Source organism: Pseudomonas fluorescens group sp. PF-69, assembly GCF_054481235.1.
The window spans coordinates 3,337,495-3,451,053 of sequence record NZ_JBTMNC010000001.1 but is presented as its reverse complement, the minus strand read 5'-3'; the positions used below and the strand labels follow the sequence as shown (position 1 = coordinate 3,451,053).

Genomic DNA, 113,559 nt, shown 5'->3' with positions numbered 1-113,559 from the left:
CGGCACCCGCCCCTGGGCGCTGACCATCGCGTGAAAGTGACTGCGCTGCATCAGGTTGTAGGCCAGGCGCGGCGGCGAGACGAACCAGCCCCGTCGCTCTTCGCGGTAAATCTGCCCTTGGGCTTCCAGTTGCAACAAGGCCTCACGCACGGTGATCCGCGTGGTGCCAAACAACTCACTGAGTTTTCGCTCGGCCGGCAATTTGCTGCCTGGAGCCAATAGACCGTGGTCGAGCTGCTCCTGAAGCACCTGGCCAATGGCTGTCACCGCTTTTGTAGCCTCATCGCGCATCAATGTTACCTATCTGGACTAGACCAGCACTGTTTCGGGGCGGAACCGCACGACAAATCGGCTCGATCAACGCCCTGCAAGCGTAGGCAGTGCAGATGACTGAGAGATGACAACCTACCGAACGGTCATCCCAAACGCTATTCAACTATCGATTGAAAACCTGCAATTCACCGGCCAAGTCCCTTGTCTAGCGGGCCTTTGCCCATGGTCTACGCTTACCGGGCACCCTCCAATACCGTGCGAATAAAAGTCTTGCAGGGCGACGAACGACATCAAAGTGTCATCGAGCCCGCTTAAATTGGCTCAGGTATTGCTGACCTAGACCAAAACAATCGCAATCGCAGCGTTGAAAACGCCCATAGGAGCTTCGGAATGAAACAGCTTTTCCTGGCATCACTGTTAGGCTCGACCATTGCCATGTGCACCGCCGCCATGGCGGCTGATGATTTGAAAACCCTTGAAGCCGCTGCGAAAGCGGAAGGCGCAGTGAATAGCGTCGGCATGCCCGATGACTGGGCCAACTGGAAAGGCACCTGGGACGACCTGGCCAAGACTTATGGCCTCAAACACATCGACACCGACATGAGCTCGGCACAGGAAATCGCCAAGTTCGCCGCTGAAAAAGACAACGCCAGCGCCGACATCGGCGACGTCGGTGCTGCCTTCGGCCCGATCGCGGTCAAGCAAGGCGTCGTCCAGCCTTACAAACCGACGACCTGGGACCAGGTTCCGGCCTGGGCCAAGGACAAGGACGGCAACTGGGCACTGGCCTACACCGGCACCATCGCCTTTATCGTCAACAAGAAGCTGCTGCACGGTTCCGATGTACCGACCAAGTGGTCTGACCTCAAGTCCGGCAAATACAAGGTTTCCATCGGTGACGTGAGCACCGCCGCCCAGGCCGCCAACGGCGTTCTGGCCGCCGCACTGGCCAATGGTGGTGACGAGAAAAACCTGCAACCTGCCCTGCTGATGTTTGCCGATATTGCCAAACAGGGTCGCCTGTCGATGGCTAACCCGACCATCGCGACCATGGAAAAAGGCGAAATCGAAGTCGGCGTGGTCTGGGACTTCAACGGCCTGAGCTACAAAGCGAAGATGGCCAATCCGGATGACTACGTGGTGCTGATCCCGTCCGATGGCTCGGTGATTTCCGGCTACACCACCATCATCAACAAATACGCCAAGAACCCGAACGCCGCCAAGCTGACCCGCGAATACATCTTCAGCGATGCCGGCCAAACCAATCTGGCGCGCGGCAACGCCCGTCCGATCCGTGCCGAACACGTGAAACTGCCGGAAGACGTGAAGGCCAAGCTGCTGCCTAACGAGCAGTACAAAAACGTCACGCCGATCAAGGACGCGGATGCGTGGGAGAAGACTTCCAAGGCACTGCCGCAGAAGTGGAACGAAGAAGTCATTGTCGAAATGAAGTGATGCTGTAGCCCGCCAACTGACGGGCCAATGGAAATCCCTGTGGGAGCGAGCCCGCTCCCACAGTGGACCGAGTGAGTTCCGATATCCCGTTTCACGGAGTCATCGCCCCTATGAAGCACAACGTCATCCTTGTCGTGCTCGACGGCCTGAGCTACGAGGTTGCCCGGCATGCCATGGGGCACCTGCAGGCCTATGTCGGCGCAGGACGCGCAGCGCTCTACAAGCTGGAGTGCGAGCTGCCGGCGCTGTCCCGTCCGCTTTACGAATGCATCCTGACCGGCGTCACGCCGATCGACAGCGGCATCGTTCACAACAACGTCTCGCGCCTGTCCAACCAGCGCAGCATCTACCACTACGCCAGAGAGGCCGGCCTGAAAACCGCTGCGGCGGCCTATCACTGGGTCAGCGAACTGTATAACCGTTCACCGTTCGTACCTGCCCGCGATCGGCATACCGACGATCCGGACCTGCCGATCCAGCACGGCCACTTCTACTGGAACGATCACTACCCCGACTCGCACCTGTTCGCCGACGCGGAAAACCTGCGCCTGCGCCACGCACCGGATTTTCTGTTGATCCACCCCATGAACATCGACGATGCCGGGCACAAGCACGGTCTCGACACCCCGCAATACCGCAATAGCGCCCGTTCGGCCGACATCATCCTCGCCGACTACCTGCAAGGCTGGCTCGACGCCGGATATCAGGTGCTGGTGACGGCGGACCACGGCATGAACAACGACCGTTCCCATAACGGCCTGTTGCCAGAAGAACGCGAAGTGCCGCTGTTCGTGCTTGGCGATGCCTTCAGCTTCAATGCCGACGCGGCGCCGAAACAGACGGACATTTGCGGCACGGTCTGCGAGCTGCTGGGCGTGCCCCATGACAAACCTGTGTGCCGGGAGTTGCTCAAGTGAACGCCATGACTCGCGGCAAATGGCTGGCAGCCTTGTGCCTGGTGCCCTTCGCACTGTTCTTTATCGTGTTCGAAATCGCCCCGCTGGCCTGGGTGATGATCAACAGCCTGGAATCGGAAGAGTTCGGCTGGGGCCTGGCCAACTTCACCAAAATCTTCAACTCGAAGTTCTACCTGCAGGCGATCCAGTACAGCCTCGAGATCAGTTTCTGGTCCAGCGTATTCGGCATCATCATCGCCGTGCTCGGCGCCTATTCGCTGCGCCGGGTCGACTCGAAACTGCGCAACTTCGTCAATGCTTTCGCCAACATGACCAGCAACTTCGCCGGCGTGCCATTGGCTTTCGCGTTCATCATCCTGCTGGGCTTCAACGGCAGCTTCACCATCATGCTCAAGCAGGCGGGGATCATTCAGGATTTCAACCTGTATTCGAAAACCGGGCTGATCATCCTCTACACCTACTTCCAGATTCCCCTTGGCGTGCTGCTGCTCTACCCCGCCTTCGATGCCCTGCGCGAAGACTGGCGTGAGTCCGCAGAGCTGCTCGGGGCGAACGGCTGGCAGTTCTGGCGCCACATCGGCTTGCCAGTGCTGACCCCGGCACTGCTCGGCACCTTCGTCATCCTGCTGGCCAACGCCCTCGGCGCCTATGCCACGGTGTACGCCCTGACCACCGGCAACTTCAACGTGCTGCCGATCCGTATCGCGGCGATGGTCTCGGGGGACATTTCCCTCGATCCGAACCTGGCCAGTGCCCTGGCCGTGGTGCTGGTGGCCTTGATGACCCTGGTGACCATCGTGCATCAGCTGCTGTTGAAGAGGAGCTACCATGTCTCGCGCTGAATTGGGGCCCGTTGGCATTTACCATCGGGTGGTGGTTTACCTGCTGTTTGCCATCCTGCTGCTGCCGCTGCTCGGCACGCTTGTCTATTCGATAGCCAGCAGTTGGTCGGCCACCATCTTGCCCAGCGGTTTCACCCTTAAATGGTATGTGCAGTTGTGGAGCGATCCGCGTTTCCTGCATGCCTTCGGTCAGTCGCTGCTGGTCTGCATCGGCGCACTGATCCTGTCGGTGGTGCTGATTCTGCCGCTGCTGTTCGTGGTGCATTACCACTTCCCGAAGCTCGACGCGCTGATGAACATCCTGATCCTGCTGCCCTTCGCGGTGCCGCCGGTGGTGTCATCGGTCGGACTGCTGCAGCTCTATGGGTCCGGGCCGTTTGCGATGGTCGGCACGCCCTGGATTCTGATCGGTTGCTACTTCACCGTGGCGTTGCCGTTCATGTACCGGGCGATTACCAACAACCTGCAAGCGATCAACCTGCGCGACCTGATGGACGCCGCCCAACTGCTCGGCGCCAGCACCTTTCAAGCAGCGTTCCTGGTGGTGCTGCCGAACCTGCGCAAGGGCTTGATGGTGGCGTTGCTGCTGTCGTTCTCGTTCCTGTTCGGTGAGTTCGTGTTCGCCAACATCCTCGTCGGTACCCGCTACGAAACCCTGCAGGTGTACCTCAACAACATGCGTAACAGCAGCGGCCACTTCACCAGTGCGCTGGTGATCTCCTACTTCTTCTTCGTACTGGTTCTGACCTGGGTGGCCAATATCTTGAACAAGGACAAAAGCGAATGAGCTATGTCAGCGTCCAACACCTTCAGAAAAACTACGCGGGCACCACGGTGTTCAGCGACATCAACTGCGAAATCCAGAAGGGCGAGTTCGTCACCCTGCTCGGCCCCTCCGGTTGCGGCAAGTCGACGCTGTTGCGCTGCATCGCCGGCCTGACGTCGGTAGATGGTGGCAAGATCCTGCTCGATGGTGTCGATATCGTGCCATTGAGCCCGCAAAAGCGTGGAATCGGCATGGTGTTCCAAAGCTACGCCCTGTTCCCCAACATGACCGTCGAGCAGAACGTTGCCTTCGGTCTGCGCATGCAAAGGGTCAACGCCGACGATAGCCAGAAACGCGTCGCCGAAGTGCTGAAACTGGTCGAGCTGAACGACTTTGCCTCGCGCTATCCGCATCAACTGTCGGGTGGCCAATGCCAGCGCGTGGCCCTCGCCCGCTCGCTGGTCACGCGACCACGCCTGTTGCTGCTGGATGAACCGCTGTCGGCCCTCGATGCGCGAATTCGCAAGCACTTGCGCGAACAGATCCGTCAGATCCAGCGTGAATTGGGCCTGACCACGATCTTCGTCACACACGATCAGGAAGAAGCCCTGACCATGTCCGACCGGATTTTCCTGATGAATCAGGGAAAAATCGTACAGAGTGGCGACGCCGAAACCCTGTACACCGCACCGGTGGATGTATTCGCGGCCGGGTTCATCGGCAACTACAACCTGCTGGACGCCGATGCGGCCTCGAAGCTGCTGCAGCGGCCAATCAGCCATCGCATCGCCATTCGCCCGGAAGCCATCGAGCTGAGTCTCAATGGCGAGCTGGACGCACAGGTACGCAGCCATAGCCTGCTGGGCAACGTGATCCGCTACAGGATCGAAGCCCGGGGTGTGGAGTTGGTGGTGGATGTGCTCAACCGGTCGGCGTCCGATTTGCATCCCGATGGTCAGCGCCTGGCGCTTTCCATCGATCCGACGGCGCTGTGTGAGGTAGCCTGATGCCCTTGTTGACGTTGAAGAGAGAACTGCACTGATGGCCCTGGCAATTTTTGATCTGGACGAAACCCTGATCCACGGCGACTGCGCCTCGCTGTGGAGTGAACAAATGGTCCGCCTCGGCTGGGTCGACGGTGAATCCTTCCTGCGTCGAGACAAGGAATTGATGGACGCCTACGGCCGCGGCCACCTGGCGATGGAAGACTACATGGCCTTCAGCCTGGAGCCGTTGATCGGCCGCACGCCGGAGGAGATCGACCACCTGGTCGGTCCATGGGTCGAAGACGTCATCGAACCGATCATCTTCAGCGGCGCCACCCGGGCCATCGCCGAGCACCGCAAGCTCGGCGATCGCATTCTGGTGATTTCCGCCTCGGGCACCCACCTGGTGCGACCGATCGCCGAACGCCTGGGCATCGACGAAATACTCGGCATCGAACTGGATGTGGCGCACGGGGTTTACTCCGGCAAAACCGTGGGCACCCTGACCTACCGCGAAGGCAAGATCACCCGACTGCTGGAATGGCTGGATGCTGAAGAGGAAAACCTCGAAGGCGCGAGTTTCTATTCCGACTCACGCAACGATTTGCCGTTGCTGTTGAAGGTGGATTTCCCGCATGCGGTCAATCCGGATCCGGTGCTCCTCGAGCACGCAAAGAAAGCGGGCTGGCCGATCCATCTCTGGAAATGACAACGACTCCCCTATGGGAGCGTGGCTTGCCCGGGACTCAGGCGACGCGGTGTATCGGTCAAACCGCGTCATCGTTCATCGCGGGCAAGCCACGCCCCACAGGAATCAGCTCAAGCTTTCGTCAATCACCAACACCACCTTCCCTTCCACCTTGTTGCTCGCCAGTTCCGCGAACGCCGCTTCAGCGTCCTTGATCGCAAAAGTCCTGGCCAACTGCGGACTTAAGCGTCCTTCAGCAAACAGCGGCCACACATGCTGGCTCAGGTCGCTGAACAGATCGGCCTTGAACTGATCGTCGCGACTGCGCAGGGTCGATCCCAGCAACTGCACGCGCTTGGACAGTACCTGAGCCAGATCCAGTTTCGCCTCGCGACCGCCCATCAGGCCAATCAGCACCCAGCGCCCATCCTGCGCCAACAGTTTGAGGTTCAACGCCGAATAGTTGCCGCCCACCGGGTCGAGGATGACATCGAACGGCCCCAGGTCGCGCAAGCTCTCCAGGTCGGTGTTGCGCACCACGCCACCCTGGGCACCGAGCGCTTCGCAATAGGCCAGGCGCTCGGCGGAGCCCACGCTGACCCAGCACGGGTTACCAAAGGCTTTGCACAGCTGAATGGCAGCTGAACCAATTCCACTTGCTCCGGCGTGCAGCAGCACTTTTTCACCCGGCTTGAGCCCGGCGAGTTGAAACAGGTTCAACCAAACGGTCGCATACACTTCCGGCAACGCAGCTGCTTCAGCCAACGACATTCCGTCGGGAACCGGCAACACATGCCGTCCGTCGACAACCACCTCTTCGGCCATGCCGCCCCCGGCCAGCAAGGCGCAGACCCTGTCCCCCAGTTGCCAGGACGAACCCGGCCCGACCTCGCTGATCACCCCCGAACACTCTAGACCGAGCACCTGACTGGCCCCCGGCGGCGGCGGATACAAGCCCGCTTTCTGCAACAAATCGGCGCGATTGAGACCTGCCGCAGCGACTCGAATGCGAACTTGTCCCACATCACAGGCCGGACTCGGCTCTTCTACCCACTCCACTTGACCTTCAACGCCTTGCAATGCTTTCACAGTGCCTCCATAGTGAGTCTGGACTGAGCCCGTAGCTGTAGCACCGGGCTTTTTGCATTATGCGACCGGCCCTTGTGGAACCGGCGACTTCAAAGACGGCCTAATATGCGTTATCAATTGTCCCCGCGTCGAATCAACATGAAGCGTTTGTTCCCCAGCACCGCCCTCGCCCTATTCATCGGTATCGGCCTGTTGCCGATGTCGAGCAGTTCTTTCGCAGCCAACAGCTGGGACAAGCTTCAACCTGATCGTGACGAAGTCATCGCCAGTCTGAACGTCGTGGAGTTGCTCAAGCGTCACCACTACAGCAAACCGCCGCTCGATGACGCGCGCTCGGCGATCATCTACGACAGCTACCTCAAACTGCTGGATCCGTCGCGCAGCTACTTCATGGCCAGCGACATCGCCGAATTCGACAAGTGGAAGAACCAGTTCGACGACTTCCTCAAAATCGGCGACCTCAACGCCGGGTTCACCATCTACAAGCGTTATCTGGACCGCGTCAAATCGCGTCTGGATTTTGCCCTGGCAGAGCTGGACAAGGGCGTCGACAAGATCGACTTCACCACCAAGGAAACCTTGCTGATCGATCGCAAGGACGCCCCTTGGCTCAAATCCACCGCAGAGCTCGACGACCTGTGGCGCAAGCGCGTCAAGGACGAAGTGCTGCGGCAGAAGATCGCCGGCAAGGATCCCAAACAGATCCAGGAAACCCTGACCAAGCGCTACAAGAACCAATTGGCGCGTCTGGACCAGACCCGTGCGGAAGATATCTTCCAGGCGTACATCAACACCTTTGCCATGTCCTACGACCCGCACACCAACTACCTGTCGCCGGATAACGCGGAAAACTTCGACATCAACATGAGCCTGTCCCTGGAGGGCATCGGCGCCGTGCTGCAGAGCGATAACGATCAAGTGAAGATCGTGCGCCTGGTGCCGGCGGGGCCGGCGGACAAGACCAAACAGGTTGCACCGGCAGACAAGATCATCGGCGTTGCACAGGGCAACAAAGAGATGGTCGACGTGGTCGGCTGGCGCCTGGACGAAGTGGTCAAGCTGATCCGCGGCCCGAAAGGCACCGTGGTGCGTCTGGAAGTGATTCCGGCCAACAATGCGCCGAACGACCAGACCAGCAAGATCGTGCCAATCACTCGCGAAGCGGTGAAGCTGGAAGATCAGGCGGTGAAAAAATCGGTCCTCAACCTGAAACAGGATGGCAAGGACTACAAGCTCGGCGTTATCGAGATCCCGGCGTTCTACCTGGACTTCAAGGCATTCCGCGCCGGTGATCCGGATTACAAGAGCACCACCCGGGACGTCAAGAAACTGCTGACCGAGTTGCAGAAAGACAAGGTCGACGGTGTGGTCATCGACCTGCGCAACAACGGCGGCGGCTCCCTGCAGGAAGCCACCGAACTGACCAGCCTGTTCATCGACAAAGGTCCGACCGTGCTGGTGCGCAACGCCGATGGCCGCGTCGACGTCCTGGAAGATGAAAACCCGGGTGCGTTCTACAAAGGCCCGATGGCGTTGCTGGTCAACCGTCTGTCCGCTTCGGCCTCGGAGATTTTCGCCGGAGCCATGCAGGACTACCACCGCGCCCTGATCATCGGCGGCCAGACCTTCGGCAAAGGCACCGTACAGACCATCCAGCCGCTGAACCATGGCGAACTGAAGCTGACCCTGGCCAAGTTCTACCGGGTTTCCGGCCAGAGCACCCAGCATCAGGGTGTACTGCCGGACATCGATTACCCGTCGATCATCGACACCAAGGAAATCGGCGAGAGCGCCCTGCCGGAAGCCATGCCGTGGGACACCATCAAAGCGGCGATCAGGCCTGCGGTCGACCCGTTCAAACCGTATATCAGCCAGCTCAAATCCGAGCATGACGTGCGCACGACCAAGGACGCGGAGTTCGTGTTCATTCGCGACAAGCTGGCCCTGGCGCAGAAACTGATGGCAGAAAAAACCGTCAGCCTCAATGAAGCCGACCGTCGTGCCCAGCACACCGATATCGAAGCCAAGCAACTGGCCATGGAGAATATCCGTCGCAAGGCCAAGGGCGAAGAGCCGCTCAAAGAGCTGAAGAAAGAAGACGAAGACGCCATCGCGGCCGAGCCGGACAAGACCAAGCCGGAAGACGACGCCTACCTGAGCGAAACCGGGCGCATTCTGCTGGACTACCTCAAGCTCAACACCGCGGTAGCCAAGCACTAAGATGATGGCGATTTAATGCTGACGCTCTGCGGAGCGTCATCAAACAGTCATCATTCTGTCGTGAAATAGAGGACTGGGCGTGCTCTCTTACCAAGAGCCCGCCCGGTCCTTTTTTTATCGCCAGAGATCGCCATGACCACAACAGAACAGCTGAGTGCGTTGAGTTCAATCCTGACTCAAAGCGGTTTGCACAGTCTGTTCCAGCCGATCATTTGCCTTTCTGAACGACGGATTCTGGGTTACGAAGCCCTCAGTCGGGGGCCCTCCAACAGCCCGCTGCACTCCCCTATTGCATTGTTTGCCGTCGCCCGCCAGGCCGGACGCTTGAGCGAACTGGAAATCGCCTGCCGTGAAAGCGCCTGTCGACGCTTCAATGAACAGCAACTGCCCGGCAAGCTGTTCCTCAACGTGTCCCCGGAATCCCTGCTCGAAGCCGCGCACCAACCCGGCCGCACCCTGCAACTGCTGGACGATTTCGGCATCCCGCCGAGCCAGGTGGTGATCGAACTCACCGAACAGACTCCCACCGACGATTTCGAGTTGCTGCAAACCGCCCTGCATCACTATCGGGCGATGGGTTTTTCCATTGCCCTGGATGACTTGGGTGCCGGCTATTCGAGTTTGCGCCTGTGGTCCGAGCTACGGCCGGACTATGTGAAGATCGACCGGCACTTCATCGATGGCATACACCAGGATGCCCTCAAGCGCGAATTCGTCGGCTCGATCCTGCAAATCGCCAAGGCCTCACGCGCACAGGTGATCGCCGAAGGCATCGAGTTGCCGGAAGAGCTCGCGGTACTGACGGAAATGGGGGTCGACCTGGTCCAGGGCTATTTGCTCTGTCGACCGCAAGAGCATCCGCCCCGGGATGCCCGCCCCATGATGCCGCGGCAGGACAACACCGCCGTGGTGTTGAGCGACGACGGCAGCGACCTCAGCGCCCTGCTCAACGACCAACCGGCGGTGACGCGCGACACGCCGACGGCCACGGTACTGGAAGCCTTCCGCCGCCAGGCCAATCTGAATTCGCTGGCGGTACTGGATGAGCACGGCCAACCGTGTGGCATCGTCCACCGCCATTCACTCTCCGACGCCCTGCTCAAGCCGTTTGCCACCGATCTGTTCGCCCGCAAACCCATCAGCCGCCTGATGAACGATGACTTCCTCGCCGTCGAGGTGAGCCAGTCACTGCAACAGGTCAGCCGCCTGATCACCAGCCGCGCCCGCCAACGCATCGAAGAAGATTTCATCATCACCCTCAACGGCGGCTACCTGGGCCTGGGCCGGGTGATCGACGTGCTAAAACTGATTACCGAACTGAAAATCCAGCAAGCGCGCTACGCCAATCCCCTGACCCTGCTGCCAGGCAATGTGCCAATCCAGCAATGCCTGACGCGGCTGCTGCAACAGCAACGGGAATCGGTGATCTGCTACGTCGACATCGACAGCTTCAAGCCCTTCAACGATATCTATGGTTACGGCCGTGGTGATGAAGTCCTGTTATGCCTGGCGCAATGCCTGAACGACCGCGTCGATCCGTCCCGCGACTTCGTTGGCCATATCGGCGGCGACGACTTCCTGCTGGTGCTCGGCCCGGAAGACTGGCGCAAGCGTTTGAACCAGTTACTGGAGGACTTCCAGGGCCAGTGCCGACGCTTCTATCGCAGCGAACACCTGGAAGCCGGATGCTTTATCGCGCCCAATCGCCAAGGCCTGCGCCAGGAGTTCCCCTTGCTGTCCCTGTCCATCGGCGTGGTGCATTTGCATCCACAGGCCTGCGATCAACTCGATGCCAGCCAATTGGCCGAGATGGCGTCACAGGCCAAACACCACGCGAAGAATGTGCAGGGATACAGCGTGCATGTGATCGATAGCCTGGCGGCGCCGGAGAAAGAGGATGTGCTGCTTGCCGGGCATCGATGAAGGGCCTGACGCCATCGCGAGCAGGCTCGCTCCCACATGAAAGGCGGGCCCTCAACAGATCCACTGCGGGACCGAGCTTGCTCGCGATGCCGCCCGCCGGAACAACACAATTCTGGGCTATAGCCCGTCACCTCGAGCCGCCAGCTCTTTGAGCTTGAGTTCGGCCAACGGATGCCCGGCCTTCGCTGCAATGCTCCAGAAACGCGCCGCCTCGGTCGGGTCCGGCGCCTTGCTCGGCGTTCCGGCGAGGCTGATCACCCCGACCTGATACGCCGCTTTGCCATCGCCAGCCAACGCCGCCAGGCGCAGCAAGCGAAGGCCCTCCTCGCGAGCGCCCAGACCGACGCCGCGAAAGGTCAGGATGTGGCCATAGAAGCTCTGAGCATCGACATCACCCAGGTTAGCCATACGGGCGAACTGGCCTTCCAGCCAGCTCCAGCCACGCGGCCGTCGCACGAACCATTGCCAGTGAAAAAGCCGGCGTGCCAGCCAGTAACTGACCTGCGCCTTGAGTCGGAAAAGCACTCAGGCCTCCGCCGACTCGGGGTACTCGTACTCAAACACGCGCACCACTTCCGAGGCATGCCAGGACGCTGCCGCGACGCCATCGGACGGCCCGGAAAATCGCCCGAGGCGCTCGACGCATTCAAAGAAACCGGTACGTGGCAGGCGGCTGGCGCCCTGGCTGATCACCAGCGAACTGCGCAGCGGTTGTTCGGCTTTGGCATCCAGTGCCGCCAGATGCTCGAGCGCGGCAGTCAGGGTTTGCATGGCAGGCGTTGGAAGCTGCAAACGCTCCAGCAATGCCCGATAGGTCAATAGATGACGCTGACGGCGCGCCTGATCCAGCTCGCCCAGCAATCCGTCCCAGTGTTGACGACTGATGCGTACGCTCACGATTCATCCCTCCACCCTGGCACCGTCAGTTCCCAGGCCAGGCTTCGGCGGATGGCCGCGTCGGGCAGACGCTCGCCACTTTCGATCATGGCCAGATAAGACGGGCTGATGCCTACCGTGCGGGCCAGCGCCTCGATGGCGATGCCCTTCCCTTCGCGCAAACTGCGTAGTTGATCAAGACCTGGAAGAATCGGGTCCTGGGTTGTCGCAAGCGGCGCTGCGGCCGGACGCGACGGTGCTTCGTTGATGCCTGCTGCTTTCAGTAGAGCCTGATACTGAGCCCATGGCAGAACCGCATATTCGGGCTCGCCTTCGCGTGTAATTATCTGAATATCCATGACTACCCCGTAGGACAACAACACTTAGCGAGTCGGCACTTTTCCCTAGAAGTGTAATCCTAACAGCGGCCAAGGTCGCGGGGGGTATCTATCTGTGGATGAGATTGAATCAGTTCAGTTCTTTTTCGGCCCCTGAAGCTGAAGTTGTTCAGGGGTATCGGGCAGGCGTTCGACCACGGCGAGCTTCTCTGGCATTTGACGTTTACGCCATTCGCGGAAAGCATTGAGTTCATCATCGAGGACTTTCATCAACCAGGCCAGTACAGCGATGTCATCCAGCATGCCGAATACCGGAATGAAATCCGGAATCGCGTCCACCGGGCTGAGAAAATACATCAGGCCCGCCACGACCGACACCAGCGCTTTGGGGCTGATGGCCCGATATTCACCGCGCCAATAAGCCAGGCAGAGTGCCTGCAACAGGCGCAGATCATCCTTGAGTTTGCCCAGCCGATTGCCTTGACTGGCACCTTTGCTGGCCACCGCGAACAGCAAGGTCGGCAAGCGTCCACGAGCAAGCAGTCGTCCGGCCAATGGCAGGAAACGAGCAAAATTCCAGGGTGCTTTCATCACGCCTCCCATGTAAATGTTATCCACACAAATTGTGGATAACCTTGTGAACAGAGCAGCTTTTCGCGGCTGAAAGCCCCGTTGCATAAGGGCCGAACTCAGATCGGGCGTTTTTTACCCATCTAAAAAAACCCAAGATTTCATTGACTTGGCGATCTGACGAGGTTAACGCCGCTCCGACAATGTCTATGACTCCAGCCTGCTGCATCTGTTCGCTTTGTTTACCCGCGCCACACACCAGATGCAACAACGCCCCGCATTAGCGAGGCGTTGTTTTTAGAGCGGACGCTGATTACTTGGCAGCGTCTTCTTTTGCTGGATCCTTGATCCCCAGCAGTTCCAGGTCGAACACCAGCACCGAGTTGGCTGGAATCGCCGGGCTTGGGCTTTGCGCGCCGTAAGCCAGTTCGCTAGGAATGTACAGCTTGTACTTCTCGCCGACGTGCATCAGTTGCAGGCCTTCAACCCAACCCGGAATCACGCCGCTAACCGGCAGATCGATCGGGCTGCCGCGCTCGACGGAGCTGTCGAAAACGGTGCCGTTGGTCAGCTTGCCGGTGTAGTGGACAGTCACTACATCAGTCGGCTTGGGCTGAGCGCCATCGGCTTTCTTGACCACTTCGTACTGCAAGCCCGAAGCGGTGGTGACGACGCCGGCTTTCTTGGCGTTTTCTTCGAGGAATTTCTTGCCGGCGGCTGCCGACTCTTCGCTCATCTTGGCCATACGCTCTTCGGCACGCTTTTGCAGCGCAGCGAAGGCTTCAACCAGCTCTTCATCTTTCAGTTTCTGTTCTTTTTTGCCAACGGCATCTTCGATGCCCTGGGCTACGGCCTTGGAGTCCAGGTCATCCATGCCTTCCTGAGCCAGGCTTTTGCCCATGTTCAGGCCAATGCCGTAGGAAGCCTTTTGCGCCGGGGTTTTCAGCTCTACGCTGGTCTGCGAGTCGCAACCCGCAAGTACCAGGCTAACCAGGGCCACCGCCGCCGCCAACCGATGCTGTTTCATGCTATTTCCTTGTTCATGCGCCTAAAGGGCAATCGAGTAAAGCCGCGAGCTTATCAGGCGGCCACGACCAATGGCTACCGGCATGAGAGCCGGAAATTTCGGATAAGTTCAGGTGTTTAAACGCTTTTCGGAGTGTAGATGATGAAACTTCCGTCATCAGACTCTCATAGACGTCGTTCTGGTACCCCACAATGTCTGGCGTAATGGCCACTTGCCGTTGATCTGGCACTGAGGCATAAAAGAAAAATAATCTACAAGGATGTTCATCTTGCGCCTCTTCTTCCGTTTGCTGATGCTGATCGTAATCCTGGTCGGGCTGTGTCTGGCCGTGGTCCTGTACTACGTCGCCAACCCGAAACTGCCGGCCTGGTCACCTGCGCAACAGGTGCATTATCTCGACCAATGGAGCGATACCGACCGTCAGACCTACTACTTCACACCTCAGGGCACGCAGGTCAAAGGCCTGCACTACGATTGGTTCACGGCGCTTGAGCTGCCTTTCTCGCAACAACGATTCGCCTCTCCTGAATACCTCGCACGCTTCGGCTTTTTAATCGATCCCAATCAGAAACCCACGCCGAACAACCCCGGAAATCTTCCGGTGGGCTTTGCCCGGCACCAAAATCCCGGGAGCGCAGATACGTTTCTGGATATTACCTGTGCCGCCTGCCATACCGGGGAACTGCGTTTCAAAGGCCAAGCCGTGCGCATCGATGGCGGTTCGGCGCAGCATGTCCTGCCCTCCAGCGTGCCTACGCTACGAGGCGGCAGTTTCGGACAAGCCTTGGTGGCGAGCCTGGCAGCGACTTACTACAACCCCTGGAAATTCGAACGTTTCGCACGTCAGGTGCTGGGGCAGGATTACGACGCCCGGCGCCAGCAACTGCGCAACGAATTCAAGGGTTCGCTCGATACTTTCCTGAAAGTGGCCTGGAACGACACCCATCGCGGGCTCTACCCGACTGAAGAAGGGCCGGGGCGTACGGATGCTTTCGGGCGCATCGCCAATGCCAGTTTCGGCGATGCCATTACCCCTGAAAATTACCGCGTAGCCGACGCCCCGGTGGACTATCCACAGCTATGGGATATGTGGACATTCGACTGGGTGCAATGGAACGGCTCGGCGCAGCAGCCCATGGCTCGCAACATCGGCGAAGCCTTGGGTGTAGGCGCCACGCTGAATTTCTTTGACCGTAATCGGCAACCGCTCAAGGGCGATGATCGTTACCCTTCCAGCGTCCGGGTGCGTGATTTGCATTTGATCGAAGAAACCCTGCAACGGCTCGCACCGCCCGCCTGGCCCGAAGAACTGTTGGGGCCCATCGACAAACCCTTGGCCGCAAAAGGTCGCGCACTGTTCAGCGAAAACTGCGCCGGCTGCCACGTACCGCGGGTGACTCAAGGCCAAGGGCGATACGTGCAACACTTGAAAATGCTCCCGGTGGAATACATCGGCACCGACCCTGGCGCCGCCAACAACATTGCCAATCATCGCTTCGACCTGACGGCGCTGCAGTGGAGTCAAACCGAGCTTGATCAACTGGATGTCGAACCCAAACCCGAAGCCCCCCTTGATCTGAGCCAGATGTCGGTGGCCAAAGGGCTGGCCTATGTCACAGCGTTTGTGGAAAACCGGGCCTATCGCGAGGCCGGCATCACACCCGCCGAGCGACCTGAAATGGATGGATTCGGCTTGCCGATCGGTGTTCGTGAGTTACGCGCCTACAAGGCCCGGCCATTGGCGGGCGTATGGGCGACAGCGCCGTTCCTGCACAACGGGTCGGTGCCAAGCCTTTATCAATTGCTCTCGCCTCAGGATGAACGCTCAACCACCTTTTACAAAGGCACGTTCGAGTACGACCCGAAGCACCTGGGCTATCGCACCGAAGCCTTTACCAATGGCTTTGTGTTCGACACGCGCATCACCGGCAACCACAACAGCGGTCACGAGTTCCGCGCCGGCAAGCCTGGCAATGGCGTGATCGGTCGTCTGTTGCAACCACAGGAGCGCTGGGCGCTGCTGGAGTATCTGAAGGTGCTGGGCGGCCCTCTTGAGTCGCAATTGCCATGACCCTCGCCCTTTGCAAAAGGATTTCTGCATGCTCATGACCCTCTGGCTGCGCCTGGGCGCATTTCTCGGCAAGACGCTGCTCTGGCTGCTGGGTCTTGGGCTGCTTGGCTGGGCGCTGCTCACCGCGTGGTTTGCCTGGCAACACCGCGGCCCCGTATCGGCGCAAGAGCTGATTCCGGACGGTGAAGCGGCAATGACTCAGGACATCATCCAGACCGCCGTGCGCATCGTCGACCAGCACCGCGATAACACCCGCTATCTGCGTGACGCTCATGCCAAGGCCCACGGCTGCGTGCAAGCCGAAGTGCAGGTTCTGCCGGACCTGCCGAACGATTTACGTCAGGGTGTGTTCAGCGAACCGGGCAAAACCTGGCAAGCGACGATGCGCCTGTCCAACGGCAATGCCTATCCGCAGTTCGACAGCATCCGCGATGCGCAGGGCATGGCGATCAAGCTGCTCGATGTGCCAGGCAAACAACTGCTGAGCGATCAAACACATCGAAGCGAACAGGACTTCGTGATGTTCAACCACCCGAACTTTTTCGTCAGCGATGTCGCCGAGTATCGTCAGAACGTCGCCGCTCAGGCAGACGGCAAAAAAGTCATGGCCTTTTTTCCGGGTTGGGACCCGCGCACCTGGCAGGTCCGTCACCTGTTCATTGCGCTGAAGACCCTGTCACCCGCGCCGCCGAGCCCGACCCAGGCCACCTACTTTTCAGTTTCGCCCTACAAATTCGGTGAAGCCAACGCCAAGTTTCGTGTAATGCCCGACCCGCAAAGCTGCCCGCCCTATAGCTTGCCTGCGCAAAACCAGAAATTGCCGAACTTCCTGCGCAATGCGCTGAACCAACAGCTGTCGACAGATCGGGTACCTGCGTGCTTTGTCTTGCAGATCCAGCGCCAGGACGCAAACAAGTACATGCCGATCGAAGACACCAGCATTGAGTGGAGCGAGAACGATGCGCCCTTCCAGACCGTGGCACGAATCAACGTGCCTGCACAGGACTTCGACACGCCTGCGCTGAACCTGCAATGCGATAACCAGTCGTTCAACCCATGGTTTGGGCTCGAGGCTCATCGCCCTATCGGCGGCATCAATCGGTTGCGCAAAGCCGTTTACGAAGCCGTCAGCGATTACCGACACGCCCGCAACGCCGAACAGTAGGAGCGAGCCTGCTCGCGAGAAACCTGAGAACACAACGGGGCGGCAGATTCTCAGCGCTATCGTTGTCGACCATCGCCACAATGCCATCTGGAGCAAGCTCGCCCCCCACAATGGGAGAGGCGACTCTGCAGGAAAAGCCAAATTCCAGACAGCAAAAAGCCCGCATTGAGCGGGCTTTCTGTGGTGACCTGGCGTTCAGTGTTCCAGGTTACCGAATATGGCGCAGCGGACGGGACTCGAACCCGCGACCCCCGGCGTGACAGGCCGGTATTCTAACCGACTGAACTACCGCTGCGCGTAGCGTTGAAAGTGGTGGGTGATGACGGGATCGAACCGCCGACATTCTGCTTGTAAGGCAGACGCTCTCCCAGCTGAGCTAATCACCCTTTACCTTCGTTGCGGGACACATTATGCCACAGGTTTTTATAAAGTGTTGATTTAATTGATGTTTTTTCAAAAAAATCTAAAAACCGGTGAAACGATGCAACCCACAGGAACAACATACAAACTTGGAGCAGAAAAAAGCCCGCATCAGCGGGCTTTTCCGTGGTGACCTGGCGTTCAGTGTTCCAGGTTACCGAATATGGCGCAGCGGACGGGACTCGAACCCGCGACCCCCGGCGTGACAGGCCGGTATTCTAACCGACTGAACTACCGCTGCGCGTAACACTGAATGCGAATGGTGGGTGATGACGGGATCGAACCGCCGACATTCTGCTTGTAAGGCAGACGCTCTCCCAGCTGAGCTAATCACCCTTCACGTTCGGTGTGGCGCGCATTCTACGGAGCGACCCCACCTCTGGCAAGCACTTTTTTAATTAATTTTTTCATGCCTTCCAAAGGCTTAGAGAAGGGTTGGCCTATGGCACCGCGAGGACAATAATGCCTCCCTTTGTATAAAGGAGAGACTCACCCCATGTGGTTCAAGAACCTGCTTATCTATCGCCTGACCCAAGATCTGCCTGTTGATGCCGAGGCGTTGGAAACTGCACTGGCCACCAAACTGGCGCGTCCATGTGCAAGCCAGGAGTTGACCACCTACGGTTTCGTCGCGCCGTTCGGCAAGGGCGAAGATGCACCGCTGGTGCACGTCAGTGGCGACTTCCTGCTGATCAGCGCCCGCAAGGAAGAACGTATTCTGCCAGGCAGCGTCGTGCGTGACGCGGTCAAGGAAAAGGTCGAAGAGATCGAAGCCGAGCAAATGCGCAAGGTCTATAAAAAGGAACGCGACCAGATCAAGGATGAAATCATCCAGGCGTTCCTGCCGCGTGCCTTTATCCGTCGCTCCTCGACCTTCGCCGCCATCGCGCCGAAACAGGGCCTGATCCTGGTGAACTCGGCCAGCCCGAAACGCGCCGAAGACCTGCTGTCCACCCTGCGTGAAGTGATCGGTACCCTGCCGGTGCGCCCGCTGACGGTAAAAATGTCTCCGACCGCGACCATGACCGAGTGGGTCACCACCCAGAAAGCCGCGGACGATTTCTTTGTGCTGGACGAGTGCGAACTGCGCGACACCCACGAAGACGGCGGTATCGTGCGTTGCAAGCGCCAGGACCTGACCAGCGAAGAAATCCAGCTGCACTTGAGCACCGGCAAGGTGGTCACGCAGTTGTCGCTGGCCTGGCAGGACAAACTGTCCTTCGTCCTCGACGACAAGATGGTGGTCAAGCGCCTGAAGTTCGAAGACCTGCTGCAAGACCAGGCGGAACAGGACGGTGGCGACGAAGCCCTGGGCCAACTGGATGCCAGCTTCACCCTGATGATGCTCACCTTCGGCGACTTCCTGCCGGCGCTGGTTGAGGCATTGGGCGGGGAAGAGACTCCCCAGGGAATCTGAAGCCTTGTGATCTCTAATGCAGGAGCGAGCTTGCTCGCGATGGAGTGTCAGCCCCCCCTTTTTGTCTGACACACCATCGCGAGCAGGCTCGCTCCTGCAGGGGTCTTGTGCTGCTACTTAATAAAAAGGATCAGGCCATGCGCGCACTGGCTGCATTGAGTCGTTTTGTCGGCAACACCTTCGCTTACTGGGTACTGATTTTCGCCGTGGTGGCGTTTCTGCAACCGGCATGGTTCATCGGCCTCAAGGGCGCCATCGTGCCGCTGCTGGGGCTGGTGATGTTCGGCATGGGCCTGACCCTCAAGCTCGAAGACTTCGCCGAAGTCGCTCGCCATCCATGGCGCGTGGCCCTGGGCGTGGTCGCACATTTCGTGATCATGCCCGGCGTGGCGTGGTTGCTGTGCCAGGCATTCCATCTGCCGCCTGAAATCGCCGTCGGCGTGATCCTGGTCGGCTGTTGCCCAAGCGGCACCTCGTCGAACGTGATGACCTGGCTGGCACGCGGCGATCTGGCCCTGTCGGTGGCCATCGCCGCCGTCACCACCCTCCTCGCCCCACTGCTGACGCCGGCATTGATCTGGCTGCTGGCCTCGGCCTGGTTGCCGGTGTCGTTCATGGAGCTGTTCTGGTCGATCCTGCAAGTGGTGCTGCTGCCGATCGTGCTCGGCGTCGTTGCCCAGCGCCTGCTCGGTGATCGGGTTCGCCACGCGGTGGACGTGTTGCCGCTGGTGTCGGTGGTCAGCATCGTGATCATCGTCACGGCCGTGGTTGCCGCCAGCCAGGCCAAGATTGCCGAGTCCGGCTTGCTGATCATGGCGGTGGTCATGTTGCACAACAGCTTCGGCTATCTGCTGGGCTACTTCACCGGGCGCCTGTTCAAGTTGCCATTGGCTCAGCGCAAGTCACTGGCGCTGGAAGTCGGCATGCAGAACTCAGGTTTGGGGGCCGCCCTGGCCAGTGCGCACTTCTCGCCACTGGCGGCGGTGCCGAGTGCATTGTTCAGCGTGTGGCACAACATTTCCGGAGCGTTGCTCTCGACGTATTTCCGTCGCATGAGCGAGAAAGAAGACCGGAAAATCGCTGCTCAACAGGCCATCGACTGATGCCTGAACTTGATCACCCGGTTAATGCTGGGCACTATATTGCGCAACGCGAGGACGACCTCGCGGCTCAAACGAGTCATTAATCTGGGGACGACCCCGTCAATCGATGGAGGTCTTTGATGTCCTGGATCATTCTGTTTTTCGCCGGCCTGTTCGAAGTCGGCTGGGCAGTCGGCCTGAAATACACCGACGGTTTCAGCCGCCCTCTCCCCACCGCACTGACCGTTGCAGCCATGGGCGTCAGCCTTGGCTTGTTGGGCCTTGCCATGAAGGAACTGCCGCTGGGCACGGCCTATGCGATCTGGACCGGTGTGGGTGCCGTCGGCACGGTGATCGCCGGGATCATTCTGTTTGGCGAGTCCATGGCGCTGGTGAGGCTGGCGAGTGTGGCGCTGATCATTACCGGGCTGGCTGGGCTCAAGGTCAGCGCCTAGACCGCTACCCCTATCGCGAGCAGGCTCGCTCACACATGTGATCGCATTCCAATGTGGGAGCGAGCCTGCTCGCGATGAGGCCAGCAACCAACGACTACCTGACGGCCCCGCGCAACTCCCCCACCAACTGCTGCAATCTGGCCGGTTCAGCCACCTCAACCGCCACCGCCGGCCCCGCCACCAACGTCACCCGCGACCACAATCGGCGAAACAATCCTTTCTTCGGATCGCGACTGAAGAAACTTCCCCACAACCCCTGCAAGGCCAACGGAATCACCGGCACCGGTGTCTCTTCGAGTATCCGCTTCAATCCGCCCTTGAACTCGTTGATCTCGCCATCGGCGGTCAGCTTGCCCTCGGGGAAGATGCACACCAGTTCGCCGTCCTTCAGATACTGCGCAATGCGCGTGAAGGCCTTTTCATAGATCTGGATGTCTTCCTGGCGCCCCGCTATCGGAATTGTCCCGGCCGTGCGAAAGATAAAATTCAACACCGGCAGGTTGTAGATTTTGTAATACATCACGAAGCGAATCGGTCGACGCACCGCCCCACCAATCAGCAAGGCATCGACGAAGGACACGTGGTTGCACACCAGCAGTGCCGCGCCTTCATCGGGAATCAGATCCAGGTTGCGATGCTCCACGCGGTACATGGAATGGCTGAGCAGCCAGATCATGAAGCGCATGGTGAATTCGGGGACGATTTTGAAAATGTACGCATTGACGCCGATGTTCAGCAGCGACACCACCAGGAACAGCTGCGGAATCGACAACTTGACCAGGCTCAACAAGACGATCGAGACAATCGCCGACACCACCATGAACAGCGCATTGAGAATGTTGTTGGCGGCAATGACCCGCGCCCGCTCGTTCTCGGGGGTGCGCGACTGAATCAGCGCGTACAGCGGCACGATGTAGAAACCGCCAAAAACCCCCAGGCCGAGGATGTCGATCAATACCAGCCAGGTGTGCCCAAAGCCGAGAATCTCGACCCAGCCATGGCCCTCGACACTGTCTGGAATCCCGCCGGAATGCCACCACAGCAACAAGCCGAATACGGTCAACCCGAAAGAACCGAATGGCACCAGGCCAATTTCGACTTTGCGCCCGGACAATTTCTCACACAGCATCGAGCCCAGTGCGATACCCACCGAGAACACCGTCAGAATCAACGTCACGACAGTCTCGTCGCCGTGCATCCACTCCTTGGCATAGGCGGGGATTTGCGTCAGATAGATCGCCCCGACAAACCAGAACCATGAATTGCCGACAATCGAGCGCGACACCGCCGGGGTCTGCCCCAGGCCCAGCTTCAAGGTGGCCCAGGACTGGCTGAAAATGTTCCAGTTCAGGCGCATCTGCGGCGACGTCGCGGCAGCCCGTGGAATGCCGCGGCTGGCCAGGTAACCCAGGACGGCAATGCCGACGATGGCCATCGAAACGATGGGCGCATAGTGACTGGACGACATCATGATCCCGGCGCCGATGGTCCCGGCCAGGATCGCCAGGAAGGTGCCCATTTCCACCAGACCGTTGCCACCCACCAGCTCTTCTTCGCGCAAGGCCTGGGGCAGGATCGAGTATTTCACCGGCCCGAACAGCGCCGAATGCGTGCCCATGGCGAACAGCGCTACCAGCATCAGCGACAAATGATCGAACAGGAAACCCACCGCGCCGACCGCCATGATGACGATTTCGCCGAGCTTGATCAGGCGGATGAGCGCATCCTTGGCGAACTTCTCGCCGAACTGCCCGGCCAGTGCCGAAAACAGAAAGAACGGCAGAATGAACAGCAGCGCACACAAATTGACCCAGATCGAACGATCACCGTCGATGGTCAACTTGTACAGGATGGCGAGGATCAGTGACTGCTTGAAGATGTTGTCGTTGAACGCCCCGAGGGACTGTGTCACGAAAAAAGGCAGGAAACGCCGGGTGCGCAGCAAGGTGAACTGTGAGGGATGACTCATCTTCCGTGTCCCTGATTCAGGTGTGAGTGGCGTGGATACATTTATTGGAATGTCGCACGTCGATCCAGGCCACACATTACCTAATCTTTGCCGGTTATTTCTTCAATCCTGCAATGCATGGCGAGACAAACAGTTCACCGCGCCAGGCACCCTGCACGGTGCGCTTGGCGACGATCAGCCACATCACGGCCAGCAAACTCACCAGCACACAACCGAAGACACTGAAAAACGTCAGGTGCAAGGTACTGGCCAGTTTCAGCGTTGCCAGGGAATAGACGCCCAACGGAAAGGTGAACCCCCACCAGCCGAGGTTGAAAGGGATGCCTCCGCGCAGATAGCGCAGAGTGATCAGCACCGCCATCAGCATCCACCACAGGCCAAAGCCCCACAGTGTGATCCCGGCGACCAGCCCCAGCCCGGCAGCGATCTCACCGATGCCCGGCAAACCGTTGGCGGCAAAAATGCCCGGTGCATCGGCGCCCAACAGCAACATGCCCAGCGCCCCCGTGCCAATCGGCCCGAGTGCCAGCCAGCTCGAAGCGGCCATGTTTTCGTGAGGCAGTTTATGCAGCGCCATGCGCAGCAACAGAATCGTCAGAATGCTGAACGCCACGGGCAGGGAAAATGCCCAGAGCACGTAGCTGGTCACCAGCACCACCAGTTGCGAGTGGGCATCGACCAGGTGCGGCGCCAGCAGGCCACCACTGGCGGCCGCCACTTCCGCCGCCACCACCGGCAACAGCCAAACGGCAGTCATTTGGTCGATGCTGTGCTCCTGGCGGGTGAACATCATGTAGGGAATCAATACGCCGCACGCTAAAGACATCGCCACATCAAGCCACCACAACACTTCGGCCACCTGGATCACGCCTTCGCCAAAACGCGGCAGGCCAAATACCAGAAACCCGTTGATGATGGTCGCCAGGCCCATGGGAATCGTGCCGAAAAACATCGAAACCGTGGAGTGGCCAAAAATCCGCCGGGCCTCATTGAAAAACAGCACCCAGCGCGCCGCGTACAAGGCTGTGAACAAGGCGAACAGAAAGATGTTGAACAGCCAGAGCGCTTCGGCGAGAGCACGCAAACCGGGATTGGCGACGGGCAATTGTGCCAGCGCCAACGCCAGCACTCCGGTGCCCATGGTGGCGGCGAACCAGTTCGGGGTGAACTGGCGAATGACTTCGCGCGGGTGCTGCAGGTGGCTGAACGGCTTGATACCGGGCTTGATGGTGTTGGGGCATGTCATGGTGAACTCCTGTCCTCGGGCGAGGTGGAACTCATCATAGATCCAGATCGAATATCGATATAACGGGTAATTTCTCTATGAGTTATCTATTTCACAGATAATCCGTCAGACACTACCTTCTGTTTCTATCACCAGAATTCGCGCCGGCCCCACGGGATGAGCCACGTGTTCAGTGCCCACCGAGGCATAAAAAATGTCTCCGACCTCCAGCAGTGCCTCGCGCTCGATCCCCTCTTCGCGGTAACGCATCTGCACTTGCCCATCGAGCACCACAAACACTTCCTGACCGTCGTTGATGTGCCATTTATAGGGCTGATCGGTCCAGTGCAGGCGCGTGGTAATGCCGTTCATGTTGGCAATGTCCAGCGCGGCCCAGGCACGCTCGCCGGTAAACGACTTGCTGCGGATGATCTTCATGGTCGGATCCTTCGAATGAATGGGCAGCATTAAATGCCGTTTTCCTATGGCTGGCCAGCAGCGCTGCAAACGCTGGAAGAGCGCCGAAGCCGGTGCGCCAGCCATGCACCCAAGGCCAGGAGGATCAGCACGACCCCATAACCCTCGGTGGTCGCCACCAGGCCAAAGGTGCGCGCCAGGTTACCGGCCAGCAATGACGGCAGGCAGAAGGCCAGGTAACTGAGCACGTAGTACGCCGACATCAGACCGGCGCGCTCATGGGGCAAGGCCAACGGCACGACGCTACGCAAAGCCCCCAGGAAACCGGCTCCAAAACCACAACCGGCGACCAGCGTGCCAAGGAAGAACAGCGGCAGACTGGCACCGTGCGCCCCCAGGAGAATCAGGACAACCCCCGTCGCCAACGAACCGGCCCCCAACTGCAGCGCCCTGCCGGCAGGCCAATTGCGCAGGATGAAAATCATCGAAGCACCGGTCAACGTCAGTACGGCAACGGTCGCGCCGCCAATCAGGTTCGAAGTCGAGCCCGTGGCGGTGCGCACCAACGAAGGCGCCAGGGAGGCGTAAAAACCTCCGAGCGCCCAGGTTGCGGTATTGAGCGGCAGCACCCGCCACAAGGTCGAGCGCGCCTGAACCGGCACATGCAGGGTGGGCCGCAATGACGCCCATGCCCCAGGCTGACGCGAGACAGTTTCCGGCAAACGCCAGACATACAACGCCTGCATCACAAACAACACGAGCAGCAGCCAATACGTCAGGTGTAACGGAGCCGGGGCAAATTCGGCCAGCAAACCGCAACCCAAGCCACCCAGCGCCATGCCGATCAAGGGTGCCACGCTGTTGATCAGCGACCCCTGCTGGCGATCAGTGTCCAGCAGCGTGGCGCTCAACACGGCCGTCGCCATCCCGGTGGCGAAGCCCTGCAGGACACGTGCACTGATCAGCCAACCGACGCTGTCGGCCTGGATAAACAGCAGCATCGCGACAATGTTCAGCAGTACCGCAGTGAAAATGACCGGTTTGCGTCCAAGGTGGTCCGACAGCGACCCTACCGTCAGCAACGCGACCAGCAGACTGAGGGCGTATACCGCAAAAACAAGCGTCAGGATGGCGGCCGAAAACTGCAGTTGCTCCTGGTACAGGTGGTACAACGGCGTGGGTGCCGTGGAGGCAGCGAGAAAACTGAGCAAAGTGACTGCCAGGAACCACAGGCTTGCACGGTTTGAATGAGAACTGGGCATGGGCACACTCCGCAAAAGCTAATTTTTTGCTTTTGCGGAGTGTGCTACCGCCTGGCTCTTAAAGCAAATTCTTTGTGTTAAGGTCCGAAACAGATTTTTCAGGATCGAGGCGACTGCGGGTTGGCAGGCTTCGACGCGAGACAGGAAAAAGGTGATGACAGCTCCGACTTTACGTCCCGGCGGCCGTAGCGCCCGGGTGCAGGAATCCATTCACAAGGCCGTGCGCGAACTGCTCGAAGAACAGGATCGGGCCAGCGTGACCGTGCCGCAGATCGCCGCGCGCGCAGGCGTTACACCCTCGACCATTTATCGGCGTTGGGGAGATCTGTCGGCGCTGCTGGCGGACGTCGCCCTCGCCCGCCTGCAACCGGAAACCGAGTCGGCCAATACCGGCAGCTTGCCCGGCGATGTGCGTGCCTGGGCAGAACAGTACCTGGACGAGATGAGCTCCGCCCCCGGCCGCAACATGCTGCGCGACGTGCAATCAAGCCTCAAGCCGAGCTATTGCGCGACGATCATTGGCGGGCAGCTGCAGACAGTTCTGGATCGCTACCCGGATCAGCCCCGCCCCAGCGTCGACCGGCTGATCAACATGGTGGCTGCGCCCATCGTGTTTCGCATTCTGTTTTCCGAGGCACCGCTGCAGGTCGAGGAATTGCATCAACTGATCGAAATTGCGTTGAGCCAGTAAGGCCGCCATCGCGAGCAAGCTCGTTGCTACCGTTGATCGCAATCCTCCGTGGCAGCGAGCTTGCTCGCGATGGGGCCGGCACGCACCACAAAAAACTGGCTGCCCCCTCACCCTGCGGCACCCCGCCGCGCCACGACCTTGGTCGACACTGACTAACCCAGGCCATCGTGCGAGACTGTCTGTCCGGGCGGGACGGCCCGGGTGTCTTTGGTTGTCGGGAGTTCCCATGTCGTTGTCCAGCGGGCTGATTGCCGCCGTCGCCCTGGCCTATATGGCCATCATGTTCGCCATCGCCTTTTACGGTGACCGTCGCAGCGCGCCGCTGCCGCCGCGCGTGCGTGCCTGGGTGTACAGCCTGTCGCTCGCTGTCTATTGCTCCAGCTGGACCTTTTTTGGCGCGGTGGGCCAGGCCGCGGAACAGCTTTGGTCATTCCTGCCGATCTACCTCGGGCCGATCCTGCTGCTGGTCGGCGCACCGTGGGTACTGCAAAAAATGGTGATGATCAGCAAGCAGGAGAACATCACTTCGATTGCCGACTTTATCGCCGCCCGCTATGGCAAATCCCAATCGCTGGCGGTGGTGGTGGCGTTGATCTGCATGGTCGGCGTGTTGCCCTACATCGCCCTGCAACTCAAGGGCATCGTGCTCGGGGTGAACCTGCTGATCGGTGCCGGTGCCGATGCCATGGGCGTTCGAGCACAGGACACCGCGTTGATCGTGTCGCTGGTGCTGGCCCTGTTCACCATCGTCTTCGGTACTCGCAACCTGGATGCCACGGAACACCATCGCGGCATGGTGCTGGCCATCGCATTCGAATCGCTGGTGAAGCTGTTCGCTTTTCTGGCGGTCGGCGCGTATGTCACCTACGGCCTGTATGACGGTTTCGATGACCTGTTCGACCAGGCCATGCTCGCCCCGCGCCTCGAGGAGTACTGGAAGGAAACCGTCAACTGGCCATCCATGGTGGTCCAGACTGGCGTGGCGATGATGGCGATTATCTGCCTGCCACGGCAGTTCCATGTGACCGTCGTGGAAAACATCGACCCTCAGGACTTGCGCCTGGCCAAATGGGTATTCCCGGCCTACCTGGCATTGGCGGCGCTGTTCGTCGTGCCCATTGCGCTGGCGGGCCAGATGCTGTTGCCGAGCTCGGTACTGCCGGACTCCTTCGTCATCAGCCTGCCACTGGCCCAGGCGCATCCCGCCTTGGCCCTGCTGGCGTTTATCGGGGGGGCATCGGCGGCGACCGGCATGGTGATCGTGGCCAGCGTGGCGCTGTCGACCATGGTCTCCAACGACATGCTGTTGCCGTGGCTGCTACGCCGCAACAACGCCGAGCGTCCGTTCGAAGTGTTCCGCCAGTGGATGCTCTCGGTACGCCGGGTGAGCATCGTGGCCATTTTGCTGCTGGCGTACGTCAGCTATCGCTTGCTCGGCTCGACCGCGAGCCTGGCGACCATCGGCCAGATCGCGTTCGCCGCAGTGACCCAACTGGCTCCGGCCATGCTGGGCGCGTTGTACTGGAAACAGGCCAACCGCCGCGGCGTGTTCGCCGGCCTCGCTGCCGGGACCTTCCTGTGGTTTTACACCCTGATCCTGCCGATTGCCGCCCTTAGCCTGGGCTGGTCGCTGAACAGTTTTCCGGGGCTGGCGTGGTTGCACAGCAACCCGCTGCACTTGCCTATCACGCCACTGACCCAGGGTGTGGTGCTGTCCCTTGCCGGTAATTTCACCCTGTTCGCCTGGGTCTCGGTGCTGTCACGCACACGGGTCTCGGAACACTGGCAGGCCGGTCGCTTCATTGGCCAGGAAATCAGCGCCCGCCCCAGTGGGCGCTCGATGCTGGCCGTGCAGATCGACGATTTGCTACAACTGGCGGCACGTTTCGTCGGCGAAGAACGCGCCCGTCAGAGCTTCATCCGGTTTGCCTACCGCCAGGGCAAAGGCTTCAACCCGAACCAGAACGCCGACAGTGAATGGATCGCCCACACTGAACGCTTGCTGGCGGGCGTGCTGGGAACCTCGTCGACGCGCGCCGTGGTAAAAGCCGCCATCGAAGGTCGGGAAATGCAACTCGAAGACGTCGTACGCATCGCCGATGAAGCCTCCGAGGTGCTGCAGTTCAATCGCGCGCTGCTGCAAGGGGCGATCGAAAACATCACCCAGGGCATCAGTGTGGTCGACCAGTCACTGAAACTGGTGGCCTGGAACCGGCGCTACCTCGAGTTGTTCAACTACCCGGATGGCCTGATCAGCGTCGGCCGACCGATTGCCGACATCATTCGCTACAACGCCGAGCGCGGCCTGTGCGGCCCCGGCGAAGCTGAAGTGCACGTCGCCCGCCGCCTGCACTGGATGCGCCAGGGCCGCGCGCACACGTCCGAGCGATTGTTTCCCAATGGCCGGGTGATCGAGCTGATCGGCAACCCGATGCCTGGCGGTGGTTTCGTCATGAGTTTCACCGACATCACCGCGTTCCGCGAAGCCGAACAGGCGCTGACCGAAGCCAACGAAGGTCTGGAGCGGCGGGTCACCGAACGCACCCACGAACTGTCGCAGCTCAACGTGGCCCTGACCGAAGCCAAGGGCAACGCCGAGGCGGCCAACCAGTCGAAAACCCGTTTCCTGGCTGCGGTCAGCCATGACTTGATGCAACCGTTGAACGCGGCGCGACTGTTCTCCGCCGCCCTGTCCCATCAGGAAGACGGTTTGTCCGACGAGGCGCAGAAACTGGTCCAGCACCTCGATAGCTCACTGCGTTCGGCCGAAGAGCTGATCAGCGATTTGCTGGATATTTCCCGCCTCGAAAACGGCAAGATCAATCCAAACCCCAAGCCGTTCGCGCTCAACGAGTTGTTTGACACGCTCGGCGCCGAATTCAAGGCGCTGGCGCGGGAACAAGGGCTCGAGTTTCGCGTCCGGAGCAGCAAACTGCGCATCGACAGCGATATCAAACTGTTGCGCCGAATCCTGCAGAACTTCCTGACCAACGCTTTCCGCTACGCCAAGGGCCCGGTGCTCCTGGGGGTTCGCCGGCGCAAGGGTGAATTGTGTCTGGAGGTGTGGGACCGTGGGCCCGGCATTCCTGAAGATAAACAGCAGGTGATTTTCGAGGAGTTCAAACGCCTCGACAGTCATCAAACCAGCGCCGAGAAAGGCCTGGGGCTAGGCCTCGCCATTGCCGACGGCTTGTGCCGCGTACTAGGACACACCCTGCGCGTTCGCTCCTGGCCGGGGCACGGCAGCGTTTTCAGCGTCAGCGTCCCGCTGGCCAGGGCGCAAACCGCGCAGCCGGCCAAGGCTGTGGAACTCAACGGCAAATTACTCAGTGGTGCGCAGGTGCTGTGCATCGATAACGAGGACAGCATCCTGATCGGCATGAACAGCCTGCTGACCCGCTGGGGTTGTCAGGTCTGGACTGCACGCAATCGCGATGAGTGCGTGGCATTGCTCGATGAAGGGGTACGTCCGCAACTGGCGTTGGTGGACTACCACCTCGACCACGGCGAAACCGGCACGGAGTTGATGGCCTGGCTGCGCACCCGATTGGGCGAGCCTGTGCCGGGCGTGGTGATCAGTGCCGATGGGCGACAGGAAACGATGGCCCAGGTGCATGCGGCGGGACTGGATTACCTGGCCAAACCGGTGAAGCCGGCGGCATTGCGAGCGTTGTTGAGCCGGTATTTGCCGTTGTAGTGCTTGGCGGGCGCGATGGTCCGCGCCCATCGCTATCGCGAGCAGGCTCGCTCCCCCATTCGAACGCATTCCCCTGCTCGCGATGTTGTTTTACTACTCCGGCAATTCGACCAACCCGTCCACATCGGTCATCGCCCGCTCGAGCAAATCGGCTGGCAGGCTTTTGCTCGCCCTCGCCCCCAGCAACTTCAGTTGTTCACTGCGGCTGACCAGATTGCCGCGACCCTCTGTCAGCTTGTTGCGCGCCGAGCTGTAAGCCTTGTCCAGTTGCTGCAGGCGATTGCCGACCTCATCCAGATCCTGGATAAACAACACGAACTTGTCGTACAGCCACCCGGCCCGCTCGGCGATTTCCCGCGCATTCTGGCTCTGACGCTCCTGTTTCCACAGGCTGTCGATGACGCGCAGCGTCGCCAGCAAGGTGGTCGGGCTGACGATCACGATACTGCGGTCGAACGCCTCCTGAAACAGCGTCGGCTCAGCCTGCAGCGCCGCGGAAAAGGCCGCTTCGATCGGCACGAACAACAAGACAAAATCCAGGCTGTGCAGGCCGTCGAGGCGTTTGTAGTCCTTCCCGGCCAAACCTTTAACGTGATTGCGCAGGGACAGGACGTGTTGCTTGATGGCGATCTGGCCGATGGCCTCGTCTTCTGCGGCAACGTACTGCTGATACGCCGTGAGGCTGACCTTGGAGTCGACCACCACCTGCTTGTCGCCCGGCAGGTAAATGATGACGTCCGGCTGGAAGCGCTCGCCGTCCGGGCCCTTGAGATTGACCTGGGTCTGATACTCGCGCCCTTTTTCCAGCCCGGCATGTTCGAGCACTCGCTCGAGGATCAGTTCGCCCCAATTACCCTGGGTTTTCTGCCCTTTCAATGCGCGGGTCAGGTTGGTGGCTTCGTCACTCAGTCGCAGATTGAGTTGTTGCAGACGCTCCAGCTCCTTGGCCAGCGAGAAGCGCTCCCGGGCTTCCGCCTGGTAGCTCTCTTCGACGCGTTTTTCAAAGGACTGGATGCGCTCCTTCAGTGGGTCGAGCAATTGCCCCAGGCGCTGTTGACTGGTTTCGGCAAAACGCTGTTCACGCTCATCGAAGATTTTCCCCGCCAACTCGGCGAACTGCGCCCGAAGCTCGTCGCGCGAGCCTTGCAAGTCATTGAGGCGCTGCTGATGGCTTTCCTGCTGTTCGCGCAGCTCTGCGTTGAGCGAGGCGGCCAAGGCATCCAGACGACGCAGTTCGGCGTCCTTTCCGGCGCGTTCGATATTCCAGGCGTGAGCGGCATCGCGGGCATCGTCACGTTCGATCTGCAACAATTCGACTTCACGGCGCACGGCGGCAAGGTCGGCCTGCTTGGCGGAGTTGGCCTGGCCAAGATCCGCGATTTCATCGCGACAGGCTTCAAGTTGGGCGTTCAAGCCATCCTGAGCCAGATTTGCCGTGGACAGGCGCTCTTCCAGGAGCGCCACTTCTGCCTGTGCGGTGCCCGCTCGACGTTGCAGTTGCCAGGCCAACACCAGCAGCGGCAGTGCAGCGCCCGCCAGACCGAGCAATGCGCTGGTCAAGTCCATAGCCATAGCCATTCCTGCCATTGAAATAAAGCTTGAAGGTTAACCAAGGCGTCAGGTCTTGGACAGCTCAGTCTTCAATCAGCCCCAGTTCCTTTTGCGCGCGCAAATCCCCTGCACGCGCGGCTTGGCGCAACAGGTCCTGGCCAATCCGTCGATCCCGGGTATTACCACATTCCCGACACATCAGTTGACCGAGGCGGCTTTGCGCGGCCACGACGCCCTCACGCGCCGGTTGCTTGAGCAAACGCCCGGCAATGTGTTTGACGCTGGGGTTTTCGCCCAGGCGTGGGCTATCCAATAACCACTCGGCCACGCGCATCGAAAAGCGCTTGGGCGGGACAACAATGGAAGGTTTGGCGGGAGAGGAAATGGAATGTGAACGAAACTTCATAAAGCACTGTGGGGCAGATCGGAAGGCGCGCCACTCTACTCTTTTTTTCTTACAGGTAAAGTCGAAAAAATGCGGCACGCCCGTCCTAGAGCAAGCGCTGGGGACAATCCACAGAAGCTGTGGATAACTCAGTGGACAACCGCCCCTGAACTCTCGCAAAGCCCTATGGAATGGGGCTCGCAGTCAAACTGACGATTTTTTCACCAGTAAAAAAAAGCGATGTTTTTCATTGACTTAAATTTTGGTTACAGGCACCCACTGCGATTGAAGGCTGGATGACAGTGGAGTGACAGACTGCGCAACTTATGTGCACAAGTACCTTATTGACGGTTATATCAGTGCGCTCTTTCGGTACGTTTTGTCAGCGAAGTTGGGGATAAACTGTGACAACTCCATGACCAGGGCGGGTTCTGACTGGTTGGATTTCCACCGCCGCCGGTCGGATTGCGGGCTGTTTCAGCGCGTACCTGGGGGGTTATCAGCCCCGATCCAACGTCCTCCGGGAACGGGATTGAACGTCGCCCTCAATCTTTTTTGCCATCACACTTCCCTTCGCCCATTCAATCAGTTAGTATCCGCGGCGTTAGTACCAAGCTGAAAGTCAATTCTGGTCGAACAAATCCCCCGGACAGCCTTCTCAAACGAAGCCTCCACCGAACAAGCGGGATCGACCACCTCGATGGTTTCCAGGTAACTCTTGCGCCAACACAGCCTTTGAATCGTAAGCAAAGGGTGTTGCCAGGCTCATTTACTCTGACCGAACCAACCTGCAAATTGATCAGGATCTTCACCCCGGGCCCAGAACCTTTGCCCTTGATGTGTTGCCTGCCCTCCTAAGTACCTACCTGCCAGCCCAAGCGCGCCAATTTATCAGCGCTTCAAACTGGCTGCTTTGTTCCAGTCGGGTTCTTCGTTCGACCAATGGTGGTTGTCGTCACTGGAACGTTTTAATTTTGCACGGTTCTTATCCGTGTCGCTTGTAGGAACACCAATGACTATGTCTACTCAAATCCATACTCAGGATGCCATTCGCACCCTAACCAACGCTTTTGCACCAATGAACTGCCTGATCATGGCCGCTCGCAAAGGCTGCTTCAGCTTCACGCTGGTCAACGAACACGGCATCGCCCGTCATAGCGAACGCCTGTATCCGGATCAGTACTCCAGCGCCGAACCGCTGCAGGCTGTGATCGATCGTACCCGTCAGGCACTGGTTGCCTGAGGCGCCAGCAAGGCTGAAACACCAAAAGCCCCGCGCTCAAAACGCGGGGCTTTTTGTTGCTCGACATTTCACCTGGGGTGGATACCGGTTAAGCACTAACCGATATAACGGTTATAACTGGCAGCCGTAAATATTTTAAAAACAGGCCTTTACGTCGCGAATATGACACTACACTTCAACTCAAGCGGCTTGTTCCGCTTCCGGCGAGCCTGAGTCGATCCACCGCTGCCAAAGCCTTTCAGGTATCGCCGCCCATTTCGAGTTTCGAGGGTTTTATGGGTATCGCTGCCAGCGAACTGTGCCGCTATGTGATCCGCCCGACATTGATCTATCTTGGACGCCATAGCGCAATTGCCGAATCCCTGTTGGTGGGCATTGCCGCCAGCCAGTCAGCCCTTGGTTCCGCCCTGCACGACCGCCGTGGACACGGCCTCTACCGAATCGCCGAACCCCGCCATCAGGCACTCTGGGACCACTATCTGGCACTCGATCCCGAACGCGCCAGCCTGGTCCGGGGCCTGGCCAGCCAACATGCTTTTCTCAGCGGCCCGCACCTCGAATTGACCGTCAACTTGCGTTACGCCACAGCCATCGCCTGGCTGCTGGTCGAAGAACAGAACACTCCCCTCCCTGAAGCCGACGACCTCCTGGGAATGGCGCGAATCTGGCGCCAGACTTTCCAGCCCCAAGGACGCCTGAGAGACTTCACCTACGCCTGGCACACCTGTGTTTCACCGCTGAATCAGGTCGCCTGCTGATTTCCTGGATTCAAACATCGCACAACTGGTCGCGAATTTGGTCGGATTGTCCTACAAAACCGCTCTAAATCAAGCGATACAGCCTATGGCGCCCGGACGAAAATGTTGGTAATTTCCGCCCCGGTGATCTCCAGGAGTTCTAATAATGAAAAAAGTAATGCTCAAAACCACCATTAGCCTCGCCGTTGCCTTGGCATCCACCCAAATCTTCGCAAGCGGCTTTGCCCTCAACGAACAAAGCATCAGCGGAATGGGGACTGGTTTTGCCGGGCGCTCTTCTTCTGCCGAAGATGCAAGTACAGTTTTTGGCAACCCTGCCGGTATGGCCCGCCTCAAAGGCCAGCAAATCACCGGCGGTATCGCAGCGATCGACGCCTCGACCGATATCAGCGATACCAGTGGCCGTTCAAGCGGAACCAACAAAGGCGATATGGTTCCGTTCACTTCAGTACCGATGGGTTTCTATACAAATAAACTCAACGATGAATGGGCTGTCGGTTTTGGTGTCTACGCTCCGTTCGGGCTGATCACCAACTACGAAAACGGCTTTCAGGGCCGCGCTTTCGGCAGCAAGAGCGAAGTCAAAGTCGTCACTCTGCAACCAACCGTCAGTTACGCGTTCAACGACAAGGTCTCGATCGGTTTTGGTCCTACCATCAACCGGATTACCGGCACCCTGGAATCGGACATTGCGCTCCCAGTCCCACGGACTGGCGACAACAATGTGGAGATCAAGGGCGACGATACAGCCTTGGGCTGGAACGCCGGTATCCTGGTGCAAGCCACCGACACCACTCGCGTGGGCCTGACCTACCACTCGAAAGTGAACTACAAGCTCGACGGCCACACCGATGTGACTGCTGGCGCTGGCGTGCCACCTCAGCTGCTCAAATCCAACCGTTACGACGCCTCGCTGAAGCTCGAAACACCTGAGTCCTATGACCTTTCCGTGACTCAAGATTTGAACGATGCCTGGAAGCTCTATGCCGGTGCGACCTGGACCCGCTGGAGCCGCCTGAAAGACATCACGGTCAACAACGACGGCGTAACCGCACAAAGCGGCGGTGCCCTCGCCCCACAAATCGTTGGCACCATCAAGGAAGACCAGAACTGGCATGACACCTGGGCCTACGCCCTGGGTACTTCCTATCAGTTGAACAAGCAGTGGGTATTGCGTACCGGTCTCTCCTTTGACCAGTCGCCCACCAACAACACTGATCGTTCGCCGCGCATTCCTACCGGCGACCGGACGATTTTCAGCATCGGTGCAGGCTTCAGCCCAACCGACGACTGGACCATTGATGTGGCTTACTCCTACCTCAAGGAAGAATCTGTCACTGTCAAACGCGCTAACGCTTTGGGTCAGTCCTACAACGCCAAGTACGAAAACAGTGCAAACGGTTTCGGTGTCGGTGCAACCTACCGCTTCTGATGATTCACGGCGGGCCTGAACCGCTTGCCACCTGAATCAAAAAAGCCCCGCTCTCTTGCACAGAGGCGGGGCTTTTTAGTGGGCATCGATCAGGGAGCGGAAGCGGGAGGCGGCGAAGCCAGAGCCTTCTCCACTGCCGCGATGAAATCGGGATCATCGGGTTTGGTCAGGCTGGAGAAATTGGCGATCACCTTGCCCTGACGATCGACCACGTACTTGTAGAAATTCCACTTCGGCGCGCTGGACTGCTCGGCGAGCACCCGGAACAGGTGCGTCGCCTCATCACCGCGGACTTTCTGCGGCTCGGTCATGGTGAAGGTCACGCCGTAATTCACATAACAGACCTTGGCCGTCTCGGCACCGTCCTTTGACTCCTGTTTGAAGTCATTGGACGGCACACCGATCACCTCCAGCCCCTGATCCTTGTAACGCTGATTCAGTGCTTCAAGGCTTTTGAACTGCGGGGCGAAGCCACAAAAACTGGCGGTATTGACCACCACCAAAGGCTTGCCCGCGAAGCGCTGGCACAAGTCGATGGATTCCTTGGCGCGTAGTTTGGGCAGCGAACCTTCCAACAGCGTCGGGCATTCTGCGGCCTGAGCCAACCCGGTAAACGCGACCAGTAATGCAGGTGCCGCCAGCCAGCGCATCAACATGTCAGGGCTTCCTTATAAGTCGTCAGCTGTCGAAGTTACTCGCCCTCTTATCCTGCTAGCAAGCACCCATGCCCAACTGCATCAAGGCCAACCCACCCCGATGCCAGCCCCACCACGCCAGAGCCAGCAGCAAGGCACAAACGCCAAGAAGGGTAATGCGCGGCCAGAAGTTGTTCATGTCGCGCTCATTTGCGTTTGCAGGCGTGCCACCGGCGTTTCGCGCACCGGCCAGTTGAGGGCGGCGGCCATCAGGCTCAACAGAATCGCTACCTGCCAGATCAAGTCATAACTCCCGGTACGGTCGTAGACCACCCCGCCCAACCAGCCACCGAGGAACGAACCGAGCTGGTGAAACAGGAAGACAATCCCGCCGAGCATGGACAGGTTTCGTACGCCGAACAAGGTCGCTACCGTGCCATTGGTCAACGGCACCGTCGACAGCCACAGGAAACCCATGGCCATACCGAACAGATAAGCGGTAGTCGTGGTCACCGGCGCCCACAGGAACAACGCAATCACCACCGCCCGCAACAGGTAAAGCCCCGTGAGCAAACGCGGTTTGGACATGCGTCCACCGAGCCAGCCTGCGGTGTAGGTGCCGAAGATATTGAACAAACCAATCAGTGCCAGCACCGTGGTGCCGACCGTCGCCGGAAGGTGCTGATCCACCAGATACGCCGGCAAGTGCACGCCAATGAAGACCACCTGAAAACCGCAGACAAAAAAGCCGAACGCCAGCAGCCAGAAGCCCGAATGGGAACAGGCCTCACGCAGTGCCTCGGACAAGGTTTGCTCATGGCCAAGCACCGGCAAAGGCTTGTCCTTGAGCATGCTGACCAACGGCACGATCAAGGCCACCAGGCAGCCCAAAGCCAGCAGCGCCGCAGACCAGCCGAGCCAACCGATCAACCCGAGCGTGCCGGGCACCATGGCAAACTGACCAAAGGAACCGGCGGCGCTGGCGATCCCCATGCCCAGGCTGCGTTTCTCCGGCGGGACAGCACGCCCGACCACGCCGAGAATCACCGAAAACGAAGTGCCGGACAGACCGATACCGATCAACAGTCCGGCACTCAAGGACAGCGTGACGGCCGAATCCGACAGGCCCATGAACAACAGGCCCAGGGCGTACAGAACGCCGCCGATCAGCACCACTTTCGCCGCACCGAAGCGATCCGCCAGCGCGCCGGTGAATGGCTGCGCCAAGCCCCAGATCAGGTTTTGCAGGGCGATGGCGAAGGCAAAGACTTCACGCCCCCAGCCAAACTCGGCACTCATCGGCGCCAGAAACAGCCCGAAGCCGTGTCGCACGCCAAGAGACAACGCAAGGATCAGCGCACTCCCCAATAAAACCCAACCACAGGTACGCCACATCGATGTCATTATTATTCTCCAATCGCGGGTATATACCCGCTTAAGTTCTGGAAAACCGGCATCAAGCCAGTTCGTCCAGCAATTTCAACAACGTTTCCCGCTTCTCGGCGCCCAAGCGATCAACCAATCGCTGCTGTGCCGCTTCCCAGGCCGGCAGGGCTGCTTTCAAGCGCTCGGCACCGGCGTCGGTCAGGCGCACGATACGGTTACGCATGTCTTCGCCCTCGACCAGCATCACCAGGCCCTCGCCTTCCAGGACGCGCAAATTGCGCCCCAGGGTGCTGCGATCCAGTCCCATGGCCTCGGCCAGGGTGGAAATACTCGGTTGATCCAGACGCTGCAGATTGCACAGCAAAGAATACTGCGCAACGTTGATCCCGAAACCGTCGAGAGCGCCGTCGTAATGCCTGCTGACGCCACGGGCGGCGCGACGCAGGTTGATGCATAAACATTGGGATTCGAGCATGGTGCGTGTATATACCCGTGGTTAAGTGAAAGCAAATTTTTTGTTACATGCAACCCGTAAGAGCAACCCTGCTCGCGCAGCCTTATATCAAGGCCAGCCCGACCAGCATCGCAACTTCCAGCAATTCCAGCAACGCCCCGGCCGTATCGCCCGTCGTCCCGCCTAATCGCCGCAACATGACCTGTCGCAACCACGCGAACAGCACGACTGCCAGCACCACGGCAAAAAAACCACTCAAGCCAGCAATCAGCATGCAGGCCAAGCCACTGACCGCCAACACCTGCTTGCCCGCCGAGCGCGGCAGATGATCGGCCAGCGCCTGACCCAGGCCACCGGCACGCACATAGGGCGTGGTCAGGAATAAACCCAGCAACGCACTGCGCCCGAGCAACGGCACGATGATCAGCGCGACGGCGTGTTGCTGTTCGATCAAGGCCAGCAGCGCGGCGAATTTCAGCAGCAGCACCAACACCAGCGTGACCACCGCAATCGGTCCGCTGCGCGGGTCTTTCATGATGGCCAATGTGCGTTCACGGTCGCCGAAGCCACCGAGCCACGCATCGGCGCTGTCGGCCAGGCCGTCCAGGTGCAATGCGCCGCTGAGCAACACCCAAACGGTGAGCAGGAGTACCGCGTGCAGCAGCAGCGGCGCGCCGAGCATCAGCCAGTTGAGCGCCCATAGAATCCCGCCGAACAACAAGCCCACCAGCGGATAGAACAGCAGCGACCGCCCCAGCTCCTGCGGTGCCGGCATGCCCGGCAGACGGACCGGCAGGCTGCTGAGAAACTGTAAGGCGATCCAGAACGGCAGCATGGTCAGACCGCTTCCCTTAACAATCCGTCGGACTCGACCGACAGCGAAAACAGTGCGCCATGACCGACTTCGACGTTGAGCAACTGCTCACGCGGCAAGCCGCGCGCCTGCGCCAGCAACAAGCGCATGACCCCGCCATGACTGACGAGCAATACCCGCTCGCCCGCGTAGGCAGCATGCAAACGCGCCACCGCCGCCAGCACCCGCGCTGCGAACGCCGCGACGGGCTCGCCCTGAGGCGGCGTGAACGAATAAGGATCGGCCCAGAACAACCCGAGGGAATCGGCATCGGTTTCCATCAGCGCCGCAGCGCTCTGCCCCTCCCAGGCGCCGAAATGCAGTTCTTTCAGGTCGGCCTGCAACTCGACCGGCAAGCCCAATCGCCCTGCCAGTTCTTCCGCGAACCGCGCACAACGCTGCAGGGGCGAACTGACCAGACGATCCCAAGGCCCTTGCGCCAGCACCGCCTCGCGCATTTGCTGCCAGCCTTTTTCGGTCAACGCATCATCGAGGCTGCCACGCAAGCCGCCACCGAGCTCGGTTTCGCCATGACGCAGCATATCCAGACGCAACGTCATGCCGGACGATCCGCCACCGCTGCCTCGGCGAACGTCGCCATTTGCCCATGCAGGTCGCAGGCCAGACGCAGCAATGGCACGGCCAGCGCAGCGCCGCTGCCTTCGCCCAGACGCAAGCCGAGGTCGAGCAAGGGTTCGGCGCTCAGGGTTTCCAGCACATGGCGGTGCCCTGGCTCGGCACCGCGATGGCCGAACAACAGCCACTGTCGGCACTCGGGATTCAAGCGCACCGCGACCAGCGCCGCGACGCTGCAAATGAAACCGTCCACCAGCACCGCAATGCCTTCCTGGGCGCAGGCCAGGTAAGCCCCCACCAGTGCCGAAATTTCAAAACCACCGAGGTTCAACAGGGTCTGCAACGCATCACCACGCTGAGCGCCGTGAAGGGCCAACGCGCGTTCGATCACCTGAGCCTTACGGCTGACACCTGCTGCGTTCAACCCGGTGCCTGGTCCGGCCAGATGCACCACCGGGCACTCCAGCAATGCGCACGCCAGGGCGCTGGCCGCCGTGGTGTTGCCAATGCCCATTTCGCCACCGATGAATAGCTGAGCGCCCGACGCGCGCGCGCGCTGCACACTGTCGCGACCGGCCTGGAGAGCACGCTCACCTTGCGCCGGTGTCATCGCCGGACCTTGCATGAAATTCGCCGTCCCCGGACCGATGTTCAGATGACGCACACCCGGCAGGTTCAATGCCGGCGTTACCGTGCCCAGGTCCACCACTTCGAGGCACGCACCCAACTGCCGCGCCAGCACGCTGATCGCTGCACCGCCGGTGACGAAGTTATGCAGCATCTGCCCGGTGACTTCCTGGGGATATGCCGACACGCCTTCAGCCACCACGCCATGGTCACCGGCAAAAATCGCGATCCACAGTTGATCCAGGCTTGGCTTGATCTGCCCTTGCAAGCCCGCCAATTGCACCGCCACCGCTTCGAGCTGACCGAGCGAGCCGGCCGGCTTGGTCAGTTGCTGTTGCCGGGCTTGCGCCTGCTCGAGCACATCGAGGTCGATCGGTTTGCACGGGTTCAGCCACCAGGATTGGGTCATAACGCAGTACCTTTCAAAGTCAGGGGCAGGCCGGCGACGGTCAGGATGACTCGCTGACAACGCTCGGCCAGAGCTTGATGCAGCCAACCGGCTTCATCGACATAACGGCGAGTCAATTCGCCCAGCGGCACGACACCCATTCCGGTTTCGTTGCTGACAAAAATGATTTCACCCGGCAGCGACGCCAGGCACTCCAGCAGGGCATCGCGCTCGGCGCTCAGGCGTTGCGCATCGTCGAGCATCAGCAGATTGGTCAGCCACAGGGTCAGGCAATCCACCAACAGGCAGCGTTCGGCACTGGCGGTTTCGCGCAGGACGCGGGCCAATTCCAGCGGCTCTTCGATCAACGCCCATTCGGCCGGACGACGGGCACGGTGATGGGCGACCCGCTGGCTCATTTCACCGTCCAGCGGCTGGCTGGTGGCGATGTAGGTCACTTGCAGCTGGCAGTCTGAGGCGAGTTTTTCGGCCAGACGGCTTTTGCCGGAGCGGGCGCCGCCGAGGATCAGTTGGAGCATGTTCATAACCTTTTATTTGGCGGTGTAGCGACAGGCCTCATCGCGGGCAAGCCCGCCCCTACAATTGACCGCGTTTTAATGCGGGAGCGAGCCTGCTCGCGATGGGGCCTGTGCAGTCACTTCAAATCCCACAGAGTTCACGCAGCAGCCCGGTATCCAGATGCATCTCCACCAGATCCGCCAGCCGCTCGATATCGCGCTCGCGCAATCCGTGGTAATCCACGTCCTGCACAGCCTGCAAGCCCGCCCAACGCAACAGGGCGCTGCACGCTGCCGGGGATTCGAACAGACCGTGCAGATAGGTGCCGAAAATCTGCCCATCGACACTTTGCGCACCGTCACAGCGTCCGTCATCGAGCAGTACGGCGGCGTTTTCCAGCGCCGGCCCGGTGGTGACGCCGGCATGGATTTCATAGCCGCTGACTTCAGCATTCTCCAGCGCCAGACGCCCGCGCACATTGCGCAGCTGCTTGTGTTCTTCGAGTCGGGTTTCAAACGCCAGCACCCCCAGCCCGGCGCTGGACCCCGGAACGCCTTCCAGGCCCAGCGGATCGTGCACCTGCTCGCCGAGCATTTGCAGACCGCCGCAGATGCCCAGCACTTTGCCGCCGTAGCGCAGGTGTCGCGAGATCGCGGTTTCCCAACCGTTGGCGCGCAGATACGCCAGGTCGTTGCGCACGCTTTTCGAGCCGGGAAGGATGATCAGATCGGCTGGCGGAATCGCCTGGCCGGGACCGATGAATTGCAGGTCCACTTGCGGGTGCAGGCGCAACGGGTCGAAATCGGTGTGGTTGCTGATGCGCGGCAGCACCGGCACCACCACTTTCAAAACCTGATCGGCCTTGTCGGTCTGGCGCTGATCGATGCCATCCTCGGCCTCCAGGTGCAGATCCAGTACGTACGGCAGCACGCCGATCACTGGCTTGCCGGTGCGCTGTTCCAGCCAATCGAGGCCGGGTTGCAGCAAGGCGATATCGCCGCGAAAGCGATTGATGATGAAGCCCTTGACTCGCGCCTGCTCGCTGGGCGACAGCAGCTCCAGCGTCCCCACCAGATGCGCGAACACCCCGCCACGATTGATGTCGGCGATCAGCAGCACCGGGCAATCCACCGCCTCGGCGAAGCCCATGTTGGCGATGTCCCCGGCACGCAGGTTGATCTCCGCTGGCGACCCCGCACCTTCGACCATCACCACCGGATACGCCGCACTCAACCGCGCGTGGGAAGCCAGCACCGCTTGCATGGCGATGGCTTTGTAGTCGTGATAGGCGACGGCGTTCATGGTCGTGACGGCGCGACCATGGATGATCACCTGAGCGCCGGTATCGTTGTTGGGCTTGAGCAGCACCGGGTTCATATCGGTGTGCGGTTCGAGGTAAGCGGCCTGTGCCTGCACGGCTTGCGCGCGACCGATTTCGCCACCGTCGGCCGTCACGGCGCTGTTGAGCGCCATGTTCTGCGGCTTGAACGGCACCACGCTGACGCCCTGACGCGTAACCCAACGACACAACGCCGTCACCAGTGTGCTTTTACCGGCATCGGATGTGGTGCCCTGCACCATCAACGTTGTCATTGGCCTTCCTTGGCAAAGGCCGCGAATGCTGCGGCAAGACGCACCCAGTCGGCTTCATCGGCAGGCAACCCGAAGCGCAGACTGCTGTTGTGCGTGAACAACCGCAGCAAAATGCCGCGCCGGGCCATGAACTCATGCAGTTCTTCGGCGCGATCGGTGATCAACCACTGGAACAATGCGCAGCCGCCGTCAGGCTTGAAACCGTGCTGCTCCAGGAGCGCCGCCAGACGTTCACTGGCCACTTCCGCGCGCACGCGTTGCGATGCGTGCTCTTCGACATCACGCAGGCAGGCCTGGCCCACCACCCGGGTCGGACCGCTGACGGCCCATGGCCCCACTTGTTCGGCGAGCAACTTGAGCAACTTGCGCTCGGCCAGGACAAATCCCAGCCGCACCCCGGCCAGACCAAAGAACTTGCCGAACGAGCGCAGCACGATCAGGCCGACCAGATGGGAGAACGGCGCCAGGCTCTGCTGCGGTGTGTTGTCCATGAATGCTTCGTCCACCACCAGCCAGCCACCGCGCTGGGCCAGCCGTGAATGCCAGTCGAGCAGGCGAGCGGGGGGCAGGCTCAAGCCGGTGGGATTATTCGGGTTGACCACCACCAACACATCCAGGCTGTCGACAAAAAAATCGACTTCCTGCTCAAGCACCTCACGCACGATGTAGCCATTGCGGCGCCACGCTTCGGCATGTTCGGCATAACACGGCGACAGCACGCCCACCTTCCCCGCCCGACGCAGACGCGGCAGTAACTGGATGGCCATCTGCGACCCCGCCACCGGCAATACCTGCAGGGTGCCGTAGTAATCGCAGGCGGCCTGTTCCAGCCCGTCATCGTTTTCCGGCAGCCGCGCCCAGGCCCGCAGCGGGATATCCGGAACGGGAAACGGCCAGGGCGCGAGGCCGCTGGACAGGTCAAGCCAATCGGCTTCCTCGATGCCGTATTCGAGCGCTGCCTTGCGCAACCGTCCACCGTGCTCAAGCATAAAATTCAGCCCCCAGGCAGAGAATCAGCAGCCATAACCATACCCCGCGCTGGACCAGTTGCCAGCCACGATCAATGGCGTCGGCATCCGCTGGCACGCCTTCACCCAGTTGCGGACGTTGATGCAGTTCACCGTGATAGATCGCCGCCCCACCCAATTCGACGCCCAGCGCACCGGCGCCCGCAGCCATCACCGGGCCGGCGTTCGGGCTGTCCCAGGTCGGGCCCTGGGTCCGCCAGCATTTCAAGGCCAGTCGGGTCTTGCCCAGCAAGGCGTAGGTCAATGCCACCAAACGCGCGGGAATGTAATTGAGCACATCATCGATCCTGGCTGCCGCCCAGCCGAAACGCTCGAAGCGTTCATTGCGATAGCCCCACATGGCATCCAGCGTGTTGCTCAAACGGTAGAGCACCACGCCTGGCGCACCGGCCACGGCAAACCAGAACAGCGCGGCAAACACGGCGTCACTGCCGTTTTCCAGTACCGACTCGGTGGCGGCACGGGCCACTTCGGTTTTATCCAGTTCGCTGGTCTTGCGGCTGACCAGGTAACTGACGCGCGTACGCGCCTCCTCCAGATCATCGCTGCGCAAAGCCCTGGCCACGGGTTCGACGTGTTCGCCCAGGCTGCGCATGCCGAGGGCGCAGTACAACGCAAGAATCTCGACCATCCAGCCCACATAAGGCGCCCAGGAAAATGCCGTGGCCAACAAGGTCAGCGGCAACACCGCAATCACCCACGCGGTGACCCCGTGACTGCGCCAGCCGCGACCACCCGCGTTGAAACGTTGCTCGATACGCTCGGCAAACCGGCCGAACGCCACCAGCGGATGCCAGCGTTTGGGTTCACCCAGCAGCGCATCCAGCGCCACGGCGGCGACACTCAACAACGCCACACTCATTGGCGCACTCCCCAATAATTTTCATACAACAATTCACTTAGCGGACGCGCCTGCGCCCAGCCTTCAAGGACCAACATCGGTGCCGGGTAGAATTCCTTGACCGGTCCCAGGCACAAAATGGCCAATGGTTTGGCACCGGGCGGCAAGCCGAGCAAATCGGCCAGGGCTTGCGGTTCGAACAGCGAGACCCAGCCCATGCCCAAGCCTTCGGCCCGGGACGCCAGCCACAGGTTCTGGATCGCGCAGGACAACGAGGCCATGTCCATTTCCGGCAAGGTGCGACGACCGAAAATATGCCGCTCGCGATCGTCCATCAGCGCCGCCACCAACACCTCGGCGCAATCATTGATGCCTTCGACCTTGAGCTGCATGAATTCGTCGGTGCGTTCGCCGAGGGCTTCGGCGGTGCGAATGCGCTCTTGCTCCACCAGTTCCCGGATCTGGCCGCGCAGGGTTTGGTCGCTGATGCGGATGAACCGCCAGGGCTGCATCAAGCCGACACTTGGCGCCTGGTGCGCGGCTTCGAGCAACCGCCGCAGCAATTCAGGCTCAACCGTGCCACCACTGAAGTGACGCATGTCGCGACGTTCGCCGATGGCCCGGTAGACCGCCGCGCGTTCGGCTTCGGTGAATGCGTTGTCGGTCATGGCCTCTTCGCTGGCAAGCCAGCGCCTACAGGGTTCAGGTGATCAACTGCAGGAGCCGGCTTGCCGGCGAAGGCGTCCTCAAGATCGGGTGCAAACAATGCGGCTACAGCGGTCGGATTGGACGGAAAATAGAAATGCACATAAGAAGCTGTCATCCGCCCCTCACGATAAACCGCCTCCGCCCCGCGACCGCCATTGGGGCTCAAGCCACGGGCAATCGGCACGAGCCCGGTGGTGGTCAGCGAATGATGATAGGTATGCCCACGCAGGGAACCTTCCGGCAATTCGACAGCCTGCAGCGCCAGCGCTGCCAGACGCTTTTGCATCACCGCATCCCCGGCCAGCAGGCCGACCAATTCTGCACGCGTACCTTCGACATCGGTGAGCGAATCGAGCAAATACAACATGCCGCCACATTCGGCGAGCAAGGGTTTGCCCGCCTCGTGGTGCGCGCGGATCGCGTTCAGCATCGAGGTGTTTTGCGACAACGCCACATGATGCAATTCCGGGTAGCCGCCCGGCAGATAGAGGCTGTCTGCCTCGGGTAGACGACTGTCACGCATCGGTGAAAAGAACGACAACTCGGCGCCCATGGCCCGCAGCAAATCCAGGCTGGCGCCATAGGTAAAGGCAAAGGCTTCATCACGGGCCACGGCAATGCGCACACCCGCCAGTAGTGGTTCGGCAGCGATCACATCCGGGGCAGCGAATTCCACGGCCGGCGGAAGCGCCACCTCGCAACTGCTGGCCAGGGCTTCGGCCGCCGCATCGAGGCGCAGATCGAGATCGTTCAACTCACTGGCCTGCACCAGGCCAAGGTGACGACTCGGCAATTCGATAGCGGTTTCGCGGGACAACGCGCCATACCAACGCAGGCCTTCGGTCAGGCTGCCTTCAAGCAACTGCGCGTGACGCAGGGTGCCCACGCGGTTGGCCAGGACACCGGCAAACGGCAAGTCGGGTTGATAGCGCGCCAGCCCCAGGGCCAGGGCACCAAAGGTCTGCGCCATGGCGGTGCCGTCGATCACACCCAGCACCGGCACACCGAAGTGCCGCGCCAGGTCGGCACTGGACGGCGTGCCATCGAACAGCCCCATGACACCTTCGATGAGGATAAGGTCCGCTTCGCCTGCGGCCTCCCACAACAGACGCCGACTCTCCTGCTCGCCGACCATCCACATGTCCAGTTGATACACCGGCGCACCGCTGGCGCGCTCCAGAATCATCGGATCGAGAAAGTCCGGGCCACATTTGAACACACGAACCTTGCGTCCCTGATTGCGATGCAAACGGGCCAGCGCGGCGGTGACGGTGGTCTTGCCCTGACCGGAGGCCGGCGCGGCAATCAGTACCGCCGGGCATTGACGAGGGCTATTCATACCGCGCGACTCACAACTCGACGCCTTTCTGCGCCTTGATACCGGCCTGGAAGGCGTGCTTGATCATGCCCATTTCAGTGACGGTGTCGGCCAACTCGATCATCTCAGGCTTGGCGCCACGACCGGTGACCACCACGTGCTGCATTGGCGGGCGAGCCTGCAAGTCACTGAGCACCCGATCCAGATCGAGGTAACCGTGCTTGAGGGCGATGTTCAACTCATCCAGCACCACCAGACCGATGGACGGATCTCTAAGCAGTTCACGGGACACGTCCCACGCGGCTTCGGCGGCGGCGATGTCGCGCTGGCGATCCTGGGTTTCCCAGGTAAAACCTTCGCCCATCACATGAAAACGAACCTGTTCCGGGAAGCGCCGGAAGAACAGCTCTTCACCCGTGCTGTTGCGCCCCTTGATGAACTGCACCACACCGCACTGCATGCCGTGGCCCATCGAGCGGGCCAGCATGCCGAACGCCGAGCTGCTCTTGCCCTTGCCGTTGCCGGTCAGCACCAGCAGCAGGCCGCATTCGTTCGGGGAGTTGGCGATGCGTTCATCGATTACGGCTTTTTTGCGCAACATGCGCGCCAGATGACGTTCGTCACGATCAGGGGTATCAGTCATGGGAGAGCTCTCCGTTGAGGCAGGATAACGGCGGGCAGGCACAAGAACAGACGGCAAGAAGCCTGGCATCGCCCACCGTGATGCCGCTGAATGGATCAGGCCGGTCTCCGGGCTCATGAGCGGCGTTGGCCTGGCTGCGCGCCTTCCCGCATCAATGACGACGCAGTGGCTCAAGGCGCAGCTTTCACTCATTTACCGTTGCGGGGGCAGCGCCGGGATCGAAGGCCTTCACGCATTGAAGGACCTGCTCACCGGCTTCCCTGTTTCACTCTGTCGACCCAAGTCACAGAGCACCTGAAACAAGCCGCGAAGGTTAGAGGGTTGGGGGTGGAGCGTCAATTGAAGACGGGGGACGCGAGCGAATAACTGCCGTTGATCAATAAACTGACGCCAATCTTGTGCCACACTTCAAGCAATGATATCAAAGAGCCACAACCCCACATCACAATAACAAGGGTGAGCCCCATGCAAGGCATGACCATCAGCAATCCGCAACTGGAATTCCTGCGCCCGGTGCTGGAGCGCTGGTTTGACTGTATCGACCGCTACAACGCCGTACGCGGCGATAACGAAACGCCTTACTGGCTCGACGAAAAAGCCAATCTCGGCCTGCTTTCCGCCGCTGCCTGGATGGCCGAAATGGTCACCCTGCAACAATCGCCCACCCGCAAGCAAATCGATGAAGGCGAACGCAACGGTCGTGCCGACCTGTTTATCGCCACACCCGAAGCACGCGCCTGGATTCAAGCCACACAACGCTGGCCACGGGTGAACAGCCTGAACCTGACCCAGGCCCTGCTCGATATCACCAGCGAGGCCAAACGCATCAGTTACGCCAGCGACCTGAGACTCGGCTGCCTGTTTGTGGCACCGCAGAAAACCCAGCATGGTGCCACCCCGGAAGAATTGCAGGACATGGTCGACGACCTGCAAAAGGAGCACTCCTGCGCCGTCGCCTGGTATTTCCCCTACGCCTACCGCAAGTTGCACAACGAAGGGGGTCACTATCATCCCGGCATTGCCGTGCTGTTCAAGGAAGCTCGCGGCTAACGGTTGAACCATCGCGCAACGTAACTTCTCTACTGACCAGGTCACTGCATTCATAGGGAAGATCAGTAAGCGCAAGCCCCAACTCGTACTCGCTATCGCGCTCGCCGGAGGACTCGCCGCTTGCGGTGACACCTCCAGCCTGCAAGTCTCCGACGGCACCGGCCCGTCACCCAAACTGCCAGAACCCGACAAGACGCTGATTCCGACGGTCAACATTACCCCGGCGATCGGCTGGCCGGAGGGCGCCAAACCCGTCGCCGCTGCCGGCACCCAAGTGGCCGCGTTCGCCGAGAACCTCGACCATCCGCGCTGGCTCTACGTGCTGCCCAATGGCGACGTGCTGGTGGCCGAAACCAATGCACCGCTCAAACCCGATGACGGGACAGGCATACGCGGCTGGGTCATGAAGAAAGTCATGGGGCGCGCCGGTGCGGGCGTGCCGAGCCCCAATCGCATCACCCTGCTGCGCGACCAGGACCACGACGGCATCGCGGAAACCCGCACGGTGTTTCTGGAAAACCTGAACTCGCCCTTCGGCATGGCGCTGGTCGGCAATGACCTGTACATCGCCGACACCGATCGATTGCTGCGCTTTCACTATGAAAACGGCGATACAGCGATCAAGTCGCAACCGATCAAAGTACTCGACCTGCCCGGCGGCACACTGAATCACCACTGGACCAAGAATGTCATCGCCAGCAAGGACGGCAGCAAGCTGTACGTGACGGTGGGCTCGAACAGCAACGTTGCCGAAAACGGCCTGGACAAGGAAGAAGGCCGTGCGGCGATCTGGGAAGTGGACCGCGCCACCGGCAATCACCGGATCTTTGCCTCGGGCTTGCGCAACCCCAATGGCCTGTCCTGGGAGCCGCACAGCGGCGCCCTGTGGACGGCGGTCAATGAGCGCGATGAAATCGGCAGCGATCTGGTACCGGACTACATCACCTCGGTCAAGGATGGCGCGTTCTATGGCTGGCCTTTCAGCTATTACGGCCAGCATGTCGACGTTCGCGTCGAGCCGCAAAACCCGGGCCTGGTGGCCAAGGCGATCGCGCCGGACTATGCGGTCGGCCCGCACACCGCATCCCTGGGACTGACGTTTGCCGAAGGCAGCCGGTTGCCGGCGCCATTCACCCAGGGCGCCTTCATCGGCCAGCACGGCTCATGGAACCGCAAGCCGCACAGTGGCTACAAAGTGATATTCGTGCCGTTCGACGCCGGCAAACCAAGCGGGCAACCGGTGGATGTGCTCACGGGTTTTCTCAATGACCAAGAAAAAGCCATGGGCCGGCCAGTGGGCGTGGTGATAGATCAGCAAGGCGCCTTGTTGGTGGCGGACGATGTAGGGAACAAGGTTTGGCGGGTTTCAGCAGCTAAATAATTACACATCAAACCTGTGGGAGCGGGCTTGCCCGCGATGAGGCCGACACATGCAACATGGAGGTTGCTTGAACTGCCGCCATCGCGGGCAAGCCCGCTTCCACAAGGATCACCGTTTGCGGCAGAGCGTGAGCCCATCGCCCAACGGCAACATCGACAGGTCCACGCGCGAGTCATCCTTCAAGGCACGGTTGAGCGCCTGGATGGCTCGGGTGTCTGCACTCTGCGGATGCTCTTCCAGTACCCGACCGCTCCACAGTGTGTTATCGAACACCGCCAATCCACCCACCCGCAGCAGCCGCAGCGCGTGTTCAAGGTAGGTGGGATAATTGGCCTTGTCGGCGTCGATGAAGACCAGATCGAATTGCCCGCCCTGCCCTTGCCTCTCCAGTTCGGCGAGGGTCTCCAGCGCGGGCGCCAGACGCAGATCAATACGCTCGGCCAGGCCGGCCTCCCGCCAGTAACGACGTGCGGTGGCATTGTAGTCGCCGGGAATATCGCAGCAGATCATCGAGCCGTCATCGGGCAGTGCCGCAGCCATGCACAGCGCGCTGTACCCCGTGAACGTTCCGATTTCCAGCAGACGTCGCGCGCCGGTCAGCTTCACCAGCAATGCAAGAAACTGCCCCTGCTCCGGCGCCACCTGCCAGCGCGCCATGGGCAACGCCTGGGTTTCGTCGCGCAAGCGCTTGAGCAGCGGCGTTTCGCGCAGGGACACATCAAGCAGATAGTGATAGAGCGAGTCGTCAAGATTGAGCGTGCGAGCGGTCATGACAGCACCCTCTGGCTGTTACGGGTTGCGCGCCAGGTGTTCCGGTTGCAGGACGCGCTTGGCGCTCAGGTAGGCTTTCTGCCAATACGCCTTGGACAAGCTGTCGAGCTTCACCGTGCCGCCGGTGGCAGGCGCGTGGACGAAGCGACCTTCGCCAACGTAGATGCCTGCATGACTGACCTGCGAACCGCCATTGGTGGCGAAGAAGATCAGGTCACCCGTCTGCAGGCCTTCCTTGCCCACATTGGCCGCTTGCATGGAGATCATTTCGCGAGTGGTGCGTGGCAGCGAGATACCGGTGACATCACGGTACACGTAACCGATCAGCCCACTGCAATCGAACCCGGAATCCGGTGTATTGCCACCCCAGCGATACGGCGTACCCACCAGGCCCAACGCGCGAAACAGTACGTCTTCCGCTTCAGGCGAAAAGGCCTGGGACGAACCGAAAACGAGAGGAGTGCGAGCCACCGGCGCAGGCGGCGGTGTGCGGCTGGCGCAAGCGCTGAGCAGCGCTGCGAAAAGCATGATTGCGAGGCGGGCCGACGTCGACATAAGCAGAGCATCCTGATCTGGCTGCGGCGTTTTTCTGCTGGGGGTGCAGAAAAGAAAACCGCCTGCGCGTTACGCAGGCGGTTTGCCATCATTCATAGACCAGATTCTAGCGCTTATGCGGCAAACTTCAAGTAAGACTTTAAGTTCGCCTTACAAAATGTCCGCTTAATTGCGTGCGGTCACGATCGGAGCCGCGTTTGGCGCCATCGCGAGAGCTCGCTTGGCTTCGATGAAGGTCTTGCTCCAGTAGCTGTCGCCCAGGCTATCAATCCGGACACCACCGCTTTTGCGGCTGCTGGAGTGGATGAACTGGTTGTCACCCAGGTAGATCCCGGCGTGACTGACACGACCGCGACGACCGTTGGTGGCGAAGAACAGCAGATCGCCAGGCTTGAGCTTGCTGCGAGACACCAGTGGCGCATCCACGTTGATCATTTCGCGAGTGGAGCGTGGCAGGTTCATGCCGGCTTGCTCACGGAACAGATAGCCGATGAACCCACTGCAATCGAAACCGGCTTCAGAAGTGCCGCCGAAACGGTAACGGGTACCGATCAGGGACATGCCGCGTTCGAGGATGCTGTCCGCCAGCGCCGGAAGTTGATACGACTTGCCATCGGCGAAGTCAGCCAGCTCTTTTTCAGTGGCCTTCTCTTCCTGGTAAAAAGCGTCCTGGTAACGAGCGGACGACTGTGCGGTAACAGAATTTTTAACCTGTTGCTGCTGCTCTTGCTGGGACACTGGAGAGTGAGCAGCGCAACCGAATAACAGGGTGACGAGTGCGAGAGGCACGAGGGGTGCGAAGCGCTTTAGCATGGGCACGACCGTGGCTGATAGTTGTAAAGAAGTCGAGACTATGCCCGCTATCATCCTCATTTGCAAATTCAATCGAACTTTTTGTGACTTATCGGTTTCTTGCCAACATCTAAGCGCTTAGGCCCATATTGAACACTTGCGCAGCCTGCAGCCTTGCAGGAAAGCGTATTTCCTGGCGCCTGAAATATGCCGAAAGCCCCGCCGGCCTTGGCATTCCCGGTTTTTTTCTACCAGCCGAGCGTCTCTTTCAGGAAGGGAATAGTCAGCTTGCGCTGTGCTTGAAGGGAGGCCTGATCGAGCCGTTCGAGCAACTCGAAAAGCGCACTCATGCTGCGGGTTCCACGGGTCAAAATAAAGTGCCCGACCTCGTCGGTCAGATGCAGTCCTCGCCGCGAGGCGCGAAGTTGCAGGGCACGCAATTTGTCTTCGTCCGAAAGCGGACGCATCTGGAAGATCAGCGCCAGGGTCAGGCGGGATTTGAGGTCCGCCAGCTTCACCGGCAGCTCACGCGGGGAAGTCGATGCGGCAATCAACAGTCGTCGGCCACTGTCGCGCAGGCGATTGAACAGATGGAACAGCGCTTCTTCCCAGTCGGCCTTGCCGGCCACCGCTTGAAGATCATCCAGGCAGACCAGTTCGTACTGTTCAAGGTTGTCGAGAATTTCGATACCGCGGTCCAGCAATTCGGCCAACGGCAAATACACCGCCGGCTCGCCCAACTGCTCGAAGCGCAGGCAGGCCGCCTGCAACAGATGCGTGCGCCCTACCCCGTCCTTGCCCCATAGGTAAATCAGGCTTTCGGTCCAGCCGGCGTCGGCTTCGCATAGACGCTCGACATAGCCGAGTGCAGCGGCATTGGCGCCTGGGTAGTAGTTGATAAAGGTGGCGTCATCACGCAGACGCACACCTAGGGGCAGCTGAATCGGTTTCATGCTGACTGAACAGTTCCAAAGGAACCGTTAGTGGCCTCTGTGTAAAGTTTGCGAAGTTTATACCCGTGACGCCGACCGCACAATGCGACAGACCACAAGCAAAATCAAAGGTTTGCGTTGGCGCCCTGGTTTTATGGCAGTTTCTTTGGCGGAGCCGGCGATAACCCGGCTTCGAGCCGGGCTACCCATGGCAAGGCCTAGAGTTCAGGTTCGTCAACACCCGAGTACATATCAGAATCCTTATACAAATCATGCACATGGCGCACCAGCACCATAATCACCGCCGCGACCGGCAGCGCTAGCAAAACGCCAGTAAACCCGAACAACTCACCACCGGCCAGAATGGCGAAAATCACCGCCACCGGGTGCAGGCCAATCCGGTCTCCCACCAGCAATGGCGTCAGCACCATGCCTTCGAGCACTTGCCCCACCATGAACACCGCGACGATGCCGACCATGGGATACAGATCGCCACCAAACTGAAACAGGCCCGCTATCAAGGCGGCGCCAATACCAATGACGAAACCCATGTACGGCACGATGGCCGCCAGACCGGCAATCAGGCCGATCAACAGCCCCAACTCCAGCCCCACCAGCATCAGGCCCGCGGCATAGATCACACCCAACGCCACCATCACCAGCAACTGGCCACGGACAAACGCTCCCAGCACCTCATGGCATTCACCGGCCAGCGACACCACGCGCTCTTCACGGTCACGCGGCAGCAGGCTGCGGATCTTGGCCATCATCAGGTCCCAGTCCCGCAGCAGGTAAAAACTCACGACCGGAATCAACACCAGGTTGGCCAACCAGCCAATCAACGCCAGGCCGGAAGCTGTCGCCTGACTCAGTACCACCCCGACGATATCGGTGGTCTGGCCCATGTGTTCGCTGATCGCAGCCTTGAGCTTGTCGAATTTCCAGAACCCCTCCGACAACCCGAACTTCGATTGCGCCCACGGCAATGCAGTGTGCTGCAGCCAATCGAGCATCTGTGGCGCCAGCTCATATAACCGGAACAACTGCTTGGCGAGCATCGGGACCAGCACCAGCAGCAACGCGGTGAAGATCAAGGTGAAGAGCGCGAACACCGCGACCACACCCAAGGTCCGAGACAACCCGGCCTTTTCCAGCCGATCCACCAACGGATCGAACAGATAGGCCAGCAGCAACGCCACCAGGAACGGCGTAAGGATCGGATGCAACAGCCAGACAAACGCGCAGAGCAGGACCACTCCACCCAACCAGAACCAACGCCGCGTATCGGCCATGAACCACTCCATTGCTTCTATATAAAGAAAGATAATCTACCAGCGGAAATGCAATTGCGGCGTCGCAACCGGAGATGGCGCAGCAGCCGGGGTCGAACCGTCCGCTACGGGCTGGACAGGTGGTGCCGGTGCCGGGGTTGGCGCCGCGGCCACCTCCTGCAACTTCGCCAGTGACAACTGCGCCCGCAGTTGATCGGTACTGCCATTGACCCGATACAGAATCCGGTCACCGTCGACACTTTGCGGACGCCCGCCAAAGGGTTCCAGTAAACGTCCGAGCGTCGCGTAGCGCTCAAGGTTCATGCCTTGCACTTCCAGCAACTGCTGCGTCGAAGCCCCCGGCCTGGCGACGAATCGTGGCGCCAGACGCTCATTGACCGCGAGCATCACTGCGTCCGCCACGGCAGCCTGATCGGCCCCCTGCACACTGCCGGCTTCTTTCTGATCACCCAGCCATAAGTGCCATTTGGCCTGCCATTGACCGCCCTCTTCGCGGGCATGCACGGCCAGCACGGCGTCGGCGTTGTAACGTTCCGAGGCGGCGCGCAACGCTGCCGGATCGGAACTTTCCAGATTCGGCGCCGTGGCGACGACTTGCTCACCCAGGTCCGCAAGCGGCAGGCGCAACGGCAAACCACGGTGCTGTGCTGCCCGGCGCAACGGCGTCGCACTGGCCTGGCCATCACCCACCAGGCTTGATCCCTCCGCAGAATCGTTCAACCACCAGCCGAGGATCGACGGCCGATTGGCGCCCCACATGGCCAACCCGGCGCGACGTAACGCCTGCTCGGTGGTTGTCGGGTCGAAATCGACCTTCAACACTTCCGGCGGTCCTGCGTCAAAGCCGTACTGACTGATGATTTGCTGCGGATCTTTGCGAATCGCCGCCAACCCCGGACTCTGAGCTGCCTTGGGGTCACCGGTCAGGCGCAATACCAGGGTGTCCAGCGCGCGCTGAGTCGCTTGATCACGCTCCTCCTGCGTCTGGCTGCTGACGGGCTCGCGCACTTGATAGAGGCCTTTGACGGTTTCGGCATGACTGACCAGACTGGTCAGGGATAAACAGCCCACAAACAAGAATTTGGAAAAACGCATGGAAGATTCCTGGCGACAAGAGCGGCTGGAACAGGCCGCATGAAGACGATCGAGCAAGGCTGTGACCATCGCCCGGCGCAAAACATTCACACGTCCCGAGTAAGTTTTCGCACTGTCATAACGATAGACGCTTAATGGCGGTACCTTGAGCAGGCGTGAAGGATGCCACCAAACGGGACAAATGCGATTTTTTTAGGCGGATATGCCCCTGCCGTCGGCCTGAGGATGGCCGCTGCCCTTCAAGCCTGATAAAATCGCGCGCCTTCGCAGACCGGCAACAGCCGGGCACCTTCGAATATCGCGTGAGGCAATCGCCCTCGTCGATTTCGGCGGCCCCGCTGGACCCGGTCGTTACCCCTGAATCCCCCCTAAAGGCCTGGATCATGAGCAAGCAACCCTCCCTGAGCTACAAGGACGCCGGTGTAGACATCGACGCCGGTGAAGCATTGGTCGAACGCATCAAGAGCGTCGCCAAGCGCACTGCGCGCCCGGAAGTCATGGGCGGCCTGGGCGGTTTTGGCGCCCTCTGCGAAATCCCGGCTGGCTACAAGCAGCCCGTGCTGGTTTCCGGTACCGACGGCGTCGGCACCAAACTGCGCCTGGCGCTGAACCTGAACAAACACGACAGCATCGGCATCGACCTGGTTGCCATGTGCGTCAATGACCTGGTGGTCTGCGGCGCCGAGCCGCTGTTCTTCCTCGACTACTACGCCACCGGCAAACTGAACGTCGACACCGCCGCTCAGGTCGTGACCGGCATCGGTGCTGGCTGCGAACTGTCCGGCTGCTCCCTGGTTGGCGGCGAAACCGCTGAAATGCCTGGCATGTACGAAGGCGAAGACTATGACCTGGCCGGTTTCTGCGTCGGCGTCGTGGAAAAATCCGAAATCATCGACGGTTCCAAAGTCGCAGCCGGCGATGCCCTGCTCGCCCTGCCGTCGTCCGGCCCGCATTCCAACGGTTACTCGCTGATCCGCAAGATCATCGAAGTGTCCGGTGCCGACATCGAAAACACCCAGCTCGATGGCAAGCCGCTGACCGACCTGCTGATGGCCCCGACCCGTATCTACGTCAAGCCGCTGCTCAAGCTGATCAAGGAAACCGGCGCCGTCAAAGCCATGGCCCACATCACCGGTGGCGGCCTGCTGGACAACATTCCACGCGTACTGCCAAAAGGCGCTCAAGCCGTGGTTGACGTGGCAAGCTGGACCCGTCCAGCGGTGTTCGACTGGCTGCAAGAGAAAGGCAACGTCGACGAGAACGAAATGCACCGCGTATTGAACTGCGGCGTGGGCATGGTCATCTGCGTGGCGCAAGAGCACGTGGACGCTGCCCTGAAGGTCCTGCGTGAAGCCGGCGAGCAGCCATGGGTCATCGGTCAGATCTCCACTGCTGCCGAAGGCGCAGCCCAGGTTGAACTGAAAAACCTCAAGGCTCACTGATGCCTAAGACCTGTGATGTGGTGGTGCTGCTGTCCGGCACCGGCAGTAACTTGCAGGCCTTGATCGACAGCACGCGGACCGGCGACAGCCCGGTCCGCATCGCTGCGGTGATCTCCAACCGCGCCGACGCCTACGGCCTGCAACGCGCCAGGGATGCGGGCATCGACACCCGCTTCCTGGATCACAAGGTTTTCGACGGCCGCGAGGCCTTCGATGCCGCTCTGATTGAACTGATCGACACCTTCAATCCCAAACTCGTGGTCCTGGCCGGTTTCATGCGCATCCTCAGCGCTGACTTCGTGCGCCACTATCAGGGTCGCCTGCTCAATATCCATCCCTCGCTGCTGCCCAAATACAAAGGGTTACACACTCATCAGCGGGCGCTGGAAGCCGGGGACACCGAACACGGCTGCTCCGTGCACTTCGTCACAGAGGAACTCGATGGCGGACCACTGGTCGTACAGGCTGTAATACCGGTAGAGTTGCACGACTCGCCGCAGAGCCTGGCGCAGCGGGTCCATGTTCAGGAACACCTGATCTACCCGATGGCCGTCCGCTGGTTTGCAGAAGGTCGGTTATCGCTCGGTGAGCAGGGTGCTTTATTGGATGGACAGTTACTCGCGGCCAACGGCCACTTGATTCGAACCTAGGAGACTTTATGCGTCGTGCCCTGCTCTTCGCTTGCGCCCTGCTCGCCCTGCCCTTCGCGCAGGCTGCGGACCTTCAACCTTTCTCCGCCAGCTACACCGCCGACTGGAAGCAGTTGCCCATGAGCGGCACCGCCGAACGCAGCCTGACCAAGGAAGCCAATGGCGTCTGGAAACTCAGCTTCAAGGCTTCGATGATGATCGCCAGCCTGTCAGAAGAAAGCACGCTGACCGTCGACAAAGACACTCTGCTGCCGCAGTCCTACCACTTCGCACGCGGCGGCCTGGGCAAGGCCAAGAAAGCTGATCTGGACTTCGACTGGACGGCCAAGAAGGTCACCGGCACCGATCGTGGCGACGCGGTCAATATTCCGCTCAATCGCGGCATGGTCGACAAATCCACCTATCAACTGGCGCTGCAGCATGACGTGGCCGCCGGCAAAAAGAGCATGAGCTATCAGGTTGTCGATGATGGCGAAGTCGATACCTATGACTTCCGCGTGCTGGGTTCGGAAAAAGTCGACACCAAGGCTGGCCAGATCGATGCGATCAAGGTCGAGCGCGTGCGTGACCCGACTCAAAGCAAGCGCACCACCGTGCTGTGGTTCGCCAAGGACTGGGATTACCTGCTGGTCCGCCTGCAACAGGTCGAAACCGACGGCAAGGAGTACAACATCATGCTCCTGGACGGCCAGGTCAACGGCAAGACCGTCAAAGGCAGCTGAGCCGGATCAAGACAAAGAGCCCCGCCATCGCGGGGCTTTTTCATGCCGGAACAAAAAACCGGAACGCGTCGCCGCACGCATGCTCTATACCTTCAAGGTCTTTTTTCATCGAATGACTTTTCCTGTCGCTTGCGAGGTTTCCCATGACTGTCACCGTCAACACCGTTTCCGCCGAAGGTTTGCGTCACAGCGTCCAGATCGACGACCATGAACTCTTTGCCGATGCGCCCACCACAGCCGGTGGCGAGGGTTCGGCGCCAGAGCCACACGACTACTTCGACGCCGCCCTCGGTGCCTGCAAGGCCCTGACACTGAAAATGTACGCAAAGAAAAAGGACATCCCGCTCACCGGTGTCGGCGTCGAGGTCAAGCGCGACAACAGCCAGGAGCAGAAAGGCAAGTACGCGCTGCACGTCAAACTGACCCTCAAGGGCGTGCTGACCGATGCCCAGCGCGAAGAACTGCACCGCGTGGCGGATCGTTGCCCGATCCACAAATTGATGACCACCAGCGACGTCAGCATCGAAACCCATTTGTCCGAAGGCGCTTTCAGCCAATAGCGGCAAGGGCTGCGCTGGCGGGTTATGCTCGAATGCATCACCCGCCCAGTCTGGAATGCACAATGAACACTCCGCTCGTGATCCGCCCCCGCGCCGAAGATGTCGAGGGCCAGCCGATTCTTCGCCCGCTGCCGTCCGCCAAATGCCGCAGCGTCGGCCCCTTCGTATTTTTCGACCACATGCTGGAAACCCGCTACCCGCCGGGCAAAGGCATGAACATCCGCCAGCATCCACATATAGGCCTCTCCACCCTCACCTATCTGTTCCAGGGGCAGATCCAGCACAAGGACAGCCTCGGTTCCGATCAGGTCGTGGATACCGGTGATGTCAGCTGGATGACCGCCGGCAGCGCCATTGCCCACGTCGAGCGCACGCCAGAGGCGCTCAAGGAAAACGGCTTTACGATGCACGGCCTGCAAATCTGGCTGGCCTCGCCCAAGGATCATGAGCAAGGCCCGGGACATTACAGCCATCACCCCGCCGCCACACTGCCGGTCAGCGAGAACCTGGGGGTGAAAATCCGCATGATTGCCGGGACGGGCTTCTGCCTGGAATCGCCGGTCCCCGTACTGTCTCCGACGCTCTATGCGGAGCTGACCCTGCAAACGGCGACGACGCTGCTGATTCCAACCGAACATGAAGAACGTGCGCTATATGTCTTGAGCGGCGAGGTGCAACTGGACGGTGAGCCTGTGGAGCCCCATGCACTGGTGGTATTGCCTGAAGGGGAGGAAATGACTTTGTTCGCCGAAAGCGACTGTCATGCCGTGTTGTTTGGCGGTGCCCCTCTGGATGGTCCACGACGGATCAACTGGAATTTCGTGGCGAGCGATCCGGCGGCTATCGATGAAGCACGCCGACGCTGGGCGGCTGGGGATTGGCCGAAGGTGCCGGGGGAAGTCGAGCGGATCGAATTGCCGTAGTTTTGTGCCGCTTGGCAGGTCGCCTTCGCTGGCAAGCCAGCTCCCACAGGGTTTCGAGGTGAGTCACAAATAATGCGAACGCCATCAGTCCCCGTGGGAGCGGGCTTGCCCGCGAAGAGGCCAGCCCGGGCACTGCATTAGTCAGTGCCGGACAACATCAGCCCTTGAACACTTCATCCAGCAGATTGTGCATCGACGTGAACGCACGCGCGGCGACCTTGGCGTCATACATCATCATGCCAGGCACATTCGCATGCGGATCGGTGAACGAATGGAACGCGCCGCCGTAGCTCAGCAGTTGCCAATCCACGCCTGCGGCATTCATTTCCTCTTCAAACGCCGGCAGCTGTTCTTTCGGGACCAATGGATCGGAAGCGCCGTGCAGGACCAACACCTTACCCTTGATGTTTTTCGCATCATTGACGTCCGGGGTGTCGAGGGTGCCGTGGAACGAGACCGCAGCCTTCACCGGCGCACCGGTACGGGCGAACTCCAGCGCGCAGCAACCCCCAAAGCAAAAACCGAACGTGGCCAGCTTCGAGGTATCGACAGCCACTTCGCCCTGGCTTTGCAGTTGCTCGAACGCCACTTGCATGCGCTTACGCAGCAATGGGCGGTCATTCTTCAACGGCATCATCGCCGCGCCCGCTTCATCGTTATTTTGTGGACGAACCGATTGGCCGTAGAGATCGGCGATCAAGACCACGTATCCCTTGGCCGCCACCGACTTGGCGATTTCCTCGGCGCCAGCGCTGACGCCCATCCAGTTCGGCGCCATCAACAAGCCCGGACGCGGGCCCTTATGGTCGGCATCAAAGGCCACACGGCTTTCGTAGGGCTGACCGTCAATCTGATAGGCAACGGAACGTACAGTGATTTGGCTCATTTCTGACTCCTGATTTTTTAAACACCAGAATGAAAAAACCCGCCGAAGCGGGTTTTTCTACAATGCAGTCAAGCCGACAGCTCAACCAATAGCTTGTTCAGACGACGCACGTACGCCGCCGGATCCTTCAAGCTGTCGCCGGCCGCCAGGGCCGCCTGATCGAAGAGGATGTGCGACAGATCGCCGAAGCGTTCGTCGCTCTGCTCGTTGTCGAGCTTCTCGATCAGCGGGTGAGCCGGGTTGAATTCGAAGATCGGCTTCGAATCAGGAACCTTCTGCCCGCTGGCTTCCAGGATCTGACGCATTTGCAGGCCCAGGTCTTGCTCGCCGATGGCCAGAATCGCCGGGGAATCGGTCAGGCGATGGGAAACCCGAACTTCGGCGACGGATTCGCCCAGTGCGGTTTTCAGACGCTCAACCAGACCTTCTTTGGACTTGGCGACTTCTTCCGCGGCCTTCTTGTCCTCTTCCGAGTCCAGGTTGCCCAGGTCCAGGTCACCGCGTGCCACGTCAACAAAGCTCTTGCCGTCGAAATCGTTGAGGTAGCTCATCAGCCACTCGTCGATACGGTCGGTCAGCAGCAGCACTTCGATGCCTTTCTTGCGGAAGACTTCCAGGTGCGGGCTGTTTTTGACTTGCGCGTAGGTTTCGCCAGTCAGGTAGTAGATCTTGTCCTGACCTTCCTTGGCGCGAGCCAGGTAATCGGCCAGACCGACCACTTGTTCGCCGTCGTCACCGTTGGTCGACGCGAAACGCAGCAGGCCAGCGATTTTCTCTTTGTTGGCGAAGTCTTCCGCCGGGCCTTCTTTCATGACCTGACCGAAGTTTTTCCAGAAGCCTTTATATTGCTCAGGCTCGTTTTTCGCCAGTTTCTCCAGCATGTCCAGAACGCGCTTGGTCAGCGCCGACTTCATGGAGTCGATGATCGGGTCTTTCTGCAGGATTTCCCGCGACACGTTCAGCGACAGGTCGTTGGAGTCGACCACGCCCTTGATGAAACGCAGGTACAGCGGCAGGAACGACTCTGCCTGATCCATGACGAACACGCGCTGCACGTAGAGCTTCAAGCCTTTCGGCGCTTCACGCTGGTACAGGTCGAACGGAGCACGGGCCGGCACGTACAGCAGCGAGCTGTATTCCAGCTTGCCTTCAACCTTGTTGTGGCTCCAGCTCAGCGGGTTTTCGAAGTCGTGAGCGATGTGCTTGTAGAACTCCTGGTATTCCTCGTCCTTGACCTCGGTACGCGGACGGGTCCACAGGGCGCTGGCGCGGTTGACGGTTTCCCACTCGGCGGCCGGCTTCTCTTCGCCTTCGACGGCCGCCACTTCTTTCGGCAACTCGATCGGCAAGGCGATGTGGTCGGAATACTTCTTGATGATGTTGCGCAGGCGCCAGCCATCGGCGAACTCGTCTTCACCGGACTTCAGGTGCAGGACGATACGGGTACCGCGCTCGGCTTTATCGATGGTTGCAACTTCGAAGTCGCCTTCGCCCTTGGACGACCAGTGCACGCCTTCGCTGGCGGCGCTGCCGGCACGACGGCTGAACACGTCGACTTTGTCGGCGACGATGAATGCAGAGTAGAAGCCGACACCGAACTGACCGATCAGGTGCGAATCTTTCTTCTGGTCACCGGTCAGGTGTTTCATGAAATCGGCGGTGCCGGATTTGGCGATGGTGCCCAGGTGCGTGATCGCATCCTCACGGCTCATGCCAATGCCGTTGTCTTCGAGGGTGACGGTCTTGGCGTCCTTGTCGAAGCTGACACGGATTTTCAGTTCGGCGCCACCTTCCAGCAGTTCTGGCTTGGACAGCGCTTCGAAACGTAATTTGTCTACAGCGTCAGAGGCGTTCGAGATCAGTTCGCGAAGGAAAATTTCCTTGTTGGAATACAGCGAATGGATCATGAGGTGCAGCAGTTGCTTCACCTCGGTCTGGAAGCCCAGGGTTTCCTTTTGAGTTTCCACACTCATGGTCATCAAACTCCAATCAGATGGCTAAGCCGCGACCTTGAAGGCCGGCGGCGGGATGTCATCAGAGTTGGGGGCTGTGTTCAGGATTTCAAGGGCTCCTCGAGTTTGAAATGCGCCCGGGCTGTGGCGATGGGTTCCGCTTCCGTGCTTTGCCAGGCCGTAATCGCCACGTTGGCGACGCGGCGTCCCTGGCGACACACCTGGCACCTGGCCCAGGTATCACGGAACTGCCCGGCGCGCAGGTAGTCGAGGGAGAAATCGATAATCTTCGGCACACCTGGCGAGCCGGTGGACACCAGCAGGTGCAACGCGGCGGCCAGTTCCATGAAACCGGCAATGACACCACCATGAATAGCCGGCAATAAAGGGTTTCCAATATTGTCCTTGTTGGCCGGCAGACGAAACAGCAGTTCATCCCCCACCCGTGAGCATTCGACGCCGATCAGCGCGGCGTAGGGAATCCGCTGCAGCAATACGCCATAGTCGCCCCGCTCATGAGCCTGTTGCAACTGCTGCTTGAATGAGTCAGTCATTTCGCTCCTCCGGCGATCGCGCCACCCAAGCCTTTTGCGCCCTTGATGCCCTTGCCCATCCGCATGAAGGTGCCCACCACATGGGCAATGGGTTGCTCGGGATCGTCCTGATAGGCAAAGCCGCGGGCGAAAATCACATCGGTGGTCACCCGGTAGCACTGGGCGAAACCGTAGACATCCTTGTTCGGTTCGGCGGCATGCATGTAGTCGATGCGCAGGTCGAGGGTCGGGCAGACCTCGAACTCTGGCAGCACGCAGAGGGTGGACATGCCACAGGCGGTGTCCATCAGTGTGGTCAGCGCCCCGCCATGGATGACTCCGGTTTGCGGATTTCCGACGATTTTCGGGGTATATGGCAGCATAACCGTCAACCCTTCGCTGCTGGCGCTGTGCACCCGCAGCCCTAGCACCTGGCAATGGCGCAGCGCCGACAAAAATCGTGTGGCACGCTCAAAAACGGGGTTTTCGGCCATGTGATAAAAGCTCTTATTTAGTCTTCATACTGTGCGTTAACGGTCCCGGCAAAAGTTCCGCGTTAGATCAAACTTATATATCTGAACGATTTGAGGAACTTAACCCTGATGGCTGCGCTCGAAAGGCCAGTAGATATTTTCCATAAGGAGAAACACCCCATGCGTAAGACTTTAGCTATTGCCTTGATGTTGACCGCTTCCCTCGGTCTCGCTGCCTGCGATAAAAAATCCGAGGACAAAGCTCAAGATGCCAACAAACATGCTGAGCAAGCTCAGCAAGACATGAACAAAGCTCAGGATAAAGTGAACGACGCTGCGAAAGAAAACGCTGAAGCTGCCAAAGCTCAGGCTGAATCGAACGAAGCAGCGGCAAAAGAAGCCGCGCCTAAAAACTGAAACGGTTTTTAGCGTGATAAAGAAAACCCGCCAAGTGCGGGTTTTCTTTTGCCTGCAATTTGATTGGCCGTCACCTCGTTAGAGCAAAATCGTTCGAAAAGTCGGACTAATCATCAACAACAATGAACAGATTAAACCCACCAGCCAAACCAGACTGCGCTGCCATGTCAGGTCTTTCCAGTAGCACAGCAAATAGATAATTCGCGCGATCACAAAGATGATCGCCAACAAGTCAATGAGCCAGCCCGCCGTCTGCGTGGTATGCGCCATCAACACACCCACGGCAAACAATATGAACGCTTCGAAACTGTTCTGGTGCGCGGCCACTGCGCGGGCCCCCAGGCCCGTAAGTTGCGCCTGCTGTTGGCGCGGCAGGTGATTGTTGTAACCGCCCTGCTCTTTCATGGCCTTGGTCACGGGCATACGCGCCACGTAAATCAGCAACGCACTGATAAACACACACCAGAACGGAATACTCATCAAGCCGCCTCTTTGTTCACCTCAGGCAATGGTGCCTCTGTAGGGGTATAGACCATCACGTCGAGAACGTCGGAGTGAAATTCCCGGCGATACAACACAAACACGACACCGGCACTCATCAACATGAACAACCAGGGACTGACGAACCACGCCAGCATGGTCATGCCGAAGTAATAGGAACGCAGACCAAAGTTGAACTGGTTGGCCGCCATGGAAATGACCCGGGCTGCCCGGGACGCGAAGGCTTTGCGCTCCTGCTCGGACACATGGCGTTCGCCGACCATGGGTGCTGAACCCACCAGGACGGCCGCGAAGTTGTACTGGCGCATGCACCAGCTGAACGTGAAGAACGCGTAGACGAACACCAGCGCCAGGCACAGCAACTTGATTTCCGACATCCCCTGGGAAGCCTGTTGCACCATCGGGATATCCGCCAGCAGCGACACCGCTCTTTCCGACGCGCCAAGTACCGTGAGAATACCGGCCAGGATAATCAGCGTGCTGGAGGCGAAGAACGATGCATTGCGCTCCAGGTTTCCAATCACGCTGGCATCGGCGATGCGGTTGTCACGCAGCAACATGCGACGCATCCAATCTTCACGATACAGGTGCAGCACGCTGGCCAGGCACGCGGTGTCGCGGCCCTTCCATGTCGCATAACGGGTGTAGCCACCCCAGCAGATAACGAACCAGAGGGCGGCGAGAATGTGGATCAGGTTGGCGTGGATGAACGACATGCAGGTCCTTATGGATGGCTTGGCGGAACACTGAAACCTTGTGGGAGCGAGCCTGCTCGCGATAGCGGCAGATCAGCCAACTTCTTTGTTGGAGTTAACGCGCCATCGCGAGCAGGCTCGCTCCCACATTGGATTTTGGCAACCCTTCGACGTTAACGCAGAAGAAAAGGCACCGCATTCCCCCCATAAAAAATGGTTCTTCACGGATTACCGGGAAAGACGCTCTTGATCTTCATGAAAAAGAATTCGCTATCCCGGTAACCGTACGCCATCCGCTTAATGACCTTTATTCGATTGTTGATGCCTTCCAATTGGCCCGTATGCATCGGCCAGCGAACACGACTGACGATGCCTCGCCAGTAACCCTTCAGTCGTTTGGCAAACTGGATCAGAGGTGGTATTTGGCTTTCATGAGCGTGGCGCAACCATTGCTGCCAGGCTGATCGCCAGCCCCAAGCGGTGCTCGGTGCCCAAAGCGTTTTGAGTTCAGCCTTCATCAAATAGACCGTCATCAACGCTTGGTTGGCCGCCAGCAGATCCTCCAAACGGACCTGTTGCTCCGGCGTTTTCAGGTTCTGCGGGTTGCGCAGCAACAGCCATCGCGCTTGCTTGATGACCTTTCGGGCAGGCTTGTCATGACGTAGCCGATTAGCTTCATCGACGCGGACTCGATCAATCACCTCTCGGCCATATTTGGCCACCACATGAAAGAGGTCGTAGACCACGCGCGCTTTTGGGCAGTGCTGACGAACCTCCAGGTCAAAGGCGGTGTTCATGTCCATCGCCACCGCTTCGATGCGAGCGCAACCCTCTGGCCCCAGCTCTTCGAAGAATGGCCTGATCGCCGCGCGGCTGCGACCTTCGCCAATCCAAAGCACTCGCCGGGTATCGGCGTCCAGCACGACGCTGGCGTAACGATGACCTTTGAACAGAGCGAATTCATCCATCACCAAGCGCCGTGGCTGCGCCTTTGGCAAAACACTCAACGCCACTTGCAAGGCTCGACGCTCTAGCAACCGAACGCTGTCCCAATGCAGACCGAACAGTTGAGCCACGTGTTTTGTGGGGAGACGCTCGCAGGCTTGAATGACCGCCTCGGCCAGGCGGCGCGTCATGCGGGCATAGCGATCCAGCCAACTGACCGCTTCCATGCGTTTACCACAGTCGCGACACCCAACACGCCGAAGCAAAACGCTGAGGCGCACTGCTCGGCCAAGAATGGGCAGATCGCGGATGACTCGTTGGCAATACTCATGCGTGGTCGAGCACGGTTTTTGGCAGCCGCTACAAGAGGGGAATTGGGTGGCGTGGGGTGTCAGGTCGATCTGTAGCGCATCGCCATCGGGCTTGATGGTGACGACAGAAAAGCCCTCCCAAAAGGGAAGGAAAGTATTAATATCGCGCATAAGAACGCCGGTTTGTTAGATGTGTTTGCTCGCACGAACATCATCAATCAAATCGGCGTTCTTGTTTCTGTGTTTCCCGGGATTCCGTGAAGAACCTAAAAAATGCCCCGTATCGATTGATACGGGGCATTTCCGTTTCTGCTTGCCGGCCCGCTTGTGGCGGACCCACGAAGCTTAAGCCAGCGCTTCGGCGCGCTTGCCCAACATACGGTCACAGACCACGGCAACCACCAGAGTCATGAACGATGGCACCAGCCACGCCAGACCTTGTTCACTCAGCGGCAGGTGAGCCAATTGGGCAGGCATCCAGTCCGCAAGACCCGCGCCCTTGAGGGCGTCGATCAGACCGAAGATGAACGACACCAGCATCACCGGACCGACGATGCGACCTTGCTCATGCCAGAAGTCCTTGCAGAAGCTCAGTGCCACCAAGGCGATGCACGGCGGGTAAATCGCGGTGAGTACCGGGATCGAGAACGCAATCAGCTTGGTGAGGCCCAGGTTGGACACCAACAGGGAAAACGCAGCCAGGATGATCACCAGCGTCTTGTAGGACAGAGGCAGTACACGACTGAAATATTCGGCGCAGGCGCAGGTCAGGCCAACCGCAGTCACCAGGCACGCCAGAGAGATCAGTACCGCCAGGAAACCGCTGCCGAGGGAGCCAAAGGTGTGTTGCACGTAGGCATGCAGTACCGCCGCCCCGTTAGTCGCACCAGCCGCCACTTCATGGCTGCCCGAACCCAGGCGGAACAGGCTGACATAAACCAGTGCCAGGCCCACGCCGGCAATCAAGCCGGCGATGATCGCATACCGGGTGATCAGCGCTGGCGACTCGACACCGCGGGAGCGGATAGCGTTGACGATAACGATGCCGAACACCAGGGCGCCCAGGGTATCCATGGTCAGGTAACCATTGATGAAACCTTGGGAGAATGGCGCCGCAACGTATTCAGGTGTTGCATGGCCGATGTCTCCGGCCGGCAGGGCGAATGCTGCGATGCCCAGCACAGCCAGGGCAATGATCTTCAACGGTGCGAGGAAGCGTCCAACCGTGTCCAGCAAGCGGCCCGGGTACAGGGAAATGAAGAACACCAGCAGGAAGTAGACCGAGCTATACAGGAACAGCGCCAGCGGGCTTTCGCCGGTCAACGGCGCCAGACCCACTTCGAACGATACGGTCGCGGTACGTGGCGTCGCGAACAGCGGACCAACGGCCAGATAGCACGCAGCCGCCAACAGTCCACCGGCGACTTTACCGATCGGACTGCTCAATGTATCCATTGCGCCACCGACCTTGGCCAGCGCGACAACGGTGATCACTGGCAGACCAACGGCGGTGATCAGGAAACCCAGCGCCGCCATCCAGACATTAGGCCCGGACTGCAAACCGACGATAGGCGGGAAGATGATGTTGCCAGCCCCGACAAACAGGGCAAACGTCATAAAACCAAGTGCCAGGATGTCCTGGCCTTTCAACACTTTCATTAAGGAAATACCACACTACTGAATCGGAATTTAGAGAGGGATTTCCCTATGGGTGAGGGAAATGCTGTCGGTCCGTATGAGACTGACCCGTTTAGCGCGTCGCTGCCTTGTGGGCCGCAGACGCAAAAATGGCGCGTATCCTAACGAATTTGAGCGTCAAGCGCACTGTTAAGGGGCGAACTATCCGATACGCGACACTCCCGTGTCGTGTTTACGTATCTAAATTTCATGAGCCCCCTCGCCACAAAAAAGCCTCAAGCGTTTCCAAAGAACCAGAAACGACAAAGGCCACCGAAGGTGGCCTTTGTGTGGTGAAGCGTCAGCTAAGCGCGAAGCTTACTTGACCGCCCAACCCGTCAGCTCGGCCAGGGCCTTGCCGATGTCTGCCAGCGAACGCACGGTTTTAACACCTGCGTCTTGCAGAGCAGCGAATTTCTCGTCTGCAGTGCCTTTGCCGCCAGAGATGATTGCGCCAGCATGGCCCATGCGCTTGCCCGGAGGAGCAGTCACACCAGCGATGTAGGAAACAACCGGCTTGGTCACGTGTGCCTTGATGTAGGCAGCCGCTTCTTCTTCAGCCGAACCGCCGATCTCACCGATCATCACGATCGCTTCGGTCTTCGGGTCTTCCTGGAACAGCTTCAGGATGTCGATGAAGTTCGAACCCGGGATCGGGTCACCACCGATGCCGACGCAAGTCGACTGACCGAAACCGGCGTCAGTCGTTTGCTTCACAGCTTCGTAGGTCAGGGTGCCGGAACGGGAAACGATACCGACCTTGCCTGGCAAGTGAATGTGACCTGGCATGATGCCGATCTTGCATTCGCCTGGAGTGATCACGCCTGGGCAGTTAGGGCCGATCAGGGTAACACCCAGCTCGTCGCACTTAACTTTAGCGTCCAGCATGTCCAGGGTAGGAATGCCTTCGGTGATGCACACGATCAGCTTGATGCCGCCGAATGCAGCTTCCAGGATCGAGTCCTTGCAGAAAGGAGCCGGAACGTAGATCACGCTGGCGGTGGCGCCAGTGGCAGCTACAGCGTCTTTCACGGTGTTGAACACTGGCAGACCCAGGTGCTCGGTGCCGCCTTTACCAGGCGTTACACCACCAACCATCTTGGTGCCGTACTCGATGGCTTGCTGGGTGTGGAAACTACCTTGCGAACCGGTAATACCCTGGCAGATAACTTTGGTGTCTTTATTGATCAGGACGCTCATTATTTGCCCTCCGCAGCTTTGACAACTTGTTGAGCAGCGTCGGTCAGGCTGGTAGCAGCGATGATGTTCAAACCGCTTTCTGCCAGTACTTTAGCGCCCAGCTCAGCGTTGTTGCCTTCAAGGCGAACAACAACCGGGATTTTCACGCCGACTTCTTTCACGGCGCCGATGATGCCTTCGGCAATCATGTCGCAACGAACGATGCCGCCGAAGATGTTGACCAGTACTGCAGCGACGTTGGTGTCGGACAGGATGATCTTGAAGGCTTCGGTCACGCGCTCTTTGGTAGCACCACCACCTACGTCGAGGAAGTTGGCTGGCTTGCCGCCGTGCAGGTTGACGATGTCCATGGTACCCATGGCCAGGCCGGCACCGTTGACCATGCAACCGATGTTGCCTTCCAGTGCTACGTAGTTCAGTTCGAACTTGGCAGCGTGCGCTTCGCGCGGATCGTCTTGCGACGGGTCGTGGAAAGTCTTCAGCTTAGGCTGACGGTACATGGCGTTGGCGTCGATGTTGATCTTGGCGTCCAGGCAGTGCAGATCGCCGTCAGCCTTGATCACCAGCGGGTTCACTTCCAGCAGGGCCAGATCGTGATCCTGGAACAGTTTGGCCAGACCTACGAAGATCTTGGCGAACTGGGCAACTTGTTTGCCTTCCAGACCCAACTGGAATGCCAGCTCGCGACCCTGGAACGGCTGAGCGCCGACCAGTGGATCGATAGTGGCTTTCAGAATTTTTTCTGGAGTGTCGTGAGCGATTTTTTCGATGTCCACGCCACCTTCGGTGGAAGCCATGAACACGATACGACGGCTCGAACGGTCAACGACAGCGCCCAGGTACAGCTCTTTAGCGATATCAGTGCACGATTCAACCAGGATCTTGGTGACTGGCTGACCATTGGCGTCAGTCTGGTAGGTCACCAGACGCTTGCCCAGCCACTGCTGTGCGAAGGCTTTGGCGTCTTCTTTGCTGCGAACCAGCTTGACGCCGCCCGCTTTACCGCGACCACCGGCGTGAACCTGGGCTTTTACAACCCACTCGCTGCCGCCGATTTTATCGCAAGCTTCTGCTGCTGCTTCCGGGGTGTCTACCGCGTAACCAGTGGATACCGGCAGGCCGTACTCAGCGAACAGCTGCTTACCCTGATACTCGTGAAGATTCATGCTTTTTACCGTCTTCGTTAGGTACTGCGCATTCGGTGCTGCACTTGTTGAAGTGCCGCACCACCTGTGACTGCTGCTTGCGTAGCTGAGCTACGCAAGACTGCGTCCGGCGGACATTCCGCGGTGAGTCTTGCATGCAAGGCTCACGACGGGCCGTACCGCCGTGGTTTCTTATTATCTTAACGTTTCTTGCGGTTGGCGATGTGGATGGCGCCGCCATTCACTGCCAGAGCTGCTTCGTGCAAGGCTTCAGACAGGGTCGGATGGGAGAAAACCATCATGCCCAGGTCTTCAGCGCTGGTGCCGAATTCCATACCGATTGCGCCCTGTTGAACCAGTTCTGCAGCGCTTGGGCCAATCACGTGGACGCCCAATACGCGGTCGGTCTTGGCATCTGCGATGACCTTGACGAAACCACCGGTATCGTTGGCAGCCATGGCACGGCCAGAGGCTGCGAACGGGAAGGTGCCGACGTTAACTTCAACGCCTTCAGCTTTCAAGGCCTGCTCGGTTTTACCCACCCATGCAATTTCCGGGTGAGTATAAATAACCGAAGGGATCAGGTCATAGTTCATCTGGGCTTTGTGGCCCTTGATGCGCTCGACAACCATGATGCCCTCTTCCGAGGCCTTGTGAGCCAGCATCATGCCACGAACCACGTCGCCGATGGCGTAGACGCCCGGTACGGTGGTAGCGCAGTGATCGTCAACGTGCACGAAACCGCGCTCGTCGAGGGTCACGCCGCAATCGGCGGCCAGCAGATCAGTGGTCACTGGACGGCGACCAACGGCTACGATCAGCTTGTCGAACGTGATGTTCTGTTCGCCGTTGGCATCGGTGTAGTTCACAACGACTTCGTCGCCGTTCACTTTGGAACCGGTAACGCGCGCGCCCAGCTTGATGTCCAGACCTTGTTTGGTCAGGGTTTTCAGCGCTTCCTTGGAAACAGCGGTGTCCGCTGCCATCAGGAAAGTGTCCAGTGCTTCAAGGACAGTCACTTGCGCACCCAGACGCGACCAGACCGAACCCAGTTCCAGACCGATCACGCCAGCGCCGATCACGCCCAGACGCTTGGGTACGGATTGGAATTCCAGGGCACCGGTGGAATCGACGATCACATTCTGGTCGACCGGAGCCGGCGGAATGTCGATCGGACGCGAGCCAGGAGCCAGGATCACGTTTTCGGCTTCGATGACTTCAACCGAACCGTCAGGCTTGGTGACTTCGACTTTCTTGCCGGCCAGCAGCTTGCCGTGACCCTGGATGGAGGTCACACCGTTGGCTTTGAACAGGGTCGCAACGCCGGAGGTCAGGCCTTTGACGATGTTGGCTTTGCGGCCGACCATCGCTGGCACGTCCATGGTCACGCCGGCGTGATTGATGCCGTGGATCGCGAAACCGTCTTGCGCTTCGTGGAACTTCCAGGAGCTGTCCAGCAGCGCCTTGGATGGAATGCAGCCGACGTTCAGGCAAGTACCGCCGAGGGCCAGTTTGCCTTCCTTGTCGGTGTACTTCTCGATGCAGGCAGTGCTGAGGCCCAGTTGAGCGGCCTTGATGGCAGCCACGTAGCCGCCAGGGCCCGCACCGATCACTACTACGTCAAATTTCTGCGACATTCAAAAAATCCTCTTTAGCGAAAAGCTTGAAGCCGCAAGCTGCAAGCCAAACTGCCATTACCGGCAGCTTGAAACTTGCAGCTCGCGACTGCTTCTATCAGATATCCAGCAGCAAACGAGCCGGGTCTTCCAGCAGGTTCTTGATGGTCACCAGGAAGGTCACAGCTTCTTTGCCATCGATCAGACGGTGATCGTAGGACAGAGCCAGGTACATCATCGGACGGATAACGACCTGACCGTTGATCGCCATTGGACGCTGCAGAATGTTGTGCATGCCCAGAATAGCTGCTTGCGGCGGGTTGACGATCGGAGTCGACATCATCGAACCGAAGGTACCACCGTTGGTGATGGTGAACGTACCACCGGTCATCTCTTCCATCGACAGTTTGCCGTCACGGGCTTTCTTGCCGAAAGTGGCGATGCCGCCTTCGATTTCAGCCAGGCTCATCAGTTCGGCGTTACGCAGAACCGGCACAACCAGGCCGCGATCGCTGGAAACAGCAACACCGACGTCAGCGTAGCCGTGGTAAACGATGTCGGCACCGTCGATCGACGCGTTGACTGCCGGGAAGCGTTTCAGCGCTTCGGTGGCCGCTTTCACGAAGAACGACATGAAGCCCAGGCGCACGCCATTGTGGGACTTCTCGAACAGATCCTTGTACTTCGAACGCAGGGCCATGACTTCGGTCATGTCGACTTCGTTGAAAGTGGTCAGCATCGCCATGTTCGATTGAGCTTCAACCAGACGCTCGGCAACCTTGGCACGCAGACGGGTCATCGGAACGCGCTTTTCAACGCGGTCACCGGCAGCGAACACCGGAGCAGCAGCGGCAGGTGCGGCAGCCTTGGCAGGCGCGGCGGCTGGAGCGGCTTTCTTGGCGGCAACGGCTGCAACCACGTCTTCCTTGGTCACACGACCGCCTTTGCCAGTGCCGGCAACGGAAGCGATGTTGATGCCGTTCTCTTCAGCCAGCTTGCGAGCGGCTGGAGCAGCGACCGGATCGTCTTCGCCTTCGGCAGCTGGAGCAGCAGCCTGGGCAGCGGCCGGAGCGGCAGCGGCTGGAGCAGCGGCAGCAGCGCCGCCTTCAACGATGGAGCCCAGGACTTCGTCGGACAGAACGGTGTCGCCTTCGTTCTTGACGATAGCGCCCAGCACGCCGTCAGCGGTGGCCAGAACTTCCAGTACGACTTTGTCGGTTTCGATGTCGACGATCAGTTCGTCACGTTTGACGGCGTCGCCCGGTTTTTTGTGCCAGGTGGCAACGGTGCCATCGGCAACCGATTCCGGGAAAGTGGGGGCTTTGATCTCGATAGCCATTATCTGTGGTTCCTTAAATTCGGTTTCAGGTGCGCGAAGGCGTTAAACGGTAAACGCGTCTTGCAGCAGTTTTTCCTGCTGCTCGGCGTGCATCGATGCGTAACCACATGCTGGGGCAGCAGAAGCCTCACGGCCCGCGTACTCGAGTACGAGAGACTTGTTGAGGGTGCTGATGCTGCGACGCAAGTGGTGCTGGCTGCAGTACCAGGCGCCCTGGTTCATCGGCTCTTCCTGACACCAGACGGCATGCTTGGCGTTGGTGTAAGGAGCCAGGACTTCTTTCAAGTCGTCCTCAGGGAATGGGTACAGCTGCTCAATACGCACGATGGCGATATCGTCACGGCCTTCGGCACGACGTTTTTCCAGCAGGTCGTAGTAGACCTTGCCGCTACACAGAACAATGCGCTCGACCTTTTTCGGGTCCAGGGCATCGATTTCCGGGATCACGGTCTGGAACGAACCTTCGGCCAGATCTTCCAGAGTCGAGATGGCCAGCTTGTGACGCAGCAGCGACTTCGGCGTCAGGACGACCAGTGGCTTGCGCAGCGGGCGAATCACCTGACGGCGCAGCAAGTGGTAGATCTGAGCCGGGGTGGTCGGCATGCACACCTGAATGTTGTGCTCGGCGCACAGCTGCAGGTAACGCTCAAGACGTGCGGAGGAGTGCTCCGGACCCTGACCTTCGTAGCCGTGTGGCAACAGCATGGTCAGACCACAGAGACGGCCCCATTTGTGCTCGCCGCTGGTGATGAACTGGTCGATAACGACCTGCGCACCGTTGGCGAAGTCACCGAACTGGGCTTCCCAGATCACCAGCGCGTTCGGCGTGGTGGTCGAGTAGCCGTATTCGAATGCCAGTACCGCTTCTTCCGACAGGAACGAGTCGTACAGGTCGAAGCGTGGCTGACCTTCGTACAGGTGTTTCAGCGGGATGTAGGTGCCGGCATCTTTCTGGTTGTGCAGAACAGCGTGACGGTGCGAGAACGTACCGCGGCCGATGTCCTGACCGGTCATGCGAATCGGGTGACCTTCGAACGCCAGGGTCGCGTACGCCATGGTTTCAGCGTAACCCCAGTTGATCGGCAGGCCGCCGGCTTGCATCTTCTGACGGTCTTCGTAGATCTTCGCAACCTGGCGCTGAACCACGAAGCCTTCCGGAATTTCCAGCAGCTTGGCGGACAGTTCCTGCAGGGTTTTCAGATCGAAGCGAGTGTCGTGACGCGCAGTCCAGGCGTGACCCAGGTACGGACGCCAGTCCACGAACAACTCTTTGTTCGGCTCTTTGACCAGGCTTTTCACTACGTGCAGACCGTTGTCCAGCGCGTTGCGGTATTCGTCGACTTTCGCCTGAACACGCTCAGCGTCCAGCACACCGCTCTGGGTCAGACGATCAGCGTACAGCTCACGGGTGGTGCGCTGCTTGGTGATCTGCTGATACATCATCGGCTGGGTGCCGCTTGGCTCGTCGGCCTCGTTGTGGCCGCGACGACGGTAGCAGAACATGTCGATTACCACGTCACGCTTGAACTGCATGCGGTAGTCGATGGCCAGCTGGGTCACGAACAATACGGCTTCCGGATCATCACCATTCACATGGAGGATCGGCGCCTGAATCATTTTCGCAACGTCGGTGGCGTACTCGGTGGAGCGCGAGTCCAGCGGGTTGCTGATGGTGAAACCGACCTGGTTGTTGATCACGATGTGCACGGTACCGCCGGTCTTGAAACCGCGGGTCTGCGACATCTGGAAGGTTTCCATGACCACGCCCTGACCTGCGATTGCAGCGTCACCGTGGATGGAGATCGGCAGAACCTTCTCGCCGGTAGGGTCGTTGCGACGATCCTGACGGGCACGGACCGAACCCTCGACCACTGGAGAAACAATTTCCAGGTGGGACGGGTTGAAGGCCATGGCCAGGTGAACTTCACCACCGGTGGTCATCACGTTGGACGAGAAGCCCTGGTGGTATTTAACGTCACCGGAACCCAGCTCGACCTTCTTCTTGCCTTCGAACTCGTCGAACAGCTCGCGCGGGTTCTTGCCGAAGGTATTGACCAGCACGTTCAGACGGCCACGGTGGGCCATGCCGATGACGATTTCCTTGGTGCCGTAGGAACCGGAACGCTGGATCAGTTCGTCAAGCATCGGAATCAGGCTCTCGCCGCCTTCCAGACCGAAACGCTTGGTGCCCGGGTATTTGGTGCCCAGGTATTTTTCCAGGCCTTCACCGGCAGTCACGCGCTCAAGCAAGTGGCTCTTGATGTCAGCGGAATACGTTGGACGGCCGCGTACGCTTTCCAGACGCTGCTGGAACCACTGGCGCTGCTCGGAATCGGTGATGTGCGTAAATTCAGCGCCGATGGTGCGGCAATATGTCTGCTGCAACGCTTCGTGAATTTCGCGTAGGCTCGCCTCCTCTTTGCCGATGAACAGGTCGCCGGCACGGAAGGTCGTATCAAGATCGGCATTGGTCAAGCCGTAATGATTGATCGACAGGTCTGCAGGTGCAGGACGCTGCCACAGCCCCAGCGGGTCAAGCTGGGCTGCCTGGTGGCCACGCATACGGTAGGCCTGGATCAATCGCAGCACTTCAACTTGCTTCTTCTCGTGCTCACTGCTCACGCTGCCGGCGGAAACCGGTTGAGCGCGGCGCTGGTTCTTTGCCAGCAAGACGAAATGATCGCGAATTGTGGAGTGCGAAACATCGGTGGAAGAGTTGCCGTCAGCAGGCAACTTCTGGAAGTAGGTGCGCCACTCTTCTGGCACAGCGTTAGGGTCGTGCAGGTAAAGCTCGTAGAGCTCTTCCACATAGGCAGCGTTACTACCGGATAGGTAGGCACTGTTCCACATGCGCTGCATCACGCTTTCTTGCATGCTTGGTCACCCTCGGTTAGGGGAACACCATCGGTGTCGACGCCGAGCAAACTTGCAGAAGTCCGAATGCAGCGACCAAAACAAGCCACTAGGATCACACTGATAGTCCGGGTACCAGCCCGGATGCCCCTGCTTGTCTCATTTCTTCAAAATAAGAGCGGCAGCTTTATGAGCTGCTGCTCAGGTTAAAACTACGGTGCCGGTTGAAGCCTGCACCGTAGCATCCACGGGTACAGCGGTCCTACGGGTACAGCAGCTGAATCACACGCCGCTGGAAAGCAGCATGTTACGAATGTGACCGATGGCCTTAGTCGGGTTCAGGCCCTTCGGACAAACGTTGACGCAGTTCATGATCCCGCGGCAGCGGAATACGCTGAACGGGTCATCCAGCGAAGCCAGACGCTCGGATGTCTTGGTGTCACGGCTGTCTGCCAGGAAGCGATACGCTTGCAGCAGTGCAGCTGGACCCAGGAACTTGTCCGGGTTCCACCAGAAGGACGGGCAAGAGGTCGAGCAGCAAGCGCACAGGATGCACTCGTACAGACCGTCGAGCTTTTCACGCTCTTCAGGGGACTGCAGACGTTCGATGGCCGGAGCCGGCGTGTCGTTCTGCAGGTAAGGCTTAACCTTCTCGTATTGCTTGTAGAAGATGCTCATATCAACGACCAGGTCACGGATAACCGGCAAACCTGGCAGAGGACGAATGATCAACTTGTTACCTTTTACAACGGCGGACAGCGGCGTGATGCACGCCAGACCGTTTTTGCCGTTGATGTTCATGCCGTCGGAACCGCAAACACCTTCACGGCAAGAGCGACGATAGGAGAAACCTTCGTCCTGCTCTTTGATCAGGGCCAGCACGTCCAGCACCATCAGGTCTTTACCACCGGTATTAACCTGGAATTCCTGCATGAACGGCGCAGCGTCCTGATCAGGGTTGTAACGATAAACACTGACTTGCAACATGGCTGCCACCCTTAGTAAGTCCGAATTTTCGGTTCAAACATCGGAACCGTCTTCGGCGAGAAGTTAACGGCACGCTTGGCGACGCGTTTTTCACCCGGGAAGTAGAGGGTGTGGCACAGCCAGTTTTCATCGTCACGATCTTCGTAGTCTTCACGAGCGTGAGCACCACGGGACTCTTTACGAACCTCGGCAGCAATCGCAGTCGCTTCAGCCACTTCCAGCAGGTTTTGCAGCTCAAGAGCTTCGATACGCGCAGTGTTGAACGCCTGCGACTTGTCGTTGATCTTGACGTTGGCGATGCGCTTGCGCAGATCAGCCAGCTGGGCAATACCCTTCTGCATGTATTCGCCAGTACGGAACACACCGAAGTAGTTCTGCATGCAGCTTTGCAGCTCGCGACGCAGGGTTGCCACGTCTTCGCCATCGGTACGCGCGTTCAGAGCGGACAGACGGGCCAGGGCAGCATTGATGTCGGCGTCGGTGGCGTCGTCGTACTCGATACCGTCGGTCAGCGCTTTTTCCAGGTGCAGACCAGCCGCACGGCCGAAGACCACCAGGTCGAGCAGCGAGTTACCGCCCAGACGGTTGGCACCGTGAACCGATACGCAAGCCACTTCGCCTACAGCGAACAGACCAGGGATGATGGTGTCTACGCCGTCGGCGTCCTGAGTCATTGCCTGACCGTGAATGTTGGTGGCAACGCCGCCCATCATATAGTGGCAGGTCGGAACAACCGGAACCGGAGCAACCACCGGATCAACGTGAGCAAACGTTTTCGACAGCTCGCAGATGCCTGGCAGACGGCTGTGCAGCACTTCCTCGCCCAGGTGGTCGAGTTTGAGCATCACGTGATCGCCGTTCGGGCCACAGCCGTTACCGGCAATGATTTCCTTAACCATCGAACGGGCAACAACGTCACGACCCGCCAGGTCTTTGGCGTTCGGAGCATAACGCTCCATGAAACGCTCGCCGTGCTTGTTGATCAGGTAACCACCTTCACCACGGCAACCTTCGGTCACCAGTACACCGGCGCCGGCGATACCGGTCGGGTGGAACTGCCACATTTCGATGTCTTGAACCGGAACGCCAGCACGCAGAGCCATGCCAACGCCGTCACCGGTGTTGATCAGGGCGTTGGTGGTGGAAGCGTAGATACGACCTGCACCGCCAGTGGCCAGAACGGTAGCCTTGGCACGGATGTAGGTGGTTTCGCCGGTTTCGATGCAGATGGCGATAACGCCGACGAATTCGCCTTTCTGGTTTCTCACCAGGTCAACAGCGTAGTACTCGTTCAGGAACGTGGTACCGGCTTTCAGGTTGCCCTGATAAAGAGTGTGCAGCAGGGCGTGACCGGTACGGTCGGACGCCGCGCAGGTACGCGCAGCCTGGCCGCCTTTACCGTAGTCCTTGGACTGACCGCCGAACGGACGCTGGTAGATGCGGCCGGTTTCGGTACGGGAGAACGGCAGACCCATGTGGTCCAGTTCGAAAACTGCAGCCGGGCCTTCCTGACACATGTATTCGATAGCGTCCTGGTCACCGATATAGTCGGAGCCCTTGACGGTATCGTACATGTGCCAGCGCCAGTCATCGTTCGGATCCGCGGACGCGATGGCGCAGGTGATGCCACCCTGTGCCGATACGGTGTGCGAACGAGTCGGGAAAACCTTGGTGATTACGGCAGTCTTGTGACCGCCTTGTGCCAGTTGCAGCGCTGCGCGCATGCCAGCACCGCCACCACCAATGATGATGGCGTCGAAAGAAATCGTTGGAATGTTAGCCATGACTCAGATACCCCAGAGAATCTGCACACCCCAGACGAAGTAAGCGAACATCGCAACGCCGCATACTGCCTGGAAAAGGAAACGTACAGCAGTCGCGGACTTGCCGAACGCCATTGGCGTCAGGTAGTCGGTCGCGATGGTCCACATGCCGACCCAGGCGTGAGCGCCAAGGGCAACGAGGGCCAGGAGACTGAAGATACGCATCCAGTTATTGGCGAACAGTTCATGCCACTGGGCATAGCCGAGGCCCGGGTGGGCAACGACGTATCCGATCAGAAAGATGAAGTAAGCCGCGAGAACGACCGCAGACACACGTTGCGCCATCCAGTCATAGAGGCCCGAACGCGACAGGTTCGTGACGTTAGTTACCATATCCAAACTCCTGCCAGAACGATTATCACCACGGAAACGGCGATAACGATTTTCGAGCCCAGCTTGCCGCCTTCCAGCGTTTCACCGATGCCCATGTCCATGATCAAGTGGCGCACACCGGCAACCAAGTGATACAGCAGAGCGGATAGAATGCCCCAAATCACTAGCTTCGCTAGCGGACTGGTCAGACACGCTTTCACCTGACCGAAGCCTTCCTCGGAGCTCAGCGACTTGTCCAATGCGTAAAGCATGATGGCAAGGCACACGAAGAGGATGACACCGGATATACGGTGAAGAATGGACGTGTAAGCAGTGACTGGGAGTTTGATGGTCCTTAGGTCTAGGTTTACAGGTCGTTGGCTTTTCACGGCTTTTTTTTCACACTGAAGAGCCCCTAACAATCAGGGCAAAGTTGTTGGGGAGTGCACTGGTCAGGTAACCACCACCCAGGGAGGCGACCCCCAATAAAGCAAGCCCAAAAGCCCTTGGCGGTCGGTGGCCGAGTATAGACAGTTAGGCTACTAATGACAACGCAATCACCTCACCCAAACAGCGGATTGCGCATCTGACATAAAAGGCGTAAATGGCAGGCAATTTCGAGAAAAAAGTCCGGTTAAAGCCTTCTGGAGCAAGACTTTAGGCAAATTGACATTCGAATTTATCTCACTATAGTGGTGCGGGCCCTGCGTGGGGGGTCTGTCTGATGATTTCAAGCATAAATAGGAGGCCACATGGCTGACAAAAAAGCGCAGTTGATCATCGAGGGCGCAGCCCCCGTCGAGCTGCCCATTTTAACCGGCACCGTTGGTCCCGATGTTATCGATGTTCGGGGCCTGACGGCCACGGGCCGTTTCACCTTTGACCCTGGTTTCATGTCGACCGCCTCCTGCGAGTCGAAGATCACCTATATCGACGGCGACAACGGCATTCTGCTGCACCGCGGCTATCCGATCGAACAGTTGGCTGAAAAGTCGGACTATCTGGAAACCTGCTACCTGCTGCTCAACGGCGAATTGCCGACCGCAGAACAAAAGGCCCAGTTCGTCAGCACCGTCAAGAACCACACCATGGTTCACGAACAGCTGAAGACCTTCTTCAACGGTTTCCGTCGCGACGCTCACCCGATGGCCGTCATGTGCGGTGTAGTCGGCGCCCTCTCGGCCTTCTACCACGACTCCCTGGACATCAATAACCCGCAGCATCGCGAAATTTCCGCGATCCGCCTGGTTGCCAAGATGCCAACCCTGGCAGCGATGGTTTACAAGTACTCCATGGGCCAACCCATGATGTACCCGCGCAACGACCTGTCGTACGCGGAAAACTTCCTGCACATGATGTTCAACACCCCGTGCGAGATCAAACCGATCAGCCCGGTACTCGCCAAGGCCATGGACCGGATCTTCATCCTCCACGCCGACCACGAGCAGAACGCATCGACCTCTACCGTACGTCTTGCCGGTTCTTCGGGTGCCAACCCGTTCGCCTGTATCGCCGCCGGTATCGCTGCACTGTGGGGCCCTGCCCACGGCGGCGCCAACGAGGCCGTTCTGACCATGCTCGATGAAATTGGCGATGTTTCCAACATCGACAAGTTCATTGCCAAGGCCAAGGACAAGAACGATCCGTTCAAGCTGATGGGCTTCGGTCACCGCGTTTACAAAAACCGCGACCCACGCGCTACCGTCATGAAGAAGACCTGCGACGAAGTGTTGAGGGAACTGGGTATCCAGAACGATCCGCAACTCGAACTGGCCATGCGCCTGGAAGAGATCGCCCTGACCGACCCGTACTTCATCGAGCGCTCGCTGTACCCGAACGTCGACTTCTACTCGGGGATCATCCTCAAGGCAATCGGCATTCCAACCAGCATGTTCACCGTGATCTTCGCCCTGGCGCGGACTGTCGGCTGGATCTCCCACTGGAAAGAAATGCTCTCCAGCCCGTACAAGATTGGCCGCCCGCGCCAGCTGTACACCGGCTACGAGTCGCGTGACATCACCAAGCTGGAAGACCGCAAGTAAGACCTGTCTTGCTATAGCGTCTTAGCTGTACCACAAACGGCCTCTGTGTAAGCAGAGGCCGTTTTTGTTTGTGCGCTTGTTGTGTACATATCCGCTTCTTCGGCAACGACCACCTTGGGCTTCGCCCTTACGGCGGGCGACCAAGTCACCAAGCGCTCCCACCCCTGCCGTAACGTCACCTCCCTGGGAGCGGGACAGCGCCCCCCCCCCTGTAGGAGCGAGCCTGCTCGCGATGGACGCCAACGATAACGCGCCCTGTCTGACTGCCCGAGTTATCCGCACTTTTTCGCGAGCAAGTTAGCTCCCGCATCCCTATTGGGCGGATATTCACGGAATCGTGCGATCACCGCCCAATAAAAAATGCCCCGATCTTTCGACCGGGGCATCTTTTACAACTGCGTTACTTATATAAAAGCATCAAGCCTTAGTGCGAAACCGCCCCACTCGCGCCCAGACCAGTCTGCGAGCGAACGAATTGCGGGAAGAACAGCGCCCGCTCGTTGTCTGCCGCAGCCGACTTGTCGGTAATCGAGAAGAACCAGATACCGATGAAGGCAATAACCATCGAGAACAGCGCCGGGTACTCATACGGGAAGATGGCCTTCTCGTGATGCAGGATCTGCACCCAGATGGTTGGTCCAAGGATCATCAAGCCCACGGCACTCACCAGACCCAACCAGCCACCGACCATCGCACCTCGCGTGGTCAGCTTCTTCCAGTACATCGAAAGCAGCAGCACAGGGAAATTACAGCTCGCCGCGATGGAGAACGCCAGGCCGACCATGAACGCAATGTTCTGGCTTTCGAACAAAATACCCAGACCGATCGCCAGCACGCCCAAAATGACGGTGGTGATTTTCGAAACCCGGATTTCGTCCTTGTCGTTGGCCTTGCCCTTCTTGATCACACTGGCGTACAGGTCATGAGACACCGCCGAAGCACCGGCCAGTGTCAAACCGGCAACCACTGCCAGAATGGTCGCGAAGGCTACCGCCGAGATGAAGCCCAGGAAAATGCTGCCACCCACCGCGTTGGCCAGGTGCACCGCCGCCATGTTGTTGCCGCCCAACAGCGCACCAGCCGCATCTTTAAACGCAGGATTGGTGCTGACCAGCAGGATCGCGCCAAAGCCGATAATGAAGGTCAGGATGTAGAAGTAGCCAATGAAGCCCGTTGCGTACAGCACGCTCTTGCGAGCTTCTTTCGCGTCACTCACGGTGAAGAAGCGCATCAGGATGTGCGGCAGGCCAGCGGTACCGAACATCAGTGCCAGACCAAGGGAGAACGCGGAGATCGGATCCTTCACCAGACCGCCCGGGCTCATGATCGCTTCACCTTTAGGGTGAACCTTGATCGCCTCGGAGAACAGAATGTTGAAGTCGAAGTTGACGTGCTTCATCACCATCAGCGCCATGAACGAGGCGCCGGACAGCAGCAACACTGCCTTGATGATTTGTACCCAGGTGGTCGCCAGCATGCCGCCAAACAGCACGTACATGCACATCAGGATACCCACCAGGATCACTGCAACGTAGTAGTCGAGACCGAACAGCAACTGGATCAGCTTGCCGGCACCGACCATTTGCGCAATCAGGTAAAACGCCACCACCACCAGCGAACCACAAGCAGACAGCGTGCGGATCTGGGTTTGCCCGAGGCGGTAGGACGCCACGTCGGCAAAGGTGTATTTACCCAGGTTACGCAGGCGCTCGGCGATCAGGAACAGAATGATCGGCCAGCCCACCAGAAAACCGATCGAGTAGATCAGGCCATCGTAGCCGGAGGCGAACACCAGGGCGGAAATACCCAGGAAGGACGCTGCGGACATGTAGTCACCGGCAATTGCCAGACCATTCTGCAAACCGGTGATATTGCCACCCGCCGCATAGTAGTCAGCCGCCGACTTGTTGCGTTTGGAAGCCCAGTAGGTGATGCACAGGGTCGCGCCGACGAACACCACGAACATCAGAATCGCGGCAACGTTCAGCGGTTGTTTATGTACTTCGCCGGTCAGGGCTTCGGCCGCCCAGGCGCCAGGTGCAAAAGCTGCGATGCTCAATAGAGCCATTAGACGCCGGATCATTGCTGAGCCTCCTTGAGAATCGCATTGTTCAGGTCGTCGAATTCGCCATTGGCGCGTCGTACGTAGATACCGGTCAGGACGAAGGCCGAAACAATCAGCCCGACGCCAATCGGTATGCCCCAGGTAATCGAAGATTCCGGGCTGATTTTCGCACCCAGAATATGCGGCCCATAGGCAATCAAAAGGATGAATCCGGAGTAAAGCCCTAGCATGATCGCCGAAAGAATCCAGGCGAATCGTTCTCTCTTGCTAACCAGCTCCTTGAATCGCGGGCTGTTTTGAATCGAGAGGTAAATGCTGTCGTTCATTGTTTTTATCCTCGCAGCACAGATTTAGTTGGAACGATATCCACTGTATGCGGCTGCGAGCCAGGTTCCAGACGACCTTAGTCTTAGAACGACATGACGTTTTCGCCAATTTCCGGCCGATAAAAAACAGCCGTCACCCGACATTAATCCTTCAGAAATAAAAAGGGCCGCCCGACATGGATATCGGGCGACCCTGCATTGCGCGGATTAGACGCTTGCTTGGCGATTACTTGGTCCAGTCGGCAACACGCTCCGGGTGTTTCGCCACCCAATCTTTTGCGGCGACTTCTGGCTTGGCGCCATCCTGGATCGCCAACATGACTTCACCGATTTCGTCTTTCGAGGCCCATTGGAAGTTCTTCAGGAACTTGGCCACTTCGGGTGCTTTAGTTGCCAGTTCCTTGCTGCCGATGCTGTTCACGGTTTCAGCCGCGCCATAAACACCTTTCGGGTCTTCCAGGAAGCGCAGTTTCCATTTGGCGAACATCCAGTGCGGCACCCAACCGGTGACGGCGATGGATTCGTTTTTCTTCTCGGCACGGGTCAGTTCGGCAATCATGCCGGCGCCGGAACTGGCCTTGAGTTGATAGCCGGTCAGGTCATAGTCCTTGATCGCCTGCTCGGTCTTGAGCATGACACCCGACCCTGCGTCGATGCCGACGATGCGATTCTTGAAGCTTTCATCGGTTTTCAAATCAGCCAGCGACTTGGCCTTGACGTACTCCGGCACGATCAGACCGATTTTCGCGTCCTTGAAGTTCGGACCGTAGTCGACCACTTGATCTTTGTTCTTGGCCCAGTAATCGCCATGCGTCACGGGTAGCCAGGCCGACAGCATGGCATCGAGTTTGCCGGTTGCCACGCCCTGCCACATGATCCCGGTCGCAACGGCTTGCAGCTTCACGTCATAACCGAGTTTCTGCTTGATCACTTCTGCCGCTACGTGAGTGGTCGCGACGCTGTCGGACCAACCGTCAACGTAACCGATGCTCAGGGTCTTGCTCTCGGCATTGGCGAATGTGGAGCCAATCGCAAGTACCAGAGCGGCACTTGCACCTAAAAGTCGTCGCATCTTCATCGTTACTTCCCCGAAAGTGCTGCGCTCGACGGATGCCGAGTCGCGTCAACGTATTGTTATGGTGCACAGCGCCCCCATCACGCCCACCGCAAACCCGTTCGATCATCAGCGCGTTTATCAACGAGGGTACTGACGCCTCCGATAATCAACCTGACGACAAGGGCGACCTGCTCTGCCAGCGACCTCAAGACATCGAGAAACGACATCAGAAAGCCATTAATCCGTGGCCCCGCACACTCGCCGCTCAATCCGCCCGAACTTTGCATGTCAAAATCATGCGGGCCACCAAGCACACGGCAAATGCAGGTAACATGCGCCGCTTTGCTCCCAGACGGCCTGATCATGCCTGCGACATCTCGCTTCCCTTTTTTCGCTTATCTTTTCGCCTGCCTGCTGGGCCTCTTTGCCCTCTGTGGTTTCTGGTACGGCCTCGGCAAACCGGTGATTCTGCCGGACGTCGCCAGCGCGACGCACAAGCTGCAATGCGCCTCCTACACCCCCTTCGACAAGGACCAATCGCCGTTCGATCAGCCGTTCAAACTGCACCCCGAGCGCATGGACGCCGACCTCGCCCTGCTGGCGACCCGTTTCGAGTGCATCCGCACCTACTCGATGACCGGTCTTGAGGCGCTGCCGGACCTGGCGCGCAAGCACGGGTTGAAGCTGATGATCGGCGCCTGGGTCAACAGCAATCCGGTGGACACCGAAAAAGAAGTCGACCTGTTGATCGCCTCGGCCAACGCCAACGCGGACGTGGTCACGGCGGTGATCGTCGGTAACGAAACCCTGCTGCGCAAGGAAGTCACCGGCGCGCAACTGGCGAAGCTTATTAATAAAGTCAAAAGCCAGGTCAAACAGCCTGTCACTTATGCCGACGTCTGGGAGTTCTGGCTCAAGCACCCGGAAATCGCGCCAGCCGTGGATTTCCTCACCATCCATTTGCTGCCCTATTGGGAAGACGATCCTTCGAACATCGACGCCGCCCTGCAACATGTGGCCGAAGTGCGCCAGGTGTTCGGCAACAAATTCGCCCCCAAGGACGTGATGATTGGCGAAACCGGCTGGCCAAGCGAAGGTCGCCAGCGTGAAACCGCTTTGCCGAGCCGGGTCAATGAAGCCAAGTTCATTCGCGGTTTCGTCGCCATGGCCGAGCAGCAGGGCTGGCACTACAACCTGATCGAAGCCTTCGACCAACCGTGGAAGCGCGCCAGCGAAGGTGCGGTCGGCGGCTACTGGGGACTGTTCGATGCCGATCGCCAGGACAAGGGCGTGCTGGCCGGGCCGGTGACGAACGTGCCGTACTGGTCGCAGTGGCTGGTGGTGGGTGGCTTGATCTTCCTCGGTACGCTGATCCTTGGCGGTCGCGTGCGCAGTACTCGCGCTGCGCTGGTATTGCCGCTGCTGGGGGCCCTGGCCGCCTGCGCGATAGGTGCCTGGGGCGACCTGGCGCGAGTTACCACGCGCTTTGGCAGTGAATGGCTTTGGGTTGCCTTGCTGACAGCGTTGAACCTGTTGGTCCTGGCCCATGCGGCGCTGACGCTGAGCCCGCGCACCGGTTGGCGTGGATGGGCGTTCAATGCGCTGGAACGACGAGCGGGTTGGTGGGTGGCGACCACAGGGTTCGCTGCTGCAGTGATGATGCTGGAAATGGTGTTCGACCCACGCTATCGCAGCTTCCCGAGCGTCGCATTCATCGTGCCGGCACTGGTTTATCTGTGCCGCCCAGTCAGTGTGCCGCGCCGCGAAATCGCCCTGCTGACCTTCATCATCGGTGCCGGTATTGCGCCGCAGTTGTATCGCGAGGGTTTGCAGAACCAGCAGGCCTGGGGCTGGGCGCTGGTGAGCGTGTTGATGGTAGCCGCGTTGTGGCGCTGCTTGCGGGTACGCAAGAGCTGATCTTCGTGACAGCTACCCGCCCTTTCGCGAGCAGGCTCGCTCCCACACCCGATCTTCAGTGCTCACAGATTTTGTGTACGACAGAGATCAATGTGGGAGAGAGCCTGCTCGCGAAGGCGGATTATCAGGCGCTGGCTGACGCCCTGACCAACCGCAACCCGGCAATCACTACCGCAAAAACCGCCAGGGTCGTGTTGTACAGCGCCAGCGCCGGAAACCCGAACACCAGCGCCAACACCGCCAACCACCACCCTGCCCGCCCCGGCAGCAAGAAACCGATCACCGCAGCCACCAACGCACTCCAGCCCAATACGTTGAAGTGAATCATCAAACCCAGATTCGAACGGACCTGGCATTCCCAACGACTCGCCTCATCCACGCAGATGCCCACCCATTGTGCATCCTCCATGAAACCGTAACGCGCGCCATAACTGGCGGCCAGCCATACAGGCAGCAAAACAAGCAGCAAAATCACGGGCAGACGACGGGACATGAAGCACTCCAATAAGCGAAAAACGGCGGCCAGCTTAATCGCCCGACAGCCTTACGCAAGCGCTAACAACAGTTAACTGGTCATTCAATCGCTGCAACCTGTATCGTCCGGCTACTATTACTTCGAAATCAGGCCTGTTTGGTGCCGATGCGTGGCACTTTGGCGCAAATTCAATGGTCATAGCCTGCGAACTTCATTCGACACCTTTTTTAAGGGATCCAGTCATGCTCCGTTCCTTGCGCTTCGCTGCCCTGTTTGGCGGCCTGATATTAAGTGCGTCCGCAATGGCGGTCGATATCGACGCCGCCAGTTATGGCTTCCCCTTGACCAACCCGTTCGAGGCGACCATCGCCACGACGCCTCCGGACTTGCGTCCCGAGCTGCCGCTGGACGACGACATCCATCAGTCGGATCGCAGCATGACCTTGCGCCCGGAGCGGGCATTCAACTTGCCGGACAACTTCTGGGCGGTAAAGAAACTCACTTACCGCATTGCCACCCAGGATAAAGCCGCACCGCTGATCTTCCTGATCGCCGGCACCGGCGCACGCTATGACAGCAGCATTAACGAATACCTGAAAAAGCTCTACTACAAGGCCGGCTATCACGTGGTGCAACTGTCGTCGCCCACCAGCTTCGACTTCATCAGTGCCGCCTCACGCTTCGCCACGCCGGGCATCAGCAAGGAAGATGCCGAAGATATGTACCGGGTGATGCAAGCCGTGCGTGCGCAAAACCCCGGCGTCCCCGTGACCGATTACTACCTGAGCGGCTACAGCCTGGGCGCCCTGGATGCGGCCTTCGTCGCGCACCTGGACGAGACCCGCCGCAGCTTCAACTTCAAGAAAGTCCTTCTGCTCAATCCGCCGGTGAATCTCTACACCTCGATCACCAACCTCGACAAGCTGGTGCAGACCGAGGTCAAGGGCATCAACAACACCACTACGTTCTACGAGCTGGTGCTGAACAAACTGACCCGCTACTTCCAGCAGAAAGGCTACATCGATCTCAACGATGCACTGCTCTACGACTTCCAGCAGTCCAAGCAGCACCTGAGCAACGAACAGATGGCCATGTTGATCGGCACTTCGTTCCGCTTCTCGGCGGCCGACATTGCCTTCACCTCTGACCTGATCAACCGCCGGGGCCTGATTACCCCACCGAAGTACCCGATCACCGAGGGCACCAGCCTGACGCCTTTCCTCAAACGCGCGTTGCAGTGTGACTTCGACTGCTACATCACCGAACAGGTGATTCCGATGTGGCGCGCCCGCACCGATGGCGGCAGCTTGCTGCAACTGATCGACCAGGTAAGCCTGTACGCGCTGAAGGACTACCTGCACGACAGCCCGAAAATCGCCGTCATGCATAACGCCGACGACGTGATCCTCGGCCCTGGCGACCTCGGTTTCCTGCGCAAGACCTTTGGCGATCGCCTGACCCTTTATCCGCTGGGCGGCCATTGCGGCAACCTTAACTACCGCGTCAACAGCGACGCCATGCTGGAGTTCTTCCGTGGCTAAATACCTCCTGCTTATCGCTGCGTTGCTCTGTGCCGGCACGGCCAACGCCGACAACAGCAAAGCCAACGCCCCGGTTGTGGTCGATAGCGACGGTTTCAAGGAACCCCTGAGCAAACTCAAGATCAATCCGGGGCTGGATCAGCGTGAATTCGAACGCTCTACGCTCAGCGCGCTGAACGTCTACGATCCGCTGGAACAGTGGAACCGCCGCGTGTACCACTTCAACTACCGGTTCGATCAGTGGGTATTCCTGCCGGTGGTCAACGGTTATCGCTACGTCACGCCAAGCTTATTGCGCACGGGGGTCAGCAACTTCTTCAACAACCTCGGCGACGTACCGAACCTGTTGAACAGCCTGTTGCAGTTCAAGGGCCACCGTTCGATGGAAATCACCGGGCGCCTCCTGCTCAACACCACCATCGGCATCGCCGGACTTTGGGACCCGGCCACCGCCATGGGCCTGCCCCGCCAGGACGAAGACTTCGGCCAGACCCTGGGCTTTTATGGTGTGCCGGGCGGTCCCTACTTTGTCTTGCCGATCCTCGGACCTTCGAACATCCGCGACACCGGCGGGCTGGTGGTGGACTTCAGTGCGGAGTCGGCGATCAACTACCTGAACGTCTCTGAAGTCAGCTCCAACCATCCGGAAATCTGGGTACTGCGCGGCATCGACAAGCGCTACCAGACCAACTTCCGCTATGGCCAACTGAACTCGCCGTTCGAATACGAGAAGGTACGCTACGTGTACACCGAGTCGCGCAAATTGCGGATTGCCGAGTAACTCCAGGCACGACAAACGACTGTGGGAGCGAGCTCGCTCCCACAGTCATAGGTGTTTCTGTTGAAAGGAACCCTGACCTCAGCCCTTAAGCCATTTCCAGATTTTGCTGACAGCCATCACCCCCACCAACACCACCGCCCCTGCCACAATCCCCGCCGCCGCATTGAGCAACACCGGCACGATAAAACCGGCACCGCCCGCGCCCGCGCCGACCTCTTCGATCCAGTGATGCACCACCGGCACACCATGGGTCAGGATGCCGCCACCGACGAGAAACATCGCCGCCGTACCGATCACCGACAGACTTTTCATCATGTACGGCGCCGCGCGCAGAATACCGCCACCGATGCGCTTGGCCATCTGCCCGGGCTTTTGCGTCAGCCACAGGCCCAGATCATCGAGCTTGACGATGCCCGCCACGAGCCCGTAGACGCCAATGGTCATGACGATGGCAATGCCCGAGAGCACGATCACCTGCTGGGTCAGCGACGCACCGGCCACGGTGCCGAGGGTGATGGCAATGATTTCCGCCGACAGGATGAAGTCGGTACGAACGGCGCCCTTGATCTTGTCCTTTTCGAACGCCACCAGGTCGACCGCAGGGTCTGCCACCGCCTCAACCAGTTCGGCGTGCTCGGCCTGGTCTTCAGACTTGCTGTGGAGGAACTTATGGGCGAGTTTCTCGAAACCTTCGAAACACAGGTAAGCACCGCCCACCATCAACAATGGCGTGACCATGAACGCGCTGATGGCCAGTGCCGACGGCACCAGGATCAGCTTGTTGATGAACGAGCCCTTGGCAACCGCCCATACCACCGGAATTTCCCGCTCGGCACGCACACCGCTGACCTGCTGGGCATTGAGCGCCAGATCGTCACCGAGCACGCCGGCGGTCTTCTTGGCGGCCATCTTGGTCATCAACGCCACGTCGTCGAGTACGGCGGCGATGTCGTCGATCAGCACCAGCAAACTGCTTCCTGCCATGAATTGGATTTCCTTCTTGAATGAATGGCGTGCAGCATAGCGCGGCCGAGCGCCGCACGGCGCATTCTTGAGCGCCGCCAAAGGCCGGTGCTACCATGCGCAACCGCCAGTACAGGCAAGGAACCACCTGGTTTATGAGCACTATCCGCGAGCGCAACAAACAACTGATCCTGCGTGCCGCCAGTGAAGAATTTGCCGACAAAGGCTTCGCTGCGACCAAAACCAGCGACATCGCAGCCAAGGCGGGATTGCCCAAGCCCAACGTCTACTACTATTTCAAATCCAAGGAAAACCTCTACCGCGAGGTGCTGGAAAGCATCATCGAGCCAATCCTGCAGGCTTCGACCCCCTTCAACCCCGAAGGCGTGCCCAGCGAAGTGCTGAGCAACTACATCCGCTCGAAAATCCGCATCTCCCGTGACCTGCCGTTTGCCTCCAAGGTGTTCGCCAGCGAAATCATGCACGGCGCCCCGCACCTGAGCGCCGATTTGGTCGAGCAGCTCAACAGCCAGGCCAAACACAACATCGACTGCATCCAGACCTGGATCGACCGCGGCCAAATCGCCCCGATCGACCCCAACCACCTGATGTTCAGCATCTGGGCCGCGACCCAGACCTACGCCGACTTCGACTGGCAAATCACCGCCATCACCGGCAAGGCCAAGCTGGATGAAGAAGATTATGAAGCCGCGGCGCAGACGATCATCCGGTTGGTGCTCAAAGGGTGTGAGCCGGACTGAAAGACCCTGGTGCTGCTACCGCCGGCAAGCCTGCTCCGACGGGATTCTGTGTTGAATTCAAACTCTGTGAACGACACAAATACTTGTGGGAGCTGGCTTGCCAGCGATGAAGGCGACTCGGTGCGGCCTCAAACCCAAATGGCATCCCATAGCGGATAATCACCAAGCTTCTCGACCAATCCAGCTCGCAACGGGTTAGCCACCACATACCGTGCCATTTTCACCAAATCTTCATCCCGCCGCAGCGCTCGGTCATGAAACCCTTGCTGCCAAAGCGCCCCGCTCCTTCCGCTGTATAAGTTCACCTCTCTAGTAATCAGAGACTTCGTCTCACGCATCAGTCTGCGCAGGGAACAGTTTTCCAATTCGACCAGCCAATGGAAATGGTCGGGCATGACTATCCAAGCCAGAGAATTCGCCAACCCAATATTTTGTGCTCGGCGAAATTGATGAACAACCAATCTGCCCAGAGCAAAGTCGGAAAAGATCGGTTCACGATGAAGTGTGTTGGTTGTCAGTAGATAGATTCGATTTGGCTCGACATAACGGCCAGTTCGCAGACGACTTGAAGCGGGAAGACCAGGCAATCCATTGCCCCCTGATGATGAGTTCATCAGAAGGCTAGACCGCAGTTATGCGATTGGCAGGTTCCGCTTTTTATCTTGATGTATCTGGAGTTCGCCATCGCTGGCAAGCCAGCTCCCACAAGGTTTTATGTCGTTCGCGGAATTTCGACTCTACGCACGATCCTGGGAGCTGGCTTGCCAGCGATGACTTTCGATCAAACGCCGAAGATCAAGCCACAACCCCCGCATCCGCCCTCAACCCCAACGCCTCAATCGCAGTGATCGCACACTGCTCATCGACATCCGACAGATCGCCGCTGATCCCTACCGCCCCCAGCACTTTCCCCTCCTGATCCCGAACCAGCACACCACCCGGTGCCGGCACGACGCTGCCCTGGCCCAGGCTGTTCAACGCAGCGATAAACGCCGGGCGTTGTTGTGCGTCCAGCGCCAGCAGGCGCGAGCCTTTGCCCAGCGCAATGGCGCCCCAGGCTTTGCCGATGGCAACGTGCGGGCGCAGCAGGCTGGCGCCGTCTTCGCGTTGCAGGGTGATCAGATGCCCACCGGCATCCAGTACCGCAATGGTCAACGGTGCCGCGCTGATTGCACGCCCCGCGGTGATGGCCTCGTTGACCAGGTTGACTGCGACTTTCAAGGTTAAAGCGCTCATGGTGCCGTCCTCATTTTGTTTTTCGGAAAGCCGTTGGACTGCCTCGATGCACTGCAGTCCGATGCGACAAATAGAACACAATGAGTTATTTTTTTGTATACAATAATTATCAAAAATCGCCACATGCGACGAAAAGCCACACTGAATAGGGCTTCCGACGAATGAAACAACCGCTTGAGAAAATGGATTGACCTGCGCCGTCCGCCGTGAATACACTCTGCGCAAAGCCACTTGTATACAATTACAAAACGTAAAGAGGCACAAAACCATGAGCAAAATGAGAGCAATCGAAGCCGCCGTTCTGGTGATGCGCCGTGAAGGGGTTGATACCGCTTTTGGCATCCCCGGTGCCGCCATCAACCCGCTGTACTCCGCCCTGCAAAAGGTCGGCGGCATCGATCACGTCCTCGCCCGCCACGTTGAAGGCGCGTCGCACATGGCCGAGGGCTACACCCGCACCAAGGCCGGCAACATCGGCGTGTGCATCGGCACTTCCGGCCCTGCCGGCACCGACATGGTCACCGGGCTCTACAGCGCCTCGGCCGACTCGATTCCAATCCTGTGCATCACCGGCCAGGCACCCCGCGCCCGTATGCACAAGGAAGACTTCCAGGCTGTCGACATCACCAGCATCGTCAAGCCAGTCACCAAGTGGGCAACCACGGTCCTGGAGCCGGGCCAAGTGCCTTACGCGTTCCAGAAAGCGTTCTACGAAATGCGTTCCGGCCGTCCTGGCCCGGTCCTGATCGACCTGCCGTTCGACGTACAGATGGCCGAAATCGAATTCGATATCGACGCCTACCAGCCACTGCCGCTGGCCAAGCCGACGGCGACCCGTGTTCAGGTCGAGAAAGCGTTGGCCCTGCTCGATCAGGCCGAGCGTCCATTGCTGGTGGCCGGTGGCGGCATCATCAACGCCGATGCCAGCGATCTGTTGGTTGAATTCGCTGAACTGACCGGCATCCCGGTCATCCCGACCCTGATGGGCTGGGGCACCATCCCGGACGATCACCCACTGATGGTCGGCATGGTTGGCTTGCAGACTTCGCACCGCTACGGCAACGCCACGATGTTGAAATCCGACGTGGTGCTGGGTATCGGTAACCGCTGGGCCAACCGTCACACCGGTTCGGTGGATGTCTACACCGAAGGCCGCAAGTTCATTCACGTCGATATCGAAGGCACGCAGATCGGCCGCGTGTTCACCCCGGACCTGGGCATCGTTTCCGACGCCGCTGCCGCGCTGACCGTGTTCATCGAAGTCGCTCGCGAATGGCAAGCCGCCGGCAAGCTGAAAAACCGCAGCGCCTGGCTGCAGGATTGCCAACAGCGCAAGGCCAGCCTGCAGCGCAAGACTCACTTCGACAACGTGCCGGTCAAACCGCAGCGCGTGTATGAAGAGATGAACCAGGTGTTCGGCAAGGACACTTGCTACGTCAGCACCATCGGTCTGTCGCAGATTGCCGGCGCGCAGTTCCTGCACGTCTACAAGCCGCGTCACTGGATCAACTGCGGTCAGGCCGGCCCGTTGGGCTGGACCATTCCGGCGGCACTGGGTGTGGTCAAGGCTGACCCGGACCGCAAGGTTGTCGCGCTGTCGGGCGACTATGACTTCCAGTTCATGATCGAAGAACTGGCGGTGGGCGCGCAGTTCAAACTGCCCTACATCCACGTTGTGGTGAACAACTCGTACCTGGGGCTGATCCGTCAGGCGCAGCGCGGCTTCGACATGGACTACTGCGTGCAGCTGTCCTTCGATAACCTGAACGCGCCGGAACTCAACGGCTACGGTGTCGATCACGTCGCGGTTGCCGAAGGCCTTGGCTGCAAGGCGCTGCGCGTATTCGAACCGGCTCAGATCCAGCCTGCCCTGCGCAAGGCCCAGGAGCTGATCGAAGAGTTCAAGGTGCCGGTGATCGTTGAGATTATCCTGGAGCGCGTGACCAACATTTCCATGGGTACCGAGATCAACGCCGTCAACGAATTCGAAGACCTGGCGCTGGTTGGCAACGATGCACCGACGGCGATTTCGTTGCTCGATTAACTATTGATCAATACCCCTGTGGGAGCGAGCTTGCTCCGGGCGGCGTTCCGGCGATGAGGCCGGCACATTCAGCATCCATGTTGTCTGGCACACCGCTATCGCGAGCAAACTCGCTCCCACAAGGGGCATGACAAATTTACAGGAGACCACCATGCCGCGTTTCGCAGCCAACCTGTCCATGCTGTTCACCGAACAGGACTTTCTCGCCCGCTTCGAAGCCGCCGCCAAGGCCGGTTTCACTGGCGTGGAATACCTGTTCCCGTACGACTTCAGCTCCGCCGAAATCAAGGCCAAGCTCGACGCCAACGGTCTGACCCAAGTGCTGTTCAACCTGCCGGCCGGTGACTGGGCCAAGGGCGAACGCGGCATTGCCTGCCTGCCGGACCGGGTCGAAGAGTTCCGCGCCGGTGTCGACCTGGCGATCGCTTACGCACAAGTACTGGGCAACACCCAGGTCAACTGCCTGGCCGGAATTCGCCCACAAGGCATAGACGACACCACCGTGGAAAAAACCTTCGTCGCCAACCTCAAGTACGCGGCCGACAAGCTGCAGGCGGCGGGCATCAAACTGGTGATGGAAGCGATCAACACCCGCGACATCCCCGGCTTCTACCTGAACAACACGGCGCAAGCCCTGTCGATTCGCGAGCAGGTCGGCAGCGCCAACCTGTTCCTGCAATACGACATCTATCACATGCAAATCATGGAAGGCGATCTGGCCCGCACCCTGCAATCGCACCTGGCCGAGATCAACCACGTGCAGCTCGCGGACAACCCGGGGCGTCACGAACCAGGCACCGGTGAAATCAACTACCGCTTCCTGTTCGAACACCTGGACCGCATCGGCTATCAGGGCTGGGTCGGCTGCGAATACAAGCCGTTGACCACTACCGAAGCAGGCCTGGGCTGGCTGAAAACCCATAACGCGATCTGACACAAATCCTGTGGGAGCGAGCCTGCTCGCGAAGAGGCCGGCACATTCAACATCTATGTTGCCTGGCACACCGCTATCGCGAGCAGGCTCACTCCCACAAAAAGCAGTTCCCTATTTGCTTGAGCAAGACAAAAACAAGAGGATTTTCTCATGGCTAAAATCGGATTTATCGGCACCGGCATCATGGGCCACCCAATGGCGGCGAACCTGCAGAAAGCCGGTCACAGCCTGTTCCTGTCGGCGCACCACGACGCCGCGCCTGCCGACCTGGTCGCCGCTGGCGCCGTTACCCTGGCGAACCCGAAAGAAGTGGCCCAGGAAGCCGAATTCATCATCGTCATGGTGCCGGATACCCCGCAGGTCGATGACGTGCTGTTCCGCGCCGATGGCGTTGCCGCCGGCGTTGGCAAAGGCAAAATCGTGATCGACATGAGCTCGATCTCGCCGACCGCCACCAAGGCTTTCGCTGCCAGGATCAACGAGAAAGGCGCCCAGTACCTCGACGCGCCGGTGTCCGGCGGTGAAGTCGGTGCCAAGGCTGCAACCCTGAGCATCATGGTCGGTGGCGACGCCGATGCCTTCGAACGTGCCTTGCCGCTATTCCAGGCCATGGGCAAGAACATCACCCTGGTCGGTGGCAATGGCGACGGTCAAACCGCGAAAGTGGCCAACCAGATCATCGTGGCCCTGAACATCCAGGCCGTGGCCGAAGCCCTGCTGTTCGCCTCGAAAAACGGTGCCGATCCAGCCAAGGTGCGTGAAGCGCTGATGGGCGGTTTCGCCTCCTCGAAGATCCTCGAAGTACACGGCGAGCGCATGATCAAGGGCACCTTCGATCCGGGCTTCCGCATCAGCCTGCATCAGAAGGACCTGAACCTGGCCCTGCAAGGCGCCAAGGAGCTGAACATCAACCTGCCGAACACCGCCAACACCCAGCAAGTGTTCAGCACCTGCGCGGCCATCGGTGGCAGCAACTGGGATCACTCGGCACTGATCAAAGGCCTGGAGCACATGGCGAACTTCTCGATTCGCGACAAAAAATAAAGCCTGCACAAATCCCTGTGGGAGCGAGCCTGCTCGCGAAAGCGGTTGCACATTCAACATCCATGTTGGCTGACACACCGCCTTCGCGAGCAGGCTCGCTCCCACAAGGAATCTGAGTTGCCCTTTCGAATAACAAGAATTCTCGGGAGCCCGCCATGTCGGTCGATCCGCAACAATTCCTGCGCGAGCTGTTCGCCACTGCCATCGACGCTGCCCATCCGCAGCAAGTCCTCGAAGCCCATTTGCCCAAAGATCGCAGCGGTCGGGTGATCGTCATCGGTGCCGGCAAAGCCGCGGCGGCCATGGCCCAGGTGGTCGAGCGCCGCTGGCAGGGTGAAGTGTCCGGCCTGGTCGTGACGCGTTACGGCCATGGCGCGCCCTGTGAAAAAATCGAAGTGGTCGAAGCCGCGCACCCGGTACCGGATGCAGCCGGCCAGGCCGTGGCCAAACGGGTATTTGAACTGGTCAGCAACCTGACCGAAGCCGACCGCGTGATCTTCCTGCTCTCGGGCGGGGGTTCCGCGTTGCTCGCCCTGCCCGCCGCCGGTATCACCCTGGCCGACAAGCAGTCGATCAACAAAGCCCTGCTCAAATCCGGCGCGACCATCGGCGAGATGAACTGCGTGCGCAAGCACCTCTCGGCGATCAAGGGCGGGCGCCTGGGCAAGGCCTGCTGGCCCGCCACCGTCTATACCTACGCGATTTCCGATGTACCGGGCGACCTCGCCACGGTCATCGCCTCCGGCCCCACCGTGGCCGACCCGAGCACGTCGGCCGAGGCGCTGGCGATTCTCAAGCGCTACGCCATCGAAGTTCCGCCGTCCGTGCGCACCTGGCTGCAAAGCCCGGAATCGGAAACGGTCAAGCCCGGCGACCCAAGCCTGGCCCGCAGTCATTTCCAGTTGATCGCCCGCCCGCAACAATCGCTGGAGGCAGCCGCCGTGAAATGCCGCCAGGCCGGCTTCAGCCCGCTGATTCTCGGCGACCTTGAAGGTGAATCCCGCGAGGTGGCCAAAGTCCACGCCGGCATCGCCCGCCAGGTGGTCCTGCATGGGCAGCCATTGCCGGCGCCGTGCGTGATCCTCTCGGGTGGCGAAACCACCGTGACCGTGCGCGGCAATGGCCGGGGCGGACGCAACGCGGAATTCCTGCTCAGCCTGACCGACAGCCTCAAGGGCCTGCCCGGTGTCTACGCGTTGGCCGGTGACACCGATGGCATCGACGGCTCCGAAGACAATGCCGGCGCGATCATGACCCCGGACAGTTACGAGCGTGCCGCCGCCCTCGGCTTGAGCGCCAGTGACGAGTTGGACAACAACAATGGTTACGGCTACTTCGAGGCGCTGGACGCACTGATCGTCACCGAGCCGACCCGCACCAACGTCAACGACTTCCGCGCCATTCTGATTCTCGAGAGCCCAAAACCATGACGCCTGATAAAAAGGTCAAAATCCTCGCCACCCTCGGACCTGCCACCGACGGAATCGACGACATCCGCGAGCTGGTGCAGGCCGGGGTCAACATCTTCCGCCTGAACTTCAGCCACGGCGATCATGCCGACCACGCCCAGCGCTATCAGTGGATCCGTGAAGTCGAGCGCCAGCTGAATTATCCGCTGGGCATCCTGATGGACCTGCAAGGCCCGAAACTACGGGTCGGCAAGTTCGCCGAGGGCAAGGTGCAACTGGTACGCGGTCAGGCCCTGCGCCTGGACCTTGACACCACGCCGGGCGATGAGCGCCGGGTCAACCTGCCGCACCCGGAAATCATCGCCGCGCTGGAGCCGGGCATGGACCTGCTGCTGGACGACGGCAAGTTGCGCCTGCGGGTGGTCACCAAGTACGCCGACGCCATCGACACCACCGTGCTCAATGGCGGCGAACTGTCGGATCGCAAAGGGGTGAACGTGCCGCAAGCGGTGCTCGACCTGAGCCCGTTGACCGCCAAGGATCGCCGCGACTTGAGCTTCGGTCTCGAACTCGGTGTGGACTGGGTGGCCCTGTCGTTCGTGCAACGTCCGGACGACATCCGCGAAGCCCGCGCCCTGATCGGCGACAGAGCGTTCTTGATGGCCAAGATCGAAAAACCATCGGCGGTCACCCAACTGCGGGAAATCGCCGAGTTGAGCGACGCGATCATGGTTGCCCGCGGTGACCTCGGCGTGGAGGTGCCGGCCGAAAGCGTGCCGCAGATCCAGAAAAACATCATCAGCACGTGTCGCCAGCTCGGTAAACCGGTGGTGGTGGCCACCCAGATGCTCGAATCGATGCGCTTCTCGCCGGCCCCGACCCGCGCCGAAGTCACAGACGTGGCCAACGCCGTGGCCGAAGGTGCGGACGCGGTGATGCTGTCGGCGGAAACCGCCTCCGGTGAATACCCGCTGGAAGCCGTGCAGATGATGAGCAAGATCATCCGTCAGGTGGAAAACGGCCCGGACTACCAGACCCAGCTGGACGTCAGCCGGCCGAAAGCCGAAGCGACCGTTTCCGATGCGATCAGTTGCGCGATCCGTCGCATCAGCAATGTGCTGCCGGTGGCGGTCCTGGTCAATTACAGCGAGTCTGGCGCGTCGACCCTGCGAGCGGCACGGGAGCGGCCGACGGTGCCGATCCTCAACCTGACGCCGAACCTGCAAACCGCCCGTCGCCTGAGCGTGGCGTGGGGCGTGCACTCGGTGGTCAACGATCGCCTGCGCCAGGTCGATGAAGTCTGCTCGACGGCGCTGGAAATCGCCCAGGCCCAGGGCATGGCCCAGCGTGGCGACACGTTGTTGATCACGGCAGGTGTGCCGTTCGGGCAACCGGGGTCGACTAACTCGTTGCGCATCGAGACGTTGATCTAGAGCGCCCATGCCGGCCTCATCGCCAGCAGGCTGGCTCCCACATTGGTTTTGTGTCGATCACGGAATCAAAATTGAACTGAGATTCGGTGTGGGAGCCAGCCTGCTGGCGATCAGCCGGGGTCGCGCTCGACCGACTCGCTCCCTTTGACTTTCAGAACTGCCATGCCTGCCAACCACTTCAACACCCATTGCCCCGATTGGGCGACGGCCTTGCTCAATGGCTTCAGTCAGATATTCCTCCAGCGTCATCCGCTGTTCGGTCTGCTGTGCCTGCTCGCCATTCTGTTTACCGCACCCGCCCTGCTCGGCGGCGCGCTGCTCGGCGGCGTCGCCGGGTTGCTCACCGCGCAACGTCGTGGCTACGCCAAGGCCGATCGCCAGGCCGGGCTGTTCAGTTACAACGGCGTTTTGCTCGGGTTGTTGCTGAGCCTCTATTTCCCCTGGTCGGCCATGCTGCCGCTGGTGATCATCGCCTGCGGCGGGCTGAGTGCGATGCTCACCCAACAGTGGCTCAAGCGTGCCCGGCTCAGCCAATGCCTGCCCGCCTACACCGCACCCTTCGTGATCTTGAGCTGGGTGTTGCTGTGCTTTGCTACGCCCTCGACCCAGGCGCATTTGATCGAAATCAACACGCTGAACATGCTCGCTGCACCACTCAAAGGCTTGGGTCAGGTGATGTTCCTCGGTCAGCCGCTGGCCGGTGCGATCATCGCCGCCGGCTTGCTGATGGCTGACCGTCGCGCATTCTGCTGGGCGTTGTTGGCATCTGTCGCGGGCATGGGCTGGAGCCTGCTGCACCATGACTTCTATACCGCCCTGCTCGGCCTCGGTGGCCATAACGCCGTGCTCGTCGCCCTTGCCTTCAGCACGCAGCGCCAGCCGCCGTGGCTGCCAGTGGTCGGCATTGCGTTAGCGCTGCTGCTGACACCGATCTTTGCCACGATCGGTCTGCCCACGCTGACCGCGCCGTTCATCCTCGCCGGCTGGCTGGTCCGTTCGGTGGCTCAAGTGTTCGGCAACGCCATGGATGCCTCTGTGCCTTGCGCTCCCGGGGAGAATCGACCTAGGCTGCGTTGATTCTCGAGTCAGGCGTTATCCATGGACAGCAGCACTAAAAATTGGCGTGAACAACTCTACGTCATGATTTTCCAGACCGACACCAAGGCCGGTCGGCGTTTCGACGGCATTCTGCTGTTGATCATCCTCGCCAGCCTGGTGGTCGTGATGCTCGACAGCATCGATGCGGTGCACCAGAACTACGCCGATATGCTGGCGTATATCGAATGGGGTTTCACGGTCATCTTCGCCATCGAATATGGCCTGCGCCTGTACTGTTCGCCCAAACCGCTGCGCTACGCCTTCAGCTTTTATGGCCTGGTGGATCTGCTGGCCATCGTGCCCGGCATTCTCGCGTTGTATTACAGCGATGCGCAGTACCTGCTGATTATCCGAATCATCCGGATGCTGCGGATTTTCCGCGTACTCAAGCTCAGCCCTTACCTGAAACAAGCCAACTACCTGATGTCCGCCCTGCGCGGCAGCAAGCAGAAAATCGTGGTGTTCCTGGTCAGCGTCTGCACGCTGGTGACGGTGTTCGGTACGCTGATGTACGTGATCGAAGGCCCGCAAAATGGCTTCACCAGCATCCCCAAAGGCATCTATTGGGCTATCGTGACCCTGACCACCGTAGGCTTCGGCGATATCGTGCCGAAGACGCCGCTGGGGCAGGTGGTTTCCTCGCTGGTGATGATCACCGGTTACTCGATCATCGCCGTACCGACCGGCATATTCACCGCTGAACTGGCCAACGCCATGCGGGGTGAAAACCTTGACCACGATTGCCCTGTGTGCCGGAAAAAAAGCCATGAACCCGACGCCGCGTTCTGCTCTCGTTGCGGCAATGCATTGTTCAAGAAAATGGAATAAGCAAAGTACTTTTTAATCTTTAAAGGACTATGCGCGCCCGGCTATAGTCGCTGGCAAATTGCCTCAACTTTAAAAACAACTTTCAGAACAAGGATTGCGCAGTGAAAAAACTCTTTGGCGCCTCACTTCTGGCCGCTGGCCTGGCACTGACCAGTGTGGCTCAGGCCGCACCGACCCTGCTCAACGTTTCCTACGACGTGATGCGCGATTTCTACAAGGACTACAACACTGCGTTCCAGAAACACTGGCAAGCCGAACACAACGAAAACATCACCCTGCAGATGTCCTTCGGCGGCTCCAGCAAACAGGCGCGTTCGGTCATCGACGGCCTGCCGGCTGACGTCATCACCATGAACATGGCCACCGACATCAACGCCCTGGCGGACAACGGCAAACTGGTCCCGGACAACTGGGTGACGCGCCTTCCGAACAACAGCGCACCGTTTACCTCGGCCACCGTGTTCATCGTCCGCAAGGGCAACCCCAAAGCACTGAAGGATTGGCCGGACCTGCTCAAGGATGGCGTGCAGGTGATCGTGCCTAACCCGAAAACCTCGGGTAATGGCCGCTACACCTACCTGTCGGCGTGGGGCTACGTGCTGAAGAACGGCGGCGACGAGAACAAGGCCAAAGCCTTCGTCGGCAAACTGTTCAAACAGGCGCCAGTGCTCGATACCGGTGGTCGTGCCGCAACCACCACCTTCATGACCAACCAGATCGGCGATGTGCTGGTGACCTTCGAAAACGAAGCGGAAATGATCGCCCGCGAGTTCGGCCGCGACCAGTTTGAAGTCATCTACCCAAGCGTGTCCGCCGAAGCCGAGCCGCCGGTGTCGGTGGTCGACAAAACCGTCGACAAGAAAGGCACCCGCGCCGCCGCCGAGGAGTACCTGAAGTACCTGTGGTCGCCGGAAGGCCAGGAAATCGCCGCCGCCAACTACCTGCGCCCGCGTGACCCGGCCGTGCTGGCCAAGTACACCGACCGTTTCCCGAAAGTCGACTTCCTGTCGGTAGAGAAGACCTTCGGCGACTGGCGCACCGTGCAGAAAACCCACTTCAATGATGGTGGGGTTTTCGATCAGATTTATGCGCAATAAACCCTGGCGGTAATGAAAAAGGCGACCTCAACAGGTCGCCTTTTTTGTCATGCAACACCAAACCACTGTAGGAGCGAGCCTGCTCGCGAAAAACCCAAGTGCGCCACTGGTCATCCGGATTTACACATAATCGTTAACGAGCTTCGCGAAAAAACTCGCTCCTGTTGGGCTTGCCATTTCCGCTGAAATTGCCGCAGAAAGTCATGGACGTGACTTCCACTAATGAACGTTAACGAAGTGAAGCAGCGAACATAAGCATGCTATCGAACAGGATGTAAGTGAATGTATCATCAGGCCTCAAGATTTCGACGCAAGGTTCACGGGCCGACGGCACATGATCCCGTCACTCATTCCGCAATGAAATGAGTGGTATCACTCCAATCACTCTTCCGCCGTACCCATCAGGCCATTAGCCTGCGCGCATTCCCTCTTGTTCAGCGAGACACGTTATGAACCCAACGACCCAGGCGTCCCACGGCACCGCAACAATGACCCGAGGCATGGTGCTGCTGTTCGCTTTCTGTTGTGGCGCCATCGTGGCCAACATTTACTACGCGCAACCCATCATCGGCCTGATCGCCCCGGACATCGGCCTGACCAACACCATGGCCAGCCTGATCGTTTCGTTGACCCAGATCGGTTATGCGCTGGGCCTGTTCTTCCTGGTACCACTGGGTGATTTACTGGAGAACCGTCGGCTGATGATCATCACCACGGTGGTGGCGATTGCCAGTCTGCTGGGCGCGGCATTTACCGATCAGCCGAACGTGTTTTTGCTGATTTCGCTGCTGGTGGGCTTCAGTTCGGTGTCGGTGCAGATCCTGATTCCACTGGCCGCGCATTTGGCGCCGGAAGAGTCTCGCGGTCGTGTGGTCGGCGGGATCATGGGAGGCCTGCTACTGGGGATTCTGCTGGCGCGGCCGGTGTCCAGCGTGGTGGCGGACCATTTCGGCTGGCGGGCGATGTTTGTCATCGCGGCGCTGTTGATGGTCGCCATCAGCATCGTACTGGCCCTGACCATCCCCAAACGCCAGCCTGACCACAGTGCTTCTTACGGCCAGTTGCTGGGCTCGCTGTGGACGCTGTTGCGCAAGCAACCGGTGTTGCGTCAGCGTGCGTTTTACCAGGGATGCATGTTCGCCACGTTCAGCCTGTTCTGGACCGCGGTGCCACTGGAGCTGGCGCGCAACCATGGCCTGTCGCAAAGCCAGATCGCGATCTTTGCGCTGGTCGGTGCCATCGGCGCCATCGCCGCGCCCATCGCCGGTCGCCTGGCCGATGCCGGCCACACCCGCGTCGCGTCCTTGCTGGCCCTGCTGTTCGCCAGCCTGAGCTTCCTGCCGGCCTTCATCCATCCGGCCTACAGCGTGATCGGTCTGGCGGTGACCGGTGTGGTACTCGATTTTTGCGTGCAGATGAACATGGTCCTCGGCCAACGCGCGGTCTACGCCCTCGACGCCAAAAGCCGCAGCCGACTCAATGCGCTGTACATGACCAGCATCTTCATCGGCGGTGCGTTCGGTTCGTCGGTGGCGAGCCTGGTGTACGAACAGGGTGGCTGGTTGTGGATCGTGGTGGTGGGCAGTGCGTTTCCGCTGTTGGCGTTACTGCGGTTTTTGACGGTGTCAAAACAACCTTTCCCGGCCATGGCCTGAATGGCCACGGAGTTGGCCAATGGCACCGTCAGGGCTTGCTGACAAAAGAGCTCTGAATTGACCCGACCTGCGCCAAGATCACCGGGCTCACGCGCCTGATTTGTCGATGCAGACCAGCAGACGTTCAACCGTGTAATCCAGCGGGCCGGAGTTGTCGAGCAGATGCACGGCGGGCTCGCTATCGGCCAGCAAGCGCTCATTGAAACGGGCATTGCGGGCCAGTCGGCGATCGATCTCGACCACCGAATCACGCCCGCGCGCCAGCAGGCGCTGGCGCAACACGGCCAGATCCACGGTCAGCAAGAGCACGATCAGGTCGGGGTAACGCTCGCGAGTGTTCTGCAGGTGCCCGCGAGAGCCATTGACCAGCACGTCCTCCCCTGCCGCCAGCCAGTCGTCGATGTCGCGCGCAATGCCATAGGCCAGGCCGTTAGCGTGCCAGCTCAGGGCAAAGGCGCCCTGGGCCTCCATTTCGGCGAACTGTTGCATGCTGACACCCAGCGCCGATTCCCCCACCGCTTCCGCCGAGCGAGTGATGACCCGCCGTACGATTCGACAGCCACGTTCGGCAAGCCGTGCTCGTGCGGCCTCCAGCAGGCTGTCCTTGCCTGAGCCGGAAGGACCGATGAGATAGATCAACCTGCCCGCCATCAAAATACCTTCCTGCATGTCGCCTGACTCGTTGTACCCACGGCAGCCCGTCCGGACAAAGGGCTGCACGCGAAACCCGTGCATGCTCGCCACGACTGTTCAACCCAAGCCGTCGCGTCGAAGGCCGCCACATTACTCCAGTGCAATCCGCCGCGCACGGTGTTCGGGGCTCCGTCCATCCGGCGTTGAAGTCGTCCGACGCCCTGTCGTCGCCAGCAGGCCGCACAAAAAAGGCGACCCCGAAGGTCGCCTTTGCGTCACTGCCCGAATTGCCGCCCCAAACCGCCCGGCACGCCGTGGATATCCGTCTCTTCCCACGGCCCTTTCGGGCTGATCGAGCGGCTCCAGCCGTTATCCCAGCGGTAGTAGGTGCGCTGGCGGTAGAACGTGTTCGGTTGATCATCGAGCACATAGACACCCAGTTTCGGGTCCCAATGACTGTTGCCACCCGGCGGTGGCGCGAAGCTGGCCGAGGTACGTGGCAGCGGTTTCGCGGGTTTGGCCGGGGTGGTCGATTTACCCGGTGCGGTCGAAGGCGCCGGCTTGGTGCCCGGCTGCGACGACGGGATCGGTGACGGGGTCTGATGTTCGGGTGGCCGTTGGACCGCACAAGCGCTCAGCCCCAAAACAACGCTGAGCAAGGTGATACGAGCGATGGCGGTCATGGTGGCGTTTCCTGTTATTTGTCCGGGCTGTCGATGGTCAGTGTCTGCGGCGCGGTGGTGCTGCTGGCCAAAGGCTGGCTGCGACCGACCCACTCACCTGCCGTCGGTTGACCGGCACGGGAGATGCGCGCAACCAGTTGGACTTCAGGGAAGTTCGACAGTTTCAACTGCGGCATCATTGCATCGGCATCGCCGAGTTCGACGGTTGCCGGCAAGTCGGCCACGGTCAGGCGCTTGGCCGCCAACGGCGCGGGTGGGCCTGAAGTGGCGCGAGCAAAGATGAAGACGCTGTCGCCCGGCTGGACCTTGCCTTTCAGCTCGGCCGCCAGGTCCACATGAACCTTGAGTCGCGCAGCCGGTTTGGCTGCGGGCGCCTCGGCCACCTTGCCGCCGCTGGCCACCAGTTTCTCGGTGGCGCGGGTAATGCCGCCCTGCAGCGCCACGCGGGATTGGTCGTCCGGCGGCAATTGCTCCAACAGGCGATTCCAGTAATCGATGGCTTGCTGATAACGCTGACCTTCGAAAGCCGCGATACCCAGCAGCCCGAGGCTGGTGACTTCTTTCGGATCAGCCTTGAGCGCTTCGTCAGTCAGTGCCTGGATTTTCTCCGACCACTGCTTGCCATCGGCGAAATACTGGGCCTGAGCCCATTGACCGAGCAGTTCCGGCTGACGACCGGCCAGGTTCACGGTGCGCTCGAAAATCTTCGCGGCATCGGCAGGACGATCCTGGGTCATGTAAGTACGACCGAGGAAATACAAGGCTTCAGCGGAATCGGGCTGCGCCGCGACCGCGCGCTCCAGACGCCGGGTCATCTCTTCCATCGACTGCGGTGGCTGGGAGAATTCCCGGGTCAGCTCGACTTTGTCGCTGGCACCGAAATGCAGGTACAAACCCAGGCCCAGCACCGGCACCAGGACCGCTGCCAGCAACGGTGCCGGCTTGCCCAGGCGCGACACCCGTGGCGCGGCGACGCCTTCGGTGTCGGCGAGCAATTCACGGGCGGCTTCGGCGCGACCGGCATCCATTTGCGCCGCATCGAGCACGCCTTCTTCCTGCTGAGTCTGCAACTCAGCCACGCGCTCTTGATACAGCGCCACGTTCAGGGCGGTACGATCCTCTTCGAGCTGGGCGCGACGACTACGCAGAACGGGGATCAGCAGAAAACTCAGGGCCACCAGAAGCAGCAGACCTGCAGCGAGCCAGAAATCAATCATTCTTGGTTTTTATCCAACAGGTGGTCGAGGCGCTCGCGCTCCTCGGCAGATAGCGAGCCCGGGGTGGCGGCGCGTTGCACGCGACGACGGCGGACGATCACCGCGATGATCACAAAACCGCCCAGCAGCAGACCGGCCGGGCCGAACCAGAGCAGTGCAGTCTTGGCGTTGAGAGCGGGTTTGTAACGGACGAAGTCACCGTAGCGATCAACCATGAAATCGATGATCTGCTGGTTGTCCTTGCCCTCGCCAAGCATGCGGAAAATCTCTTTGCGCAGGTCGGCAGCAATGGGGGCGTTAGAGTCGGCGATGTCCTGATTCTGGCATTTGGGGCAACGCAACTCCTTGGTCAGCTCGCGAAAACGCTCGCGATCACCTTCCTTGGCGAACTCATAGGTGTCGATGGCCGCCTGCGCCACACCGACCAGGCTCAAACCCAAAATGACGGCAGCGATCCAGCGCTTCATGGCTTGGCCTCGTCGACCAGCGCCTGATATTTGGCCGCCAGTTTTTCGCGCCAGACCTGCTCGTCGATCACGCCGACGAACTTGTCGCGGATGATGCCCTTGGCGTCGATGAAGAAGGTTTCCGGAGCGCCATAGACACCGAGGTTCAGACCCAGCGTGCCCTCGTCGTCACGGATGTCGAGCTGGTAGGGGTTGTGGAATTCGTTCAGCCACTTCAAGGCGTCGGCATTGACGTCCTTGTAGTTGATGCCGTAGATCACCACGCCCTTCTCGGCAAGTTTGTTCAGCACAGGGTGCTCGACCCGGCAGGAAATGCACCAGGTGCCCCACACGTTGACCAGCGCCGGTTTACCCAGAATGTCGGCGCGGGTCAGGGTCTTGTCGCCCTGCACCGCGGGCAGGGAAAACTCCGGGAACGGCTTGTTGATCATGGCCGAGGGCAACTCGGCCGGGTCCAGGTACAGACCGCGATACAGGAAAACAGCGACCACCAGAAAAATCACCAGTGGCAACAGCATCAACCAGCGTCTCATGCAGTGGCTCCCGACATGCCCAGTGCTTCACGCACTCGGCTTTTCACCTTGACCCGATACCGTCGATCCAGCGCCGCCAGCACACCACCCAGGCCGGTGAGCAAGCCGCCGAACCAGATCCAGCGCACGAACGGCTTGACGTGCACGCGCACGGCCCAGGCACCATCGCCCAGCGGTTCACCCAGTGCGACGTACAGGTCACGGGTGAAGCCGGCGTCGATCCCGGCTTCGGTCATCACCGAGTTCTGCACGGTGTAGAGGCGTTTTTCCGGGTGCAGCACGCTGACTTCCCGACCGTCGCGGATCACCCGGATGGTGCCCTTGTCAGACGTGAAGTTCGGGCCTTCGAAGTGCTTGGCGCCTTCGAAGATGAAGTGATAACCGGCCAGGTCCATCGATTCGCCGGGCGCCAGGCGCAGGTCGCGCTCGGCACTGTTCTGACTCGACAGCACCACGCCGAGGGCGCAGACCGCGATGCCCAGGTGCGCCAGCTGCATGCCCCAATAACTGCGGGTCAGGGTCGGCAGTCCTTTGATCAGGCCTTTGTGGCGAGTCTTGTCGAAGATGTCACGCACACCGGCCAGCAACACCCAAGCGGCGAGCAGGAAGGTCGCCAGCACCGCCCAGTTGAAGTCGCCATACGCGACACCGGCCACCACAGCCAGCGCGGTGCTGCCGAGCAACACCGGGGTCAGCATGCCTGCCAGCCATTTCACCGGGGTGTCTTTCCAGCGCACGATCACGCCGACCGCCATCACCAGCATCAGCAACGCCATCAACGGAATGAACAGTGCGTTGAAATACGGTGGGCCGACCGACAGCTTGGCGCCGGTCATCGCATCCAGGACCAAGGGATACAAGGTGCCCAACAGGATCATCGAAGCCGCGACCACCAGCACCAGGTTGTTGCCCAGCAGCAGGGTTTCCCGCGACCAGAGGTTGAAGCCGACCTGGCTCTTGACCACCGGTGCGCGCAGGGCGAACAGCGTCAGCGAGCCACCGACCACAAACAACAGGAAAATCAGGATGAACACGCCGCGCTCGGGATCGGACGCAAAGGCGTGCACCGAGGTCAGCACCCCGGAACGCACCAGGAAGGTCCCCAGCAGGCTCAGCGAGAAGGCGGCGATGGCCAGCAACACGGTCCAGCTCTTGAACACGCCACGCTTTTCCGTGACCGCCAACGAGTGAATCAGCGCAGTGCCCACCAGCCACGGCATGAAGGAAGCGTTTTCCACCGGGTCCCAGAACCACCAGCCGCCCCAACCGAGTTCGTAGTAGGCCCACCACGAGCCCAGGGTGATGCCGATACCGAGGAACGCCCAGGCCACGATGGTCCAGGGGCGCGACCAACGAGCCCACGCAGCATCGAGACGACCGCCGAGCAATGCGGCAATGGCGAAGGCGAAGGCCACGGAAAAGCCGACATAGCCCATGTACAGCATCGGCGGGTGCACGATCAGGCCGATGTCTTGCAACAATGGATTCAGGTCACGGCCGTCCGCCGGTATCTGCGGCAGGATCCGCGAGAACGGGTTGGACGTGAGGATCAGGAACAGCAGGAAACCGGTGCTGATCATGCCCATGACCGCCAGCACCCGCGCCAGCATCACTTGCGGCAACTGCCGGGAGAACACCGACACCGCGAAGGTCCAGCCGCCGAGGATCAGCGCCCAGAGCAGCAACGAACCTTCGTGCGCGCCCCACACGGCGCTGAATTTGTAGTACCAGGGCAACGCGCTGTTGGAGTTGCTGGCCACGTAGGCGACGGAGAAGTCGTCCGTCATGAAGGCGTAGGTCAGGCAACCAAAGGCGAATACCAGAAAGGCGAACTGGCCCCAGGCGGCGGGCTGGGCCAGGCTCATCCACAAGCGGTCGCCGCGCCAGGCACCGAGCAACGGCACCACGGCCTGAACCAGCGCCAGGCACAGTGCCAGGATCATGGCCAGGTGGCCCAGTTCCGGGATGAAGATTGCGGACGTCATGGGTCAACCCTCCTTCGCAGGTGTTGGAGCGGTTTGACCACTGTCCTTGAGGGCCTTGGTCACTTCCGGTGGCATGTATTTCTCATCGTGCTTGGCCAGCACTTCATCGGCCACCACCACGCCGTCGGCGTTGAGTTTGCCCAGGGCGACGATGCCCTGCCCTTCGCGGAACAGGTCCGGGAGGATGCCGCGATAGGTGATGGTGACGGACTTGTTGAAGTCGGTGACGATGAACTTCACGTCCAGGGAGTCGCTGGAACGTTGCAGCGACCCCTTCTCGACCATGCCGCCGGCGCGGATGCGCGTGTCATGGGGGGCTTCGCCGTTGGCGATCTGGGTCGGGGTGTAAAACAGATTGATGTTCTGCTGCAGGGCGCTCAGGGCCAGGCCGACGGCAGCGCCGACACCGACCAGGATCCCGAGAATGATGATTAGACGCTTTTTACGCAGGGGATTCACTTGCCGTTCTCCCGGCGCAGACGACGCGCCTCTTGTTGCAGATACCGCTTGCGGGCCAGGATCGGCGCCGCCACGTTGAGGGCCAGAACCGCCAGGCAGATGCCATAGGCTGACCAGACATACAGGCCATGATGGCCCATGGCGATGAAGTCGCCGAATGAAGCAAAACTCATCGAACGACCTCCAGGCTGTTTTCCACTTCGGCCCTCACCCAAGTGGCCCGCGCCTCGCGCTTGAGCACTTCGAGGCGCATGCGCAGCAGCAACACCGCACCGAAGAAACAATAGAAACCCAGCACCGTCAGCAGCAATGGCAGCCACATTTCGGCGGGCATGGCCGGTTTTTCGGTGAGGGTGAAGGTCACGCCCTGGTGCAGGGTGTTCCACCACTCCACCGAGTACTTGATGATCGGGATGTTGATCACACCGACAATGGCCAGCACCGCGCACGCCTTGGCGGCGCTCTCACGATTGCTGATCGCATTGCCCAGCGCAATGAGACCGAAGTACAGGAACAGCAGAATCAGCATGGACGTTAGTCGGGCATCCCAGACCCACCACGAGCCCCACGTCGGTTTGCCCCAGATCGCGCCGGTGACCAGTGCCACGGCGGTCATCCAGGCGCCGATGGGCGCCGCGCATTGCAGGGCGACGTCGGCCAGTTTCATCTTCCAGACCAGCCCGACGATGCCGCACACGGCCAGCATCACATAGATGGACTGCGCCAGCATGGCCGCCGGAACGTGGATGTAGATGATCCGGAAACTGTTGCCCTGCTGGTAGTCGGGCGGTGCGAAGGCCAGGCCCCAGACCACGCCAACACCGATCAGCAGCAACGCCGCGACACTCAGCCATGGCAGCATTTTGCCGCTGATGCCGTAGAACCACTTGGGCGAGCCGAGCTTGTGAAACCACGTCCAGTTCATACTGTTTCCATCACGGTTGCCGCTCGTTATCACGAGTCAGCCAAAGGGTCTTTACTGGTTATTTTTTAACCAGACCTCATTATTCGCCGACGCTGATCTTCAGGCCAGCAGCTATTGCAAAAGGTGTCAGGGTTATCGCCAGGGCGGTCAGGCTACCAAGCCACAGGAGATAACCGGTCGCCGGCATGCCTTGCAAGGCCGCCTGCAAGGCGCCACTGCCAAGAATCAACACCGGGATGTACAACGGCAGTATCAGCAACGCCAGCAACAGGCCGCCGCGCTTCAAACCCACCGTCAGGGCCGCGCCCACCGCACCGAGCAGGCTCAGCACCGGTGTACCCAGCAATAAAGAAAGCAGCAACACCGGCAGACAGGCGGCAGGCAAACCGAGCATCAAAGCCAGCAAGGGTGCGAGCAAAACCAGTGCCAGGCCGGAAAACGCCCAGTGTGCCAGCACCTTGGCCAAAACCAGAAGAGCCAGGGGGTGCGGCGAAAGGACCCACTGTTCCAGTGATCCATCTTCGAAATCACTGCGGAAAAGCCCGTCCAGCGAGAGCAAAACCGATAAAAGGGCTGCGACCCAGACCAGTCCCGGAGACAAGGTTTGCAACAATTGAGACTCGGGTCCCACCGCCAAGGGGAACAACGAAACGACGATGGCGAAGAATACCAGCGGATTGGCCAACTCCGCCGGACGGCGGAACAGCAGACGGGCCTCACGGGCGACCAACAGGCCGAAAACACTCATACGGCCCATTTCCCCAGATCAATGTCGCGATAACCGGCCGGCATCCGGCTCAGGGAGTGGTGTGTGGTCAATACCACTACGCCGCCGCGCTCGCAATGCGCAGCCAGGTGCTCTTCGAGTTGCGCCACGCCCTGCTTGTCGAGGGCGGTGAACGGCTCATCGAGGATCCACAGCGGTGGACAGTCCAGGTACAACCGGGCCAGCGCCACACGGCGTTGCTGGCCAGCGGACAGGGTGTGACAGGGAACATCTTCGAAACCGCGCAATCCGACAGTGGCCAGGGCCTGCCAGATCGCGTCGTGGGAGGCCGGCTGATGCAGTGCGCAGAGCCAGCTCAAATTCTCTTCCGGGGTCAGCAGGTCCTTGATCCCCGCGGCATGGCCGATCCACAACAGATTACGCGCCAGCTCCGTACGTTGTTCGTCAAGCGGCTGACCGTTGAGCAGAACCTGACCGTCGGTCGGCTGCATGAGACCCGAAAGCAGGCGTAGCAAGCTGGTTTTGCCACTGCCATTGGGACCGCTGATCTGTACCATTTCGCCACTGGCCAGTCTCAAATCGAGATTTTCGAAGAGCAGCCGAAGGTCTCGCTCACAGGCAAGGGCAACGGTTTGCAGGACAGGACTGATCAAGGGTTCAAGGGCCTTATACGGTTCAAGTCGGCTCTGGCACGGCCGTTAAAGAGAGGCAGAATAAAGGTATTGGCAGCCCGAACCAGAGAGCTGGGTCAAATATTTCTACGTTTCGGCCGCCCTGTAGACAACGGGGCGGCATTATACATGCCATTTCCTACTCTAAAGAGCGCATTTTCCCAAGGTTGTGACCGCGTATGACAGTCGAATTGAACACGCCCCCTCTACCGCAGACCATGCCGGCGACCACACGTCCGCTGACGGTCAGCGGCGAGCTGATCAAGCTGCTGACGCCGATGGAGGGCCTGATCACCGCTGGCCAGACCGCCACGGCCGAAGTGCTGTCGCTCAAGCAGGCGGATCAGACTTTTCAATTGCTGCTCAAGGTCACCCTCGACAGCGGCCGTCAGACCACCGTCCAGGCCACCAGCGACCAACCGATGGCCCAAGGCACCCGCATGGTGGTCACTCAGCCGTCGGCGAGCAACCTGGCGGTCACCGTGCAACAAGCCATTGCCTCCAGCGTCGCCACCCTCACCCGTATCGACACGGCGCAACTGCCGGTCGGCACGCTGCTGCAAGGCAAAGTGCTGACCTCCCAGGCGTTGCCGCAGGTGCCTGGCCAACCAGCGGTGTTTCGCTCGATGGTGAGCCTGCTCAATACCGTCCTGAGTGGCAGCACCCTCAGCATCGACAGCCCGCAACCATTGCGCATCGGCACCCTGCTGAGCGCACAGGTGCAAGACACTCAGGCACTGAAATTCGTGCCCTTGAGCAGTCGTCAGGAACAACTGGCGGTGACTCAACAACTGGTCGACCAGCAAAGTCGCCAAGGCTCGCTGGACGGTTTGCTCAAACTCCTGCAAGACCTGCCGGATTCCGACCAGACCTCCGTCGATCTGCGCTCCGCCGCTTCACGGCTGCTTGCCGGCCTGCCCGATGTTCAGCAACTGAGTACGGCCAAAGGCCTGGCCCAGGCGTTACTCAACAGCGGTACGTTCCTCGAGACCAAGCTGCTGGCCGGGCAGAACCCGACACTGGCGCCTGACCTGAAGGCCGACCTGCTGAAGCTGATCGCGCAATTGACGCCAGGGCCTCAAGCCAACACCAACCTCAGCGCGATTATCGCGGCGAATACGCTGGTCCAGGCCATGCCGAATTTCGTGCGCAATGCCCTGGGCATGCTCGGCCAGGTCAGCGCCAAACCGCCGCCGACCAGTTTCCCGTTACCCGAACGCCTGCTGCAAAATCCCGAAGGTGAAGATGACCTCGAACATCTGCTGCGCCTGGCCGCCGCTGCGGTTTCACGCCTTCAAAGCCATCAGTTGTCGAGCCTGGAACAGACCGGCGTGACCGCCGACGGGCGCCTGGTGAGCACCTGGCAACTGGAAATCCCGATGCGCAACCTGCAGGACATTGTGCCGTTGCAGGTCAAGTTCCAACGAGAAGAAGCCCCCGAAAAAGAATCGCAACAGGAACGCCGCGACGAACGCGAACCCAGACAGCAACTGTGGCGCGTCGACCTGGCATTCAACATGGAACCCTTGGGGCCGCTGCTGGTTCAGGCACAGCTGATCAAAGGCAGCCTGTCGAGCCAACTGTGGGCCGAACGGCCCTACACCGCCAGCCTGATCGAAAGCAACCTGTCGGCATTGCGCGAACGTTTGCTGGCATCCGGCCTGAACGTCGGCGATCTCGACTGCCACCTCGGCACACCACCCCAAGGCCCCCAAACCCGCCTCGAACAACGCTGGGTCGACGAAAACGCATGAAAAACCCCAACGCCCCACGCCAGGCCATCGCCCTCAAATACGACGGCACCCACGCCCCTTCCCTCACCGCCAAGGGCGATGAAGAACTCGCGGAAGAAATCCTGCGGATCGCTCGCGACCATGAAGTGCCGATCTACGAAAACGCCGAGCTGGTGAAATTGTTGGCGCGCATGGAATTGGGGGACAGCAT

110 protein-coding genes, 4 tRNA genes and 1 riboswitch (2 of these 115 cut by a window edge) are annotated in these 113,559 nt (G+C 59.7%); of the genes, 42 read left to right on the top strand and 72 right to left on the bottom strand.

The window, feature by feature from the left end:
• Positions 1-291, bottom strand: partial view of a UTRA domain-containing protein gene (locus tag ACX3YF_RS16080; protein WP_047531705.1) — the beginning only. The gene continues 423 nt to the left of window position 1, outside the view; 291 of the gene's 714 nt are visible here — the first part of the coding sequence; the start codon lies at positions 289-291; its stop codon lies beyond the left edge, outside the window.
• Positions 292-663: 372 nt separating this feature from the next.
• Between ACX3YF_RS16080 and ACX3YF_RS16075 the strand changes: the two genes are divergently transcribed.
• The 6 genes from ACX3YF_RS16075 (at position 664) to ACX3YF_RS16050 (ending at position 5,948) form a co-directional block, all read left to right on the top strand.
• Positions 664-1,728: an ABC transporter substrate-binding protein gene (locus ACX3YF_RS16075; RefSeq protein ID WP_130203690.1), complete on the top strand. Its 1,065-nt coding sequence runs from the start codon at positions 664-666 to the stop codon at positions 1,726-1,728.
• A 110-nt stretch (positions 1,729-1,838) separates the two neighbouring features.
• Positions 1,839-2,645, top strand: coding sequence for an alkaline phosphatase family protein (locus ACX3YF_RS16070; protein ID WP_130203691.1), 807 nt, complete (start codon positions 1,839-1,841; stop codon positions 2,643-2,645).
• A 5-nt stretch (positions 2,646-2,650) separates the two neighbouring features.
• A complete protein-coding gene (locus tag ACX3YF_RS16065; RefSeq protein ID WP_458946230.1) occupies positions 2,651-3,487 on the top strand; it encodes an ABC transporter permease in 837 nt (278 codons plus the stop codon).
• Positions 3,474-4,274 carry an ABC transporter permease gene (locus ACX3YF_RS16060; protein ID WP_130203693.1) on the top strand — a complete coding sequence of 267 codons (801 nt, stop codon included), beginning with the start codon at positions 3,474-3,476 and terminating at the stop codon, positions 4,272-4,274. Before ACX3YF_RS16065 ends, ACX3YF_RS16060 begins: the two co-directional genes overlap by 14 nt.
• A complete protein-coding gene (locus tag ACX3YF_RS16055) occupies positions 4,271-5,260 on the top strand; it encodes an ABC transporter ATP-binding protein (RefSeq protein WP_448647281.1) in 990 nt (329 codons plus the stop codon). Before ACX3YF_RS16060 ends, ACX3YF_RS16055 begins: the two co-directional genes overlap by 4 nt.
• A 34-nt stretch (positions 5,261-5,294) precedes the next feature.
• Positions 5,295-5,948 (top strand): HAD family hydrolase, encoded by a 654-nt coding sequence (locus ACX3YF_RS16050; RefSeq protein WP_458944523.1) that lies wholly within the window; start codon positions 5,295-5,297, stop codon positions 5,946-5,948.
• Positions 5,949-6,053: 105 nt separating this feature from the next.
• On the opposite strand, the gene ACX3YF_RS16045 is transcribed toward ACX3YF_RS16050, so the two are convergent.
• On the bottom strand, positions 6,054-7,016 hold the full coding sequence (locus ACX3YF_RS16045; protein ID WP_103402564.1) for a zinc-binding dehydrogenase: 963 nt from the start codon (positions 7,014-7,016) through the stop codon (positions 6,054-6,056).
• Positions 7,017-7,154: 138 nt separating this feature from the next.
• On the opposite strand from ACX3YF_RS16045, the gene ACX3YF_RS16040 reads away from it, so the two are divergent.
• Positions 7,155-9,236, top strand: a complete 2,082-nt coding sequence (locus ACX3YF_RS16040; protein WP_458973911.1) for a carboxy terminal-processing peptidase — start codon at positions 7,155-7,157, stop codon at positions 9,234-9,236.
• Positions 9,237-9,368: 132 nt separating this feature from the next.
• Positions 9,369-11,159, top strand: coding sequence for a bifunctional diguanylate cyclase/phosphodiesterase (locus ACX3YF_RS16035; protein ID WP_130203697.1), 1,791 nt, complete (start codon positions 9,369-9,371; stop codon positions 11,157-11,159).
• A gap of 117 nt (positions 11,160-11,276) precedes the next feature.
• On the opposite strand, the gene ACX3YF_RS16030 is transcribed toward ACX3YF_RS16035, so the two are convergent.
• From ACX3YF_RS16030 to ACX3YF_RS16010, 5 genes are all read right to left on the bottom strand, one after another.
• Positions 11,277-11,684: an SEL1-like repeat protein gene (locus ACX3YF_RS16030; protein ID WP_448647284.1), complete on the bottom strand. Its 408-nt coding sequence runs from the start codon at positions 11,682-11,684 to the stop codon at positions 11,277-11,279.
• Positions 11,685-12,056 carry a hypothetical protein gene (locus ACX3YF_RS16025; RefSeq protein ID WP_003223109.1) on the bottom strand — a complete coding sequence of 124 codons (372 nt, stop codon included), beginning with the start codon at positions 12,054-12,056 and terminating at the stop codon, positions 11,685-11,687. It abuts the gene before it with no gap.
• The gene (locus ACX3YF_RS16020) at positions 12,053-12,394 is read right to left on the bottom strand and encodes a helix-turn-helix domain-containing protein (protein ID WP_047531735.1); all 342 of its coding nucleotides are present in this window, start codon (positions 12,392-12,394) and stop codon (positions 12,053-12,055) included. Before ACX3YF_RS16020 ends, ACX3YF_RS16025 begins: the two co-directional genes overlap by 4 nt.
• Positions 12,395-12,508: 114 nt before the next feature.
• The gene (locus ACX3YF_RS16015; RefSeq protein WP_130203699.1) at positions 12,509-12,964 is read right to left on the bottom strand and encodes a YkvA family protein; all 456 of its coding nucleotides are present in this window, start codon (positions 12,962-12,964) and stop codon (positions 12,509-12,511) included.
• A 292-nt stretch (positions 12,965-13,256) separates the two neighbouring features.
• Positions 13,257-13,970 carry an FKBP-type peptidyl-prolyl cis-trans isomerase gene (locus ACX3YF_RS16010; protein WP_047531749.1) on the bottom strand — a complete coding sequence of 238 codons (714 nt, stop codon included), beginning with the start codon at positions 13,968-13,970 and terminating at the stop codon, positions 13,257-13,259.
• Between the two features lie 268 nt (positions 13,971-14,238).
• Here ACX3YF_RS16010 and ACX3YF_RS16005 point away from each other — a divergent pair, with 268 nt between their 5' ends.
• A complete protein-coding gene (locus ACX3YF_RS16005; RefSeq protein WP_448647285.1) occupies positions 14,239-16,041 on the top strand; it encodes a di-heme-cytochrome C peroxidase in 1,803 nt (600 codons plus the stop codon).
• Between the two features lie 28 nt (positions 16,042-16,069).
• Positions 16,070-17,206 (top strand): catalase family protein, encoded by a 1,137-nt coding sequence (locus ACX3YF_RS16000; protein WP_458973910.1) that lies wholly within the window; start codon positions 16,070-16,072, stop codon positions 17,204-17,206.
• Between the two features lie 218 nt (positions 17,207-17,424).
• Here ACX3YF_RS16000 and ACX3YF_RS15995 read toward each other — a convergent pair.
• The 4 genes from ACX3YF_RS15995 to ACX3YF_RS15980 all read right to left on the bottom strand — a co-directional run bounded on the left by ACX3YF_RS15995 (position 17,425) and on the right by ACX3YF_RS15980 (position 17,962).
• Positions 17,425-17,501: transfer RNA gene (locus ACX3YF_RS15995), tRNA-Asp, on the bottom strand.
• A 15-nt stretch (positions 17,502-17,516) separates the two neighbouring features.
• Positions 17,517-17,592: transfer RNA gene (locus tag ACX3YF_RS15990), tRNA-Val, on the bottom strand.
• A gap of 198 nt (positions 17,593-17,790) precedes the next feature.
• A tRNA-Asp gene (locus tag ACX3YF_RS15985) sits at positions 17,791-17,867 on the bottom strand.
• A 19-nt stretch (positions 17,868-17,886) separates the two neighbouring features.
• A tRNA-Val gene (locus tag ACX3YF_RS15980) sits at positions 17,887-17,962 on the bottom strand.
• Positions 17,963-18,122: 160 nt separating this feature from the next.
• On the opposite strand from ACX3YF_RS15980, the gene rdgC reads away from it, so the two are divergent.
• The 3 genes from rdgC to sugE all read left to right on the top strand — a co-directional run bounded on the left by rdgC (position 18,123) and on the right by sugE (position 20,580).
• Complete coding sequence (gene rdgC / locus ACX3YF_RS15975; RefSeq protein WP_008060875.1) at positions 18,123-19,043, top strand: recombination-associated protein RdgC; 921 nt, start codon at positions 18,123-18,125, stop codon at positions 19,041-19,043.
• Between the two features lie 137 nt (positions 19,044-19,180).
• A complete protein-coding gene (locus tag ACX3YF_RS15970; protein WP_130203704.1) occupies positions 19,181-20,146 on the top strand; it encodes a bile acid:sodium symporter family protein in 966 nt (321 codons plus the stop codon).
• A 119-nt stretch (positions 20,147-20,265) separates the two neighbouring features.
• Positions 20,266-20,580 (top strand): quaternary ammonium compound efflux SMR transporter SugE, encoded by a 315-nt coding sequence (gene sugE, locus ACX3YF_RS15965; RefSeq protein WP_130203705.1) that lies wholly within the window; start codon positions 20,266-20,268, stop codon positions 20,578-20,580.
• Positions 20,581-20,674: 94 nt separating this feature from the next.
• On the opposite strand, the gene ACX3YF_RS15960 is transcribed toward sugE, so the two are convergent.
• The 4 genes from ACX3YF_RS15960 to ACX3YF_RS15945 form a co-directional block, all read right to left on the bottom strand.
• Positions 20,675-22,549, bottom strand: coding sequence for an MFS transporter (locus ACX3YF_RS15960; RefSeq protein WP_458973909.1), 1,875 nt, complete (start codon positions 22,547-22,549; stop codon positions 20,675-20,677).
• A gap of 94 nt (positions 22,550-22,643) precedes the next feature.
• A complete protein-coding gene (locus ACX3YF_RS15955; RefSeq protein ID WP_130203707.1) occupies positions 22,644-23,795 on the bottom strand; it encodes a TDT family transporter in 1,152 nt (383 codons plus the stop codon).
• Between the two features lie 105 nt (positions 23,796-23,900).
• Positions 23,901-24,212, bottom strand: a complete 312-nt coding sequence (locus ACX3YF_RS15950) for a cupin domain-containing protein (protein ID WP_130203708.1) — start codon at positions 24,210-24,212, stop codon at positions 23,901-23,903.
• Positions 24,213-24,256: 44 nt separating this feature from the next.
• Entirely contained in the window at positions 24,257-25,453 is a 1,197-nt protein-coding gene (locus tag ACX3YF_RS15945; protein ID WP_458944520.1) for an MFS transporter, read from the bottom strand.
• 154 nt (positions 25,454-25,607) lie between these two features.
• Between ACX3YF_RS15945 and ACX3YF_RS15940 the strand changes: the two genes are divergently transcribed.
• Together ACX3YF_RS15940 and ACX3YF_RS15935 are read left to right on the top strand one after the other, a co-directional pair.
• Positions 25,608-26,144, top strand: coding sequence for a TetR/AcrR family transcriptional regulator (locus ACX3YF_RS15940; protein ID WP_130203710.1), 537 nt, complete (start codon positions 25,608-25,610; stop codon positions 26,142-26,144).
• A 226-nt stretch (positions 26,145-26,370) separates the two neighbouring features.
• On the top strand, positions 26,371-29,841 hold the full coding sequence (locus ACX3YF_RS15935; RefSeq protein WP_458952288.1) for a hybrid sensor histidine kinase/response regulator: 3,471 nt from the start codon (positions 26,371-26,373) through the stop codon (positions 29,839-29,841).
• A 93-nt stretch (positions 29,842-29,934) separates the two neighbouring features.
• Here the strand turns inward: ACX3YF_RS15935 and ACX3YF_RS15930 are convergent, their stop codons facing one another.
• A complete protein-coding gene (locus ACX3YF_RS15930; RefSeq protein WP_458973908.1) occupies positions 29,935-31,413 on the bottom strand; it encodes a DNA recombination protein RmuC in 1,479 nt (492 codons plus the stop codon).
• A 61-nt stretch (positions 31,414-31,474) separates the two neighbouring features.
• Positions 31,475-31,798 carry an SEL1-like repeat protein gene (locus ACX3YF_RS15925; RefSeq protein ID WP_130203712.1) on the bottom strand — a complete coding sequence of 108 codons (324 nt, stop codon included), beginning with the start codon at positions 31,796-31,798 and terminating at the stop codon, positions 31,475-31,477.
• A gap of 997 nt (positions 31,799-32,795) precedes the next feature.
• Here ACX3YF_RS15925 and ACX3YF_RS15920 point away from each other — a divergent pair.
• From ACX3YF_RS15920 to ACX3YF_RS15910, 3 genes are all read left to right on the top strand, one after another.
• A complete protein-coding gene (locus ACX3YF_RS15920; protein ID WP_003214941.1) occupies positions 32,796-33,020 on the top strand; it encodes a hypothetical protein in 225 nt (74 codons plus the stop codon).
• Between the two features lie 275 nt (positions 33,021-33,295).
• Positions 33,296-33,778: a hypothetical protein gene (locus tag ACX3YF_RS15915; RefSeq protein ID WP_130203713.1), complete on the top strand. Its 483-nt coding sequence runs from the start codon at positions 33,296-33,298 to the stop codon at positions 33,776-33,778.
• Between the two features lie 145 nt (positions 33,779-33,923).
• Positions 33,924-35,210 carry an OmpP1/FadL family transporter gene (locus ACX3YF_RS15910; RefSeq protein ID WP_130203714.1) on the top strand — a complete coding sequence of 429 codons (1,287 nt, stop codon included), beginning with the start codon at positions 33,924-33,926 and terminating at the stop codon, positions 35,208-35,210.
• A gap of 89 nt (positions 35,211-35,299) precedes the next feature.
• On the opposite strand, the gene ACX3YF_RS15905 is transcribed toward ACX3YF_RS15910, so the two are convergent.
• From ACX3YF_RS15905 to cobO, 14 genes are all read right to left on the bottom strand, one after another.
• Positions 35,300-35,866 carry a glutathione peroxidase gene (locus ACX3YF_RS15905; RefSeq protein ID WP_130203715.1) on the bottom strand — a complete coding sequence of 189 codons (567 nt, stop codon included), beginning with the start codon at positions 35,864-35,866 and terminating at the stop codon, positions 35,300-35,302.
• 55 nt (positions 35,867-35,921) lie between these two features.
• Entirely contained in the window at positions 35,922-36,044 is a 123-nt protein-coding gene (locus tag ACX3YF_RS15900; protein WP_256590086.1) for a hypothetical protein, read from the bottom strand.
• A complete protein-coding gene (locus tag ACX3YF_RS15895) occupies positions 36,041-37,249 on the bottom strand; it encodes an MFS transporter (protein ID WP_047531793.1) in 1,209 nt (402 codons plus the stop codon). Before ACX3YF_RS15895 ends, ACX3YF_RS15900 begins: the two co-directional genes overlap by 4 nt.
• 52 nt (positions 37,250-37,301) lie before the next feature.
• Positions 37,302-37,706, bottom strand: coding sequence for a MarR family winged helix-turn-helix transcriptional regulator (locus tag ACX3YF_RS15890; protein WP_130203716.1), 405 nt, complete (start codon positions 37,704-37,706; stop codon positions 37,302-37,304).
• An 82-nt stretch (positions 37,707-37,788) separates the two neighbouring features.
• Positions 37,789-38,520, bottom strand: a complete 732-nt coding sequence (locus ACX3YF_RS15885) for an adenosylcobinamide-GDP ribazoletransferase (RefSeq protein WP_458973907.1) — start codon at positions 38,518-38,520, stop codon at positions 37,789-37,791.
• Positions 38,521-38,522: 2 nt separating this feature from the next.
• The gene (gene cobC, locus ACX3YF_RS15880; RefSeq protein WP_130203718.1) at positions 38,523-39,098 is read right to left on the bottom strand and encodes an alpha-ribazole phosphatase family protein; all 576 of its coding nucleotides are present in this window, start codon (positions 39,096-39,098) and stop codon (positions 38,523-38,525) included.
• Positions 39,095-40,150 carry a nicotinate-nucleotide--dimethylbenzimidazole phosphoribosyltransferase gene (cobT, locus tag ACX3YF_RS15875; RefSeq protein WP_458973906.1) on the bottom strand — a complete coding sequence of 352 codons (1,056 nt, stop codon included), beginning with the start codon at positions 40,148-40,150 and terminating at the stop codon, positions 39,095-39,097. The genes cobC and cobT overlap by 4 nt, the downstream gene beginning before the upstream one ends.
• Complete coding sequence (gene cobU, locus ACX3YF_RS15870; protein WP_130203720.1) at positions 40,147-40,668, bottom strand: bifunctional adenosylcobinamide kinase/adenosylcobinamide-phosphate guanylyltransferase; 522 nt, start codon at positions 40,666-40,668, stop codon at positions 40,147-40,149. Before cobU ends, cobT begins: the two co-directional genes overlap by 4 nt.
• Positions 40,669-40,789: 121 nt before the next feature.
• Positions 40,790-42,241, bottom strand: coding sequence for a cobyric acid synthase (locus ACX3YF_RS15865; RefSeq protein WP_458973905.1), 1,452 nt, complete (start codon positions 42,239-42,241; stop codon positions 40,790-40,792).
• Entirely contained in the window at positions 42,238-43,230 is a 993-nt protein-coding gene (gene cobD, locus ACX3YF_RS15860; RefSeq protein WP_448647291.1) for a threonine-phosphate decarboxylase CobD, read from the bottom strand. Before cobD ends, ACX3YF_RS15865 begins: the two co-directional genes overlap by 4 nt.
• Entirely contained in the window at positions 43,223-44,131 is a 909-nt protein-coding gene (cbiB, locus tag ACX3YF_RS15855; protein WP_458973904.1) for an adenosylcobinamide-phosphate synthase CbiB, read from the bottom strand. Before cbiB ends, cobD begins: the two co-directional genes overlap by 8 nt.
• Complete coding sequence (gene bluB, locus ACX3YF_RS15850; RefSeq protein WP_130203724.1) at positions 44,128-44,778, bottom strand: 5,6-dimethylbenzimidazole synthase; 651 nt, start codon at positions 44,776-44,778, stop codon at positions 44,128-44,130. The genes cbiB and bluB overlap by 4 nt, the downstream gene beginning before the upstream one ends.
• Entirely contained in the window at positions 44,775-46,157 is a 1,383-nt protein-coding gene (locus tag ACX3YF_RS15845; RefSeq protein ID WP_130203725.1) for a cobyrinate a,c-diamide synthase, read from the bottom strand. Before ACX3YF_RS15845 ends, bluB begins: the two co-directional genes overlap by 4 nt.
• A 10-nt stretch (positions 46,158-46,167) precedes the next feature.
• On the bottom strand, positions 46,168-46,779 hold the full coding sequence (cobO, locus tag ACX3YF_RS15840) for a cob(I)yrinic acid a,c-diamide adenosyltransferase (protein ID WP_288098495.1): 612 nt from the start codon (positions 46,777-46,779) through the stop codon (positions 46,168-46,170).
• 81 nt (positions 46,780-46,860) lie between these two features.
• Positions 46,861-47,092, bottom strand: a riboswitch (cobalamin riboswitch).
• Positions 47,093-47,244: 152 nt separating this feature from the next.
• Between cobO and ACX3YF_RS15835 the strand changes: the two genes are divergently transcribed.
• Both ACX3YF_RS15835 and ACX3YF_RS15830 read left to right on the top strand, forming a co-directional pair.
• Positions 47,245-47,829 (top strand): hypothetical protein, encoded by a 585-nt coding sequence (locus ACX3YF_RS15835; protein WP_130203727.1) that lies wholly within the window; start codon positions 47,245-47,247, stop codon positions 47,827-47,829.
• Positions 47,830-47,890: 61 nt separating this feature from the next.
• Positions 47,891-49,210 carry a PQQ-dependent sugar dehydrogenase gene (locus ACX3YF_RS15830; RefSeq protein WP_458974842.1) on the top strand — a complete coding sequence of 440 codons (1,320 nt, stop codon included), beginning with the start codon at positions 47,891-47,893 and terminating at the stop codon, positions 49,208-49,210.
• A gap of 108 nt (positions 49,211-49,318) precedes the next feature.
• Here ACX3YF_RS15830 and ACX3YF_RS15825 read toward each other — a convergent pair whose 3' ends face one another.
• The 6 genes from ACX3YF_RS15825 to ACX3YF_RS15800 form a co-directional block, all read right to left on the bottom strand.
• Entirely contained in the window at positions 49,319-49,981 is a 663-nt protein-coding gene (locus tag ACX3YF_RS15825) for a class I SAM-dependent methyltransferase (protein WP_458973903.1), read from the bottom strand.
• An 18-nt stretch (positions 49,982-49,999) separates the two neighbouring features.
• Positions 50,000-50,536, bottom strand: coding sequence for a C40 family peptidase (locus tag ACX3YF_RS15820; protein ID WP_047531832.1), 537 nt, complete (start codon positions 50,534-50,536; stop codon positions 50,000-50,002).
• Positions 50,537-50,701: 165 nt separating this feature from the next.
• A complete protein-coding gene (locus ACX3YF_RS15815) occupies positions 50,702-51,349 on the bottom strand; it encodes a C40 family peptidase (RefSeq protein WP_130203731.1) in 648 nt (215 codons plus the stop codon).
• Positions 51,350-51,576: 227 nt separating this feature from the next.
• Positions 51,577-52,281 (bottom strand): DnaA regulatory inactivator Hda, encoded by a 705-nt coding sequence (gene hda / locus ACX3YF_RS15810; protein ID WP_007898944.1) that lies wholly within the window; start codon positions 52,279-52,281, stop codon positions 51,577-51,579.
• Between the two features lie 197 nt (positions 52,282-52,478).
• Positions 52,479-53,552, bottom strand: a complete 1,074-nt coding sequence (locus ACX3YF_RS15805) for an AI-2E family transporter (RefSeq protein WP_458973902.1) — start codon at positions 53,550-53,552, stop codon at positions 52,479-52,481.
• Positions 53,553-53,588: 36 nt separating this feature from the next.
• Complete coding sequence (locus ACX3YF_RS15800; protein WP_130203733.1) at positions 53,589-54,647, bottom strand: DUF2066 domain-containing protein; 1,059 nt, start codon at positions 54,645-54,647, stop codon at positions 53,589-53,591.
• 383 nt (positions 54,648-55,030) lie between these two features.
• On the opposite strand from ACX3YF_RS15800, the gene purM reads away from it, so the two are divergent.
• The 5 genes from purM (at position 55,031) to ACX3YF_RS15775 (ending at position 58,944) form a co-directional block, all read left to right on the top strand.
• Positions 55,031-56,089: a phosphoribosylformylglycinamidine cyclo-ligase gene (gene purM, locus ACX3YF_RS15795; RefSeq protein WP_130203734.1), complete on the top strand. Its 1,059-nt coding sequence runs from the start codon at positions 55,031-55,033 to the stop codon at positions 56,087-56,089.
• Positions 56,089-56,739: a phosphoribosylglycinamide formyltransferase gene (gene purN / locus ACX3YF_RS15790; protein ID WP_458944514.1), complete on the top strand. Its 651-nt coding sequence runs from the start codon at positions 56,089-56,091 to the stop codon at positions 56,737-56,739. The genes purM and purN overlap by 1 nt, the downstream gene beginning before the upstream one ends.
• 8 nt (positions 56,740-56,747) lie before the next feature.
• Positions 56,748-57,461, top strand: a complete 714-nt coding sequence (locus tag ACX3YF_RS15785; protein ID WP_130203736.1) for a DUF3108 domain-containing protein — start codon at positions 56,748-56,750, stop codon at positions 57,459-57,461.
• Positions 57,462-57,604: 143 nt separating this feature from the next.
• Complete coding sequence (locus ACX3YF_RS15780) at positions 57,605-58,021, top strand: OsmC family protein (RefSeq protein WP_047531858.1); 417 nt, start codon at positions 57,605-57,607, stop codon at positions 58,019-58,021.
• 62 nt (positions 58,022-58,083) lie between these two features.
• On the top strand, positions 58,084-58,944 hold the full coding sequence (locus tag ACX3YF_RS15775; RefSeq protein ID WP_130203737.1) for a pirin family protein: 861 nt from the start codon (positions 58,084-58,086) through the stop codon (positions 58,942-58,944).
• Positions 58,945-59,101: 157 nt separating this feature from the next.
• On the opposite strand, the gene ACX3YF_RS15770 is transcribed toward ACX3YF_RS15775, so the two are convergent.
• The 4 genes from ACX3YF_RS15770 to ACX3YF_RS15755 form a co-directional block, all read right to left on the bottom strand.
• Positions 59,102-59,830 carry a dienelactone hydrolase family protein gene (locus ACX3YF_RS15770; RefSeq protein WP_130203738.1) on the bottom strand — a complete coding sequence of 243 codons (729 nt, stop codon included), beginning with the start codon at positions 59,828-59,830 and terminating at the stop codon, positions 59,102-59,104.
• A 68-nt stretch (positions 59,831-59,898) separates the two neighbouring features.
• Positions 59,899-61,803: a molecular chaperone HtpG gene (htpG, locus tag ACX3YF_RS15765; RefSeq protein ID WP_288098454.1), complete on the bottom strand. Its 1,905-nt coding sequence runs from the start codon at positions 61,801-61,803 to the stop codon at positions 59,899-59,901.
• Positions 61,804-61,883: 80 nt separating this feature from the next.
• Positions 61,884-62,336: a PaaI family thioesterase gene (locus ACX3YF_RS15760; RefSeq protein WP_047531865.1), complete on the bottom strand. Its 453-nt coding sequence runs from the start codon at positions 62,334-62,336 to the stop codon at positions 61,884-61,886.
• Positions 62,333-62,809 carry a PaaI family thioesterase gene (locus ACX3YF_RS15755; protein WP_449106031.1) on the bottom strand — a complete coding sequence of 159 codons (477 nt, stop codon included), beginning with the start codon at positions 62,807-62,809 and terminating at the stop codon, positions 62,333-62,335. Before ACX3YF_RS15755 ends, ACX3YF_RS15760 begins: the two co-directional genes overlap by 4 nt.
• Before the next feature lie 159 nt (positions 62,810-62,968).
• On the opposite strand from ACX3YF_RS15755, the gene ACX3YF_RS15750 reads away from it, so the two are divergent.
• Complete coding sequence (locus tag ACX3YF_RS15750) at positions 62,969-63,205, top strand: hypothetical protein (RefSeq protein ID WP_047531867.1); 237 nt, start codon at positions 62,969-62,971, stop codon at positions 63,203-63,205.
• 78 nt (positions 63,206-63,283) lie between these two features.
• Here the strand turns inward: ACX3YF_RS15750 and ACX3YF_RS15745 are convergent, their stop codons facing one another.
• From ACX3YF_RS15745 to sdhC, 13 genes are all read right to left on the bottom strand, one after another.
• Positions 63,284-63,685: an MAPEG family protein gene (locus tag ACX3YF_RS15745; RefSeq protein ID WP_103402530.1), complete on the bottom strand. Its 402-nt coding sequence runs from the start codon at positions 63,683-63,685 to the stop codon at positions 63,284-63,286.
• A complete protein-coding gene (locus ACX3YF_RS15740) occupies positions 63,685-64,422 on the bottom strand; it encodes a DUF599 domain-containing protein (RefSeq protein ID WP_090464058.1) in 738 nt (245 codons plus the stop codon). The genes ACX3YF_RS15745 and ACX3YF_RS15740 overlap by 1 nt, the downstream gene beginning before the upstream one ends.
• A gap of 200 nt (positions 64,423-64,622) precedes the next feature.
• Positions 64,623-65,828, bottom strand: a complete 1,206-nt coding sequence (locus ACX3YF_RS15735) for an ISL3 family transposase (RefSeq protein ID WP_130211659.1) — start codon at positions 65,826-65,828, stop codon at positions 64,623-64,625.
• A gap of 174 nt (positions 65,829-66,002) precedes the next feature.
• Positions 66,003-67,316, bottom strand: coding sequence for a branched-chain amino acid transport system II carrier protein (gene brnQ / locus ACX3YF_RS15730; RefSeq protein ID WP_130203742.1), 1,314 nt, complete (start codon positions 67,314-67,316; stop codon positions 66,003-66,005).
• A 336-nt stretch (positions 67,317-67,652) separates the two neighbouring features.
• Positions 67,653-68,534: a succinate--CoA ligase subunit alpha gene (gene sucD, locus ACX3YF_RS15725; protein ID WP_003223019.1), complete on the bottom strand. Its 882-nt coding sequence runs from the start codon at positions 68,532-68,534 to the stop codon at positions 67,653-67,655.
• Positions 68,534-69,700, bottom strand: coding sequence for an ADP-forming succinate--CoA ligase subunit beta (sucC, locus tag ACX3YF_RS15720; protein ID WP_130203743.1), 1,167 nt, complete (start codon positions 69,698-69,700; stop codon positions 68,534-68,536). Before sucC ends, sucD begins: the two co-directional genes overlap by 1 nt.
• 179 nt (positions 69,701-69,879) lie before the next feature.
• Positions 69,880-71,316, bottom strand: coding sequence for a dihydrolipoyl dehydrogenase (gene lpdA / locus ACX3YF_RS15715; RefSeq protein ID WP_047531878.1), 1,437 nt, complete (start codon positions 71,314-71,316; stop codon positions 69,880-69,882).
• Between the two features lie 97 nt (positions 71,317-71,413).
• Positions 71,414-72,634, bottom strand: coding sequence for a 2-oxoglutarate dehydrogenase complex dihydrolipoyllysine-residue succinyltransferase (odhB, locus tag ACX3YF_RS15710; protein ID WP_047531880.1), 1,221 nt, complete (start codon positions 72,632-72,634; stop codon positions 71,414-71,416).
• Between the two features lie 42 nt (positions 72,635-72,676).
• The gene (locus ACX3YF_RS15705; protein ID WP_130203744.1) at positions 72,677-75,508 is read right to left on the bottom strand and encodes a 2-oxoglutarate dehydrogenase E1 component; all 2,832 of its coding nucleotides are present in this window, start codon (positions 75,506-75,508) and stop codon (positions 72,677-72,679) included.
• A 261-nt stretch (positions 75,509-75,769) separates the two neighbouring features.
• Positions 75,770-76,474: a succinate dehydrogenase iron-sulfur subunit gene (locus tag ACX3YF_RS15700; RefSeq protein WP_130203745.1), complete on the bottom strand. Its 705-nt coding sequence runs from the start codon at positions 76,472-76,474 to the stop codon at positions 75,770-75,772.
• Positions 76,475-76,485: 11 nt separating this feature from the next.
• On the bottom strand, positions 76,486-78,258 hold the full coding sequence (gene sdhA / locus ACX3YF_RS15695) for a succinate dehydrogenase flavoprotein subunit (RefSeq protein ID WP_130203746.1): 1,773 nt from the start codon (positions 78,256-78,258) through the stop codon (positions 76,486-76,488).
• A gap of 3 nt (positions 78,259-78,261) precedes the next feature.
• Entirely contained in the window at positions 78,262-78,630 is a 369-nt protein-coding gene (gene sdhD, locus ACX3YF_RS15690) for a succinate dehydrogenase, hydrophobic membrane anchor protein (protein ID WP_090324185.1), read from the bottom strand.
• Entirely contained in the window at positions 78,624-78,998 is a 375-nt protein-coding gene (gene sdhC / locus ACX3YF_RS15685) for a succinate dehydrogenase, cytochrome b556 subunit (protein ID WP_130203747.1), read from the bottom strand. Before sdhC ends, sdhD begins: the two co-directional genes overlap by 7 nt.
• Before the next feature lie 363 nt (positions 78,999-79,361).
• Between sdhC and gltA the strand changes: the two genes are divergently transcribed.
• Positions 79,362-80,651, top strand: a complete 1,290-nt coding sequence (gene gltA / locus ACX3YF_RS15680; RefSeq protein WP_130203748.1) for a citrate synthase — start codon at positions 79,362-79,364, stop codon at positions 80,649-80,651.
• A gap of 424 nt (positions 80,652-81,075) precedes the next feature.
• Here the strand turns inward: gltA and ACX3YF_RS15675 are convergent, their stop codons facing one another.
• The 3 genes from ACX3YF_RS15675 to ACX3YF_RS15665 all read right to left on the bottom strand — a co-directional run bounded on the left by ACX3YF_RS15675 (position 81,076) and on the right by ACX3YF_RS15665 (position 84,120).
• Complete coding sequence (locus ACX3YF_RS15675; RefSeq protein ID WP_130203749.1) at positions 81,076-82,734, bottom strand: cation acetate symporter; 1,659 nt, start codon at positions 82,732-82,734, stop codon at positions 81,076-81,078.
• Positions 82,731-83,042, bottom strand: a complete 312-nt coding sequence (locus ACX3YF_RS15670) for a DUF485 domain-containing protein (RefSeq protein ID WP_007939152.1) — start codon at positions 83,040-83,042, stop codon at positions 82,731-82,733. The genes ACX3YF_RS15675 and ACX3YF_RS15670 overlap by 4 nt, the downstream gene beginning before the upstream one ends.
• Positions 83,043-83,268: 226 nt before the next feature.
• Entirely contained in the window at positions 83,269-84,120 is an 852-nt protein-coding gene (locus tag ACX3YF_RS15665) for a glycine betaine ABC transporter substrate-binding protein (RefSeq protein ID WP_130203750.1), read from the bottom strand.
• Between the two features lie 300 nt (positions 84,121-84,420).
• On the opposite strand from ACX3YF_RS15665, the gene ACX3YF_RS15660 reads away from it, so the two are divergent.
• Complete coding sequence (locus ACX3YF_RS15660; RefSeq protein WP_448647298.1) at positions 84,421-86,016, top strand: glycoside hydrolase family 17 protein; 1,596 nt, start codon at positions 84,421-84,423, stop codon at positions 86,014-86,016.
• 124 nt (positions 86,017-86,140) lie between these two features.
• Here the strand turns inward: ACX3YF_RS15660 and ACX3YF_RS15655 are convergent, their stop codons facing one another.
• Positions 86,141-86,509, bottom strand: coding sequence for a hypothetical protein (locus ACX3YF_RS15655; RefSeq protein WP_196586287.1), 369 nt, complete (start codon positions 86,507-86,509; stop codon positions 86,141-86,143).
• A 224-nt stretch (positions 86,510-86,733) separates the two neighbouring features.
• Between ACX3YF_RS15655 and ACX3YF_RS15650 the strand changes: the two genes are divergently transcribed.
• Both ACX3YF_RS15650 and ACX3YF_RS15645 read left to right on the top strand, forming a co-directional pair.
• The gene (locus ACX3YF_RS15650) at positions 86,734-88,032 is read left to right on the top strand and encodes a serine/threonine protein kinase (protein WP_130203754.1); all 1,299 of its coding nucleotides are present in this window, start codon (positions 86,734-86,736) and stop codon (positions 88,030-88,032) included.
• Positions 88,025-88,813, top strand: a complete 789-nt coding sequence (locus ACX3YF_RS15645; RefSeq protein WP_130203755.1) for an MlaA family lipoprotein — start codon at positions 88,025-88,027, stop codon at positions 88,811-88,813. Before ACX3YF_RS15650 ends, ACX3YF_RS15645 begins: the two co-directional genes overlap by 8 nt.
• 78 nt (positions 88,814-88,891) lie before the next feature.
• On the opposite strand, the gene ACX3YF_RS15640 is transcribed toward ACX3YF_RS15645, so the two are convergent.
• Complete coding sequence (locus ACX3YF_RS15640) at positions 88,892-89,797, bottom strand: DUF808 domain-containing protein (RefSeq protein WP_458973901.1); 906 nt, start codon at positions 89,795-89,797, stop codon at positions 88,892-88,894.
• A gap of 134 nt (positions 89,798-89,931) precedes the next feature.
• Between ACX3YF_RS15640 and ACX3YF_RS15635 the strand changes: the two genes are divergently transcribed.
• Positions 89,932-90,537, top strand: a complete 606-nt coding sequence (locus tag ACX3YF_RS15635; RefSeq protein ID WP_090464078.1) for a TetR/AcrR family transcriptional regulator — start codon at positions 89,932-89,934, stop codon at positions 90,535-90,537.
• 128 nt (positions 90,538-90,665) lie between these two features.
• On the opposite strand, the gene ACX3YF_RS15630 is transcribed toward ACX3YF_RS15635, so the two are convergent.
• Together ACX3YF_RS15630 and ACX3YF_RS15625 are read right to left on the bottom strand one after the other, a co-directional pair.
• Positions 90,666-91,124, bottom strand: coding sequence for an REP-associated tyrosine transposase (locus ACX3YF_RS15630; protein ID WP_130203838.1), 459 nt, complete (start codon positions 91,122-91,124; stop codon positions 90,666-90,668).
• 208 nt (positions 91,125-91,332) lie between these two features.
• On the bottom strand, positions 91,333-91,773 hold the full coding sequence (locus ACX3YF_RS15625; protein WP_130203757.1) for a GlcG/HbpS family heme-binding protein: 441 nt from the start codon (positions 91,771-91,773) through the stop codon (positions 91,333-91,335).
• Positions 91,774-92,041: 268 nt separating this feature from the next.
• Between ACX3YF_RS15625 and gcl the strand changes: the two genes are divergently transcribed.
• The 9 genes from gcl (at position 92,042) to ACX3YF_RS15580 (ending at position 103,315) form a co-directional block, all read left to right on the top strand.
• The gene (gene gcl / locus ACX3YF_RS15620) at positions 92,042-93,817 is read left to right on the top strand and encodes a glyoxylate carboligase (RefSeq protein WP_047531913.1); all 1,776 of its coding nucleotides are present in this window, start codon (positions 92,042-92,044) and stop codon (positions 93,815-93,817) included.
• A 151-nt stretch (positions 93,818-93,968) separates the two neighbouring features.
• Positions 93,969-94,751 carry a hydroxypyruvate isomerase gene (gene hyi / locus ACX3YF_RS15615; protein ID WP_448647299.1) on the top strand — a complete coding sequence of 261 codons (783 nt, stop codon included), beginning with the start codon at positions 93,969-93,971 and terminating at the stop codon, positions 94,749-94,751.
• 150 nt (positions 94,752-94,901) lie between these two features.
• Positions 94,902-95,795 carry a 2-hydroxy-3-oxopropionate reductase gene (locus tag ACX3YF_RS15610; RefSeq protein WP_130203758.1) on the top strand — a complete coding sequence of 298 codons (894 nt, stop codon included), beginning with the start codon at positions 94,902-94,904 and terminating at the stop codon, positions 95,793-95,795.
• A gap of 155 nt (positions 95,796-95,950) precedes the next feature.
• Complete coding sequence (locus tag ACX3YF_RS15605; protein WP_448647300.1) at positions 95,951-97,225, top strand: glycerate kinase type-2 family protein; 1,275 nt, start codon at positions 95,951-95,953, stop codon at positions 97,223-97,225.
• The gene (gene pyk, locus ACX3YF_RS15600; protein WP_090324211.1) at positions 97,222-98,637 is read left to right on the top strand and encodes a pyruvate kinase; all 1,416 of its coding nucleotides are present in this window, start codon (positions 97,222-97,224) and stop codon (positions 98,635-98,637) included. Before ACX3YF_RS15605 ends, pyk begins: the two co-directional genes overlap by 4 nt.
• Positions 98,638-98,799: 162 nt before the next feature.
• On the top strand, positions 98,800-99,714 hold the full coding sequence (locus ACX3YF_RS15595; protein WP_448647301.1) for an urea transporter: 915 nt from the start codon (positions 98,800-98,802) through the stop codon (positions 99,712-99,714).
• Between the two features lie 21 nt (positions 99,715-99,735).
• On the top strand, positions 99,736-100,563 hold the full coding sequence (locus ACX3YF_RS15590) for an ion transporter (protein WP_448647302.1): 828 nt from the start codon (positions 99,736-99,738) through the stop codon (positions 100,561-100,563).
• Positions 100,564-100,664: 101 nt separating this feature from the next.
• Positions 100,665-101,660, top strand: a complete 996-nt coding sequence (locus tag ACX3YF_RS15585) for a sulfate ABC transporter substrate-binding protein (RefSeq protein WP_130203762.1) — start codon at positions 100,665-100,667, stop codon at positions 101,658-101,660.
• A 449-nt stretch (positions 101,661-102,109) separates the two neighbouring features.
• The gene (locus ACX3YF_RS15580; protein WP_448647303.1) at positions 102,110-103,315 is read left to right on the top strand and encodes an MFS transporter; all 1,206 of its coding nucleotides are present in this window, start codon (positions 102,110-102,112) and stop codon (positions 103,313-103,315) included.
• Between the two features lie 87 nt (positions 103,316-103,402).
• On the opposite strand, the gene phnN is transcribed toward ACX3YF_RS15580, so the two are convergent.
• From phnN to ccmA, 11 genes are all read right to left on the bottom strand, one after another.
• On the bottom strand, positions 103,403-103,966 hold the full coding sequence (phnN, locus tag ACX3YF_RS15575; RefSeq protein ID WP_458974841.1) for a phosphonate metabolism protein/1,5-bisphosphokinase (PRPP-forming) PhnN: 564 nt from the start codon (positions 103,964-103,966) through the stop codon (positions 103,403-103,405).
• 257 nt (positions 103,967-104,223) lie between these two features.
• The gene (locus ACX3YF_RS15570) at positions 104,224-104,631 is read right to left on the bottom strand and encodes a hypothetical protein (protein WP_130203764.1); all 408 of its coding nucleotides are present in this window, start codon (positions 104,629-104,631) and stop codon (positions 104,224-104,226) included.
• Positions 104,632-104,645: 14 nt separating this feature from the next.
• The gene (gene ccmI, locus ACX3YF_RS15565; RefSeq protein ID WP_047531934.1) at positions 104,646-105,848 is read right to left on the bottom strand and encodes a c-type cytochrome biogenesis protein CcmI; all 1,203 of its coding nucleotides are present in this window, start codon (positions 105,846-105,848) and stop codon (positions 104,646-104,648) included.
• Positions 105,845-106,315 carry a cytochrome c-type biogenesis protein gene (locus ACX3YF_RS15560; protein ID WP_047531936.1) on the bottom strand — a complete coding sequence of 157 codons (471 nt, stop codon included), beginning with the start codon at positions 106,313-106,315 and terminating at the stop codon, positions 105,845-105,847. The genes ccmI and ACX3YF_RS15560 overlap by 4 nt, the downstream gene beginning before the upstream one ends.
• Positions 106,312-106,848 carry a DsbE family thiol:disulfide interchange protein gene (locus ACX3YF_RS15555; RefSeq protein WP_130203765.1) on the bottom strand — a complete coding sequence of 179 codons (537 nt, stop codon included), beginning with the start codon at positions 106,846-106,848 and terminating at the stop codon, positions 106,312-106,314. The genes ACX3YF_RS15560 and ACX3YF_RS15555 overlap by 4 nt, the downstream gene beginning before the upstream one ends.
• A complete protein-coding gene (locus ACX3YF_RS15550; protein WP_130203766.1) occupies positions 106,845-108,833 on the bottom strand; it encodes a heme lyase CcmF/NrfE family subunit in 1,989 nt (662 codons plus the stop codon). The genes ACX3YF_RS15555 and ACX3YF_RS15550 overlap by 4 nt, the downstream gene beginning before the upstream one ends.
• Positions 108,834-108,836: 3 nt before the next feature.
• A complete protein-coding gene (gene ccmE, locus ACX3YF_RS15545) occupies positions 108,837-109,292 on the bottom strand; it encodes a cytochrome c maturation protein CcmE (protein ID WP_047531942.1) in 456 nt (151 codons plus the stop codon).
• Complete coding sequence (ccmD, locus tag ACX3YF_RS15540; RefSeq protein WP_007980758.1) at positions 109,289-109,465, bottom strand: heme exporter protein CcmD; 177 nt, start codon at positions 109,463-109,465, stop codon at positions 109,289-109,291. Before ccmD ends, ccmE begins: the two co-directional genes overlap by 4 nt.
• Positions 109,462-110,217, bottom strand: coding sequence for a heme ABC transporter permease (locus ACX3YF_RS15535; protein ID WP_448647304.1), 756 nt, complete (start codon positions 110,215-110,217; stop codon positions 109,462-109,464). The genes ccmD and ACX3YF_RS15535 overlap by 4 nt, the downstream gene beginning before the upstream one ends.
• 79 nt (positions 110,218-110,296) lie before the next feature.
• Positions 110,297-110,965 (bottom strand): heme exporter protein CcmB, encoded by a 669-nt coding sequence (gene ccmB / locus ACX3YF_RS15530; RefSeq protein ID WP_007980754.1) that lies wholly within the window; start codon positions 110,963-110,965, stop codon positions 110,297-110,299.
• Positions 110,962-111,597: a cytochrome c biogenesis heme-transporting ATPase CcmA gene (gene ccmA / locus ACX3YF_RS15525; protein WP_130203768.1), complete on the bottom strand. Its 636-nt coding sequence runs from the start codon at positions 111,595-111,597 to the stop codon at positions 110,962-110,964. The genes ccmB and ccmA overlap by 4 nt, the downstream gene beginning before the upstream one ends.
• Positions 111,598-111,794: 197 nt before the next feature.
• On the opposite strand from ccmA, the gene ACX3YF_RS15520 reads away from it, so the two are divergent.
• Positions 111,795-113,369, top strand: coding sequence for a flagellar hook-length control protein FliK (locus ACX3YF_RS15520; RefSeq protein ID WP_130203769.1), 1,575 nt, complete (start codon positions 111,795-111,797; stop codon positions 113,367-113,369).
• A protein-coding gene (locus tag ACX3YF_RS15515; protein ID WP_130203770.1) for an EscU/YscU/HrcU family type III secretion system export apparatus switch protein crosses the window boundary here: on the top strand, positions 113,366-113,559 show its 5' portion. 136 nt of this gene lie beyond the right edge of the window; the window shows 194 of its 330 coding nt (coding positions 1-194); its start codon is at positions 113,366-113,368; its stop codon lies beyond the right edge, outside the window. The genes ACX3YF_RS15520 and ACX3YF_RS15515 overlap by 4 nt, the downstream gene beginning before the upstream one ends.

Coding starts and splice junctions, on each gene's coding strand:
- ACX3YF_RS16075 (WP_130203690.1), top strand. CDS start 664: ATGAAACAGCTTTTCCTGGCATCACTGTTAGGCTCGACCATTGCCATG.
- ACX3YF_RS16070 (WP_130203691.1), top strand. CDS start 1,839: ATGAAGCACAACGTCATCCTTGTCGTGCTCGACGGCCTGAGCTACGAG.
- ACX3YF_RS16065 (WP_458946230.1), top strand. CDS start 2,651: ATGACTCGCGGCAAATGGCTGGCAGCCTTGTGCCTGGTGCCCTTCGCA.
- ACX3YF_RS16060 (WP_130203693.1), top strand. CDS start 3,474: ATGTCTCGCGCTGAATTGGGGCCCGTTGGCATTTACCATCGGGTGGTG.
- ACX3YF_RS16055 (WP_448647281.1), top strand. CDS start 4,271: ATGAGCTATGTCAGCGTCCAACACCTTCAGAAAAACTACGCGGGCACC.
- ACX3YF_RS16050 (WP_458944523.1), top strand. CDS start 5,295: ATGGCCCTGGCAATTTTTGATCTGGACGAAACCCTGATCCACGGCGAC.
- ACX3YF_RS16040 (WP_458973911.1), top strand. CDS start 7,155: ATGAAGCGTTTGTTCCCCAGCACCGCCCTCGCCCTATTCATCGGTATC.
- ACX3YF_RS16035 (WP_130203697.1), top strand. CDS start 9,369: ATGACCACAACAGAACAGCTGAGTGCGTTGAGTTCAATCCTGACTCAA.
- ACX3YF_RS16020 (WP_047531735.1), bottom strand. CDS start 12,394: ATGGATATTCAGATAATTACACGCGAAGGCGAGCCCGAATATGCGGTT.
- ACX3YF_RS16015 (WP_130203699.1), bottom strand. CDS start 12,964: ATGAAAGCACCCTGGAATTTTGCTCGTTTCCTGCCATTGGCCGGACGA.
- ACX3YF_RS16010 (WP_047531749.1), bottom strand. CDS start 13,970: ATGAAACAGCATCGGTTGGCGGCGGCGGTGGCCCTGGTTAGCCTGGTA.
- ACX3YF_RS16000 (WP_458973910.1), top strand. CDS start 16,070: ATGCTCATGACCCTCTGGCTGCGCCTGGGCGCATTTCTCGGCAAGACG.
- rdgC (WP_008060875.1), top strand. CDS start 18,123: ATGTGGTTCAAGAACCTGCTTATCTATCGCCTGACCCAAGATCTGCCT.
- ACX3YF_RS15970 (WP_130203704.1), top strand. CDS start 19,181: ATGCGCGCACTGGCTGCATTGAGTCGTTTTGTCGGCAACACCTTCGCT.
- sugE (WP_130203705.1), top strand. CDS start 20,266: ATGTCCTGGATCATTCTGTTTTTCGCCGGCCTGTTCGAAGTCGGCTGG.
- ACX3YF_RS15960 (WP_458973909.1), bottom strand. CDS start 22,549: ATGAGTCATCCCTCACAGTTCACCTTGCTGCGCACCCGGCGTTTCCTG.
- ACX3YF_RS15955 (WP_130203707.1), bottom strand. CDS start 23,795: ATGACATGCCCCAACACCATCAAGCCCGGTATCAAGCCGTTCAGCCAC.
- ACX3YF_RS15950 (WP_130203708.1), bottom strand. CDS start 24,212: ATGAAGATCATCCGCAGCAAGTCGTTTACCGGCGAGCGTGCCTGGGCC.
- ACX3YF_RS15945 (WP_458944520.1), bottom strand. CDS start 25,453: ATGCCCAGTTCTCATTCAAACCGTGCAAGCCTGTGGTTCCTGGCAGTC.
- ACX3YF_RS15940 (WP_130203710.1), top strand. CDS start 25,608: ATGACAGCTCCGACTTTACGTCCCGGCGGCCGTAGCGCCCGGGTGCAG.
- ACX3YF_RS15935 (WP_458952288.1), top strand. CDS start 26,371: ATGTCGTTGTCCAGCGGGCTGATTGCCGCCGTCGCCCTGGCCTATATG.
- ACX3YF_RS15930 (WP_458973908.1), bottom strand. CDS start 31,413: ATGGCTATGGACTTGACCAGCGCATTGCTCGGTCTGGCGGGCGCTGCA.
- ACX3YF_RS15925 (WP_130203712.1), bottom strand. CDS start 31,798: ATGAAGTTTCGTTCACATTCCATTTCCTCTCCCGCCAAACCTTCCATT.
- ACX3YF_RS15920 (WP_003214941.1), top strand. CDS start 32,796: ATGTCTACTCAAATCCATACTCAGGATGCCATTCGCACCCTAACCAAC.
- ACX3YF_RS15915 (WP_130203713.1), top strand. CDS start 33,296: ATGGGTATCGCTGCCAGCGAACTGTGCCGCTATGTGATCCGCCCGACA.
- ACX3YF_RS15910 (WP_130203714.1), top strand. CDS start 33,924: ATGAAAAAAGTAATGCTCAAAACCACCATTAGCCTCGCCGTTGCCTTG.
- ACX3YF_RS15905 (WP_130203715.1), bottom strand. CDS start 35,866: ATGTTGATGCGCTGGCTGGCGGCACCTGCATTACTGGTCGCGTTTACC.
- ACX3YF_RS15900 (WP_256590086.1), bottom strand. CDS start 36,044: ATGAACAACTTCTGGCCGCGCATTACCCTTCTTGGCGTTTGTGCCTTG.
- ACX3YF_RS15895 (WP_047531793.1), bottom strand. CDS start 37,249: ATGACATCGATGTGGCGTACCTGTGGTTGGGTTTTATTGGGGAGTGCG.
- ACX3YF_RS15890 (WP_130203716.1), bottom strand. CDS start 37,706: ATGCTCGAATCCCAATGTTTATGCATCAACCTGCGTCGCGCCGCCCGT.
- ACX3YF_RS15885 (WP_458973907.1), bottom strand. CDS start 38,520: ATGCTGCCGTTCTGGATCGCCTTACAGTTTCTCAGCAGCCTGCCGGTC.
- cobC (WP_130203718.1), bottom strand. CDS start 39,098: ATGACGTTGCGTCTGGATATGCTGCGTCATGGCGAAACCGAGCTCGGT.
- cobT (WP_458973906.1), bottom strand. CDS start 40,150: ATGACCCAATCCTGGTGGCTGAACCCGTGCAAACCGATCGACCTCGAT.
- cobU (WP_130203720.1), bottom strand. CDS start 40,668: ATGCTCCAACTGATCCTCGGCGGCGCCCGCTCCGGCAAAAGCCGTCTG.
- ACX3YF_RS15865 (WP_458973905.1), bottom strand. CDS start 42,241: ATGACAACGTTGATGGTGCAGGGCACCACATCCGATGCCGGTAAAAGC.
- cobD (WP_448647291.1), bottom strand. CDS start 43,230: ATGCTTGAGCACGGTGGACGGTTGCGCAAGGCAGCGCTCGAATACGGC.
- cbiB (WP_458973904.1), bottom strand. CDS start 44,131: ATGAGTGTGGCGTTGTTGAGTGTCGCCGCCGTGGCGCTGGATGCGCTG.
- bluB (WP_130203724.1), bottom strand. CDS start 44,778: ATGACCGACAACGCATTCACCGAAGCCGAACGCGCGGCGGTCTACCGG.
- ACX3YF_RS15845 (WP_130203725.1), bottom strand. CDS start 46,157: ATGAATAGCCCTCGTCAATGCCCGGCGGTACTGATTGCCGCGCCGGCC.
- cobO (WP_288098495.1), bottom strand. CDS start 46,779: ATGACTGATACCCCTGATCGTGACGAACGTCATCTGGCGCGCATGTTG.
- ACX3YF_RS15835 (WP_130203727.1), top strand. CDS start 47,245: ATGCAAGGCATGACCATCAGCAATCCGCAACTGGAATTCCTGCGCCCG.
- ACX3YF_RS15825 (WP_458973903.1), bottom strand. CDS start 49,981: ATGACCGCTCGCACGCTCAATCTTGACGACTCGCTCTATCACTATCTG.
- ACX3YF_RS15820 (WP_047531832.1), bottom strand. CDS start 50,536: ATGTCGACGTCGGCCCGCCTCGCAATCATGCTTTTCGCAGCGCTGCTC.
- ACX3YF_RS15815 (WP_130203731.1), bottom strand. CDS start 51,349: ATGCTAAAGCGCTTCGCACCCCTCGTGCCTCTCGCACTCGTCACCCTG.
- hda (WP_007898944.1), bottom strand. CDS start 52,281: ATGAAACCGATTCAGCTGCCCCTAGGTGTGCGTCTGCGTGATGACGCC.
- ACX3YF_RS15805 (WP_458973902.1), bottom strand. CDS start 53,552: ATGGCCGATACGCGGCGTTGGTTCTGGTTGGGTGGAGTGGTCCTGCTC.
- ACX3YF_RS15800 (WP_130203733.1), bottom strand. CDS start 54,647: ATGCGTTTTTCCAAATTCTTGTTTGTGGGCTGTTTATCCCTGACCAGT.
- purM (WP_130203734.1), top strand. CDS start 55,031: ATGAGCAAGCAACCCTCCCTGAGCTACAAGGACGCCGGTGTAGACATC.
- purN (WP_458944514.1), top strand. CDS start 56,089: ATGCCTAAGACCTGTGATGTGGTGGTGCTGCTGTCCGGCACCGGCAGT.
- ACX3YF_RS15785 (WP_130203736.1), top strand. CDS start 56,748: ATGCGTCGTGCCCTGCTCTTCGCTTGCGCCCTGCTCGCCCTGCCCTTC.
- ACX3YF_RS15780 (WP_047531858.1), top strand. CDS start 57,605: ATGACTGTCACCGTCAACACCGTTTCCGCCGAAGGTTTGCGTCACAGC.
- ACX3YF_RS15775 (WP_130203737.1), top strand. CDS start 58,084: ATGAACACTCCGCTCGTGATCCGCCCCCGCGCCGAAGATGTCGAGGGC.
- ACX3YF_RS15770 (WP_130203738.1), bottom strand. CDS start 59,830: ATGAGCCAAATCACTGTACGTTCCGTTGCCTATCAGATTGACGGTCAG.
- htpG (WP_288098454.1), bottom strand. CDS start 61,803: ATGAGTGTGGAAACTCAAAAGGAAACCCTGGGCTTCCAGACCGAGGTG.
- ACX3YF_RS15760 (WP_047531865.1), bottom strand. CDS start 62,336: ATGACTGACTCATTCAAGCAGCAGTTGCAACAGGCTCATGAGCGGGGC.
- ACX3YF_RS15755 (WP_449106031.1), bottom strand. CDS start 62,809: ATGGCCGAAAACCCCGTTTTTGAGCGTGCCACACGATTTTTGTCGGCG.
- ACX3YF_RS15750 (WP_047531867.1), top strand. CDS start 62,969: ATGCGTAAGACTTTAGCTATTGCCTTGATGTTGACCGCTTCCCTCGGT.
- ACX3YF_RS15745 (WP_103402530.1), bottom strand. CDS start 63,685: ATGAGTATTCCGTTCTGGTGTGTGTTTATCAGTGCGTTGCTGATTTAC.
- ACX3YF_RS15740 (WP_090464058.1), bottom strand. CDS start 64,422: ATGTCGTTCATCCACGCCAACCTGATCCACATTCTCGCCGCCCTCTGG.
- ACX3YF_RS15735 (WP_130211659.1), bottom strand. CDS start 65,828: ATGCGCGATATTAATACTTTCCTTCCCTTTTGGGAGGGCTTTTCTGTC.
- brnQ (WP_130203742.1), bottom strand. CDS start 67,316: ATGAAAGTGTTGAAAGGCCAGGACATCCTGGCACTTGGTTTTATGACG.
- sucD (WP_003223019.1), bottom strand. CDS start 68,534: ATGAGCGTCCTGATCAATAAAGACACCAAAGTTATCTGCCAGGGTATT.
- sucC (WP_130203743.1), bottom strand. CDS start 69,700: ATGAATCTTCACGAGTATCAGGGTAAGCAGCTGTTCGCTGAGTACGGC.
- lpdA (WP_047531878.1), bottom strand. CDS start 71,316: ATGTCGCAGAAATTTGACGTAGTAGTGATCGGTGCGGGCCCTGGCGGC.
- odhB (WP_047531880.1), bottom strand. CDS start 72,634: ATGGCTATCGAGATCAAAGCCCCCACTTTCCCGGAATCGGTTGCCGAT.
- ACX3YF_RS15705 (WP_130203744.1), bottom strand. CDS start 75,508: ATGCAAGAAAGCGTGATGCAGCGCATGTGGAACAGTGCCTACCTATCC.
- ACX3YF_RS15700 (WP_130203745.1), bottom strand. CDS start 76,474: ATGTTGCAAGTCAGTGTTTATCGTTACAACCCTGATCAGGACGCTGCG.
- sdhA (WP_130203746.1), bottom strand. CDS start 78,258: ATGGCTAACATTCCAACGATTTCTTTCGACGCCATCATCATTGGTGGT.
- sdhD (WP_090324185.1), bottom strand. CDS start 78,630: ATGGTAACTAACGTCACGAACCTGTCGCGTTCGGGCCTCTATGACTGG.
- gltA (WP_130203748.1), top strand. CDS start 79,362: ATGGCTGACAAAAAAGCGCAGTTGATCATCGAGGGCGCAGCCCCCGTC.
- ACX3YF_RS15675 (WP_130203749.1), bottom strand. CDS start 82,734: ATGATCCGGCGTCTAATGGCTCTATTGAGCATCGCAGCTTTTGCACCT.
- ACX3YF_RS15670 (WP_007939152.1), bottom strand. CDS start 83,042: ATGAACGACAGCATTTACCTCTCGATTCAAAACAGCCCGCGATTCAAG.
- ACX3YF_RS15665 (WP_130203750.1), bottom strand. CDS start 84,120: ATGAAGATGCGACGACTTTTAGGTGCAAGTGCCGCTCTGGTACTTGCG.
- ACX3YF_RS15660 (WP_448647298.1), top strand. CDS start 84,421: ATGCAGGTAACATGCGCCGCTTTGCTCCCAGACGGCCTGATCATGCCT.
- ACX3YF_RS15655 (WP_196586287.1), bottom strand. CDS start 86,509: ATGTCCCGTCGTCTGCCCGTGATTTTGCTGCTTGTTTTGCTGCCTGTA.
- ACX3YF_RS15650 (WP_130203754.1), top strand. CDS start 86,734: ATGCTCCGTTCCTTGCGCTTCGCTGCCCTGTTTGGCGGCCTGATATTA.
- ACX3YF_RS15640 (WP_458973901.1), bottom strand. CDS start 89,797: ATGGCAGGAAGCAGTTTGCTGGTGCTGATCGACGACATCGCCGCCGTA.
- ACX3YF_RS15635 (WP_090464078.1), top strand. CDS start 89,932: ATGAGCACTATCCGCGAGCGCAACAAACAACTGATCCTGCGTGCCGCC.
- ACX3YF_RS15625 (WP_130203757.1), bottom strand. CDS start 91,773: ATGAGCGCTTTAACCTTGAAAGTCGCAGTCAACCTGGTCAACGAGGCC.
- gcl (WP_047531913.1), top strand. CDS start 92,042: ATGAGCAAAATGAGAGCAATCGAAGCCGCCGTTCTGGTGATGCGCCGT.
- hyi (WP_448647299.1), top strand. CDS start 93,969: ATGCCGCGTTTCGCAGCCAACCTGTCCATGCTGTTCACCGAACAGGAC.
- ACX3YF_RS15610 (WP_130203758.1), top strand. CDS start 94,902: ATGGCTAAAATCGGATTTATCGGCACCGGCATCATGGGCCACCCAATG.
- ACX3YF_RS15605 (WP_448647300.1), top strand. CDS start 95,951: ATGTCGGTCGATCCGCAACAATTCCTGCGCGAGCTGTTCGCCACTGCC.
- pyk (WP_090324211.1), top strand. CDS start 97,222: ATGACGCCTGATAAAAAGGTCAAAATCCTCGCCACCCTCGGACCTGCC.
- ACX3YF_RS15595 (WP_448647301.1), top strand. CDS start 98,800: ATGCCTGCCAACCACTTCAACACCCATTGCCCCGATTGGGCGACGGCC.
- ACX3YF_RS15590 (WP_448647302.1), top strand. CDS start 99,736: ATGGACAGCAGCACTAAAAATTGGCGTGAACAACTCTACGTCATGATT.
- ACX3YF_RS15580 (WP_448647303.1), top strand. CDS start 102,110: ATGAACCCAACGACCCAGGCGTCCCACGGCACCGCAACAATGACCCGA.
- phnN (WP_458974841.1), bottom strand. CDS start 103,966: ATGGCGGGCAGGTTGATCTATCTCATCGGTCCTTCCGGCTCAGGCAAG.
- ACX3YF_RS15570 (WP_130203764.1), bottom strand. CDS start 104,631: ATGACCGCCATCGCTCGTATCACCTTGCTCAGCGTTGTTTTGGGGCTG.
- ccmI (WP_047531934.1), bottom strand. CDS start 105,848: ATGATTGATTTCTGGCTCGCTGCAGGTCTGCTGCTTCTGGTGGCCCTG.
- ACX3YF_RS15560 (WP_047531936.1), bottom strand. CDS start 106,315: ATGAAGCGCTGGATCGCTGCCGTCATTTTGGGTTTGAGCCTGGTCGGT.
- ACX3YF_RS15555 (WP_130203765.1), bottom strand. CDS start 106,848: ATGAGACGCTGGTTGATGCTGTTGCCACTGGTGATTTTTCTGGTGGTC.
- ACX3YF_RS15550 (WP_130203766.1), bottom strand. CDS start 108,833: ATGACGTCCGCAATCTTCATCCCGGAACTGGGCCACCTGGCCATGATC.
- ccmD (WP_007980758.1), bottom strand. CDS start 109,465: ATGAGTTTTGCTTCATTCGGCGACTTCATCGCCATGGGCCATCATGGC.
- ACX3YF_RS15535 (WP_448647304.1), bottom strand. CDS start 110,217: ATGAACTGGACGTGGTTTCACAAGCTCGGCTCGCCCAAGTGGTTCTAC.
- ccmB (WP_007980754.1), bottom strand. CDS start 110,965: ATGAGTGTTTTCGGCCTGTTGGTCGCCCGTGAGGCCCGTCTGCTGTTC.
- ACX3YF_RS15520 (WP_130203769.1), top strand. CDS start 111,795: ATGACAGTCGAATTGAACACGCCCCCTCTACCGCAGACCATGCCGGCG.